This is a genomic window from Scytonema sp. PRP1, assembly GCF_036697665.2.
Taxonomy (GTDB): domain Bacteria; phylum Cyanobacteriota; class Cyanobacteriia; order Cyanobacteriales; family Nostocaceae; genus Kalymmatonema; species Kalymmatonema gypsitolerans.
This window is the reverse complement of record NZ_JBAHYJ020000046.1, coordinates 57,672-173,014: the sequence shown is the minus strand read 5'-3', so window position 1 is coordinate 173,014 and position 115,343 is coordinate 57,672. Positions and strand designations below refer to the sequence as shown.

General features: G+C 43.6%; 93 protein-coding genes, 1 tRNA gene, 4 pseudogenes and 1 CRISPR repeat array (1 of these 99 only partly in view). Of the genes and pseudogenes, 47 read left to right on the top strand and 51 right to left on the bottom strand.

Going from position 1 to position 115,343, the window contains the following annotated elements:
• Nucleotides 1-96: 96 nt before the first annotated feature.
• The 5 genes from V5G28_RS09535 to V5G28_RS09515 all read left to right on the top strand — a co-directional run bounded on the left by V5G28_RS09535 (nucleotide 97) and on the right by V5G28_RS09515 (nucleotide 4,625).
• Entirely contained in the window at nucleotides 97-1,086 is a 990-nt protein-coding gene (locus V5G28_RS09535) for an SDR family oxidoreductase (protein WP_096564574.1), read from the top strand.
• A gap of 153 nt (nucleotides 1,087-1,239) precedes the next feature.
• Complete coding sequence (locus V5G28_RS09530) at nucleotides 1,240-2,157, top strand: NAD(+) kinase (RefSeq protein WP_073635714.1); 918 nt, start codon at nucleotides 1,240-1,242, stop codon at nucleotides 2,155-2,157.
• A 320-nt stretch (nucleotides 2,158-2,477) separates the two neighbouring features.
• Complete coding sequence (nblR, locus tag V5G28_RS09525; protein ID WP_073635716.1) at nucleotides 2,478-3,164, top strand: response regulator transcription factor NblR; 687 nt, start codon at nucleotides 2,478-2,480, stop codon at nucleotides 3,162-3,164.
• Between the two features lie 199 nt (nucleotides 3,165-3,363).
• Nucleotides 3,364-3,924 (top strand): DUF192 domain-containing protein, encoded by a 561-nt coding sequence (locus V5G28_RS09520; RefSeq protein WP_332993251.1) that lies wholly within the window; start codon nucleotides 3,364-3,366, stop codon nucleotides 3,922-3,924.
• A 509-nt stretch (nucleotides 3,925-4,433) separates the two neighbouring features.
• Entirely contained in the window at nucleotides 4,434-4,625 is a 192-nt protein-coding gene (locus tag V5G28_RS09515; protein ID WP_073635718.1) for a DUF2949 domain-containing protein, read from the top strand.
• Nucleotides 4,626-5,258: 633 nt separating this feature from the next.
• Here V5G28_RS09515 and V5G28_RS09510 read toward each other — a convergent pair.
• The 6 genes from V5G28_RS09510 to V5G28_RS09485 all read right to left on the bottom strand — a co-directional run bounded on the left by V5G28_RS09510 (nucleotide 5,259) and on the right by V5G28_RS09485 (nucleotide 10,604).
• Nucleotides 5,259-5,513, bottom strand: coding sequence for a DUF5340 domain-containing protein (locus V5G28_RS09510; RefSeq protein ID WP_073635720.1), 255 nt, complete (start codon nucleotides 5,511-5,513; stop codon nucleotides 5,259-5,261).
• Nucleotides 5,514-5,608: 95 nt separating this feature from the next.
• Nucleotides 5,609-6,508, bottom strand: coding sequence for an indole-3-glycerol phosphate synthase TrpC (gene trpC, locus V5G28_RS09505; protein ID WP_332993246.1), 900 nt, complete (start codon nucleotides 6,506-6,508; stop codon nucleotides 5,609-5,611).
• Nucleotides 6,509-6,608: 100 nt separating this feature from the next.
• Nucleotides 6,609-8,039, bottom strand: coding sequence for a dihydrolipoyl dehydrogenase (gene lpdA / locus V5G28_RS09500; RefSeq protein ID WP_332993244.1), 1,431 nt, complete (start codon nucleotides 8,037-8,039; stop codon nucleotides 6,609-6,611).
• A gap of 424 nt (nucleotides 8,040-8,463) precedes the next feature.
• Entirely contained in the window at nucleotides 8,464-8,838 is a 375-nt protein-coding gene (locus tag V5G28_RS09495; RefSeq protein WP_332993241.1) for a hypothetical protein, read from the bottom strand.
• Between the two features lie 413 nt (nucleotides 8,839-9,251).
• Nucleotides 9,252-9,325, bottom strand: a tRNA-Val gene (locus tag V5G28_RS09490).
• A gap of 304 nt (nucleotides 9,326-9,629) precedes the next feature.
• Nucleotides 9,630-10,604 (bottom strand): hypothetical protein, encoded by a 975-nt coding sequence (locus V5G28_RS09485; protein WP_332993239.1) that lies wholly within the window; start codon nucleotides 10,602-10,604, stop codon nucleotides 9,630-9,632.
• 158 nt (nucleotides 10,605-10,762) lie between these two features.
• Here V5G28_RS09485 and V5G28_RS09480 point away from each other — a divergent pair, with 158 nt between their 5' ends.
• Nucleotides 10,763-11,548, top strand: coding sequence for an SDR family NAD(P)-dependent oxidoreductase (locus V5G28_RS09480; protein ID WP_332993237.1), 786 nt, complete (start codon nucleotides 10,763-10,765; stop codon nucleotides 11,546-11,548).
• Nucleotides 11,549-11,646: 98 nt separating this feature from the next.
• Here V5G28_RS09480 and V5G28_RS09475 read toward each other — a convergent pair whose 3' ends face one another.
• The 8 genes from V5G28_RS09475 to V5G28_RS09440 form a co-directional block, all read right to left on the bottom strand.
• Nucleotides 11,647-12,426: a photosystem II S4 domain protein gene (locus V5G28_RS09475; protein WP_332993235.1), complete on the bottom strand. Its 780-nt coding sequence runs from the start codon at nucleotides 12,424-12,426 to the stop codon at nucleotides 11,647-11,649.
• A gap of 214 nt (nucleotides 12,427-12,640) precedes the next feature.
• Nucleotides 12,641-13,147 carry a hypothetical protein gene (locus V5G28_RS09470; protein WP_096564585.1) on the bottom strand — a complete coding sequence of 169 codons (507 nt, stop codon included), beginning with the start codon at nucleotides 13,145-13,147 and terminating at the stop codon, nucleotides 12,641-12,643.
• Nucleotides 13,148-13,382: 235 nt separating this feature from the next.
• On the bottom strand, nucleotides 13,383-13,760 hold the full coding sequence (locus V5G28_RS09465; RefSeq protein ID WP_332993233.1) for a hypothetical protein: 378 nt from the start codon (nucleotides 13,758-13,760) through the stop codon (nucleotides 13,383-13,385).
• Between the two features lie 516 nt (nucleotides 13,761-14,276).
• On the bottom strand, nucleotides 14,277-16,427 hold the full coding sequence (locus tag V5G28_RS09460; RefSeq protein WP_332993231.1) for a TolC family protein: 2,151 nt from the start codon (nucleotides 16,425-16,427) through the stop codon (nucleotides 14,277-14,279).
• A gap of 71 nt (nucleotides 16,428-16,498) precedes the next feature.
• A complete protein-coding gene (gene kaiC / locus V5G28_RS09455) occupies nucleotides 16,499-18,061 on the bottom strand; it encodes a circadian clock protein KaiC (protein WP_096564587.1) in 1,563 nt (520 codons plus the stop codon).
• Nucleotides 18,062-18,149: 88 nt separating this feature from the next.
• Entirely contained in the window at nucleotides 18,150-18,473 is a 324-nt protein-coding gene (kaiB, locus tag V5G28_RS09450; protein ID WP_332993228.1) for a circadian clock protein KaiB, read from the bottom strand.
• Between the two features lie 107 nt (nucleotides 18,474-18,580).
• Entirely contained in the window at nucleotides 18,581-19,006 is a 426-nt protein-coding gene (locus V5G28_RS09445) for a phosphatase RsbU N-terminal domain-containing protein (protein WP_442994238.1), read from the bottom strand.
• Entirely contained in the window at nucleotides 18,963-19,169 is a 207-nt protein-coding gene (locus tag V5G28_RS09440; protein ID WP_336230172.1) for a hypothetical protein, read from the bottom strand. Before V5G28_RS09440 ends, V5G28_RS09445 begins: the two co-directional genes overlap by 44 nt.
• Before the next feature lie 896 nt (nucleotides 19,170-20,065).
• Here V5G28_RS09440 and V5G28_RS09435 point away from each other — a divergent pair.
• Complete coding sequence (locus V5G28_RS09435; protein WP_332993400.1) at nucleotides 20,066-23,530, top strand: ATP-binding response regulator; 3,465 nt, start codon at nucleotides 20,066-20,068, stop codon at nucleotides 23,528-23,530.
• Between the two features lie 164 nt (nucleotides 23,531-23,694).
• Here V5G28_RS09435 and V5G28_RS09430 read toward each other — a convergent pair whose 3' ends face one another.
• Together V5G28_RS09430 and V5G28_RS09425 are read right to left on the bottom strand one after the other, a co-directional pair.
• On the bottom strand, nucleotides 23,695-25,536 hold the full coding sequence (locus V5G28_RS09430; protein WP_332993224.1) for an ArnT family glycosyltransferase: 1,842 nt from the start codon (nucleotides 25,534-25,536) through the stop codon (nucleotides 23,695-23,697).
• 199 nt (nucleotides 25,537-25,735) lie between these two features.
• The gene (locus tag V5G28_RS09425; RefSeq protein WP_332993223.1) at nucleotides 25,736-26,344 is read right to left on the bottom strand and encodes a hypothetical protein; all 609 of its coding nucleotides are present in this window, start codon (nucleotides 26,342-26,344) and stop codon (nucleotides 25,736-25,738) included.
• A 388-nt stretch (nucleotides 26,345-26,732) separates the two neighbouring features.
• Between V5G28_RS09425 and V5G28_RS09420 the strand changes: the two genes are divergently transcribed.
• Nucleotides 26,733-27,065 carry a DUF565 domain-containing protein gene (locus V5G28_RS09420; protein WP_332993220.1) on the top strand — a complete coding sequence of 111 codons (333 nt, stop codon included), beginning with the start codon at nucleotides 26,733-26,735 and terminating at the stop codon, nucleotides 27,063-27,065.
• Nucleotides 27,066-27,223: 158 nt separating this feature from the next.
• Nucleotides 27,224-28,042: a glycerate kinase gene (locus V5G28_RS09415; protein ID WP_332993217.1), complete on the top strand. Its 819-nt coding sequence runs from the start codon at nucleotides 27,224-27,226 to the stop codon at nucleotides 28,040-28,042.
• Nucleotides 28,043-28,713: 671 nt separating this feature from the next.
• Here the strand turns inward: V5G28_RS09415 and V5G28_RS09410 are convergent.
• From V5G28_RS09410 to rimJ, 3 genes are all read right to left on the bottom strand, one after another.
• The gene (locus V5G28_RS09410) at nucleotides 28,714-29,358 is read right to left on the bottom strand and encodes a methyltransferase domain-containing protein (RefSeq protein WP_096564592.1); all 645 of its coding nucleotides are present in this window, start codon (nucleotides 29,356-29,358) and stop codon (nucleotides 28,714-28,716) included.
• Between the two features lie 429 nt (nucleotides 29,359-29,787).
• Nucleotides 29,788-31,245, bottom strand: coding sequence for a protein adenylyltransferase SelO (locus tag V5G28_RS09405; protein ID WP_332993213.1), 1,458 nt, complete (start codon nucleotides 31,243-31,245; stop codon nucleotides 29,788-29,790).
• Nucleotides 31,246-31,326: 81 nt separating this feature from the next.
• Nucleotides 31,327-31,899 carry a ribosomal protein S5-alanine N-acetyltransferase gene (gene rimJ, locus V5G28_RS09400; RefSeq protein WP_332993210.1) on the bottom strand — a complete coding sequence of 191 codons (573 nt, stop codon included), beginning with the start codon at nucleotides 31,897-31,899 and terminating at the stop codon, nucleotides 31,327-31,329.
• Nucleotides 31,900-32,039: 140 nt separating this feature from the next.
• On the opposite strand from rimJ, the gene bioB reads away from it, so the two are divergent.
• Nucleotides 32,040-33,050 (top strand): biotin synthase BioB, encoded by a 1,011-nt coding sequence (gene bioB, locus V5G28_RS09395; RefSeq protein ID WP_332993208.1) that lies wholly within the window; start codon nucleotides 32,040-32,042, stop codon nucleotides 33,048-33,050.
• 75 nt (nucleotides 33,051-33,125) lie between these two features.
• On the opposite strand, the gene petL is transcribed toward bioB, so the two are convergent.
• Nucleotides 33,126-33,221: a cytochrome b6-f complex subunit PetL gene (petL, locus tag V5G28_RS09390; protein ID WP_096564596.1), complete on the bottom strand. Its 96-nt coding sequence runs from the start codon at nucleotides 33,219-33,221 to the stop codon at nucleotides 33,126-33,128.
• 170 nt (nucleotides 33,222-33,391) lie between these two features.
• Here petL and V5G28_RS09385 point away from each other — a divergent pair, with 170 nt between their 5' ends.
• The 3 genes from V5G28_RS09385 (at nucleotide 33,392) to V5G28_RS09375 (ending at nucleotide 35,951) form a co-directional block, all read left to right on the top strand.
• Nucleotides 33,392-33,772: a hypothetical protein gene (locus V5G28_RS09385; protein WP_332993202.1), complete on the top strand. Its 381-nt coding sequence runs from the start codon at nucleotides 33,392-33,394 to the stop codon at nucleotides 33,770-33,772.
• Nucleotides 33,773-33,958: 186 nt separating this feature from the next.
• Nucleotides 33,959-35,113 carry a 3-dehydroquinate synthase gene (gene aroB / locus V5G28_RS09380; protein ID WP_332993200.1) on the top strand — a complete coding sequence of 385 codons (1,155 nt, stop codon included), beginning with the start codon at nucleotides 33,959-33,961 and terminating at the stop codon, nucleotides 35,111-35,113.
• A gap of 265 nt (nucleotides 35,114-35,378) precedes the next feature.
• The gene (locus V5G28_RS09375; protein WP_332993198.1) at nucleotides 35,379-35,951 is read left to right on the top strand and encodes a PEP-CTERM sorting domain-containing protein; all 573 of its coding nucleotides are present in this window, start codon (nucleotides 35,379-35,381) and stop codon (nucleotides 35,949-35,951) included.
• Between the two features lie 482 nt (nucleotides 35,952-36,433).
• Here V5G28_RS09375 and V5G28_RS09370 read toward each other — a convergent pair whose 3' ends face one another.
• Both V5G28_RS09370 and V5G28_RS09365 read right to left on the bottom strand, forming a co-directional pair.
• A complete protein-coding gene (locus tag V5G28_RS09370; protein ID WP_332993195.1) occupies nucleotides 36,434-37,039 on the bottom strand; it encodes an exopolysaccharide biosynthesis protein in 606 nt (201 codons plus the stop codon).
• 81 nt (nucleotides 37,040-37,120) lie between these two features.
• Entirely contained in the window at nucleotides 37,121-37,999 is an 879-nt protein-coding gene (locus V5G28_RS09365; RefSeq protein WP_332993193.1) for a lipid kinase, read from the bottom strand.
• Between the two features lie 280 nt (nucleotides 38,000-38,279).
• On the opposite strand from V5G28_RS09365, the gene V5G28_RS09360 reads away from it, so the two are divergent.
• Nucleotides 38,280-38,426, top strand: a complete 147-nt coding sequence (locus V5G28_RS09360; RefSeq protein ID WP_336230167.1) for a hypothetical protein — start codon at nucleotides 38,280-38,282, stop codon at nucleotides 38,424-38,426.
• 8 nt (nucleotides 38,427-38,434) lie between these two features.
• On the opposite strand, the gene V5G28_RS09355 is transcribed toward V5G28_RS09360, so the two are convergent.
• The 4 genes and pseudogenes from V5G28_RS09355 to V5G28_RS09340 all read right to left on the bottom strand — a co-directional run bounded on the left by V5G28_RS09355 (nucleotide 38,435) and on the right by V5G28_RS09340 (nucleotide 42,824).
• Complete coding sequence (locus tag V5G28_RS09355) at nucleotides 38,435-39,076, bottom strand: Type 1 glutamine amidotransferase-like domain-containing protein (protein WP_332993188.1); 642 nt, start codon at nucleotides 39,074-39,076, stop codon at nucleotides 38,435-38,437.
• Nucleotides 39,077-39,162: 86 nt separating this feature from the next.
• On the bottom strand, nucleotides 39,163-39,504 hold the full coding sequence (locus V5G28_RS09350) for a cupin domain-containing protein (protein WP_332993184.1): 342 nt from the start codon (nucleotides 39,502-39,504) through the stop codon (nucleotides 39,163-39,165).
• Nucleotides 39,501-42,382: pseudogene (locus V5G28_RS09345) on the bottom strand (glycerol-3-phosphate acyltransferase). Before V5G28_RS09345 ends, V5G28_RS09350 begins: the two are co-directional and overlap by 4 nt.
• 301 nt (nucleotides 42,383-42,683) lie before the next feature.
• The gene (locus V5G28_RS09340) at nucleotides 42,684-42,824 is read right to left on the bottom strand and encodes a hypothetical protein (protein ID WP_336230164.1); all 141 of its coding nucleotides are present in this window, start codon (nucleotides 42,822-42,824) and stop codon (nucleotides 42,684-42,686) included.
• A gap of 253 nt (nucleotides 42,825-43,077) precedes the next feature.
• Here V5G28_RS09340 and V5G28_RS09335 point away from each other — a divergent pair, with 253 nt between their 5' ends.
• The 3 genes from V5G28_RS09335 to V5G28_RS09325 all read left to right on the top strand — a co-directional run bounded on the left by V5G28_RS09335 (nucleotide 43,078) and on the right by V5G28_RS09325 (nucleotide 45,786).
• Nucleotides 43,078-44,031, top strand: coding sequence for an SGNH/GDSL hydrolase family protein (locus V5G28_RS09335; RefSeq protein WP_442994236.1), 954 nt, complete (start codon nucleotides 43,078-43,080; stop codon nucleotides 44,029-44,031).
• A gap of 179 nt (nucleotides 44,032-44,210) precedes the next feature.
• A complete protein-coding gene (locus V5G28_RS09330; RefSeq protein ID WP_336230163.1) occupies nucleotides 44,211-44,918 on the top strand; it encodes a pentapeptide repeat-containing protein in 708 nt (235 codons plus the stop codon).
• A gap of 322 nt (nucleotides 44,919-45,240) precedes the next feature.
• Nucleotides 45,241-45,786 carry a pentapeptide repeat-containing protein gene (locus V5G28_RS09325; protein WP_332993179.1) on the top strand — a complete coding sequence of 182 codons (546 nt, stop codon included), beginning with the start codon at nucleotides 45,241-45,243 and terminating at the stop codon, nucleotides 45,784-45,786.
• 156 nt (nucleotides 45,787-45,942) lie between these two features.
• Here V5G28_RS09325 and V5G28_RS09320 read toward each other — a convergent pair whose 3' ends face one another.
• Together V5G28_RS09320 and V5G28_RS09315 are read right to left on the bottom strand one after the other, a co-directional pair.
• Entirely contained in the window at nucleotides 45,943-47,040 is a 1,098-nt protein-coding gene (locus V5G28_RS09320) for a CobW family GTP-binding protein (RefSeq protein ID WP_332993176.1), read from the bottom strand.
• A gap of 103 nt (nucleotides 47,041-47,143) precedes the next feature.
• A complete protein-coding gene (locus V5G28_RS09315; RefSeq protein ID WP_332993174.1) occupies nucleotides 47,144-47,407 on the bottom strand; it encodes a hypothetical protein in 264 nt (87 codons plus the stop codon).
• A gap of 504 nt (nucleotides 47,408-47,911) precedes the next feature.
• Here V5G28_RS09315 and V5G28_RS09310 point away from each other — a divergent pair.
• The 3 genes from V5G28_RS09310 (at nucleotide 47,912) to V5G28_RS09300 (ending at nucleotide 50,099) form a co-directional block, all read left to right on the top strand.
• Nucleotides 47,912-49,492 (top strand): FAD-dependent oxidoreductase, encoded by a 1,581-nt coding sequence (locus V5G28_RS09310; protein ID WP_332993171.1) that lies wholly within the window; start codon nucleotides 47,912-47,914, stop codon nucleotides 49,490-49,492.
• A gap of 84 nt (nucleotides 49,493-49,576) precedes the next feature.
• The gene (locus V5G28_RS09305; RefSeq protein ID WP_052490523.1) at nucleotides 49,577-49,804 is read left to right on the top strand and encodes a DUF433 domain-containing protein; all 228 of its coding nucleotides are present in this window, start codon (nucleotides 49,577-49,579) and stop codon (nucleotides 49,802-49,804) included.
• On the top strand, nucleotides 49,785-50,099 hold the full coding sequence (locus V5G28_RS09300) for a hypothetical protein (RefSeq protein WP_332993164.1): 315 nt from the start codon (nucleotides 49,785-49,787) through the stop codon (nucleotides 50,097-50,099). Before V5G28_RS09305 ends, V5G28_RS09300 begins: the two co-directional genes overlap by 20 nt.
• Before the next feature lie 272 nt (nucleotides 50,100-50,371).
• Here V5G28_RS09300 and shc read toward each other — a convergent pair whose 3' ends face one another.
• On the bottom strand, nucleotides 50,372-52,288 hold the full coding sequence (shc, locus tag V5G28_RS09295) for a squalene--hopene cyclase (RefSeq protein WP_332993162.1): 1,917 nt from the start codon (nucleotides 52,286-52,288) through the stop codon (nucleotides 50,372-50,374).
• Nucleotides 52,289-52,408: 120 nt separating this feature from the next.
• Here shc and V5G28_RS09290 point away from each other — a divergent pair, with 120 nt between their 5' ends.
• From V5G28_RS09290 to V5G28_RS09275, 4 genes are all read left to right on the top strand, one after another.
• Nucleotides 52,409-53,614, top strand: coding sequence for a glycosyltransferase (locus V5G28_RS09290; protein WP_332993159.1), 1,206 nt, complete (start codon nucleotides 52,409-52,411; stop codon nucleotides 53,612-53,614).
• Nucleotides 53,615-53,688: 74 nt separating this feature from the next.
• Nucleotides 53,689-54,876, top strand: a complete 1,188-nt coding sequence (locus V5G28_RS09285) for an FtsX-like permease family protein (RefSeq protein WP_332993158.1) — start codon at nucleotides 53,689-53,691, stop codon at nucleotides 54,874-54,876.
• A 137-nt stretch (nucleotides 54,877-55,013) separates the two neighbouring features.
• The gene (locus V5G28_RS09280; protein ID WP_096564617.1) at nucleotides 55,014-55,751 is read left to right on the top strand and encodes an ABC transporter ATP-binding protein; all 738 of its coding nucleotides are present in this window, start codon (nucleotides 55,014-55,016) and stop codon (nucleotides 55,749-55,751) included.
• 169 nt (nucleotides 55,752-55,920) lie between these two features.
• Nucleotides 55,921-56,238: a hypothetical protein gene (locus V5G28_RS09275; protein ID WP_332993154.1), complete on the top strand. Its 318-nt coding sequence runs from the start codon at nucleotides 55,921-55,923 to the stop codon at nucleotides 56,236-56,238.
• Nucleotides 56,239-56,443: 205 nt separating this feature from the next.
• On the opposite strand, the gene V5G28_RS09270 is transcribed toward V5G28_RS09275, so the two are convergent.
• On the bottom strand, nucleotides 56,444-62,221 hold the full coding sequence (locus V5G28_RS09270) for a translocation/assembly module TamB domain-containing protein (RefSeq protein ID WP_332993152.1): 5,778 nt from the start codon (nucleotides 62,219-62,221) through the stop codon (nucleotides 56,444-56,446).
• Between the two features lie 496 nt (nucleotides 62,222-62,717).
• Between V5G28_RS09270 and V5G28_RS09265 the strand changes: the two genes are divergently transcribed.
• From V5G28_RS09265 to V5G28_RS09255, 3 genes are all read left to right on the top strand, one after another.
• Nucleotides 62,718-63,164, top strand: a complete 447-nt coding sequence (locus V5G28_RS09265; protein ID WP_332993150.1) for a DUF3110 domain-containing protein — start codon at nucleotides 62,718-62,720, stop codon at nucleotides 63,162-63,164.
• Between the two features lie 93 nt (nucleotides 63,165-63,257).
• On the top strand, nucleotides 63,258-64,184 hold the full coding sequence (gene murQ, locus V5G28_RS09260) for an N-acetylmuramic acid 6-phosphate etherase (RefSeq protein WP_332993148.1): 927 nt from the start codon (nucleotides 63,258-63,260) through the stop codon (nucleotides 64,182-64,184).
• A 424-nt stretch (nucleotides 64,185-64,608) separates the two neighbouring features.
• Entirely contained in the window at nucleotides 64,609-66,267 is a 1,659-nt protein-coding gene (locus V5G28_RS09255; protein ID WP_332993146.1) for an alpha-amylase family glycosyl hydrolase, read from the top strand.
• A 411-nt stretch (nucleotides 66,268-66,678) separates the two neighbouring features.
• Here V5G28_RS09255 and V5G28_RS09250 read toward each other — a convergent pair whose 3' ends face one another.
• Nucleotides 66,679-68,586, bottom strand: a complete 1,908-nt coding sequence (locus V5G28_RS09250) for an ATP-binding protein (protein ID WP_096564623.1) — start codon at nucleotides 68,584-68,586, stop codon at nucleotides 66,679-66,681.
• 506 nt (nucleotides 68,587-69,092) lie between these two features.
• On the opposite strand from V5G28_RS09250, the gene V5G28_RS09245 reads away from it, so the two are divergent.
• Nucleotides 69,093-69,317 carry a hypothetical protein gene (locus V5G28_RS09245; protein WP_096564624.1) on the top strand — a complete coding sequence of 75 codons (225 nt, stop codon included), beginning with the start codon at nucleotides 69,093-69,095 and terminating at the stop codon, nucleotides 69,315-69,317.
• Nucleotides 69,318-69,571: 254 nt separating this feature from the next.
• Here the strand turns inward: V5G28_RS09245 and V5G28_RS09240 are convergent, their stop codons facing one another.
• On the bottom strand, nucleotides 69,572-69,964 hold the full coding sequence (locus V5G28_RS09240) for a carboxymuconolactone decarboxylase family protein (protein WP_332993142.1): 393 nt from the start codon (nucleotides 69,962-69,964) through the stop codon (nucleotides 69,572-69,574).
• Nucleotides 69,965-70,073: 109 nt separating this feature from the next.
• Here V5G28_RS09240 and V5G28_RS09235 point away from each other — a divergent pair, with 109 nt between their 5' ends.
• Both V5G28_RS09235 and V5G28_RS09230 read left to right on the top strand, forming a co-directional pair.
• Nucleotides 70,074-70,976 carry a hypothetical protein gene (locus V5G28_RS09235; protein ID WP_332993140.1) on the top strand — a complete coding sequence of 301 codons (903 nt, stop codon included), beginning with the start codon at nucleotides 70,074-70,076 and terminating at the stop codon, nucleotides 70,974-70,976.
• 162 nt (nucleotides 70,977-71,138) lie between these two features.
• Nucleotides 71,139-71,666 (top strand): DUF6174 domain-containing protein, encoded by a 528-nt coding sequence (locus tag V5G28_RS09230; protein ID WP_332993138.1) that lies wholly within the window; start codon nucleotides 71,139-71,141, stop codon nucleotides 71,664-71,666.
• A gap of 44 nt (nucleotides 71,667-71,710) precedes the next feature.
• Here V5G28_RS09230 and V5G28_RS09225 read toward each other — a convergent pair.
• Nucleotides 71,711-72,189: pseudogene (locus tag V5G28_RS09225) on the bottom strand (DegT/DnrJ/EryC1/StrS family aminotransferase); the annotation flags it as partial.
• Between the two features lie 908 nt (nucleotides 72,190-73,097).
• On the opposite strand from V5G28_RS09225, the gene V5G28_RS09220 reads away from it, so the two are divergent.
• Genes V5G28_RS09220 through V5G28_RS36620 form a run of 3 tightly spaced genes read left to right on the top strand, consistent with a single transcriptional unit; the run spans nucleotide 73,098 to nucleotide 77,276 of the window.
• Nucleotides 73,098-74,522 carry a sensor histidine kinase gene (locus tag V5G28_RS09220; RefSeq protein WP_332993135.1) on the top strand — a complete coding sequence of 475 codons (1,425 nt, stop codon included), beginning with the start codon at nucleotides 73,098-73,100 and terminating at the stop codon, nucleotides 74,520-74,522.
• Nucleotides 74,519-74,962 carry a response regulator gene (locus V5G28_RS09215; RefSeq protein WP_073630224.1) on the top strand — a complete coding sequence of 148 codons (444 nt, stop codon included), beginning with the start codon at nucleotides 74,519-74,521 and terminating at the stop codon, nucleotides 74,960-74,962. Before V5G28_RS09220 ends, V5G28_RS09215 begins: the two co-directional genes overlap by 4 nt.
• 13 nt (nucleotides 74,963-74,975) lie before the next feature.
• A complete protein-coding gene (locus V5G28_RS36620; RefSeq protein WP_442994235.1) occupies nucleotides 74,976-77,276 on the top strand; it encodes a PAS domain S-box protein in 2,301 nt (766 codons plus the stop codon).
• Nucleotides 77,277-77,320: 44 nt separating this feature from the next.
• A CRISPR array of direct repeats spans nucleotides 77,321-81,719; the repeat unit is 37 nt; unit sequence GTTTCAATCCCTAATAGGGATTCGTGGAAATTGTAAC.
• Between the two features lie 255 nt (nucleotides 81,720-81,974).
• On the opposite strand, the gene V5G28_RS09205 is transcribed toward V5G28_RS36620, so the two are convergent.
• From V5G28_RS09205 to V5G28_RS09195, 3 genes are all read right to left on the bottom strand, one after another.
• A complete protein-coding gene (locus V5G28_RS09205) occupies nucleotides 81,975-83,648 on the bottom strand; it encodes a CocE/NonD family hydrolase (RefSeq protein WP_332993393.1) in 1,674 nt (557 codons plus the stop codon).
• 687 nt (nucleotides 83,649-84,335) lie between these two features.
• Complete coding sequence (locus tag V5G28_RS09200; RefSeq protein WP_332993129.1) at nucleotides 84,336-84,791, bottom strand: cupin domain-containing protein; 456 nt, start codon at nucleotides 84,789-84,791, stop codon at nucleotides 84,336-84,338.
• 107 nt (nucleotides 84,792-84,898) lie between these two features.
• Entirely contained in the window at nucleotides 84,899-85,678 is a 780-nt protein-coding gene (locus V5G28_RS09195; protein WP_332993128.1) for a cysteine hydrolase family protein, read from the bottom strand.
• Between the two features lie 83 nt (nucleotides 85,679-85,761).
• On the opposite strand from V5G28_RS09195, the gene V5G28_RS09190 reads away from it, so the two are divergent.
• Complete coding sequence (locus tag V5G28_RS09190; RefSeq protein WP_332993126.1) at nucleotides 85,762-87,159, top strand: amidohydrolase; 1,398 nt, start codon at nucleotides 85,762-85,764, stop codon at nucleotides 87,157-87,159.
• Between the two features lie 16 nt (nucleotides 87,160-87,175).
• Here V5G28_RS09190 and V5G28_RS09185 read toward each other — a convergent pair whose 3' ends face one another.
• Both V5G28_RS09185 and V5G28_RS09180 read right to left on the bottom strand, forming a co-directional pair.
• Nucleotides 87,176-87,643: a hypothetical protein gene (locus V5G28_RS09185; protein ID WP_332993122.1), complete on the bottom strand. Its 468-nt coding sequence runs from the start codon at nucleotides 87,641-87,643 to the stop codon at nucleotides 87,176-87,178.
• A gap of 430 nt (nucleotides 87,644-88,073) precedes the next feature.
• Nucleotides 88,074-88,589, bottom strand: a complete 516-nt coding sequence (locus V5G28_RS09180; protein ID WP_332993120.1) for a hypothetical protein — start codon at nucleotides 88,587-88,589, stop codon at nucleotides 88,074-88,076.
• Between the two features lie 479 nt (nucleotides 88,590-89,068).
• On the opposite strand from V5G28_RS09180, the gene V5G28_RS09175 reads away from it, so the two are divergent.
• Complete coding sequence (locus V5G28_RS09175; protein ID WP_332993117.1) at nucleotides 89,069-90,580, top strand: glycosyl hydrolase family 57; 1,512 nt, start codon at nucleotides 89,069-89,071, stop codon at nucleotides 90,578-90,580.
• Between the two features lie 112 nt (nucleotides 90,581-90,692).
• Here the strand turns inward: V5G28_RS09175 and V5G28_RS09170 are convergent, their stop codons facing one another.
• The gene (locus V5G28_RS09170; protein WP_332993114.1) at nucleotides 90,693-92,222 is read right to left on the bottom strand and encodes a SagB/ThcOx family dehydrogenase; all 1,530 of its coding nucleotides are present in this window, start codon (nucleotides 92,220-92,222) and stop codon (nucleotides 90,693-90,695) included.
• A gap of 346 nt (nucleotides 92,223-92,568) precedes the next feature.
• Nucleotides 92,569-92,940, bottom strand: a pseudogene (locus V5G28_RS09165) (DUF4349 domain-containing protein); the annotation flags it as partial.
• 146 nt (nucleotides 92,941-93,086) lie between these two features.
• On the opposite strand from V5G28_RS09165, the gene V5G28_RS09160 reads away from it, so the two are divergent.
• The 4 genes from V5G28_RS09160 to V5G28_RS09145 all read left to right on the top strand — a co-directional run bounded on the left by V5G28_RS09160 (nucleotide 93,087) and on the right by V5G28_RS09145 (nucleotide 97,150).
• The gene (locus V5G28_RS09160) at nucleotides 93,087-93,953 is read left to right on the top strand and encodes an aldo/keto reductase (RefSeq protein WP_332993112.1); all 867 of its coding nucleotides are present in this window, start codon (nucleotides 93,087-93,089) and stop codon (nucleotides 93,951-93,953) included.
• 451 nt (nucleotides 93,954-94,404) lie between these two features.
• Entirely contained in the window at nucleotides 94,405-94,983 is a 579-nt protein-coding gene (locus tag V5G28_RS09155) for a hypothetical protein (protein WP_332993110.1), read from the top strand.
• Between the two features lie 96 nt (nucleotides 94,984-95,079).
• Complete coding sequence (gene ilvC / locus V5G28_RS09150) at nucleotides 95,080-96,075, top strand: ketol-acid reductoisomerase (protein WP_096564640.1); 996 nt, start codon at nucleotides 95,080-95,082, stop codon at nucleotides 96,073-96,075.
• 250 nt (nucleotides 96,076-96,325) lie between these two features.
• The gene (locus tag V5G28_RS09145) at nucleotides 96,326-97,150 is read left to right on the top strand and encodes an EndoU domain-containing protein (RefSeq protein WP_332993105.1); all 825 of its coding nucleotides are present in this window, start codon (nucleotides 96,326-96,328) and stop codon (nucleotides 97,148-97,150) included.
• Nucleotides 97,151-97,186: 36 nt separating this feature from the next.
• Here V5G28_RS09145 and V5G28_RS09140 read toward each other — a convergent pair whose 3' ends face one another.
• Nucleotides 97,187-97,816, bottom strand: coding sequence for a PAP/fibrillin family protein (locus V5G28_RS09140; protein ID WP_332993103.1), 630 nt, complete (start codon nucleotides 97,814-97,816; stop codon nucleotides 97,187-97,189).
• A gap of 137 nt (nucleotides 97,817-97,953) precedes the next feature.
• On the opposite strand from V5G28_RS09140, the gene V5G28_RS09135 reads away from it, so the two are divergent.
• On the top strand, nucleotides 97,954-98,892 hold the full coding sequence (locus V5G28_RS09135; protein ID WP_332993100.1) for a phosphodiester glycosidase family protein: 939 nt from the start codon (nucleotides 97,954-97,956) through the stop codon (nucleotides 98,890-98,892).
• 66 nt (nucleotides 98,893-98,958) lie between these two features.
• Here the strand turns inward: V5G28_RS09135 and V5G28_RS09130 are convergent, their stop codons facing one another.
• The 4 genes from V5G28_RS09130 to V5G28_RS09115 form a co-directional block, all read right to left on the bottom strand.
• A complete protein-coding gene (locus V5G28_RS09130; protein ID WP_332993097.1) occupies nucleotides 98,959-99,558 on the bottom strand; it encodes a hypothetical protein in 600 nt (199 codons plus the stop codon).
• Nucleotides 99,559-100,386: 828 nt separating this feature from the next.
• Nucleotides 100,387-100,890, bottom strand: a complete 504-nt coding sequence (locus V5G28_RS09125; RefSeq protein WP_332993095.1) for a phenylacetate--CoA ligase family protein — start codon at nucleotides 100,888-100,890, stop codon at nucleotides 100,387-100,389.
• 46 nt (nucleotides 100,891-100,936) lie between these two features.
• On the bottom strand, nucleotides 100,937-101,467 hold the full coding sequence (locus V5G28_RS09120; RefSeq protein WP_332993093.1) for an AMP-binding protein: 531 nt from the start codon (nucleotides 101,465-101,467) through the stop codon (nucleotides 100,937-100,939).
• Between the two features lie 9 nt (nucleotides 101,468-101,476).
• Nucleotides 101,477-101,731 carry a hypothetical protein gene (locus V5G28_RS09115; protein ID WP_332993091.1) on the bottom strand — a complete coding sequence of 85 codons (255 nt, stop codon included), beginning with the start codon at nucleotides 101,729-101,731 and terminating at the stop codon, nucleotides 101,477-101,479.
• Nucleotides 101,732-102,317: 586 nt separating this feature from the next.
• Here V5G28_RS09115 and V5G28_RS09110 point away from each other — a divergent pair.
• Nucleotides 102,318-102,500 (top strand): hypothetical protein, encoded by a 183-nt coding sequence (locus tag V5G28_RS09110; RefSeq protein WP_332993089.1) that lies wholly within the window; start codon nucleotides 102,318-102,320, stop codon nucleotides 102,498-102,500.
• A 111-nt stretch (nucleotides 102,501-102,611) separates the two neighbouring features.
• Here the strand turns inward: V5G28_RS09110 and V5G28_RS09105 are convergent, their stop codons facing one another.
• Nucleotides 102,612-102,881 (bottom strand): GlsB/YeaQ/YmgE family stress response membrane protein, encoded by a 270-nt coding sequence (locus V5G28_RS09105; protein WP_096564644.1) that lies wholly within the window; start codon nucleotides 102,879-102,881, stop codon nucleotides 102,612-102,614.
• Nucleotides 102,882-103,075: 194 nt separating this feature from the next.
• Nucleotides 103,076-103,441: a VOC family protein gene (locus tag V5G28_RS09100; RefSeq protein WP_332993087.1), complete on the bottom strand. Its 366-nt coding sequence runs from the start codon at nucleotides 103,439-103,441 to the stop codon at nucleotides 103,076-103,078.
• Between the two features lie 295 nt (nucleotides 103,442-103,736).
• Between V5G28_RS09100 and V5G28_RS09095 the strand changes: the two genes are divergently transcribed.
• Nucleotides 103,737-103,907, top strand: a complete 171-nt coding sequence (locus tag V5G28_RS09095) for a DUF5615 family PIN-like protein (RefSeq protein ID WP_332993084.1) — start codon at nucleotides 103,737-103,739, stop codon at nucleotides 103,905-103,907.
• On the opposite strand, the gene V5G28_RS09090 is transcribed toward V5G28_RS09095, so the two are convergent.
• From V5G28_RS09090 to clpB, 3 genes and pseudogenes are all read right to left on the bottom strand, one after another.
• Nucleotides 103,891-104,115, bottom strand: a complete 225-nt coding sequence (locus V5G28_RS09090) for a type II toxin-antitoxin system HicA family toxin (protein ID WP_332993081.1) — start codon at nucleotides 104,113-104,115, stop codon at nucleotides 103,891-103,893. The genes V5G28_RS09095 and V5G28_RS09090 overlap by 17 nt on opposite strands.
• Complete coding sequence (locus tag V5G28_RS09085) at nucleotides 104,112-104,327, bottom strand: type II toxin-antitoxin system HicB family antitoxin (protein WP_332993078.1); 216 nt, start codon at nucleotides 104,325-104,327, stop codon at nucleotides 104,112-104,114. Before V5G28_RS09085 ends, V5G28_RS09090 begins: the two co-directional genes overlap by 4 nt.
• Before the next feature lie 221 nt (nucleotides 104,328-104,548).
• Nucleotides 104,549-107,164 (bottom strand): annotated as a pseudogene (gene clpB / locus V5G28_RS09080) (ATP-dependent chaperone ClpB).
• 510 nt (nucleotides 107,165-107,674) lie between these two features.
• On the opposite strand from clpB, the gene V5G28_RS09075 reads away from it, so the two are divergent.
• From V5G28_RS09075 to V5G28_RS09055, 5 genes are all read left to right on the top strand, one after another.
• Nucleotides 107,675-109,162: a sensor histidine kinase gene (locus tag V5G28_RS09075; RefSeq protein WP_332993076.1), complete on the top strand. Its 1,488-nt coding sequence runs from the start codon at nucleotides 107,675-107,677 to the stop codon at nucleotides 109,160-109,162.
• A complete protein-coding gene (locus V5G28_RS09070) occupies nucleotides 109,159-109,830 on the top strand; it encodes a response regulator transcription factor (RefSeq protein WP_096564647.1) in 672 nt (223 codons plus the stop codon). The genes V5G28_RS09075 and V5G28_RS09070 overlap by 4 nt, the downstream gene beginning before the upstream one ends.
• Before the next feature lie 385 nt (nucleotides 109,831-110,215).
• Nucleotides 110,216-111,766: a SulP family inorganic anion transporter gene (locus V5G28_RS09065; RefSeq protein WP_332993072.1), complete on the top strand. Its 1,551-nt coding sequence runs from the start codon at nucleotides 110,216-110,218 to the stop codon at nucleotides 111,764-111,766.
• A 40-nt stretch (nucleotides 111,767-111,806) separates the two neighbouring features.
• Nucleotides 111,807-111,965 carry a hypothetical protein gene (locus V5G28_RS09060; RefSeq protein ID WP_332993070.1) on the top strand — a complete coding sequence of 53 codons (159 nt, stop codon included), beginning with the start codon at nucleotides 111,807-111,809 and terminating at the stop codon, nucleotides 111,963-111,965.
• Nucleotides 111,966-112,213: 248 nt separating this feature from the next.
• Nucleotides 112,214-112,789, top strand: a complete 576-nt coding sequence (locus V5G28_RS09055; RefSeq protein WP_332993068.1) for an REP-associated tyrosine transposase — start codon at nucleotides 112,214-112,216, stop codon at nucleotides 112,787-112,789.
• Between the two features lie 141 nt (nucleotides 112,790-112,930).
• Here V5G28_RS09055 and V5G28_RS09050 read toward each other — a convergent pair whose 3' ends face one another.
• A protein-coding gene (locus V5G28_RS09050; protein WP_336230153.1) for a tetratricopeptide repeat protein crosses the window boundary here: on the bottom strand, nucleotides 112,931-115,343 show its 3' portion. 470 nt of this gene lie beyond the right edge of the window; the window shows 2,413 of its 2,883 coding nt (coding positions 471-2,883); its start codon lies off the right edge, out of view; its stop codon occupies nucleotides 112,931-112,933.

Sequence of the window (115,343 nt, the reverse complement as noted above, 5' to 3'; positions counted from 1 at the left end):
TCGTATACAGTTGTTAAAAAAATGTAAAGTTTTGTTTACAGAGATCATTCTGATAAGATTTTATTCATAAAACTTTAAAATTTGTAAAAAGCTCTCATGACATTATTAATAATTGGTGCCACTGGTACTTTGGGAAGGCAAGTGGCTCGTCGTGCGATCGATGAGGGGTATAAAGTCCGCTGTCTTGTCCGGAGTGCCAAGAAAGCCACATTTCTAAAAGAATGGGGTGCGGAACTCGTACCGGGAGATTTGTGTTATCCTCATACACTGAACGCAGCTCTTGAAGGTGTCACAGCAGTTATCGATGCGTCAACATCTCGTCCAACAGATTCACTGAGTATCAGACAAGTGGATTGGGATGGCAAAGTCTCTTTGATACAAGCGTCTGTTGCTGCGGGTGTAGAGCGTTTTATCTTTTTCTCGATACTCGATGCCGAAAAGTATCCAGAAGTGCCGCTGATGGAAATCAAGCGATGTACAGAACTCTTTTTAGCTGAATCGGGTTTGAATTATACCATATTGCGGCTGGCTGGCTTTATGCAAGGCTTAATTGGGCAATATGGAATTCCCATATTGGAAGGACAGCCTGTTTGGGTCACAGGAGAGTCTTCTCCGATTGCCTACATGGATACTCAGGATGTTGCTAAATTTGCCATCCGCGCCTTGAAGGTGCCAGAAACTCAAAAGCAAACTTTTCCAGTGGTGGGAACTCGTGCTTGGAGTGCCGAGGAAATCATTCGTGTGTGCGAACGTTTATCTGGAAAAGAAGCACGGATTACGCGGATGCCAATCAACTTACTGCGTACCATGCGCCGAGTCATACGCTTCTTCCAGTGGGGATGGAACGTAGCAGACAGACTTGCCTTTACAGAAGTCCTAGCGAGTGGTAGACCGCTAAATGCCCCAATGGACGAGGTTTACACGGTCTTTGGATTAGAACCAAACGAAACCACGACCGTAGAAAGTTACCTGCAAGAGTACTTCAACAGAATTATGAAGAAGCTTAAGGAGTTAGATTACGAGAAAATTCAGCCCAAGAAGCAAAAACCAAAAAGATCGCCGTTTAAGAAAGTTAACAGTCAGTAGTTATCAGTCATGAGTCATGCGTCAGTAGTACTTACACAAAGAACAAAGAACAAAGGACTAATGACAAATGACAAAGGATTAATGACTAAAACATCAAAAATGTGTAACGATTAACATAATAAAGCGCGTCACCAATAAATTGGATATTTGAGTGTGCCCAAAGCAGGCATTATCTACAATGACGTTAAGCCGATAGCGAGTCGCATCGCTATCGAACTGAAAGACAAGTTCACCGCTGCAGGTTGGGATGTCTGCATCACATCAGGCGTCGGTGGAATACTGGGTTATTCTACTCCAGAAAGTTCCGTATGCCATACCCCAATTGAGGGACTAACACCGCCTGGATTTGATTCAGAAATGAAGTTTGCGGTGGTGTTAGGGGGAGACGGTACAGTTCTGGCTGCTTCTCGCTTGGTCGCCCCTTGTGGTATCCCAATGTTAACCGTTAACACTGGTCACATGGGGTTTTTGACGGAAACTTACCTCAATCATTTGCCTCAAGCAATAGAAAACTTGCTCTTGGGCAATTATGAAATTGAGGAAAGAGTGATGCTCACAATCAAGGTTTTTCGGGGAGATTCTATACTGTGGGAAGCTCTCTGCTTAAATGAGATGGTGCTGCATCGGGAACCGTTGACCTCTATGTGTCATTTTGAAATAGCAGTGGGTCGCCATGCGCCAGTGGACATTGCAGCCGATGGTGTGATTATATCGACACCGACAGGTTCTACAGCATATTCGTTGAGTGCTGGTGGTCCAGTCGTTACCCCTGGCGTACCCGTGTTGCAACTCGTACCTATTTGTCCTCATTCTCTGGCTTCTAGAGCGTTGGTGTTTCCAGATAGTGAGCCAGTCAACATCTACCCAGTGAATACTCCTCGGCTAGTTATGGTTGTGGATGGCAACGGGGGGTGTTATGTTATGCCACAGGATAAGGTTTATGTAGAGAAATCGCACTACTGCGCCCGGTTCATTCGCCTGCAACCGCCAGAGTTTTTCCGGATATTACGAGAAAAACTGGGTTGGGGTTTACCACACATCGCTAAACCCACTTCTGTGGAATTACCCTAGCGGGATTTTGGATTTTGGAGAAGCTGCAGGAGGTGAGACCAGTACCGCAGTTTCTCTTGGAGGGTTTCCCTCCAAGAGAACTGCTCGCTGCAGGACATCACTACTGAGCATTGCTTATCAATAAGCAAGGCACAGCCAGATTTGGAATTAGTGATTAAAATGACTGTATCTGTTGATTTCTATGGCTGATACTTATACGTGCTAAAACATGGTAGAAACAAAGCGTGTCAAGTCAGGATTGATCTATCACCAGAAGGCCGTAAATTGCGCTACCAACTAAATCCAAATCCAAAATCTAAAATCGAACATCAAAAATCAATATGACGCTTGCTCATAGCCCTTGTGTTTTGCTGATTGAAAGCGACGAAAGCCTAGCAAATCAGCTTGCTTTTGATTTGAAAGAAGCTGGTTATGACCCTATCGTGGCTCATGATGGAACAAACGGTATCCAATACAGCCGCGATCGCGATCCTGCTTTAGTTGTGATTGACCGAATGCTCGCAGGAGAATCAGGGCTGTCGCTGTGTAAAAATTTCCGAACCACTGGAATGCGATCGCCTGTGCTGGTACTGATGGCACGCGATACAGTTGATGATCGCGTAGCTTGTTTAGAAGCTGGAGCTGATGATTATTTTCTCAAGCCTTACCGTGCCGAGGACTTTTTAAACCTGGTGCGCTTATACTTAAAACCTGATATCGATACTTCTGAGCAGTTACGTTTTGGCGACCTCATTTTAGATCTCGCAACCCGCCGCGCCATACTTAATGGACGCGCGATCGACTTAACAATGAAGGAATTTGAACTGCTCAAGTATCTCATGGAACATCCCCGCGAAGTCTTAACCCGCGAACAAATTTTGGAAAATGTTTGGGGTTACGATTTTATGGGCGAGTCGAATGTGATTGAAGTGTACATTCGCTACTTGCGGCTGAAAATAGAAGATGAAGGTCAAAAGCGCCTCATTCAAACGGTACGGGGTGTAGGTTACGTATTAAGGGAAACTTGAACACAAGTAAGGAAGCAAGGCAGTAGGCAAGGTATGCCGTGCTTTGGTTCCCATCAGTTATAGACCGTTCTCAGGACTGCGGTGGACATGGGCAGATAAAGAGAATGGGAAATTGTGAGTGCTAAATGATGAATTATGAAATAATATAGAGCCTCTAGTTTCAAAATTCATCATTTTTTGACTGTTAAGAAAAATTGCTATGATTAATTGGCTTGGTTTGGTATCAATACTTTTGGGCGTTTTACTAGCAGGCTGTTCTGTTCCTACAACAGCAGTTTCTCCCACCACTACGTCTAGTAGCTCTCAATCTCAAGCACCAATCTCTTCCCAGCAAACACCACTGAGTAAGAATGCTGGTCAACAACTACCGATTTCAGCTGTGGCGGTTGTTCCCGATGGCACAAAAATTGAGTTAGAAGTCGCCCAGACACCCCAACAGCAAGCGATGGGGTTGATGTATCGCCCTGCTTTGCCCGACAATCGTGGTATGCTGTTTCAGTTCCCATCACCGTTGCAAGCCAGTTTCTGGATGAAGAATGTACCCGTAGCCCTGGATATGGTTTTTATGCGCGATGGGATAGTGCAGTATATTGCCCCTTCTGCACCTCCTTGCAATAGCAATCCTTGTCCGACTTATGGTTCGGAAAAATTCATTAACCAAGTGATTGAATTGCGTTCTGGACGAGCTACGGAGTTGGGTTTGAAGGTTGGCTCTCGTGTCAAAATTGAATTCTTAAACTCCAGCTCTTTACGGAGATAAAGATTTAGATCTTGCTTACTCCCAAGTTCATATAACATTGCTTTTGTAATATTTCTGTAAAAAAAGTCTTGCGTAGTCTGGTAAAAAAGTTTATTGTGAGGCTATTATTTAATTCAGTGTAGATACTTGAAGCCTTGTTATTCCAAAACTGGATCATAGATTTTACACCAGATAACAAAAAATATTCCTTTTGACATACGTGTAAAGAGTAGTCAATAAGGGAGTATAAGCTAAGGAATCTTCCTTACTACAGGTGTATTTAACTAGAACACTGAAGTAAAAATATAAAACCACATATACCTGAGCATTGTGCTGCTTAAGACTGGGTAAGACAAGTGGCACTATTGTCTATTTTTTCAGATCTATTTGAGAAACATCCAGACAAATTTACCTGGAGTATCTATTAGGTAAGGGCATAGTGACAGGTGAAATATTGGCTACTTGCAACTATTGAAAAATAGTGAATTGAAATATAAAAGTACACACTATGTGAGAAGGTAGAAGACAAAATGTCACCATCAACCTATTCTAGATTTATTAGCTTTTTGCAGGAAGATTTGGCAATTTCCACAGCTTCCATTGCAGTCGCTCTTCGTCATCGGGAGCAAGATCCAGGTCCTTTGCCAATGATTCTTTGGCAATATGGCTTGATTAGCATAGAACAGTTAGAGCAAATATATGATTGGCTGGAGACAGCATAGAAATGATTAGCTGATTAAGGAGAATCGAACTATGCTACATAGACTATGCCTTTTACAAAGGCTAATGTATGAAATTGCAAAAATAAAGAGCGAGTTGATAATTTAACTCGCTCTTTTGATTTTATAAGTGAAGGCAGTGGAGTCTATAGCCGTTTTCAATTGAGTCCAATACACTAAGAAATAAAAACCACAGATGGACACAGATGGACACAGATAATTTTGTACTTCATTCACCTGTAGCTTCCCAGTATTTCTCTAAGTCCAGATAGAATTTTTAGCTTCCAAATCACCTGAAATTTATTTCCTAACTGAAATAGCAAGAAAATTCCACAGGCTTTGGTTTTTGTGCCAAATGTTATCCCGTTGCTCAAAACTGATAACTAATTTTGCTAAAATAATTTTTATAAAAAAATAATTTTGGAACTCATTATCTAATCAACCAATCGTCGCAAACCAACCAAAAATGTGGGTTGGGGAGTTGGGTAGAGAGTGAAGCGAGTATTGAGAGTCGGGAAAATGCTGACCAAATTCTACTCGGCACTCTCTACTTACAATTTTTACCTCCAGTGAGTTGATCTCCCTAAAAGTTGCCAAGTTCTGAGGCTAGCCAAAAGCGAAAGTAGATGGCTTGATTCATGACTCGGGAGCAGCAATCTGCCCAGTATTCAGATGATTGAGCGACCAACGGTGGTCAATCTTAACAGATGAGGACTGGCAAATTTCTTCCAAATGCTTTTGTTGTACAGCCGCTTTACGTAGGCTAATAATGAGCTGATTCACCTGATGCCGCAAATCTGGATTATTACTGACTGCTTGCATGGTTTGTCTCTCTAGCAGTTGCAGTATAAGTTCGTAGTGGATCGGTGAAGGCAGAGGAATTGGATCCATGAATTGGTAGTTTATTTAAGATTTGGATGAGTCAGAAATTAATTGTCATTAGATGAATTGTTACATAGGCAAAAATTATTTGGCTAAAGCCTGAATTATGCAGAAGCTGAAGATTGGGCAAAGAGGTTGGCGATCGCTTCTTGTGGATCTGGGTGTTTTACCAGAGACTCGCCAATCAGGACGGCAGATACTCCTGCTTGTTGTACTAAAGTCAAATCTTCTGGGGTATGTAAGCCTGACTCGCTGACAACCAGAATGTTCCGTTCCTGCAATTGGTTACCTTTTGCTGCCAAAAGTTCACAAGTCGTTTGTAAGTCAACTGAGAAATCTTCCAAGTTACGATTATTAATACCCACCAGTGATACGCCATCTATGCTTAATACGCGCTCAAGTTCTGCTAGAGTATGAACTTCAATCAAAGCCGCCATTTTCAGGGTTTTAGCAATTTTGACGAAGTATTGCAAATCTTGATCACTCAGTATAGCTGCAATCAATAATACAGCATCTGCACCTCGAACACGCGCCATGTACATTTGGTAGGGATATATGACAAAATCCTTACATAGTAAGGGCAAATCTACTTTGGCGCGTACCCGAGCTAAGTTTTCAAAGCTGCCAGAAAAAAACTTTTCATCCGTAAGTACCGAAATACAGCTTGCACCGCCTTTTTGATACTTTAACGCAATCTCCACCGGATCAAAATCTTCTCGTAAAATTCCTTTACTAGGAGACGCTTTTTTGACTTCAGCAATCAAAGCTGGTTTTGTTTTGCCTTGTCGCAAAGCTGCTACAAAATCACGGGTAGGAGGTGCTTCAAGAACCTGACGCTGCAACTGTTGCAAAGACAGCTTTTCCCGCATTTGGTCAACTTCTTCTTCTTTATGCCAGACAATTTCTTCTAAAATGTTGTTTGGCTGGGCATCAAGGATGGCAGCTTGATACCGCACTGTGGATACAGCAATAGCTGGGTTAGGTCTACGACGACGGATTTGCATAATTTAGTTAAGAGTCATTGGTTGTAGAGACACGCTGTCATTAATTGTAGAGACGTGCCATGGCACGTCTCTACATTTGTCACATACACAGGACAAATGACTAACTAGCAACTGCTCGTTTGTATGCTTCGTCCAGCACTTCGGAAAGTGTTGGATGGGCGTGAACCAAATGAGCGAGGGTGTGGACAGATTGACGGTTGGCGATCGCCGCTGACGCTTCATGAATTAAATCTGAGGCGTGTATGCCGAAAATGTGGACGCCTAAAACTTCGCCTGTGTCTTTGCGATAGACAACCTTTGCCATGCCGTCAGCTTCACCTTCTGCCAAGGCTTTGGAATTTCCTTTAAAGTAACTTTTTGCCACTGCGACTTGAAATCCCTCGGCGCTGCCTTTTTCCTTGGCTGCTGCTTCAGTCATGCCCACATAACTGATTTCTGGATGAGTGAACGCTGCTGCGGGGATACTGTGATAGTCTACTTCTTTGTGCTGCCCACGGATATTTTCTACTGCAATGATACCTTGAGCAGAAGCAGCGTGCGCCAGCATCATTTTGCCATTAGCATCACCAATTGCCCACAGATGGGGCACCACCTCACCTGCTGATAGCACAGCCATGCTGTCGTTCACTGGGATAAAATTCCGCCGATCAAGTTCCACACCCACAGACTCTAAACCGAGGTTTTGCGTAGCCGGGATGCGTCCCGTCGCCACTAGGCAAGCATCTACCTCGATGACGCCTACGTCTTCTTTGGTTTTGAAGTCAGCTAATTCAATGACTACGGGTGAACCAGGAATGACTTTTTTGGCGTATATCCCCACATATGTTTCAATATCGCGCCCAGTTATCAGAACCCGTTCGGCAAGTTTGGCAATATCGCGGTCAAATCCTGGCATCAGCTGGTCGAGGGCTTCTATCATCGTAATTTCACTGCCCAAAGCTGAATAAACATCAGAGAATTCTAAGCCGATGTAGCCACTGCCAACAATTGCTACCCAATCTGGTAGCCATTCCAGCTTGACACCTTGGTCGCTGGTAAATACAGTTTTGCCATCAACTTCAATACCCGGAGGAACAAAGGGTATTGAACCGGGAGAAAGAATAATATCTTTTGCCGTAATCGTTTTTTCGCCGCTGTCTGTTGTCACAGAGACTTTTTGAATCCCTGCTATCTTTCCCCAACCTCGGATGATATCGACTCCCAAACGCTTAAGGCTGTTGGTCAAGTCGCCTTGTATTTTGGCTACGAGATTGTTTGCATGGTCGGCGATCGCCTCTCGGTCGAACGCCACACTTCCCAGTTGGATTCCTAGCGACTTGAGGTGATGGGCATCTCTTAACTCCCGCACACGTCCAGATGCCGCCAGCAGTGCCTTAGATGGAATGCAGCCCCGGTTGACACAGGTTCCCCCCATATCTGCTGCTTCGATAATGGCTGTTTTTAAACCACAGCTCACAGCGTGTAAGGCAGCACCATGTCCGCCTACTCCAGCGCCTACAATCACTAAATCGTAATCAAATCCATCACTCACGTTAGTCTCCCCGTGTGCTTTGCCTATTTGTTCTTAACTAACCTAGCCATAGCGTGCAAGTTTTTTCATTGTAGGCTGTTGCCAAATCAAAATTATGATTTAGACTACTAGGGAGTGAGATTGATGCTCTTAGTTTAATACTGTACTATTTTATACTTCTTTTTACTCAGCCTGTCCCTGTTTACAGAAACTACTAGCTCGCCTGAAGAATCTGCAAACTCAACGACTTCTGCAGGAACCTGTGGCAAAAGATCCATGATAGCAGAAATTTCGCGCCATGGGACGCAATGACTAATGACTAATAACAGGCGAGTAAGTACGGATGTTCGTCTGGGTTAATTCCCTAGGAAGTTCTTAGCTAAAAATTTAATAATTTAAGATATAGTAATCCTCTGTTCCGCAGAGGGAATAAGCCCTAGATAGCTTAGGGTTTTGAAATATTCGTATATGACTTGCTATGACTTGAGGAGTTACGACTAGTGGGTACAGAATTTACAATATTCCTAACACCCTGTATCTTTTGCGTACTGTTAGAAACACGTGCCAAGGTCGTGGTATCACCGAAAGTCTTTCGATTGTGTGAATCAGAGTTATTGACAGGAGAAGTTTCTTGTGGCTTCTCTATAAAGTATGCTTCTTGTGGTGGAACCGATATAACTTCAACTTCTCCCTTTGGAACCGATTGAGCATTTGCCTGAGTGTAGGTTCCAAACGAAAGCAATAGCGCTAGCGAAACCAAACTAAATTTTACAAAGCCAACAGCGTTGAATTTAACTTGAATGGGTACACACTTGTTCATAGTAGTCTTTGTAAATCTTATTAAAAATAGAAATTAGCTAAAGTCTTGTGTTCGATTCAAATCAATCGCTAAGTAACTACACGGTCAGTTTCGGTCATTCCGGAATCGAACTTAAAAATTTCATCATCCGCGATTAAGTACCGATGTGGTTACTACTAGGAATTATATATTGACAAAAAAGTTTTTCTGTGATTCAAATCACAAAAATAGCGTGTCCAAACGCAAAGCAACATAGCGGTTTTTGTCGCACGGAGGTCTTCACCGATAATCTAGGACAGTCGTCTCACCCATGCCATCATCAGACAATCACGTCTTTGACATCCTGCAACTTCCATCAGCTTCTCGCTACTCTCCGATCATTGCTTAAATTGGCTTTTTGAGATAATAATCAATTTGTGACTCTACAGATCCAATGGACGTAACTGGATTCGAACCAGTGACCTCTACGATGTCAACGTAGCGCTCTAACCAACTGAGCTATACGTCCGCAACCCCACAACTATAACATAACTTTAGCTCAATTGCCAACACTAAGTTAGTGAAGTTGCCTGAAAGGGGTGAGTTCTGTATTTATTTTGCCTGAAGCTGGCTAAGTTTGTTGTTTGCTGATAGCAGTAGCTGTTGAGCCTGAGCTGACATTAATGGTGCTGCTAATATCCTCAGAAAACATCTTGAAAGTAGCCAGGATAAACTTCGCTTTGGACTGGGTAGAGGCTGTTTGGCGCAGCCGTTAAGGGTGAAAATCTCTTAAGAATCCACCTCTATACCCGTAGGGTTAGGGGTGGAGTACGTCAAAAGTTTTCCACTTGTTGCCACTGAATAACTGTATGAGGTGGATTTTGACCAGCTTTTGCCGCTTGAGCAGAAAACTGTTGGGCTGCTGCAATCAAGGTGCTAATGCGCTCATTACCAGCAGCAAGACCAACAACGTCTTTAAACTCTTGCTGGTAACTTTCTAGTTTCTTTTGCGCTGTTTTTCCTGCCAAAGTTTCACCAGGAATTTGTTCTAAATTATCGAGTGCTGAATGCCAAGAAACAATTGCTGCTTTTTTGTCAATAGATGTTGATGCTTGTTGATACTGCTGTTTAGCTTTGTTAAGCGTGTGTTCACTGTCGGTGAGCAATGTCTGAGCATTCTTTTCTTGAAATACTTGAGCTTCTAGCTGCCCAATCTTGGTTCGGGCTGCATTAAATCCGTAAATGCTCAACCCCGAATCGTACCACCAATAATTGTATTCTGACCACTCATTAATAAACCAAATTGGTAAGGCATCAAGATTTTTTTGTGCCTGTTTGACCTTCACCTCCCCTCGTTCCAAATCGGCTGGACTGCTGGCTTTTTCAATCAGTTGTTGGGCTTGTTCAACTGTTGCGATCGCTTGCCGATAGTTATTCTCCATGCTTATGTAGCTGGGTAGCAGTAAAATGGGAGCATTCCGCGCCACAGGACGACGGATGACCGGGTAAGGTAAGTTTGTCACCCAAACGACACCAATAGGAACGCCAAGTAGAATTGCTGTCCAGAACATTCTACTCAAGAGACGCTTTTGTTTTTTTACACCTGGCTTATACGAGTAGGTACGGTGAACCTGTGCTTGAGCTTCGATTTCTTTTTCTATTTCGGTAAGGGTTTTAGGTCGGGATGCTCCCGGTGCTGAAGGCTTTAGCACGACTGGCTGTTGACTTTTTAGCAACGGGTCAATTCCAGAATTATTTTGGGGTTTTCTTAGCAGGAGATTAAAGGGCAGATTTTGAAAAAAATTCATCAAAAGATAGTATAAAGCTTCACTGATATGTAATATGCCCAAACGCAGATGAAAATAAACAGCTTGATATATTACTTTTAATAGGGGAAAGTCTTTAAAAGGATTGTTACAATCTATGCAATAGTTGAAAAAGTTGAAAAATTATCGTAGTAGGTAGAATGTCAACTGCTTTAATTACTGGTGCCTCTAGTGGTATAGGTAAAGCCTTTGCAGAGGAACTAGCCGCACGCAATACAAATCTTGTTTTAGTTGCTCGTTCAGAAGAAAAATTGAACGAGCTAGCAAAACATTTGCAAGAAAAATATAAAATTCAAGTAGATACAGTTGTTAAAGACCTCACAGAAATTGGTGCTAGTGATGCTGTATTTGATGCTGTCAAATCAAAGGGATTAACAATTGATTTGTTAATTAATAATGCTGGTTTTGCCTGCTATGGCGATTTTGCTGAAAGCGACGGAGAACGGCAAGTCAAAATAGTGCAATTAAACATTCTGGCATTAGTAGATTTAACTCATAAATTTTTGCATGAAATGCGGCAACGTCGTTCTGGAAGCATAATTAATGTATCCTCGCTCACCGCATTTCAACCAATGCCTTACATTTCTGTTTATGCTGCCAGCAAAGCGTTTATTGTCAGTTTTAGTCAGGCATTGTGGGCAGAAAATCGTCAATATGGCGTACGCGTTCTAGTGACTTGCCCAGGACCAGTTGAGACAAACTTCTTTACAGAAGCTAATTTCCCGCCAGCCCTTGCAGCTAGAACCAATAAGATATCGACTTCAAAAGATGTGGTACGCGAATCCTTAAAAGCTTTAGAAAGGGGAGATTCTATTGTTGTTATTGGTGGCTTAAGCACTCACCTCATCACCAAGTTATCCCCGTTTGTACCCCGCAAAACTCTGCTCAGTATTTTGGAAAAGCAATTTAAGGCAAAAACAATTTAAGATATAGCGCCTATTAATTTTGAATTTCTGTTAGGAAGTCGTGAGATGAGAACAGTAAAAAGCCAAAATAAAAAAGATAAATTCAATCTTTTTTATTTTTACACATACCTGGTTAACTGCACGCGGTAGCGGTCTTTTTTAGTAACGGCGATTTCTCCAACTTCTAAACGTCCTTTACCACGAATAGCGATTAAGTCGCCTGTTTTCACTTGAGAACTTGCTTGAGTAATTTCCTTCCAGTTGACGCGAACATCACCGCCATCAATTAACTCAACCATTTTGCTGCGAGACATCCCAAAACCAGCAGAGGCGATCGCATCCAACCGTAAAGAAGCTTCCACTGTGGTTAATTCTTTTTTCTTCGGTTCGCGCACCTTCAACTCGCTTAAATCTATGCGCTGGGTTTTCACGGGAACCGATCGCACCTGCTTGAGATTCATCTCTAAAAAGTCCGCCAACTCCGGCACGACAATTGCCTGCGCCCCTCGTTCACCCAGTACAATAATATCCCCCGTCTTTTCGCGGACAATACCACTTCCCAACATTGCGCCCAAGAAGTCGCGGTGAGTCGCGGTATCAAACAGGAAATTGCCAGCTATGTCTAAGGCGGTGACGGCGACTTGAGATTGATCCAGAGGCATTTCGGAACGGGCGATCGCGATTCTTTTACGTTCTGCCTGGGGATACCCACCCCACACCACAAATTCCACCTCAGTCAGACGACTGAACACCTGCTGAATTTCCACCAACTCTGGAGGAGACAGAAAATCAGTCAAAACAACTTCCCAAGTTTTGATGGCTTGTTCAGCCTGGTCAATCACATGAGCGATACTATCTCGATTTTCAACACTTTTTAAAAGTTCTTCCCGTGGCAGCATTCTATGTAGTAGTTATGAGTTATGAGTCGTTAGTTGTAGAGACGCGACGCCAGTCGCTGTGAGTTCGGGAAACCCTCCTGCAGCACTGGCTCGCCATGGCGCGTCTCTACATTTGTTACTTGTCACGTCTGTACATTTGTTACTTGTCAGTTGTTATGTTAGTTGTAAAAAAATACTACCCACTACCTACTATCTACTAACCACTAACCATAGACTAACGAATAGTTGTATCAGCGTAACCTTGAAGATTTTCTGGCTTAAATTGACGCAACAGGCTAGTTGCTTGACGGGTAAGACTTTCAGAACCTTGAACGACAACCAAGTATTTACCAGCATTTAAGCGGTTGCGGTAAGGTAAAGCGTCACCACTTCCAAGCACTAAACCGACTCCACCACCAGCAAATACACTACCCATAGCGCCAGCACCAGCGCCCAACACTCCGCCAATAATGGCATTCCCAATTTGACCTGCCCAAGGAAAAGTATCCAAACGAGTGATCAAGTTAAAAGTCACTCCACCGAAAAATCCAAACGGCACCAACCAAAAAGCCATAAGCTGCGCTTGCTTCTTTGCTTGCTCGTTAGGGTCAATCAAGCCAAACTCATCAGCACTTTTATAACCTCTACCTAATATTGTAGCTTCTATGCCTTCTTTCTCTAAGGCTACGTAAGCAGCTTCTGCTTGGATGCGGTCTTGTAAAACGGCAACAAGGTAATTCATCAATGTTAAAACTGAGTTCTGATAAGGGTTACGCTCTTATAAATCTCAAATAAATGTCAAATCAAATTGCGCTCATCAAATCCAGATTATCAGCAAAAAGCCCATAGTGTTAATTTTCCTTTACATCTTTATTTTTTGATTCTTTATTAATACAAAGGATTCCTGCTGACTTTTTTAGCTAGATGTAAGGGTTTGGGTGAGCACTATCTGCCTAAGAGGTTGGTGTCCAAGTATATTATTGTACTAAGTCAAGAGGTTCGCAAAAATTATTTACACCTTTCTTTAAAACATATATTAAAACTGGCGTTGCTAACATATTAGGAAACGTCGGCATTGTCTTGAGGTGTTCCATCATCCCCTTAACTGAACCGTTAAGCAAATCATCCCGAAATTCTTCTTGACAAATGACGGCACGCCATCTTCGAGCTAAAGCATCCAACCACTCTGAATTCGCTATTTCTGGTTCTTGTCCTGCCCGAATCGCTAAAGTCATTGTTGCATCTTCTAAATCTCCGTCACATTCCTCAATGATGTCGAGTGCTTCCATAGCTGTGAAGTCATCTGCAACTTGAGAGCGAAACTGTGCAATTTCTTTTGCCGTAACTTCCGTCATCAGTTTGTGTTCTATTTAGCCCTTGAAGTATATCTCTATGCTAGGATATTCCAATTTTGATTGATAGAATCAACAATCTGCTGATAAATGTAAAAACTACAAGAAAAGTACGGGAGCGTGAGAGCCAGATGGCTTTAGCCTCCGAACGGGTCGCTCCATCTAGACAGATATCCCTCACGCGAGACTTTGCGCGTGAGGCTTCCCGTAAAGCCCCTTGGGCTTCCCGTACACGCCCAGAGGGCGTGTACAAGGGAGAGTAGGGTAGAGTAGGATTTTACAGCTATTTTCAGCTAAATAGACCACATTTGGCGTAGGGGCACAGCATTGCTGTGCCCTTACAGTGTGGTTCAAATACGTGAAAACTGCTGTAATCCCCTCATGACATCGATAACTAGCAACTTGGGTTAGTACTCTGCGATGATATCGATCAGGAGCAGAGTACTTTCCAAAATAAGATGAAAGTCTACAGTTTATGATCCATCATCCGGTATGAATGAATAATGATTAATGACTAATTTAGGGTAATCCCCTTGAGGTGACATTTCGTTGTAAAGTAGCCAGAGCGCGGTTGTAATTTAAGATTGCCTGGACTCGCTGACCTTCAGAATTTGTCAAGGCATTTTCCGCGTCAATGACTTCAGTTTGAGTGCCTACACCTGCTTGGAATCGCAAACGCGCTAAACGCAGAGCTTCTCTAGATTGTTCGACAGCAGCATTTGCAGTTTGAACATTCTCTAAGTTAGATTGCAATTGAGAATAGGCTTGTTCTACATCAAAGCGGATTTGGTTGCGCTGGTTGCCAAATTGATTTTCAGCAATCCGAATATTAGTTCTGGCTTGATCTGCTGCAGCTCTTGCTGCTCCTCCATCGAACAAAAGCAGGTTGGCTTGGACTCCCAACGAATAGTTATCAGTAGTGCTGCTACTATCGTCAAACTGATCCTGCACCCGGTAGTTGCCAACCAAACTCACTTGAGGACCTAGTTGCCCAAGCGCCTGCCGTCGCTGTTGCTCAAAAATGTTGCGTTGGATCAGTTGCTGTTGCAGTTCCGGACGGTTTTGAAAAGCTAAGACAATAGTTTGTTCGAGCGGAATATTCCATAGACCTGCTAATCTCACTGGATCTGCCGTAGTTACATCAATCGACTGCGGCAAACTCAACGTTTGCGCTAATCGACGACGGTTAATTCGCTGCTGTGAGATTGCATTTACCAGCTGTTGTTGGAAATTTGCTAATTGAACCTGAGCCTGTAGAACATTGAACCGAGTACTCACACCAGCTCTTTCCAAAGCTTGTGCATCCCGCAAACTCGCTTGAGCATTTGTCACAGCAGACTGGGCAATACGTACTTGTTCATCTGCTTGTTGCAGGTCGTAGTATTGACTGGTGACATTTAGGCGGATCTCCTCAGATTGACGTTCAACATCCAACTCAGCCGAACGCAGCTGTTCCTCAGCTTGTCGGATACTGGCTGTCCTTTGTCCAGAGGTGTAGAGATTATAATTCAGTTGCGCGGTACCAGAGAAATTTGTCGTAGAGGATACATCTTGAGTTTGGCCTAGGAAATTCTGTGTTTGTTGATTTGAGAAAGCTGGTCCACTACGAGTTAGGCTAGTACTAAGACTGGCATTAGGTAACAAAGCAGCTTGCTGCTGCCGTACGGCAGATCGATTGCGTTCTACAGTCAGTAACGCTACCTGTAAATCTCGATTGTTTTGCCGTGCTAGCTCCAGAGCCTGTGCCAAAGTAATCGGCTGAGTTCCCTGAATCCTCACTTCTTCTGGTTTGGTAGGAAACTGTAAGGAATTTGGGTTGGCTCTGAGGTAATCAGGGGTTGGCACGGAACCTGCTGGCGCAGGAGTCGTTGGTGCAGGAGTCGTTGGCGCAGGAGTCGTTGGCGCAGGAGTGGAGGAACCTGCTTGAGCTACCTGATTTCTCGTGGCATTTTGTTGCCCACAGGTAGACGACCTAAGGAGCACAGAAGCCGAACGACCAACCTTACCTTTACCTTTCCCCTGTAGTTGCGGGCATAACTCCACCTGCTCCAATAGCTTCGCTACTTCTACTGTGCTGCGTGTTGAAGTTGCTGACACTTTTGCTAACCCAGAATCAGGATTTTTCTTTTGTGTAGCAGGCTGCCCAGAAGAAGCAGGCGTATTTTGTTGGACAGAGGAAGCGGCGCTTGAGATAGTATAATTAGGAACAATTGTATTTTCTGATTCCTGAGCAGCAATTGTTGGCTGATTCTGTTTTTGCGTGGTAGTAGCAGAACGAATCTTATTTATCAACTGGCTTTGCTTTGAGTTAGGCTTCAAGCTTAAAAGCACACCTTGAACCTTACCCGCCACTTTTTTTATCGGCACACCAGTTTTTCCAGTCAGTACGACCCCGACACTGCTACTACCCACAGAATTTAGACGAGCTGCCATAACACCAACAGCAGATAGGGTTGGCGCTGGAAAACTGTTGTCAACAGTAGGAACCAGCTGCTGAGTGTTGATGTTCAGTGCTGCCGAGGTTTCCTCGTAGGTAGAAGTCAAGGCACTGGGTGAGGCAGCAAGCCTGACTCCAGTTACTTTGACAGTCTCAGCCCAAGCAGGCTGAGTTGTTAACACTGCTGCTGTTACACCAGGTAACAAGCTACTGAATATTAGCTGTCCTTTCACCGCATCCCCTCACACGAAAATAAAGCGGCAGAAACCGTTTTCTCACCAGAGAATATATCACGATGCCAAGTTTAGGAATCGGAACTCTGTTTGTCTTGAAATCCCTTGACAATGCGAGACAGTTCCGCCTTCTCATCGATAGTAACGCGGGTAGGAGCACCACTGACAATCCGTTCATAGTTGCGGAAAGAATCTTTAATTTCGGGACCATCAGCCGTAATATTATACTCGCGGATCCCCTTGTCATGCCATGAACCGCGCATTTTAAATACGTTGATCGCCCGCGACATTTCCCCACGAATTTCTACATACTGTAACATCAAAATTGTGTCAGTAATCGTAGAAATATGGGAGTCTGTAATCGAATGCGACCCCATAAATTGGTCGGTTGTGTTGGTAAAAAAGCCTGTAATTTCTTCTTGCTTGGCGTAACCCGTAACACCGATGACAAATTGCCGGAATGCATTATTGCTTACACCTCTTGCTAGCGCGCTAAGAGAGTCAATAGCAATACGAGATGGTTTAAATTCAGCAATTTCTGACTTAATAATTTGTAGGTGGTCTTCCAAACCAGTTGATTCCGGATATGTACAAATTATTTTTAGCAAACCTTGGCGTTCTAAATCCTCAAAATCAATTCCCCAAGAGGAAGCGTTGCGAGATAGTTGAGCCCGTGATTCCTCATAGGCAAATAATATCGACCTTTCGCTGTGGAAACAACCAGTTTGCAGAAACTTACTAACCAATAGAGTTTTCCCTGTACCAGTTGCTCCTGTTGCTAAAATAATCGAATCTTTAAAGAAACCACCGCCGCACATTTGATCTAAGGTTTTCACGCCAGAAGAGACCCTGACATTTGAAGACCGTTGAGTTAAGCGCATCGCTCCCAATGGAAAAATGTTAATCCCTTGATTGGTAATTGTAAAAGGATATTCACCCTTCATGTGTGTTGTACCGCGCAGTTTGAGTATTTCAATTGTGCGACGGCGACGTTCTCCTTCTAAAACATTACGGACGATCGCCACATTATCGGAAACAAATTCTTCTACCCCATAACAGGCAACAGGTCCGTACTCTTCCGTGCGTTCTGTGGTTATAATCGTGGTAACACCTAGTTGTTTGAGACGCGCTACCAGACGAAATATTTCTCGCCGCACCACTCCTCCAGCTTCATACTGTTGAAAGACTGCTGTGACTGAGTCAATAGAAACACGTTTTGCCTTATACTTACGAATAGCATATTGCAGGCGCTCAATCAGGGCAGAAAGGTCAAAGTTACCCACGACATCTTGCCCCTCTGGATCTGGAGAAGCATCGAGTATAAATAATTTTCCTTCACTAATCAAGCGCGGTAAATCCCAACCAAAAATACCAGCATTTTTTATAATATCACTGGGAGATTCTTCAAATGTAACAAAGACTCCTGGCTCATCAAAGTAGGTAATACCGTTGTAAAGAAATTGCAGAGAAAATAAAGTTTTGCCCGTTCCAGATGTGCCGCTGAATAAAGTCGTTCTTCCTACAGGTAACCCTCCATGACTAATATCGTCAAAGCCCTCTATCATTGTCCGAATTTTTTCTACACCTGTATATGTCGGTGTTTTATTTTGCTCTAAAGTTTCTTTATCATTCATTGCTAACGCTTACAAATCGGGATGAAACCCAGTTGTTTTATTAATAAACTATATCGTTTCTGTCGTCAGTATTGTTTTGTTATATAGTCTACTCTTCAAATTGTTCTTGCTGATCTTCACTCAGTTCTTCATAAAGCAAATCCAATCCAATTAACACTCTTTCTCTATCTGAAAGGTCTCCAATAATTTTCCGAACGGGTGGAGGCAAAATTTTAGATAATGTCGGTGTTGCTAATATCTTATCTTCTTCTGCCAGTTGTGGGCTTTTCAGTACATCAATAACTTTCAAAGCATAAACGCCTTGAAACTCTTGTTCTAAAATGTTTTTGAGTATTTTTAATGCCCGTACTGAGTTTGCAGTGTTCCCTGCTACATAAAGCTTGAGAACATAGGTCTTTCTTGGTTGATTCATAAAAGGTACAGGCTATAAGTAAAGACACGAGCTAGATGCTATCTTCTTCCTGAATTCAAAGGGCGACTTCCACCAACAAGGGCGGCTGAACTTTGATTTACGTTATTCTATTTAGGAATCGAACAACGATAAAGTTCACATAAGTGAGCTAGTATATCAATCAATGTCAGACGGTAATCAAGTAAGGCTTCATCGCTTCGTCCTTCCAATTTTAGCTGCTGGGAAAACTCGTCAATAAGTTCCATGTGAATTTCGATGATTTGGGGCACAGGAATATTACCATAAAATACTGCATGGATAAATTTATCAATTTTCTCTTTCAGTGTTTTGTCTGTGGTGATAAAGTAATTTATGAGAATTTGACGGTAGTCTGATTTGAGTTGTTGCAACAATGCCTGTTGTTCGGCTCTCGTCGTCATTTGTTGAAAAAACTGGTGGGATTCTAGCTTGTGCCATTTAACAGCATAAGAACAATTAAAGCTTAATACTTTATTTAGATTTTTTTGCAGCCAATTGAGCAAATACTGAAAGATTGGTACTTGTGGTGGCTACCTCCCAAAACTGGCAAAGCCCGGCAAGAGTGACATCACTCACTGAGCACATCCACCCGAGTAACCTTTGTTCGATAGTAAAATCAGCTTGAGTAGCCCAAAATGGTCTACAATATTGCTGGGACATATCTATGGGTAATAACATTTGTTTTGATACATCTAGTTGCTCACCCTACCAAAACTTTTCAAAGGTTATGACAAGAGCAAAGGTTTCCAGAGTAGATAACAAGTGCGGAGCATTCTTCGCGCTCTTTACTACCCAAAAAACTTGCTCTTTGTCAACAAATAGTGGGAAATAATTAACAACCTGTTGCTACAAAGTTGTAAAATTTAGTGGGTGGTTGAGGAGGCGTTCCGGCTCAGAAAGGGAAATGAGGATGACTTAGTCGTAAACTCCACTTTCGCTCCCTTCCAAGTAATGCCCAGAAAAGAACTAACTGGTTGGAGTTAGTGCTATAGGTGAGATGGAAGAAGACATTTGTCACCCTAACTCACTGTGCTAGCTGTAGTTAGTTCGTGATTTGCTTGCTTCATATCTATCTAAATACAGATTTCCTTACTTTGCTCCTCAATAAGATACTTAAACAAAGATAAATGATTGTCGCATTATAAATCATTATAATTCCTAAAGGTTCTAGAGCGAATTTTTGGATCCATAATTGTTGTAGCTGTCGCTATCGATTATAAGTTTCAACACTCTTGTTAACACTGGTGTTGACGCCCGTAATACCTGAAGGGCGGCTTTTCCGCTTTCTTAGAAGAGCTTATTCAAAGATTGGTGGCCCCTAAAAGTTTGGGCATTGCTCCAAACTGCTAGGGGCAAAGGGAAATGCCCTACTTTAACCACTCTTGCTGACAAAGAATTTGTCAGGAACAAAGAAGCTCTTTGTCTCAAAGGCGTTCAATTTATGACAAAAATGTTAGACTCAGTCTTCTTAGAGGATATAGCTTCATACCCAAACACCGAAAGCTTAATAAGCAGTTAGCTGGTGGTGCCGGAAGTAAACCGCGTAAGAAGGACGACCTCATCGCCATATGTCAATGCTAAAGTACCCGTTATATGAATTTATAGCAACCGTACCCAACTGCGTAGAAACGACTACTGTGGCAGTTGTGCTGGAGATTTTTCAACAACAGCAGTGCGATCGCCTGGCAGTCTTGGATAAGCAAAAATGCCTGTTAGGATTAATTTACTCTGCCCGTTTATTACCAGAATTACTGACAGCACAAGGCGAAGGTCGTTCTAAGTTTTCAGACTTACAGCAACCCCTCTCCACACTGGGTCAAGGTCTCATTGAACCTATACAGACAATACCAGCTTCTTTCAATGTGGAGCAATTTAGTTCGTTTTTGCGTTTTCAAAAGACCCAGGGAAACACGAATTTAGATTGGGCATTGATTGACTCAAATGGCAAATTTTTGGGGCTTGTGGATACCTCGCGTCTGTTGGGGTTTTTGAGAGAGCAAAAATTGGAAACTGAGACTTCTAAGGGGACTAAGCGCACTTCAAGGAAAACGCTTCACAAGTCTTGTGCAAAAATTTTCAGTAATAGCACTGAAGCACATGAAGCCAAAAATACTAATAGCAGGAGTTACGCACCTCAGCAAAGACGAGAATGTAAGCCACTGGTGGAATTATTAGAACGATTGCCTTGGCCATTAATGTTACAAACAAGCAATGGCGAAGTGGTAACGCAAAATCCGGCTTGGTGGCAACAATTGGGAGCATTGAAAGATCCAGAAGGAGTCAAGCGACAGGTAGAAGCGATTTTGGCAAATGCTCCAGCCAAGAAATTAGAATATGCGACTCAAACGCCAACCAAAGTTTATTCCTTTGGCAGCAATGAGCATTTTGGTGAAGAAAATTCTTTGTCAGCTATGAACGAAGTCATGCCTCAAAAAGGTGTGTCACCTCGATCAACATTGGCGACTCCTCGCACTCCTGGGGTGCAAGAACAGTCTTTAGAGGAACCAGGATTAAATCGCTGCTTTTTGGATAGTCAGTTAGGGACTTGTACTTGTGTAGTAGAAGTGCAAAATGGTCAGGAGCGAGTTTGGCAGTTTGCCAAAATTCCCTTAGACAGCCCTGATTTAAAAGCCCTGAGTACTGATTTTAAAACACTGTCCACTCAAAATTCAGCACTCAGTAGTGATTTGTGGCTGATGCTAGCGACGGATGTCACTGAACAGCAGCAGCTTTGTAAAGAACTAGCCGCGAAAAATGCTGATTTAATTCAACTTAATCGGTTAAAGGATGAGTTTTTAGCTTGTATCAGTCATGAACTCAAAACTCCTCTAACTGCCGTTTTGGGATTATCACGGTTACTGGTGGATCAGCAATTGGGAGAATTAAACGAGCGTCAAGCTCGTTATGCAGGACTGATTCATCAAAGTGGACGCCACCTAATGAGTGTGGTCAATGATATTTTGGATTTGACCCGTATGGAGACGGGACAAATGGAGTTGACGCTCACCAACGTCAACATTCAAGCTGTGTGCGATCGCGCTGTCTCTGAGGCAAAGGCGATTCATACTCAAAGTACCAGAGCTTCATTAAAATCCCAAGCTCAAGGTACGCCTGCAGAAGAACACCAATTTAGCCTCTCAATTGAACCTGGCTTAGACCAGATTATGGCGGATGACTTGCGGATGCGCCAGATGCTGGTACACCTGCTTTCTAATGCCTTCAAATTTACTGAAACAGGTGGTGAAATCGGGCTGCGGGTCAGTCGTTGGGAAGGTTGGATTGCCTTTACGGTTTGGGATACAGGCATTGGTATTGCCGAACACCAGCAGCATTTAATTTTTCAGAAATTCCAACAACTGGAAAATCCCCTCACCCGCCAGCATGAAGGAACAGGTTTAGGGCTTGTATTAACTAGAGCTTTGGCTCGTCTCCACGGTGGCGATGTCAGCTTCTTATCGCGTGAAGGTAAGGGTAGCCAGTTTACACTACTCCTACCCCCCAGTCCTCCTAAAGAAGTGGGGCGATTGGGAGATGAGGAGATAGGAAGAAATTCTTTTTCGCCCCCTCACTCCAACCCAACCCAACCCTTAGGCAAGTCCCCTGAGGGTGTACGGGAAACTCGTTCTAAATCTAAGGGAAGCCGCCGCCCTCCCGTCGTCTACACCCCGTCATCACCGCTTCACCCGACATCTTCTAAATCGCTAGTGCTGGTAGTGGAGGCAGTTGCTCGGTATATTGAAGATTTGACCGAACAATTGACAGGTTTGGGTTATCGGGTCGTGATTGCTCGCTCAGGATGTGAAGCAGTAGAAAAAGCTCGGCGCTTGCAACCCAAAGCTATCTTCCTTAATCCCTTGCTTCCTTTGCTGTCGGGTTGGGATGTCCTAACCTTACTCAAATCCGATGGCGCAACTCGTCACATTCCCGTGATTGTGACAGCAACAGGAGCTGAAAAAGAGCAAGCATTTGCCAACCGAGCAGATGGTTTCTTGAGCTTACCAGTACAGCATCAGGTCTTAACACCGCTGGTAGAAAGTCTGTGTGCTCCACCAGAAGCAAAACAGCAAAAATCAGATAATGGAGAAATTCACCGCAATAACACACCACTGAAAATTTTGAGGTTGGTCAATGCTGAGTGTGAACCTCTGACATCACAACCGTTACTTCAACAGCACCGAGTCATAGAAGTGGATGATCTCGATCAGGCAGAACTGCTGGCTCGCGTTTGGCAGTTTGATGTCGTTTTGCTCGATACAGAAATGCCAGCAGCCGAAGCTTTACTAAAACAACTCAGTCAACACCCCCGTTTGGCAGATCTGCCACTTGTGACTTGTAATGTCTCAACGACACAAACTGCTTCTGCGATGCCAAAGCTCTCTGTGTTCCCTTGCTTAACGCCATTAGGCGCAGATAAGTTTCATAATGCTGGGAAAACAGAAGCTTTATTGTCAGTTTTGCAAATTGCATCTGGTGCATGCTGCCCACCCAGCATCTTAGTGGTAGATTTAGCGATTCTGCCGGATTTACCAGAGGTAAGACACAAGCAGGTGAGTAGTTATCGGACAGAAAAAAACTCCTCATGGAGTAGGCACGTTGCTGGGGAGAATGGTTTGTGTCCCTTGATGATTTCTCGTGGTTCTGAGTGGTTCCAAGCTTTGATTCAGTACCTGCAAACAGCAGGCTTGAAAGCATCGATGAGTCGGTCTTGGGCAGAACTGCTACAGCAAATTCGCCATCAAAGTGTTGACTTACTGCTGATTTGCTTGGGAGACTCTCCCATCCCAAAAGAAGTGTACTCAGCCCTGAAAACGTTAGGACAGCTGCCTTTTAACTTACCACCAGTTTTGCTCCTCGACCAACGATTAAATCCTTATGAGGGTGAAAATGAACAACCTGACATTTCGCCAAAGGGCACAGATGAAAAATTGGAGTCGATAGAAGCTGTGGTTGGTAATATTGCCTCGCAAATTTTACCCCGTTCTATATCAATGGAGGACTTGCTCAACGAGGTTAATAAAGCTTTAAAGGCTGACTCATGATCCTCGCTGCGCTCAAATTCCCTCATTCAAAATTTAAAAAAAGGCGTTACTGAATTGAGGTATGAAATTTTCTTCCTTTAATTTTCAAAACCCTTATCTTTGCGCCTTTGCGACTTTGCGCGAACCTAAATTCATACTTAGAATCAGCAACGCCGGATAAGTAATTACGAAGAAGGGGTTGACGGATTTTTAAAAGGAACTCGAATCAGTTCATAAGCACCACTGGTGCCTAAATTTTCATAATCGCTACGCTTTAAGCCCATATCAGGAAACTTTTTCGGCTGAGCAAGAACCAGCACTGAGGCAGGCTGTGCTTTCTTTGCGGCTTTGTCTTGAATATATTTTCCAGCAACCGAAGACACTTTCACATAAGTGACCGGACGACGAGTATAAAAAACTACTGTAGGCTTTTTGAAGCCCACCATAACCAGTTCTTCACTGGGTTTTTGTGCTTGCACGGCGATCGCAGACAATTCCCGTAAAGGTAGCTGGCGTTCCTGATCGATCAAAAACAAACAAGGTGTGAGGACAAAAACCATAAACGCCGCAAACCCCAACACATTCACCATTAACACAGGCTGGTAACGACGACGCACAAGTAGAACCGCCAGCACAACAGCACAAAGCAGCCAAAGCACACCTCCCAATACAGTTAAACCTGACTGTTCAAACAATTTGTGGAAGTTGGGTGCAGCCGGATCTTTTATTAACTGAGGAACGTAAAACATTGCCACCGCCAGTGCTGATAAAAACGCTACATTCACCCAGCCTGTTATGAGGAGCGGAATTCGGGAAGACGTGGAGAGAGGAAATGTTCCCGTGTCAACGTTCGCGCTAGCGTCTCCAAAGGAGAAGCTCCGCTTGTCTTTAATGATGTCGCTCCACAGCAGTGCTACCAAAATAGCTGCTGCTGGCATTAAGGGCAATACGTAGCTTGGGAGTTTGGTTACAGCAATGGTGAAAAAGCCAAAGATAGTAATAAACCAGAAAAAGGCAAATAAACCAAGTTGGCTAGAGCGTTCTTGCGATCGCCAGTAGTTTCGCTGCCAAAACTTCAGCCTTGCCATTGCCAAAGGCAAGTACACCGAATATGGTGCAAAGCCCACCAACACTACAAAAAAGTAAAAATACCAAGGAGCTGAGTGGCGATTGACTACGCTTGTAAATCGTTCAACATTGTGATACCCAAAAAACGAGTTAATATAATTTTCGCCATTGCGCCAAATGACCAACACATACCAAGGTAATGATAAGCATAGGGTAATGAGCAAACCTGTCAGGGGACGCATTTCCCGCAAAACTTCTTTTGCGTTTCCCATATAAAGCAAAAATATGCCGATAATCAGCCCAGGTAAGACAATTCCTACTGGTCCTTTGGTTAAAATCGCACCAGCAATCAGGATATAAAAAGCTAAATACCACCGTGCTTTCACTTCTGATTTTGAGGGTTGGGCATACCCGAGAAAAAAGCACAACAACGCTGAGTCCATGCACCCAACCAGCAGCATATCTGAAACACCCGCTCTCCCCCAGACAATCATTTCTGGATTGAGTGCCATGATAGCCGCTCCCAAAGCAGCGGTTAACCAGCGGCGAGTCGGGCGAACTTTTTGCTCAAGGTAGTCTTCTCTTGCCAAATACCACTGTATAGTGTATAATGCCAAACTTATCAATCCGAGTGCAGCAAGCGCCGAAGGCAAACGTACCGCCCATTCATTGACTCCAAAAATTGAGTAGGCGATCGCCTGACACCAGTAAATTAAAGCAGGTTTATCGAAACGAGTTTCGCCATTGAAGAACGGAGTGATCCAATCACCTGTAACTAACATTTGCCGCGAGGCTTCGGCAAACAGTGGCTCTGTCTCATCAATTAAGCCGAGACTGCCCAAATGCCAAAAGAAAGCAACCCCACTTATCAAAAGTAACCATAAAGCCGACAGAGTCACAGCGAGGGCTGGACGCTTGCCTATATTGTTAAACCATCGATCAAAAGCGTGATTAGTCATTAGTGATTAGTCATCAGTCATTGTAGCGCCATGGCGCGTCTGTACATCTTTGCTAGTTATGATTTATTAGTCAAGAGTACAAAAGTCAATAGTCTCAATACTAAATTAATCAAGATGACTTTAGCTCAGCTTCTTAGTTCCTGCTGTTGCAAATCAAGCAAAGACTGTAAAGTTATGACTAATAACTAATGACTAAAAACTAATGACTAAGGATGAGTTGCCATTCTTTGTTTTGGGAATTCCAACTAGGAGAGGAAGTTTCCCCAACAACATATGGACCCCAGTAGCGGCGGGAACCATCCTGTGCAAAGGCAACTAAAATATCTCCCTTCTCCAGTTCTAGCTTACCATTAGGCAAAGCGAGAATCAGCCCCTTGTCATGACCTTCTTTAGGAGCAAAATCCCAATGTGCTGGGACGGCATCTTTGGTTTGTCCAGAGGAACCTTTGCTTAAAGAGCGCCGCGACAGTAAGGCAAGGCGCACCGGTTGATTGGTTTGGTTGCTCATCCGTAAAGTTCCTTGATTCACTGCTTTCCCACCTGAACCCTGACGATATGTGATAACGCTATTGTTGTCCCCACTGCTGCTTTCTACTGGTTGACTTTTTGGTGTAGGTATTGAATTGGAGACAGTGGAGACGGATGACGCCGTGCTCTGTTCTTGGTGTGTCTGAGCAGGCGGTAGAGAAGATGTTTCTAGTTCTGTTGAGTCAAAGGATACACTCGTCTGACGGCATCCCATTGGTAGAAAAAGCAGTCCCAATGAATAAGCTACCAGAACAGTGTACTCATACACTGACGGTTTCATGGTAATATATATTACTAATAAGTATTTATTGTTTGGGCTAGACCAAGTCGCAGCTTTGTTCTGGTAAGAGCAACAAGAAAGTTGTCCACCAAAGGCTCTTTGGGAGCTAGTGCGTGAAATATATCATGTATAGCTGTTTGAGCAAAACAGCTATGCTGCTGCTCGTAATGAAGAAAAGTATATATTTTATATTGTTGCTGAAAATTCCTGCTTATACCCACAATACTATTTAAACAAGCTTACGCTAGACCGATATCCTCTATACAGGGATATTTCATGATTTTTTAACTTTTCCTTCAAATCGGGTAGGAGAGTTCCTCCAACGTACAAGCGCAGGGCGCTGCGCCTCAACTCCCACACACCCCTAATCATTTCGGAAGTCCCATTCATGCAAAACACACGTCTAAACAACCTATTCAACACCATTGCGTTGCGCTTAAGGCTATGGTTTTTTAATCCTTGGCGGCGGTTTTCGCTTCTGATAATCAGTTTTTTGTTCGGTTTTTTTCTTGGAAGCGCAGTTGCTACCACAGCTGGACAAACTGCTGAATGGGACATTTTTGTCGCTGCGACGTTAGTGGTGTTGACAGAATTCGGCAGCCGAATATTTTATGGTCGTAGCATACGAGAGCGACAAGCGCTTTGGGTAGAATGTCTCAATATCCTCAAAGTTGGTGTGACCTACAGCTTGTTTTTGGAAGCGTTCAAGCTTGGTTCTTGAACACAGATGAGGGGGATGAGGGGGAGCAGGGGAGAATAATTTGTGACTAATGACCAATGACCCTTACGGGTTCGCCAGTTGCCTAGGTCGGGAAACCCTCCTAAGCCCTTCGGGCACGCTTCGCGAACAGCACTGGACTCACTAATGACTAATGACCAATGACTAATAATGATTTGTGGCTATCTTTGGCAAGACAACTTGCATCTTATCGCCAACAGTTGGGGCGTCCCTTCATACAAGGTATTTTAGGAGGACAAGGCACCGGCAAAACGACACTGTGCGGCAATCTCTGCTTAATTCTCAAGCAGTTGGGATACCACACCCTCAGTCTATCTTTGGATGACTTGTATAAAACGTATAATGAGCGCTTGGCATTAAAACAAAAAGACCCGCGCTTCATTTGGCGTGGTCCCCCAGGAACACACGATGTAGAACTGGGTTTAACTGTACTTAACCACATTCGCCAGTGCAAAAGTCCAGTAGCAGTTCCCCGCTTTGATAAATCTCTCCACGGGGGTGCTGGTGATAGAACGACTCCGGAAATTGTAGAGAATGTGGATATTGTCTTGTTTGAAGGTTGGTTTGTGGGTGTGCGACCAATTGACCCTGCTACATTTGACACCCCACCGCCGCCAATTCTCACAGATGAGGATAAGGCGTTTGCCCGTGAGATGAATAGCAAACTCAACGACTATCTACCACTGTGGGAGCAGTTGGATAACTTAATTTTGCTGTATCCCAAAGATTACCGCCTTTCCTTAGAATGGCGCAAACAAGCGGAACGCCAAATGATTGCTGCTGGCAAATTAGGAATGAGCGAAAAAGAGGTAGAGGAATTTGTCAATTATTTTTGGCGTTCTCTGCACCCAGAATTGTTTATCAGTCCGTTGGTCAAATCTCCTATGTTTGTTGATTTAGTGATTGAAGTTAATTCTGACCACTCGTTTGGTGCAGTCTATCGACCAAAAGATATTTAGGTCTGTTTAATTGACCATAAAAAAGACCCCACCCCCAACCCCTCCCCGCAAGCACCGGAGGGGAAATTTTGACGTAAGTCAAAGGCGGGGTGGGATTCTTTGGGAATTAAGGCTAATTAGCCGAACATGATATTTACTGAGATCTTGCAATTGCAACAGTGAGGAGGCTCAGCCTCCAAACCCTCGTTACCAGGTTCAACCTGGTAATATCAAGTCCGGTTAAATACTTATCATTACCCGAATCACCCCACCCCGGTAAAGCTGCGCTTCACCTCCCCGGACCGCAAGCGGTGAGTCCAGCGCTGCAGGAGGGAAACCCTCCGTAGGCGACTGGCGTGTGGGGTGCAGTTAACGTGGCAATCATAACTAATTAGCCGGACATGATATAACGAGATATTAGAGCCTCTGGCTCTTGTTGAGAATGGTGAGTAAGCGAGAAAGCAGGCGGGTTTCCCACGCCCAGGGGACTGGCGTTGGCATAGCGTGCCGTGCCTCCTCCGGAGGAGCTGCGCTAACGGCGATAGCCGTGGCCGTACCCACTAGGCATACCCGAAGGGTGCAAGATCTGAGCTTACGGACACGCTAGGGGTTGGCGCAGCCTGTCCTCCGGACTTACAAAGCAGGCACTTTCACACAAATGTGCGCAGGATTGCTATAGCAACTCATTTATTTCAACTTGCCACTGGCTTTTTATAGAAATCAAATGTGTGCTTGTATTCAGTATTTGGTACTAAATATTCGGAAGTGGATAAAGGTTCAAAGACATAAGGTTTAAATTTTTTAAAATTTTCACACTCGGTAGTCACAGGAAAAGGTGCATACTGAGGAACATTATTCCAACCAAAGACTAAAACACCTCCTTCACGCAAAGCATTAAAACATTGGTTCAATGCTTCTTCCATATCCTCCTTGACATTAAGTCCATGTCCGAATACCCCGTTGCAAATAATGACATCAAAATAACCACTTTCGATATGAAGACCTAAGTTCTGAAGACCATCAACTATATGTCTGTCAGCAGCATATTTTTTTCTCCATTCCTCGATTTCTATTGTCCAGTATTCCTTGTTTCGGAATAATTTTCTATAGGGTTTGGTGTACCAATCGCACCCAACAAAAAGTATTTTGTGATATTCAGAACGAGAAACAAAGTAAGGAATAATCACATCTTCCAATACTACGCGATCAGGAGAATTGAGATACAAATCAAATCCGCGAAACCGACCTACTGAAAGTTGATAGAAAAAATACTTAATTCTACCAACAAGCTTATGAACCAACACAGAAGGGTTCCAAATCGCCTTTGTTTGTGCCATCTCTTCCAAAGTTTCTAGGGTGTTAAACTAGTGCAGGATAAACATTATCTCAGCAAATGAGATTGTAAAAATATGATATTTTTTTATTTAAGATGATAATTTTGTTTCTTTAAGAATTGTTTAATAGCGATTTAAGAATTGAATATAAATAAAATCTTGAAGAAGAATTTAGTATTCAGAAGTGAGAATGAATCAATGGCGAATTCAGATCCGCCACCTAGAACCACCACTCAATCTATGCCTTAGAAGCTGCACAGACAAGCTTTGTTTGTGTAGCCACGTTGCTTTCACTGTTCCAGAGTAAGGGCATTGTGGCGATACAACACTATTAGGCACTGTAACGTCTTAAATAAGTAGGGTGCGTTCCACTACATTAACGCACCCTACTTATTTGATAAGCACCAATTAATCTGCAAACAGTTCATCTTGCTAAATTCCAGACTGAATGCGCTTAATTAACTCATAAAAAGGCTGCCAATTGTCTTCTTGAGCAATGGGTTCCCAAATTGATTCAATGACTGGTCTGAGTATCACAGTTTTCGGATTATAACGAGCTAGAGTTTGGGCAATGATGTTTGTTTGCTGAGGGTCAAAATTATTTAATATTTTATGGTACAATATACACCAATTATCAAAAATTTCTGATGTTCCTGATGCTGGTACAATATCTGAATCTGCCATAATCAAGCCTGGTTCATCTCGCCATTTCAATGAAAAGGTGTGAGCCATCTCGTAAAAGAATTCGTGATAACCAACTTTGCTATCTTGCAAAAATTGAATCGTTAGGTTTAACAATTCATCAACTTCTGGATGTGACAACTGCTCAAAACCCAATTTCTTCAACATCATAGAACGGTATTCGTTCTGATAATGCTCATCAAATCTAGCTAATCCAGCCTGCATATCAGCTTGATTAATAACAGCTTTGAGTGCCTCTTGAAGTATTTCTAAGTTCCACTTACAAATACTAGGTTGATGGGTATAAGAATAGCGCCCATAATAATCGAAGTAAGCAGCGGTAAAGTAGGGCTGGTAACTGGGAATGAACGCGTAGGGACCATAGTCAAAACTCTCGCCAGTAATTGACATATTATCTGTGTTTAGCACTGCATGACAGAAACCAGCTGCCATCCACTGCGCTACCAGTTCTGCTGTCCGTTTGACTAAATCTGCATAAAATAGAGCGTACTTATCTTCTTCGCTGATCAGATGTGGATAATATTGCTCGATGACATGGTCTAATAGCTTTTGGGTCAAATCTGGACGTCGTAAATAGTGCAGCCGTTCAAAAGTGCCAAATCGAATGTGCGATCGCCCCATCCTGACAATTACCGAGGAACGGGTGGGAGAAGGTTCATCGCCCCGCCAAAGCGATAACCCTGTTTCAATCATGCTTAAACAGCGTGAAGTACGTACGCCCAAATGGTGTAACATTTCCGCAGCCAGAACTTCCCGTACTCCGCCCTTGAGTGTCAGCATACCATCGCCGCCACGCGAGTAAGGAGTTTTACCCGAACCTTTGGTGCCCAAGTCGTAGAGTTCGCCATCAGTACCACGTACTTGTCCGTAGAGAAATCCCCTACCATCACCTAAAAAAGGATTATATTCACCAAATTGATAACCGTGGTAACGCAGCGCCAAAAGCGGTTTTCGTCCCTCAAATTTGCCAAAAGCACAGATAAAGTCTTCGTCTTTTACTAATTGCGGATCGAGTCCAAGGCGAGGTAGAAGTGCATCGTTGCGCCAGTGTAGAATATGTTGAGAAAATTCTGCTGCGGTAACTTCATCATAGTAATCATCGCCTAGATCTTCTAGAGCTCTTTCGTAGTTGAGATTGAGAAAAGGATTGGTAGAATTCGTGTTGTTTACAGTTTCAGCCAAAGTCATTACTTTTATCCGAGTTATCCAAAATTGTTGTAGAGTTTAGTCCTGTTGCGATTTCAATCCTTGAATTGGATGTGTAAAAGCTTACGGGTTTGTCTGCCAGTTAGGATTTGTGATACTTGTAAGGATGTGGTCTTGCCATTTTCCATCTATGAATAAATAATCCCTGGCATACCCTTCCACGACAAATCCTAACCTTTTCAGTACATTGCCGCTGCGCTGGTTGTGAGGTATGTAATTTGCCATGATTCGGTGCATGTTTAATTCTTGAAATACATAGTGAATAGCTGCTTGCAGTGCTTCTGTCATATAACCTTTTCCTTGTTCCGCTTCTGCAAGACTGTATCCTACATTACAGTACTGCGCGGCTCTTCTGACAAAATTAGAAAAGTTAATAATTCCAATAATTATTCCTGATTTTTTTTGACAAAAAATAAATAATCTTAATGATATATCGTTAATAAATTCTAAATAGTTATTTTCTAACTGATTTTGCCAATACTCTTGAGTGAAGAAGTTATCAGACCAACGAGGAGAGAATGGAGTAAGATATGTTTTATTTTCCGTATAATATTTCAGTATTGCCGGGATATCCTCGTGATTTCCTAGTCTTAATAACAGCCGTTTTGTTGTAATATTGGGCAGTTGCAATTCCATAGATCATTGAATATTTGTTCCAAAGGCTATTAGCCACCCTTCATAATTTAGCAGCAGTGAGGCTTGCTGTATTACCAACATCAGTGAGTTAAGACTTTCGGAAGAGCTAAAATTATGCAAAAACCTTACAAAGGATAGATATGTCATCAGTAATACGGTACAATTGGCAAGTATCAGAAATACGCGAGATATATGATACACCATTCTTAGAACTTGTTTATCAAGCGGCTAGCGTGCATCGGCAATTTCATGATTCAAGAAAAATACAAGTTTGTAAGCTGATATCTATCAAAACAGGGGGTTGTCCAGAAGATTGTAGTTACTGTGCCCAGTCTTCTCGCTACAAAACAGAGGTGAAGGCACAAGCACTGCTAGAAAAAGAAACAGTCGTGAGTATTGCCCAACAAGCCAAAGAAAGTGGTGTGAGTCGTGTCTGCATGGGCGCTGCTTGGCGAGAGGTGCGCGATAACTCTCAATTTGAGCAAGTGCTGGAAATGGTTAAAGAAGTGACAGCATTAGGATTAGAGGTTTGCTGCACCTTGGGTATGCTGAGTGAAACACAAGCAAGGCGTTTGGAAGAAGCAGGGCTTTACGCCTACAATCATAACTTGGATACCTCGCCGGACTACTATAGCACGATCATTACAACCAGGACTTACGGCGATCGCCTCAATACCATTAACAATGTCCGGCAAACAAATGTGACTGTATGTTCCGGTGGTATACTCGGCTTAGGCGAAACCGTGGATGACCGCGTATCCATGTTGCAGACTCTAGCAACCCTGCATCCACATCCAGAGTCAGTGCCTATCAATATTCTCTCACAAGTTGAAGGCACACCCCTAGAAAATCAACCTGATGTCCCCATTTGGGATGTAGTGCGAATGATTGCCACAGCACGTATTTTAATGCCTGCATCTGATGTTCGTCTTAGCGCAGGTAGAGCTAGACTTTCACAGGTAGAACAGACTTTATGCTTCTTGGCGGGAGCAAATTCCATCTTCTCCAGTGACAATGGGCATATGTTAACCGTTACCACTCCCTGCCCAGGATACAATACTGACCAGGAAATGCTGAATTTGCTTGGTCTAGAAGTGCGTTCTCCTTTCGTAGGTCAACACAAAGCCTCTAAAGAAGCCGTGATTGGATGATAACTTTGCGCAAAGCCGCCTCGCTCAAAAAAACTTTGCGACTTTGCGACTTTGCGCGAGACTCCAAAAAATCAATTAGATGATTTTAGCAGCACGCAAACCGAAAAGCAACCCAACAGCAACACCGAAGAATAGAGCCAAGAAGGCTATGTAAGCAATGACACCAAACATTGAAGTTTCTCCATAATCGTTTATAAATATTATTGAATCATTTACAGAAGATACGCTCAATAAAAATATTTGTTGAAGCTTTCTTGAGTTCACCTCTAAGAAGGGGAGAGTTATAGTTAGAATAATCAATATTTGTTGTGATTATAACAATAAAATAGCTCCTTAAGACTATGAAATACGCTTTTATTGCGAGCGCTTTGGTAGTGATCACTGGGTTAGGGTTTGAAACAGGCATTGTTGCCGCCCAAACAGTCAAGAAACCTGCTACCATACGCACTGCAGCACAAACGACAGTCGCTACCTTCCAAACACCAAACTATAGTGTGAGGGTTTTTCGCCAAGGAAGCCAAACACGGATGAATGTCTTTGATAAGACAACAAATAAGCTACAGTTGAACGCTGCCCCTGTTCAAGTTCAAAATTCAGAACAACAGACAAGTTATACCAGTTCTCAGGGTGGACGGCAATTCCGCATCTCTGTTGACCAAGCTGGTAACAGATCCGTTGAGATTAACGGTCCTGGTGAGGTGATTCAGGAAACTACGAATTAAATTGGGTGAGGGTGTAGGTGGAAAGAAAGATAAATCTTATCGCTAACACCCTACGCGTGCAAGCTCGCCGCGCGCCTACCCCCTCAACCCAGCCTTGAAAAGTTCAACCAAAAAGCGTCTTGTATCCGGGAATAGGCAGTGCTAATGCTGTAGAATACAGCCGTCGGGCGCTTGCAAAGGGATTTGGTGATGGCTTCTATTAACGTAAATTTACCACAACAGTCTTATGAGATTGCGATTGGGCAAACCGCAGCACCCGAAGGGGCGATGCTCCCAGAGGAAGCCGCCCAAAGGGCGAACGCACCAGAGGGCATAGATCAACTGGGCGAGATGATGAGCAATCTGAAGCTGGGCAAAAAAGTCCTGCTGGTTTCTAACCCGACAATTTTTAAGCATTATGGCGAAAGGGCGATCGCATCTTTGGAAGCGGCTGGCTTTGAAGTTGCAAGTTGCACTCTTCCACCGGGTGAACGCTACAAAACCCTAAATTCTGTACAAAAAATCTACGATACTGCGCTAGAAAACCGTATAGAACGCTCCTCGACTATGGTAGCTTTAGGGGGAGGAGTCATTGGGGATATGACTGGCTTTGCCGCTGCGACTTGGTTGCGAGGCATTAACGTGGTGCAAGTGCCAACCTCACTTTTAGCGATGGTGGATTCGGCAATTGGTGGCAAAACAGGTGTCAATCATCCTCAAGGCAAAAACTTGATTGGCGCATTCCATCAGCCGCGCTTGGTTTTAATTGATCCAGAAGTCCTGAAAACCTTGCCCATGCGCGAGTTTCGCGCTGGAATGGCAGAAGTGATTAAGTACGGCGTGATTTGGGATGCCGAATTGTTTGCCGAGATGGAAGCGAGTAAACGTCTGGATCAACTCCGTTACGTCAAGCCAGAATTGATAGCAAGCATATTAACACGCTCTTGTCAAGCGAAAGCCGATGTCGTTGGCAAAGATGAGAAAGAAGCCGGGCTGCGGGCAATTCTCAACTACGGTCATACCATTGGGCATGCAGTGGAAAGCTTGACGGGTTATAAAGTCGTCAATCATGGTGAAGCAGTCGCCATTGGCATGGTAGCAGCAGGGCAGATTGCTGTGGAACTGGGAATGTGGCAAAAGGAAGAGACAGAACGTCAAGACGCCCTGATTCAAAAAGCGGGTTTACCGACGAAGTTGCCAGCTGGGGTAGATATTGAAGCAATTATTGAGTCTTTGCAACTCGATAAGAAAGTCAAAGCGGGTAAAGTAAGGTTTATTCTGCCAACGCAAATTGGTGTGGTGACGATTACGGATGAAGTGCCATCGGATACCATTCGACAGGTGTTGCGGGGGATACAATGACCTCACCGGACTGGATGATTCTCAAGCAAGCAGCGCAACGCTTACGCCCGCCTGAGATTTCAATCTCAGGCTTATAGCTTAAGTCCACTCAAGTGGACTGAAATCGATATCGTCAATAGGGTTTGAAACAGGTTTAGTCCTCTGTACGCACGTAGAAAAATTTGTGACGACGTATAGATACTTTAGTGTTAAACTACCATTGGTTTTGGGTTGGGCTGTAGCTTAACTCCACCTACAAGTTCCGTGATAACACGCTCCAACCTTCATGAAAAATCTAGCTCTATTATCTGTCACAATCCTTACTGCCACATCTGGATTGATTTTTGGGACAATGCAAGCAGCTTCTGCTTTAAATTGGAACTGGAATTATTCTGGTACTGACATAACGGCGAGTGGCACTTTCACCACTAATGACACCCCTAATGATTTGGGTTTTTACCAGATTTCTGAAATTACTGGTACACGAAATGGTGAAACAATTACTGGTTTGCAACCTGCTGGGACTCCAATACCGGGAAACGAACCTTTTAATGTTGACAATTTAATTAGTCTTAATACTCAGCAGTTAACGGGTGATGGTTTTGGGTATTCCACCGAGCAGGGAAACTATTCTAGTCCGTTTTTCGCTAGTTTTTTGCCGACACCGGGTTATTTAGAGGTTTTTTCTGCGCCGCCATTTGTACCTGGTTTTGAAAATTTCGGACTGGAAGATAGTGAGTTACCTATTAGTTTTTCTGCAACCATAATCACTGTCCCTGAAACGACCTCCATCTTTAGCTTACTCATCCTTGGCAGTATCGGCGCACCTTTGGCACTCAAGCGTAAGAAGCGCTCGTAGGATAATTTTTAGTCAAAAGTAGTTTGGGTGATGAACAAAAGAAGCGCTCCGGGCACGGAGTGCCCGCGCCCGGAGTGATCGCTGCGGCAAGGATTCCGTCCTACACCAGCCTCGTTCCGACAAATATAGCGGTTCTCGCTTGGGTGCAGTACATTCTGACCTCTCCCCAACCCCTCTCCTGCAAGGAGAGGGGCTTGTTCCCCCTTCCCTTGTAGGGAAGGGGGCTAGGGGGTTAGGTCTTGTATTTGAATCAACTGAGAATCGCTATAGTCTCCTCCTTTCCCCCTGCTTTTTTTTATTCTTCCGGATTCAAACAGACTTATGACGGATAAAGAGATGGTAGATGCACCCTAATTGCCGCCCTCAGTCTGTGGCTGAGGGTTTTTCTTATAAATAATGTAGGTAGGCAAAACAATTCAAATAAAAAATTAAAATTTACTTTCACCTTTTCCATATGACAACTTACACCTAATTTCAACAAATTATTGAAAAACTTGTGGCAATAAACTGGGAGCCATCCACAAAGCATAAATGATGAATCCAAATAGGAAACTCGTCAAAACGGTGAAAACGTAGCCAACGCACATCAATAAACCATCAGATTCTATAGTGGCTACTGCCAAGAGTAATATTCCCACTGGAGGGATAGGATTGGTAAGAGGAATTGGTAAAATGAGCAAGATTGCTAACCAAGAAATACAAAGACCATTGAGTCGCCAAGTTAAAGGATTTTCTGCTATTTGTGCCAATCGGGGACGGGTAATTTTTTCTAATATTTTGGTTACTTTTTGTAGGTTTTTTAAAATTATCTGGGTAAACCCACGGGGAAATTTATATGTAGCAATTTTTTTAGGAAGCCAAGGCGATCGCCTCCCCAAAGCCATTTGCACTGACAATATCAAACAAGCACCACCGAATGGTCCAGTTAACCCAGGTGGCACAGGAAACAAAAATGGCAAAACCAATAATGTAATCACCAAGCTAAAACCACGTTCTGAGGTTTCTGCTAGAACATCGCCAAGACTTAGTGGCTGTTGGGCTAACCTTTGCAGCAGAAACTTAATATCTTGGGAAAATTTTAGATGCATTGTAATTATGAATTATGAATTATGAATTCTCTTATTTTCTACTCTTATTTTCTAACTTACTCATTCATCATTCATTATTCATCATTCATTTGATGGTACTAACACGCTTAAAGCATTGGGGAGCACGCGGAAGTGAGCAGGAGTGTAAGTCGTAATTTCACCATCTGTATTGATGGGGCGCGGTTTGCGTGTATAAATTTCAATTTCTTGACCACTAAAGGCGCGAACACTCTGCGAATGAATGTGTCGTCCTTGTCGCATGGCAGGTAATAAGGGAATAATTTGCCACCAGCGTTCAATTTCCAAACTGTACAGATCCAACCTTTGATCATCAATGGTGGCATCAGGAACTACTGCCATCCCACCGCCGTAATATCGACCATTTCCTACGGCAATTTGCACCGTTTTCACTCTTATTGATTGGTCATTCATCCGAATCTCTGCGCTAAAAGGTCGAGATTCCCAAATGACTTGCAATGCTGTGATCAGGTAAGCCAATATTCCCCAACGACGCTTGGCTTTTTTAGTCAGTCGCTGGGTAATTTTCACACTCAGCCCACAGCTTGCAACGTTGAAAAAGTGTTTACCATTCACCGACCCCAAATCAATGCGTCGTACTTCACCGTTGGCAATAATTTTACAGGCGTCGGGGAGAGAGTTAGGAATTCCCAGAGTTCTAGCTAAGTCATTGGCGGTTCCCAGAGGTAGAATACCCAGTGTTAACTGGGTTTCTACCAAAGCATCTACAGCAGCATTGAGAGTGCCATCTCCACCAGCAACGATCACTAAGTCAACTTCGTGCTGGTGACGTTTGATCACTTCATAAAGCTGTTGTGGTTGTTCAGTGGACTCCTCAATCAAATTCAAGCCCAGTTCCTCAAGCAAGCGTTTTACCTCAGGTAAGCGCTTTTGTGCTTGGCGGGCATGATGATTGACTAACAGCAGTGCGCGGTGTTTCATTGGCTGTATTGTTGGTAGTACATACCTCGAATTATCTACTTCTGGTATACACCCTGCTGGGAATTTCCTCTATAATTATTCCCTTTCTGTAATGTAAACTATTAATATTCAAATATTTTCACGCTAATTGCGTTGTTACTCTAGATATGAATTTGCATTAATTCATTAAGATTTTATAGATTTGGAAATAGATTTCTGGCTGGTTGGATATCTGAAAAACTGTTAAACTCCAGGATTATTGCTGCTATGGTTGAAATTGTTGTCAATAACCAGGTGGGTGTTGGAAGCCTCCAGTCAAGTCGGTAAGTTGTTGGGCGATGCTCCCAGAGGGAGCCGCCTTTTCGGTGATCGCGGAACGCCCGCCCGAAGCGATCGCGACTCAGTTCCATCTCTTTCCAGGGCTTCGCAACAAGGGGTACAGCCGTAGAGCATAACTCATGCGCTTGTCGGTGTCACAGTTACAACATTGCCAACCAACGTAACCGTTTCACCAACGACTACAATCCCATCCCCATCATGACAGCCGTATAGCACTCGTTGCTGGTGGTTGGCAAATACCTGCATACGGGCATAGTCCTCTGGTGTATCCTGTATATGCGGCACAAACGCAAAGTCCACTAAACCTAATCCCTGATAGGTGGTAAGGGGTGGATACGGCGTATCACCACACAGCCGCGCCGAGGCTATCTCCGGTGTCATTATAATTGCCCCAGCCGAAATGCCAATTAACACGCCTTGATGGAGAGCATAGTGCTGCAGCCGCTGCATCAAACCGCGTTGCTGCAGCCAGTACAAGAAGTAATACGTATTACCGCCAGATAAATGAATCGCATCACAGGCAAACAACGGATCGAGAAGGTCTGTTTTGTATTCCACATCGAGTTCAACGTAGAGCGCTTCGAGACCATACTGTTGATAGTACTGTTGTTTTGCCGTAAAGTACTGACGTTTTGGATCGCTTGACGAGGAAATATAGCCAATGCGTGCGGCGTGAGTGCCTAATAGTTGAAGCAGGTACGAATCCACCCGCTGATTTGCTGCGATAACTTGATCGCTATACAGCACCAATCGTCGCATAACATATGTTCCCTGTATCCTAATGTAGGAGACGTGTTCAGATGTTATAAAATTAACATTCGCTGATAAGCTGTGCGAAACTATGCTTATTTATCAACTCGTAATCCAAAGTAAGTAAGAACCAACTCAGTTGCACCATTATTAACAACTTCATGAAACTCTCCTGGTTCAACTGCTACGCAACTCCCCGCAACGAGGGGGTATTCTTTACCATCAATGTGAATCACACCAGAACCAGACTCAACAAAAAAAACCTCGCACATATCTTGATGGGCGTGGGCTGGTGCTGTGTGTCCAGGGGCAAAACGTGACTGCGAAAAGTTTGTCAGGTGAGGCAAATCGCCAAAGCGCAGCATCACCTTTTTCTTGATTTCAGGATTGTGAGAAACTGGCTCTTCAGCCAAGTCATTTAGGGAAGTGAGTTTCATTCTGGTCGTAAATCAGGTCTTAAGTCGTTAGATATTTCCACAATACCCCTATACCCATCAATTCGCACCCTCTGACCATCCTGCAATATCCATGTCGCACTTTTAACATCCATAATAGCGGGAATTCCATACTCGCGAGCGATGATTGCTCCGTGAGAAAGCCGCCCACCAGCCTCAGCAATCAGTCCTCCAGCCCTAACAAGTACAGGAGCCCAGCCAGAATCTGTGTAAGGTACGACCAGAATCGTGTCTCGATCAATATCCGGTATCGCCTGTAAATTTCGCAACACTTTGACCCGTCCTTCTGCTTGTCCAGGACTGGCGGGAATACCTTGTAATACCTGATCAGGTGAGGGGATTTCAGTTCGGAAAGGCAATGCGGGAGGATTGTTGCCGTAGACTAAAAGGGGTACAGGGTTAAGCTGACTATCTTGTGCAAGTTGTGTGCGCCTCAATTCCACCAAATCCTGCAACTGTTCGACAAAATCTGGCTCAAAACTTTCAACAAGACGCCGCACTTCCTCAAGCTCCAAGAAAAATATATCTCCTGGCTGCTCAAGTAAGCCCGACTTTAACCAAATCCCCTCCAACGCCACAAAACACCAGCGCAACTCAGCTAAGAGTCGAGAATAAACCTCAGTGACTTGTCCCTTAAGATTCACACGCCTTTGGACAAACCCTCTCTTCCTCTTACCTTGGCGTCTTGGCGGTTCGTTTGTCTGCATAAACTGCACAAACAACTGCTTAACCGCCTGTGGTTCTTCTTTCCAAGTAGAAACAGCAATATCAGTTCCTACTTCACTCAAATAACCGTAACGCTGAAGCAACTTGTCAAACTTTTCTACTATCTCTTGTCCTTCAGGAGTTTGCGCCAACTGCTCAAATACCTTGTCTGGATCAAACTCAGGTAAAACCTGTCTCGCATTTGCAGCTAAATCTTGAATCTCTCGCAACGCCGCTACCTCTGGCGTCCGACTGTTATCAATCTCCGCATCTTTTAGCCGAAAAATTGCTTGCCGCAACGCCGCGCTCAACGGAGCTAATATACTGTAGTACGTTGCACGGCGAAGTAACTCCAGAATGTCATCAACTCTTGTCAACAGCCTTGCTGGGTCAAGGTCTTCTACCAATTCCTGACTTAAGTGAGACAAAGCTGGAACAAACCGTCTACGATTATCCCAGTGAAAATCCATTATTAAACAAAACTCACGCACAAGCAAACGCAGCAGTCCAGGGAAATTCCGCAACGTAGTATCCAAGGGAGGCTTACTCATCTTTGCTCCCCTAGTTAAAAACTCCAAACTTTCAGGTGGTAAACCCATGCGGCGGAAAATCTCTCCTAAGAGGGATGCATTAAAGTAAGCTCTAGAATAGTGCAATGTCGCCGTTTGATTAAAATCCAAACCAACAGCGCGTTCACCCAGCACCAAAGCAAAAATTCCTCCCCAGACGCCACAAGTTAAGGGACGATTAATCGACCAAGTTAAGGGGCGAATGAGTCCGGGGATGACTTCGGCGGCAATTTTACGCGTCCAAATGGGCAGTAAAGTGGTTACGGGTCGAGTTTGCAATACCCAAAGCGTTTGACCGTCGTATGTCCACTCGATATCTTGAGGAATGCCGTGGTAACGTTCTTCCAAATGGCGAGATAGGTAGGCAACTTGCTTGATTAATGCTGGTGGTATGTTCCCTTGTCCCTCTAATTGTATGGAAGTAAAATTATCTGTCTCGACCACATAGGCGCGATATTGTTCGGGCGTGATTCGTCCGGAAACAACACCAGTCGCGTTTCCTGGCAAAGCTTCTATGACGACAGCATCGCCTTGCTTGGTAATAGGATCGCGAGTAAAAGCAACGCCAGAATAAACTCCTTGGACTTGTTGTTGAATCAGAACCGCCATTGCTGCATCGAATAATCCGCGATCGCTTCGGTACTGGACTGCTCTTTGACTATCGTAGGAAGCTCGACAGTGGGCGATCGCTTCTCGCAACTGCTGTTTGCTGGTCACATTTAAAACCGTTTCATACTGCCCAGCTGCGGAAGCTTGTTCCGTGTCTTCTCCGATTGCCGAGGAACGCACCACAAGCGGCAGTAACTCTGAAGGCTGAAGCATTTCTATCAATGGCTCGGGGTCGTCGTACAAAGCAATAATCCACCCCTTTGGCACCGAATAACCCCATCGCTTAATTTCGGCTAATCTCGCTGCCTTTTGTCCGACAAAAGCTGCATCCAGATCGTCATCTAAAGTCAGAATATCTTGAGTGCCGCGAAAAAATTTCAACGCTGTTTGTGACTCTGGTTTTGCTTGTTCAACAGAAAGATTCAAATCATCAGGAATGTGTTTGTAAATCCAACCAAGTAACGCCGCAAGCGCAACAGCTGCGATGATTCTTGCTGGCTGCTCATAATGCAGGAGCGCTACTATCAAAGGGAATAAAATTAAAATTCCAAATTTTGCGACTTGCCTAGAGCGCAGAATCGTAAAACTAGCACTTGCCATCAAGAATACAAACACTGCCGCCAGTGGATCGTGTACGGTAAATCCCCAGGCAACATTAGTCGTACCCGCTCCTCGACCTGCTGAGTATCGACCTACGACTAAGGCAATCAGAGCAACCAGTTCCCAAGCGGATTCGTGTCCAAAAAAAGCACGCGTAAGCAAGACTGCGGCAATGCCTTTAATCGCTTCAGAACAAACTGCCAGAATTCCAACTACCGTCCCGCCGTGGTAAAAAGCAGATGAAACACTGATGTTGCCTGTACCAATTTGTGCTAGCTGCCGCCCTGTCATGGCTTGGGTGATCCAAGCAATCACTGGTATAGCACCCAAGAGAGGGCAGACAATGAAAACAATGACAATACCCAGAGTTCAAGCATTTTTGCTTTTCGATTTGAGATTTATTTTCAATCTAAAATCTCAAATCTTAAAATATAAAAATTCTTCTTAATTGTAATTACATTATCATCAAAGACACTTGGCTGTGACGGAAATCGTCCTAGCCAGTGTCCTACCCGAGTCGAGCAAGTATGCTTTGTTACCTTTTCGGTACTAAAGAAAACTTATGGTTTGTGTCATATCCAAGCGGAAAACTCGCGCTCATAAATAAGCTTAAGGTTTTACTCAGAATGACATTTTCGATACATTTAATTCCCGGAATTTAAGACGTCCATAATCCAATTACTGAACTGCGTAGGCTGCTTGTAGCGCCCAAATGATCAGCACCAGAATTGATCCTAAAAGCACCACAGAGGAGATGGTGACTACTTTGGGGGAATCTGCGCCTTCAAATTTCATGATCCCACGGTTTAAGTCGGACATAGCTTTGTCATCCTCCTTTGTTAGAGTACCAGTCTGTCCGTCTTGATTTTAGTCTTTTCGTTCGCATTTAACACGAAGTCATTAATAACATTTTGTTTAAGCTTTGCAACATTTGCATCGATATAAGTACTTCTACTAATAAAACTATTGCCTTTGATACAATTTTATAAGCGAGATTTCCTGTACAAAAGGGTATAAGTTAAACAGGTAAAATCGTAAGATTTATTTATATAAATTTACAAAAAGGTTTTTGATGGTGAAAGTGGTAGTGCTGATCAGTTTGGTGGTCGTTATCGGATTGTTTGTAGTGATAGAGATAGGATTGCGATCGCTCTTCGGGTTTGGCAATCCCCTAACATACATTCGGGATGAGCAGATTGGTTATTTGTTAGCCCCTAACCAACGTACCCGTCGCTTTGGTCATCGCATTGAGATTAATGAATATTCGATGCGAAGTGAGCCGATACAAAAGACACCTTCAGCTTCTACCCAGCGGCTGCTACTTTTGGGAGACTCAATTGTTAACGGTGGCTGGTGGACAGACCAGGATAATACGATTTCTAGCTTGCTGGTGCGCTCCTTAAGCGACTCTGTTGCTAATAACTTTCAACAAGTAGAAGTGCTGAATGCTTCAGCCAACTCTTGGGGACCAAGAAATGAATTAGCCTACTTACAGAAGTTTGGCAGTTTCAACGCTCAAGCAGTCGTGCTACTGATTAATACCGATGATTTGTTTGCGACATCTCCCACTGCTTTACCCGTAGGACGCGATCGCAACTATCCAGACAAGAAACCGTCTTTAGCATTGGTGGAAGTTTTCCAACGTTATGTGTTCAGGCAAACGCCGATACCAGAACTAGAAGCAGTACAAAATGAAGGCGGCGATAGAGTTGGTTTGAATCTAGAAGCAATTGGCAAAATCCAAGCGCTGACGCGTCAAGCCAACAGCCAATTCCTTCTGGTTATGACTCCCTTATTACGAGAAATTGGTGAGCCTGGACCCCGCGATTACGAAATCAAAGCACGTCAGCGCCTTTTGGAATTTTGTCAAGCGCAGCAAATAACTTATGTAGATTTTTTGCCAATATTTAACTCAAACCAAAACCCGAAAGCCTTGTATCATGACCACATCCACCTTAACTTGCAGGGAAATCAGTTGGTGAGTCAGGTGATCGAGCGATCGCTCCTTGTACTAGGGCAAAAATAAGCAATTGGGGGGTTGATCCTCAACTATTGAATTTTTTATGAACAAATAATAATAACGAATGATAGATATGGGGCAAGCTAAATATCTCGTAGAGTCATAGAGGAATATATCTTAAGTTGGTCAAAGTTGCGCTATGGCTGAAGAATCTTTCCCAGAACTTCAAAATTTGAAGGTGCGCGTTGACAAAGCAAAAACTGAGAACTTGTCTGCTGAAGACTTTGCAGGAGCAGATTTGGGGGGCAAACCTCAGCGGTATTAACCTATTCAATGCCAACTTTAGTGGTGCTAATCTCAACGATGCCAACCTTGACGGAACCAATCTCAGCAATGCCAAGCTTGGAGGTGCAGATCTGGGTGGGGCAAACCTCAGCGGTACCAATTTCGGCGGCGCAAACCTGAGTGGTGCTAACCTGAGTGGTGCTAACCTGAGTGGGGCTAACCTCAGCCTTGCTAACCTGAGTGGGGCTAACCTCAGCGGGGCTAACCTCAGCCTTGTCAACCTCAGCGGGGCTAACCTCAGCGGGACTAACCTCAGCAAAGCCGACCTTAATGGTGCAGATCTGAGTGCAGCAAACCTTGCTAGAACTGACCTTAAAGGTGCTGACCTCAGAAGCGCTAACCTCAGCCTTGCCAATCTTGACGGTGCCAACCTTAGCGGTGCTAATCTCAATGGGGCTAATCTTGGCGGTATTAAGCTCACTGGGGCAAACCTCAGCGGTGCTAACCTCAGCGATGCGAACCTCAAAGTTTCTAACCTTAACGGTGCTAACCTCAGTAATACTGACCTTCGCAGCGCCAACCTCAGCGATGCTTATCTGAATTTTGCTAACCTTTACGGTGCCAAAATTAACGATTCAACAAAACTTGATCATAAGAATCTAGGGTAAAATTTTCGCGATTCTTTCTGCCGCATGATCTGGGATCATGAACTCCTGACCGTCTAATGGTTGTTCATGTTCCTTAGTTCATTATGTATAGTGCTACTCGTAAGTTAAGTGTAAATAATCATTTCTTCATTAATTAATATATATATTTCCGTTAAGGAAATGCTCAAAAAAATAGAAGCTCTTGCAAAATGAAAATAATATTCCAAGCAATAGTTAAAAATCTAGTTGCTGACAACTAAAAGATAGTCTTCGGTGTGGTTTGGGTAGAACACAAGTTATAAATAGGCTTTTTGACCTGTCAACACATTGCGAGGCGGATAATATGGACATTAATCAGCTCCTGAGTCGATATGCAGCAGGAGAACGGGATTTTAATGGAGCAAATTTGCATCAAGCTAACCTTAGTGATACTGACTTAAGTGGCGCAAATTTTGGTGGAGCAGATTTAAGTGGAGCTAACCTCAGTCAAGCAAATTTAAGTGGATGTGATTTAAGTCGCGCCAACCTTACAGATGCACATTTAAGTGACGCAAACCTCACAGATGCTAACTTGAGTGAGATCAACTTGATTGGCGCAGATCTGATGAATGTCAACCTAGAGAGAACAAATCTCACTCGCGCAGATTTGCGGACTGCAAATCTAGTTCGGGCAAATTTAGTTGGGGCAAACCTCAGTGAAGCAGAACTCAGTGGTACTGATTTAAGTGGAGCAAAACTTCGTCAGGCAAATTTGATTGGTAGCAACTTGAATGAAGCAGAACTCAACGGCGCTGATTTCACAGGAGCAACCATAACCGAATACGAAATAAGTGAAGCGATACATACAACCATATCCCACAGATGGGTAACTTGGGCTGGTGGTTGCTAAAGAGTCTGGCATTAAGAATGCACAGACAAAAAGGACTTGTCTGTGCATGGCACACGCTCTTCTTGAACAAGTCAAAAGTTGAAGATCAAAATATTACTTTGCCTTTTGACTTGCTTTGACAAGTTAGTACATTTTTTAATACTTAAGACTTATTAATCATACTAAACATTTGTTAAGATGCGAAGAAATTTCGCTTGCATCCAACTTTCGTCCAATAAAAACTAGCTGATTTTTAGGTGGAGTAGACCATTCATCAGCGTGTAAGTTGTAACGAGGACCGCTGAGTTGAAAGATATGGCGTAATTCACTGTCACTAAACCAAAGAATGCCTTTTGCCCGAAAGACTTCCTGTGGCATCTCTTCTGTGAGAAATACTTCAAACTTGTGGATATCAAAGGGGCGATCGCTTTGAAAAGAAACCGACACAAATCCATCATTTTCTAAATGATGAGAGTGGTGTTCGTGATGGTGATGGTGATGATGTTCGTCGTCATGGTCATGCTTATGATGATGCTGATGATCATCATGATTGTGGTGTTCATGATCATGGTCATGCTCATGATCATGCTCGTGTTTATCCTGTTCAGGATGAGACGTGTAATCATCTTGTGGAGTTAACCCTACACCTAAAATTAATGGTAGCGGCACCTGTCCATATGTAGTGTGCAAAATTTTTGCGCCTGCTTTTACGTCGCAGATATAAGCTTGTAGTTCTTCTAATTTTTCTGGGGTAACGAGGTCAGTTTTATTTAGGAGAATAATATCTCCATAAGTCAATTGTTTTAAAGCTGCTTCGCTTTGGAAATGTTCGTGATTAAAAGCTTCAGCATCGACAAGAGTCAGGATAGAATCGAGGTTTGTTAAATCTCTCAGTTCTGTACCCAGAAAAGTTAAAATAATCGGCAGAGGGTCAGCAACGCCTGTGGTTTCAATGACTAAATAATCGATACGCTCTTCTCGTTCTAAGACTCGATAAACCGCGTCAACGAGTCCATCATTGATTGTACAACAAATACAACCATTGCTCAGTTCTACCATATCTTGGTCTACAGAAACGAGCAGTTGGCTGTCTATGTTGATATCGCCAAACTCATTCACAAGTACAGCGACTTTTAAATCTTGTTTATTTTTAAGAATTTGATTCAACAAAGTGGTTTTCCCACTGCCTAGAAATCCTGTGATAATAGTGACAGGCATTCCACGTTTCGGAATATCGGAAATAGATTCTGTAGCTTGTGCAGTAAGTTGAGTCATAAGTCATTCAAAATTGAAACTGGTCACAATTCATTATTAGGAGGATGTAGAGGCGCAGCCATGCCTCACGCCCTTATGCGTGTGGGAGAAACCTAGAAATACATTAATGAGTTTCTTTAATGAGTTGAGTAATATCTGTATACTCTATTTCAGCTATTGGTTTATGAATTTTGTACTGTTCAACTGGGTTTTTCATCACGGCGATGACTGTTTCAAGAGGTGGACAATTTGGCTCAGTACACTGTAATTGACTTAAAGAAATAGGAATTTCTTCATCCAGTTTTAAAGCTTGATAAATCCACTCTTTCACTTGCCTAGTTTTTTCTGTATTTGCCTTTTGTGTTTGTCTGCTAAATGAAAAATTCATCTTTTTAGTTTTTAGAGTTGCTCTTTTAAGTTACATCTGGTAAATGCCCTTTGTCTGGTATAGCCAAACAGGATTTTGCTATGTCACACTTGTGGCGTTGCTATTTGAGTCCTTATCGCTTCTGAATCAAGTCCAAGCTGTTCCTTGTTTGACAAGCTGGGACTGGAGTCCTGAGGACAAGGTGCAAAATATGTGTTAAGTAACCAAGCATACGGCATAATTAAGAATGGTTATCATTTTAGCTTAAAAAATCAGTTGACGCATATCATATTTAACTGGCAGAAAGCTTGCTGGCAGGATAATTGCGGCAACAAGCTTTTTCAATTGTGAATTTGAATCGCTTACAATTTGGGGACAGTACGCAAGTGATACAGTAGTGCTGGCGTTTCAGTGATTCAAAGAGTACCCGTAAAAGTTCATCAACAGTACTGCTTCATTTCTGGAATAACAAACACTTAGATTGTTGATTTTATTAAGAAAATTAAGAGTGAAGGAGAAAACACTATGTCTCCAGTCAGGGTTGATTCGACAGTTCGCACGTACGACATTATTTGCTTCGGGGACGAAGTTCCTGGTGTTCTCGCCCTAGTTTGTGGAGCACGGGAGTACTACCGCCAGACGAAGCAGTACCCACGGACTTTACTACTGTTTAAAGGAAATCCTAAATTAGGCATCGGCGGTCATTTGGTGCGCGGTGGGTTGTCTTATCTTGACCGTTCTGCGGTTCCCTCTGCCATTCGCCAATCTCGTCGTTTGGACACTTTTGGTGATCCACCCGCCATCTACAAGGAATTTTTGCAAAAAGCTGGAGTAGCGCTCATTGCTCTCGATCCAGTTAAGGCTGATGCTGCTTTACGAGATATGTTGCGTGAGGTAGGTGCAGATATTATTGGTGATATTGAAATTAAGTCCGTTATCAAAGAAGGGCAGAAAATTGCTGGTATTAAACTGACTAACGATGAAACTTATTTAGGCAAACAGTTTATTGACTCCACCGTGAATGCTGAATTAGCGCAAGCGGCTGGAGTGAAAAAACTTAAGGGGTTTGAGACTTTTGGCTTACCTAACTCGGAACTGGCAGTCACCCTGGTATTTGAAACTCATGGGCTGAGTATTGATAGACTCAAAAATGTGGAGTATCAATATCTCAAACGTTTCACCAAAATAGCAGATACTGAAGCTCAGAAATGGTTAAATGTTGCTGCAGGTGGAGATCCAGCAAGAGCAGATGAACTCAGAAAAAACCTCGTTGATTCTCAAGGCAATCTGAAAACGATGTTCGTAGGGCAAGACTACATCGACGTTCGCTGCAAAGCCCTTTCTATCGCTTACCACGCTTTTCGGGGTACTCCTCTGTCGTTTGAGTCTAGTAGTGCCATCCTTGACAACGGTAACGTAGCAATTTTGTCTGGGGGGCGGTTGTCTTGGAATGCATTGTTGTTTGGAGTCAATGCTGATCAAGCGGAAGCGTTAGCACGCGCCAAAGCGAAGCCGACACCAGAAATGCTCAAAGAGATACTGTTTGTGAGAAAGTGGTTTGAAAGCATTGGCGCTAGTCAGGTGAAGCCCGCAGAAGAACTGTATATTCGCCATGCAGGCAATATTGTAGGAGCTGTTGACCCCCTTAGTGGCTCTGAAATGCTATCGGGAGGCGTACCAGACACTCAAGCTTTGGGAACCTTTGGTTACCATTTCGATATCCGTGGTGGAATCAAAGGTTTAGATACAAGAGCTACTACGAAAGGTTTTAACAATCTGGCATTTAACCCGCCCCTGTTCAACATCGGCTTTCAGCACGCCCTCGTCAAAAATGTACCTAACTTGGCGGTCATCAGTCCAGCATCTGGATTTGTTGGCTATGCTTCCTCTGCTGGGAGAATTGTGGAATTCAATTGTGGAGTTGGACAGGGAGTAGGAATTGCAGCGGGAATGGCGATCGCTCAAGGGCGTAACCTCGCCGATACTTCCAACACACAAGTGCGAACAATCTTAGCACAAACAGGACGGCTACCTCAAATCTATGGTACGAGCAATGTATTACTAGCAAGTCAGCTAGGGGATTTTGAGAATCAGATGATTGCTTAATCTTCTTGAGGTAGCACCCCATGACAACTTCTGCAACGGTTTACAGGAGATATACTGGATGAAAAAATAGCAAAAACGAAGATTATGATTACCTTAGTCCAAAGCCCAGTAAGTTCCGATCCAGAAGTCATGGGTGGCACGTTAGTATTCCGAAATACGAGAGTCCCAGTCCAATCACTTTTCGATTACTTAGACGATGGATTTTCTCTAGAGGAGTTTTTGGACAACTTCCCATCTGTCACTCGTGCAGATGCGGTCAATTTTCTGAAACTTGCTCGTGAACACGTTCAACATGAAAATCATTCTGGATGAGAACTTACCAAAAGCTTTGAAGCGCTATTTGTCTGCTTATGAAGTGACCACAGTTCAAGAGCAGGGATGGGCTGGGTTTAAGAATGGCGAACTCATGGCGAGGATTGATGGTGTATATGATGTTTTTCTCACATCAGACAAGAATTTGAAATACCAGCAAAACTTAACTGGACTCAGGATAGCGATTATTGAGCTTCCCACAAATCGATTAAAGCTATTGGAAACTATCACCGATAAAATTTTGGTAGAAGTTGAGAGCGTTTCGCTAGGAATGTACGTGCAAGTCTCTCTTTAGCCACGATTATAGCGCTTTTCGTTTGGATGAAGTAATTATTTATCTGTGTCCATCTGGAGGACACTGCCTTGCGGGGGTTCCCCCCGTTGTGGCAAGTGTCCGTTGTCCATCTGTGGTTCTTATTTCTTGATGTATTGCACTCAACTCCGGAACCGCTATAGTAATTCTGATTACATAAAAGCTAATAAAAAACCCAGATTCTTCATGAAACGAAACTGGGTTTCTTGTAGTTTTTAATTATACTGATAATTTCAGTTTCGTGACTCAGTCTATCACCACAACTCTGATATTCCTTGATACCTACCCAAAGCTAATAGCGGAAAATACTGTTGATAGAGGTGATATTTGAGATAAAAATGACTAGGAAAGCCAGTCCCTGTAAATTCTGACTCGTCCCAAGTGCCATCTGAACGCTGAGTTTCCAAAAGATAACCAATTCCCCGCTCAAGGGCAACTTTCGCAAACTTGCCAGTTGCCTGACCTGCTGCTATTAAACCTAGTATTGCCCAAGCCGTTTGAGAGGCAGTACTGGGTCCTTGTCCTTTGAGAGTTGGGTCATCGTAGCTGCGGCAAGTCTCGCCCCAGCCACCATCTGGGTTTTGACATCCGACTAACCAAGCAGCACCTTGTTCTATACTCAGTCGTGTCTTTTCTGGAGCAATTAAGGACAGGGCGCAAAGAACTTCACTTGTGCCATAAATGTAATTCACTCCCCAACGACCAAACCAGCAACCCTCAATTTCTTGCTCGGCTTTGAGATAGCTAATTGCCCGCTCTAGGTTGCGTGTATCAATGAACAGATTGCACTCACCTAGCATTTCTAACACCCGAGCGGTGACATCAGCTGTGTTTGGATCAATCATGGCTTTGAGGTCACCATAAGGTATTTGGTTGATCCAATCCTGATCATTGTCCATATCAAATGCCGCCCAACCTCCTGGCTGACACTGCATCGAAGCAATCCAATTCAAAGCACGAGCGATCGCCGCTTGCTTCAATTTTTCGTTGGGCAATTTCACTTGATTAAGAGCCATGACAACGACCGCAGTATCGTCTACATCTGGATAAAAGCGGTTGTCAAACTCAAACGCCCAAGCTCCTGGTTTTCCTGTTCGATTTTTAACAGCCCAATCACCGTAATCCAGAATTTGCTTACTCAACAACCATTCTCCAGCTTTAACCACAGCCGGATGATCAGGAGCCAAGCCAGAATCTACTAAAGCTCGCATTGCCCAAGCAGTATCCCATACAGGGGAAATACAAGGCTGTATTCTGTAGGTATCCGCAGTTTCAATGGCAAAATTGTCAACTGCCCGCAGCCCTCGTTCTACAATAGGGTCAGCCGCGTCATAATCCAAAGCTCGCAAAGCGAGTAGCGAATTCAGCATAGCGGGAATAATTCCGCCCCAATCTCCCGTTGCTTCTTGCCGCTCTAAAATCCAACGCTCTGCGGCTTGAATACCTTCTTCACGGAAAGGAACTAAATTCAGGGTTTCTGCTAATTTAAAGGTTTCGTCTAGAGTAATAAATAAATCTGTCCAATCACCCTTACGAGGCAACTTATAGCGAACTTGCTCAACACCTTCAGCATACAGTTCGTCCAAGTTGATGGCTGGATCAGTCAGAAAAACAGGTTTGCGGTCAATGACAATCAGCAGCGGAACAGTGCTTGATCTAGCCCAGCTAGACATTTCATAGATGTTAAACAAAAAATTCGAGGGCAACAACATCACCCACGGCGGTAGAGAAGGAATGCCGCGCCAACTGTAACATCCTATAAGTGCTAGGTGTAACTTGGTAAAAATGCGAGTCTTACTGATCCCACCGCGTTCTAGGATGAACTTCCGCGCCTTGACCATTGCGGGGTCTGTTTGTGGAACACCAAGCAGCTTCAGCGCCATGTATGCTTCAACCGAGGTACTTAGCTCTCCGCCATCCCCGTAGAAAAGTTCCCAACCTCCGTGATCCCGTTGTTGAGAACGCAGATATGCTTCAACTTTATGCAAGGGTCTTTCTCGGTCTGTGCCCCAAATTTTATGGAGGAGGACAACCTCCGCAGTGATGGTGACATTGGATTCTAATTCTGCCCACCAGTATCCATCAGGATATTGAATAGAAAGAAGATAGTTTTGACTGGCGGCGATCGCGTCTTTTACACGGGAAACTGCCACTTTGTCTTGAATTTGCATAGTTTTCCGTTGCTCCTCAACCACATATGTCTGCTTCTTTTTGGTTATGTACAGGAAAATTCTTTCCCTGTCATAAGGTGACATTGTAATGTGTTTTCTAAGTGGAAAAAAGAAAACACGATGCTCAATGAAATTGGACTATGGCTTGCTTTTCTATCCTTGACAATTTGGGTGATATTACTAGGGTTTTGGGGTCAGTTTTGGCGCTCGGACCAACGATTAACAAGACAGGAAACAGATTTACCAATGTTCCCTGCTATTTGTGCTGTCATCCCCGCAAGAAATGAAGCCGATTTGCTTCCTGTCACTTTGCGATCGCTTCTCAACCAAGACTATCCTGGTCATCTCAGCGTCGTCTTGGTAGACGATAGCAGTACGGATGGAACAGCAAATGTTGCCCGTGATGTTGCCCAGGAATTAGACAAAACTGAGCAATTACGTGTCCTTTCTGGACAACCTTTGGCTCCTGGTTGGACGGGTAAATTATGGGCGCTACACCAAGGTATTCAATATGCACAAACCCTGACACCGCCACCAGACTATGTTCTGCTAACGGATGCTGATATTGAACATGATGCTTTGAATCTTCGCTCTTTGGTAGCAAAAGCGCAACAAGAGGATTTGGATCTCGTTTCTTTAATGGTGCGGCTTCGGTGTGAAAGTTTTTGGGAAAAATTGCTCATTCCAGCATTTGTATTTTTCTTTCAAAAACTCAACCCCTTTCCTTGGGTGAACGATCCCACCAAACCAACAGCCGCCGCTGCTGGTGGGTGTATTTTAATCACCCGTGAAGCTTTAACCCGCATTGGTGGTATTGAGGTCGTCCGCGATGCCTTAATTGATGATTGCGCCCTAGCGCAAGCGGTAAAATCTAGGCGTTTTACCCTATCTCCCTCATCTCCCAAAATTTGGCTGGGACTAACCGACTCAACCCACAGTTTGCGACCTTATCCATCCCTGTCAACCATTTGGCACATGATAGCCCGAACTGCGTTCACACAGCTAAATTATTCCTTGGGGTTGTTAATCGTAACAGTCATCGGGATGATACTTGTTTACATTGTTCCACCTGTGTGTGCAATCTTCGGTTTGCTTACTGGAAATTGGCTTGTGGCGATCGCCGGCTTATCTACCTGGCTACTTATGGCTTATGCCTACTTACCCACGATCCGATTTTATGGATGTTCTCCCGCTTTGGCGTTGTGTCTTCCTGGAATTGCTCTCCTTTATACGCTCATGACTGTAGACTCGGCTGTGCGTCACTGGCAAAAGCGAGGAGGAACTTGGAAAGGAAGAGTCTATTCTAAAACCATAAAGGCTGGCTAATCGCTCATTTTTAGTAGTTAGTACAACAAAACAACCAACAATTCATCACAATTTCTTATTCCCTATTACATTTTATGGCTTCAATTGCTCGTAAGAATTTACTAGAAGACATTCCTCGCTTTTTGGTGGCGCAAGCAGGAATTTTATTTGCCGTTAGCTTAGTCACCATTCAAACAGGTCTTCAATATGGGTTTGCTCGTTCCTCTTCCCAGTTAATTGATCAATCGCGTGCTGACATTTGGGTGTCTTCAAAAAATATGCAGCATTTGGGGCTAACTATACCAATTCCTTACGAACAGGTTACCAAGGCACGTAAAGTCGCAGGTGTAGACAAAGCTGAAGGTGTCATTATTGATGGTGCGTTGTGGCATGAACTACAAACAGACGAAATCACCTCGGTTACGCTGGTTGGCGCAGATCCACAAGGAATGTTATTTGACCGATCAACCATTGTCGCAGGCAGTTTTAATGACTTGAAGCAACCCTTCAGGTTCATTATTGACAAAACTGGCTTGGATGGTATTCATCTTAAAAGCTTGGGTGAGGTAGGAGAAATTAACAATATAGGTGCGAAGTTGGTAGGTTTTACTCAAGGAACTCAGTCAATTATCTTCGGTACCTTGATGTTCACCTCTTTAGAAACTGCCAACACTTATAGAAATTACGGTAGTCAAACAACCGCTTCTCCAACTAACGTAGGTACCTCTGCTAAAAAGCCAACATCAACCGACCAGATTAGCTTCGTTTTGATTCGGGCAAAACCCGGTCAAAATATAAGCAAATTAAAGCGAGATTTAGAACAAGCTTTGCCAGACACCCGCGCGTACACCCGCCAAGAAATGTCTAAAATAACACAAGTCTACTGGCAGGAACGCTCTGGAATTGGATTTATTCTCGGTCTTGGTGCGGTAGTTGGCGTTGTTGTTGGGGCAGTGGTCGTTAGTCAAATTCTTTATGCTTCTGTCACAGATCATATCAAAGAGTTTGGCACCCTTAAAGCGATGGGGGCATCTGATTGGTTTATTTACAATGTAATTATTGAGCAAGCACTATGGATGGCAATTTTAGGCTATCTACCAGGGATCGCTCTTTGTCTAGGGGTGGCAGCTTGGACATCAACAGCACAGGGTATTGTCATTTTAATTACACCTATATCGGCAGCTACTGTTTTTGGAATTACGGTGTTGATGTGCGTCAGTTCTGCTGTTTTTGCGATCCAAAAAGTCACTCGCGTTGATCCAGCGATTGTCTTTAAAGGATAGTTAACTTATCAGTAATTTTACTTTATATATAGTGCCAGTGACTACATAATTAAGTTTGTGATTCTTCAGCACTCGAAAGCACACAACAAATCTCAACTGACAATTAAAAATTGTATATCCCCAAAGAATTTGAGCAAATGACTGATTCTAAAATTCAATCTCATAAATTTGCCCAGAACAAATATCAAATGAATTCCACCGCAACAGGCGCAATTGTTGCCGAAGGGGTGGAAATGGTGATTCATTCCAAGCAGCAGCGCCTTCAAATCCTGAAAGAAGTTTACTGGGAAATCCAAAAGGGTGATATCGAAATTTTAATGGGACCTTCTGGCTCGGGGAAAACGACTTTGCTGTCTATTTTAGCGGGACTGTTGACTCCAACGGCAGGCAGCGTGTATCTACTTGGGCAAGAGATTACCAGAATGTCTCGAACTGAACTAGCTCGCTTCCGAAGGCAGAATATTGGTTTTATTTTTCAAGATTTTAACTTGTTTCCCGCACTAACAGCAATTGAGAATGTAGAAGCAGCCTTGAATGTCAAAGGCATTCGAGGAAAGCCAGCACGCAAAGAAGCACAAGCTTTGTTGGAACAAGTTGGACTGGGGGATAAGGTAAAGCAACTTCCCCGTGATTTGTCGGGGGGACAAAAACAAAGAGTGGCGATCGCCCGTGCTTTAACAGGTCATCCACAGGTGATTATGGCAGATGAGCCAACGGCTGCTTTAGACTCTCACAGTGGACATTTGGTCATGGAATTACTGCGCCAACTGGCAAAAGAACAAGGTTGTACAGTGTTGATTGTCACTCATGACCCCCGAATTTTAGATTTGGCTGACCGAGTTGTTTATATGGAAGATGGGGTACTTAAGCTATGAACAAAAAAAGAATTGTTAAGTTATGTGATGTTTGTAGGGTAGGTATGTATTTCAATTATCTTTCTTGTAAGAAAGATAACTAAACCTTGAAAGAAGCAAACTCTTAATTCAGGGCTGTTTACCCTCCTGAAAGAAAACTTTGTCAACCAATCATTTAGGAAAGTAGAACATGAATATAAGAGCGATCGCCCAAAGGGCAGTGTCAAAGCCAATCGCATTACCTATCCTACTGGGTTTAAGCGCAATGTTGGGTGCTTGCCAAGAGCCTGTAAGAGATGCAAGCAGAAATGATCCGAATTTTGCCCAGTCGGTAGACAATACCAGGAATTACCAGGAGTATTCAGCACGCACAGATGACCGAAATGATAGAGATGACCGAGATGATAGAGATGACCGAGATGATAGAGATGACCGAGATGATAGAGATGACCGAAATGATAGAGATGACCGAAATGATAGAGATGACCGAGATGATAGAGATGACTAAGTAATTCTGTTACTGCACCTTAGAGAACGGGAGAACGAGGAAGAAGGAATTCCTTCAAACTTCATGTAGGGGTTAAAACCCGCACCCATTAAGGTGCGATGTTTTGAGTTCGGTGCTGCGCCTATCTCAAAACCCCTCGCTAACCCTCCCCTTGATAACTCTACCTTCTGCCTTGCCTCAACGATAAATATTCACGCCGACCTACTTAAAACCTCTTTTGATACTCAACAACTGCGCGATTGTCATCATTTAAATTAGTGGTTGCACGCAGACGAATGTTATTGTTAAGCCGATAGTTAATACCCCATTGGAAGGGGTCGCTATTTGTCAAAATCTTCAAGGTGGAGACAGAAAACCTGCGAGTGATATCCACTCCGGCTTCCGCTGCCAACTCCAAAGTTGAACTACTCCTACCTGCTGTCAGAGTGTCGGTGAGGATGGTTGGGAACAGACGCAGTTCGCTCAAACCCAATGCCGTTGCAATCTGATTAAGAGGTTCCTGAAGATTGTTGAACACAGCCGAACCTGCTATATTAATCAGTCCTAAGGTAGTGTCGTTAGTGCGTCCTTCGGTCTCTACAATTCCACCCCCAAGCAGGGCAACAATTTCTGTTTGGCTGCGTACGGGGCTCGAAGTCAGTTCCAGACTTTCATCCAGTTTACTTGCCAGACCTTGCACCCTGGCATCAACACGAACAGTTTCTAAAGCCGCCAACCCTGTGATATTTGGTTTATTGAGGTCAGTATTTTGAATAACGTCAAGTACTTTCGCAAATAGCTGCATGTCTAACTCGGGATCGCGGGGTTGATTTGCTCTAAAAATAGCTTTATGTTTATAGCCACGCGCAAGGTTAAATCGAGTCGTAAATAAATTTACGCTTCCTTCCTTAAGCCGGATAGTTCCTTCTGGTATTGGTTCGCTAAACGAACCGTTGACGTTAAGGGTTCCAGTAGCCCGGAAACTGATAATGAGTGGACGGGTAATTTGTACGTTTTTGCCTAGCTGTAACTGTAGGTCTTTGAACTGAGTCGCTGTATAGTCAGCTTTCGCGGTCTCTTGCTTGACCTGTTTCACACCTGAAACATCTATTTTGCTATTTCCATTGGTCGTTTTTGTAGATTCTGCTAGTAAAACTTGACCATCAGCTAACTGCAATTTACCACCAATCATTGGTTTCAGGGCGGAACCAGTCACCAGCAAGTTACCGCTGACGCCTCCTTGGTAAAGTTCCTTAAGATTCAAAGCCAATTGGTCAAGGCTAACCGTGAGGGGTTGATCTATTTTTGTTTCTTGACTCGAGACAGGAATTTCACCTTGTGCCTCGACTTTACCGTTGTTATTATACTTACCTTGAAGATTTTGCACGACAATCCGGTCTAAACCAAACTGCACTGTTCCTGTAATATCTGTCAGCTTTCCTGGTAAAGCTTGAGATGAAAAAGTGGCATCCTGAAGGGTGGCAATTCCATCTAATATAGGCTGTTGTGTTGTTCCCCGCACCATCAAGTCTATTTGTCCTTCACCTTTTTCAAAGGCGACTTGGTTAGTTAACAGGTTTAAGACTGCCAGCCCTTCATTTTGAACTTTCACGTCCAGATTAATTTGATCGTTATCTGGCTTTACAGAAGCAAAAGGCAACTGATAAGGTACACTACCAGCAATTTTAACTGGCTCTGAACCAGAAACCGTAACGTGGCTGCCAAAGTTCAAGCGACCATTGGTATAGTTGAAACTCGCAGTCGCTGACTCTACGCCTTTTTGATTGAGAGTCCCTTGTGTAATTTGCAATTCTCCCTTTGCCTGTGGATTGTCAATACTCCCTGCTAAAGCTGCTGTGCCGTTGAGATTACCTGTGAAACCAACAGGCAGTTTGACAAAATTATTCAGCACTTGCACGGGGAAATTGACAACCTGCAACTGACCAGATTGTTCATTACCGCCAATATTACCTGTCAAAGCGATCAGGTTGTTCTGAGACTCTAGTCGCAAAGGTAGCAATCTGAGAACACCGTTTTCAAATCTGCCTTGAGCAATCACTTGGTCTGCTTTATATAAACGATCCGGTTCATCTGCCCTACCCCAAACAAAGTTTTGACCGTTTAAATTAAAGCTTACATCCAGCCCGTTCGCTGTTGCAGTATCTACGGAGATTTCACCGTTGAAAGTTCCCTTTAAATCTGCCAATTCCGGTATGGGAGAAACATTGCGACGCTGTTGTTTTTGTTGTACTAGCCGATTTTCAAATTCGCCAAAGCGCTGAAGTTGGGCAGACAAAGGCTGATCTGAAAATCCTACTGACTCGGTGGCATTCAAATCTGCTGCTGTACCGTACTTTGGCTGTGCCAAACCACGTTGAACATCTTGTAATTCATATAACTGTAGTGCAGTCAGGACATCTTGAACTTCACCTTGGGTAACGTTCAGTTTACCTTTGATTTGCGGACCTTTGGGAGTTTGGCTCAAAGTCCCAGCAAGGGCGTAGCGACTCGCACCTTTGACAAATTCGCTATTTGTAATCGTTGCTTGACCATCGCCGTAACGGAATTGTGCCATCAGGCGATCGCCTTTTATGCGTCCTAATTGCGGCTGGGCAATTGCAATATCCCCTTGTGTGGCAAATGTCTTTTGATTAACCTGAAAATCCCCAGTTAAAAATCCAGCGATGACACCCGTACCAAGATGAGTATTCGCAGGCGGGGTGAGATTCAATATCGCCAAGGGGAAGTTTTCCACTTTCATTGCCAAATTGTCCCCTTGAGATTGACCGCTTGCCAATGCATTTTGCCACCGCACTAAGAAAGAGTTGGGACGATTTTTTGCGTCTGCATTGAGAGTAATCCGGTCCCGTGTGCCTGCAACATCTAAATTTAAACCCTGTCCCTGCGCCAATTGGATGTTTCCAGTTAACACCGACTCAAAAGCCAGTCGATTTACCACCAAGTCTCGTAACCTAACTTGTCCTTGTATATTTGGCACAGGTAGTGTACCGCTGATTCTTCCCCCAAAATCGGCTTTTCCTGCTAAAGCCACAGCGCTGGGAAGCTGCATTGGCAACTTTTGCAGATTATAATTCTGTGCTTGAACGTTGAGATTTAATTCAGTAATTTGCGGTATCTCTGTTCCACCAGATTTGGCTAAAATATAACCATTAGCACTTAAACCTGGAGCAGTGGCTCGCTCGACGAGCAGCTTTTGTCCATCCCAGCCAACAACTGCTGTCAGCGGTTGCTCAATACCAGCAATGCCTTGGGAAAGCTGCACCTGACCAGAGGCACGCACGTTGGATATGTTGAAAGTTCCCACAGTGCCTGCCAGTTGCAGTTTCCCGCCAAATTGACCCCGCAACTGCTGCGACAACCGTTTTAATTCCACACCAGAAGCATCAACCACAGCCTGATAACGACCATCAGCAAGTTGGATCTTAGAAGCGGTGACTGTGCCACCTGCAACATTCACTCGTGCCTGACCAGTAGCTTGAATAGCTTGTGGTTTGAAGGAATCAGCTAAACCAGCAACGTTAAACTGACCTGTCAAAGTACCGTTAAATTGCGGTGGTACTTGTGATAATTTTTGCAACGGCACATTACTTGCTTGGAGTTGCGCCTGATAGCGACCGGCTTCCAATTGGATATTAGAAGCAGTCACACTACCACTACCAAAATTGACGCGTGCTTGTCCTGTGGCTACAACAGTTTGCGGTTGAAAGGATTCAACTGAACCAGCAACGTTGAATTGACCGCTTAACCTTCCTTGAGATTGCTTAGGTAATTGTGCCAATTGTTGCACATCTACGTTCTTTGCTTGTAGTTGTGCTTTATACAAACCTTCAGCGACTTGGATATGGTCAGCTGTAATTGCGCCACCACCGACTAATAAGCGTCCTTCGCCAGTAGCACGTAAGGTTTTGAGGTTAAAAGCGTCTGTGTTACCCGAAACTTGGAACTTACCCGCTAATGGTCCATCTAAATTTTGGGGCGCTTGTTTTAGCAAACGCCCCAACCGCACACCGTCAGCAACTAATTCGGTAGAAAAGCTTTGCTCGCCAAATTGGATCTTAGAAATAGCAACTGTGCCACCCGCAACTTGAACTTTTGCGTTATCTGGACGAATTGTGGCAATTTTAAATGGGGCTGAGGTTCCTGATAAGATCAGACGACCGTTGAAGCGTGCGTCATCGAGAGAGACGTTTTGCAGTTGACTGGAGTTGACAAAACGTTGCACCTGTACTTTGGAAGCATCGGCGATCGCTTGCCAACGCTCATTCGCCCAACTGCCAGCAATTTGTACTGTACCACCAGCAACACTGAGAGCAACATTACGGAAAGAAACACTTTTGTCTGGGGCGACAATTGTTTCTCCGCTTCCGGGGTAGGTTGCTTGGGGCGCTTGCCATTGTACCGTTGTCTGAACGTTCTCACCACTGCCAGTCAGTTGTGCTGTACCTGAGACAGTACCAATTTGGAATGCAGGTTTTGTGTCGTAAACAGAGGCAATGGCATCCCCTGGAACGTTCTTTGCCGTGACATTAAAATTTAGCTTGGGAATTTTGTTAACAAATTGAATCGTCCCAGCGCCTGTAACTTCACCGCCTACAGTCGCTTTGCCTTGAATATTTTTAAAAGTAATAATAGATGCGACAGGAGAAAACTCAAACTGTGCGCTGGCACTCTTAAAATCAACTTTGTCAATTTTTGCTTCTTTTACAGTGGCAACTGTGCCAAGCAGAATTGGGTTAGTGATTGATCCAACAACCTGTAAGTCTGCCTGACCTTCCCCAATTGTCGGTACAGGTAATTTGACGTTGAGAGTTTCCCGGACACTTGCCACATTTACCGAATTTACACGCGCTGCTAACTTGTAGCCGGCTTTCGAGTCAATGCTGCCGTTCGCTATTAAAGGGATTTTGCCATAACCAGTGGTGACATTTTCCAGCTCAAGCTGAGTTCCTTGAAAGCGCACGTTACCTTGAGAATTGATAAATGGTAGTGGCATTCGCGGAACTTGAAGTTGAACTCCTTGTCCACTAGCATTACCAAAAACGAGCAAGTTTTGCTGTTTTTGTTTGAGTTGGATGTTTTGAATTTTTAACTCACCCTGAACTCGACCAGCTTGTAACTCCACGGGTAACTTAACGATGCGAGAAACATCAGCAGCAAGGAAGTTTTGCACCCGCAACAACTCTAAGTTGACTTCTTGAGTCTTGGGACGAAAATCTCCCTGTATGGAAAGGTTACCACCGTTATCTGGTTGCCCATCCAAATTAAATTGAATGAGTTTGTAGTTTTCTAATAGTTGGGCAGTTCCGTTGATTTGTGAAAATGCTACGGGAGATGAGGGGGATGAGGGAGATGAGGGGGATGAGGGAGTGAGGGAGCGAGGGAGTGAGGGAGAAACTCCTAATTTTGAATTTTGAATTTTGAATTTTGAATTGATTTCTTCCTCTACCTTATTTGGCTGGGGAACTAACACCAAGTTGGCATTGCGAAACCGCAGTTTGTCCAAATCAGTTTGAATTGGTCCTTTTCGACCTGCCGGCGTTATTTTTGTGGTGAGCCAGCGTCTTTGTTCATCCTGTTCAAGGTAAACATCTGGGTTCACTAAGGTGACGTCTAACTTGAGTTTGTGCTTCAACAGCAACTGTAATGGGTCAAAACCTACCTCTACAACCTCGACTGTCACCTTATCCCGATCTGTAGGTGTTGCGGGAATAGCTGAAGCCCCAAACGTCACTCCCGTAAGCGAAAGTTGTTTTACTTCCCCCAGTTGAACTGGACGGTTCAGTGTAGTAGTAAGATTGGTTTGGGCTAGTGGCACTAAGTCTTTATGAATAAAATTCCATACTCGCCAAGCACCGCCCATAATTCCTATGAGCAGAATTCCGCTCAAGGCAATGCCACCACGGCTTAAAATGAATAACCATTGATGCGTATTATAAATACGGGGGGATTGGGAGTGATGGTCTGAATTACAAGCTTTGGTCATGTCGTCTCACTACTGACTCACCGAAACAGTCTTAAGTGCCTAGTGCTGAGGAACCTCCGCACCGCGCTGTCCTCTTCAAGTCGAGGAACCGTCTTAGGCGAAAAGCTCCCGAATTTATCCGTGGAGCAATCATAGCGTTTTTTCCTTGTTTGATCCCCTAAATTTATTTGAGGGGAATTTCTCCGCACACCCTGCTTTTGATCTACAGGGCTTAGCACTCATAATCAGCACTCATAAACAAATGTAGCTGTCACAGTTGTAGAACCAGCTGGCACACTACTAGCTACGCCTACTCCAGGATAACCGACGATACTAAAGACGGCAGGAGAAATCATGCTTAAAGCTAGATGCGAAATGTGACGCTTATACTTTTGCTAATATTAACTCTGTTAGAAAAAAATTAAAAATATCTAATAAAGCCAGAATTCTTGCCTGGGCTTTTCCTTGGACGCAATCAAGAAGTTTAATTAAAAATAGATCCAAGATGGAAGATTAGATGATTACACCCATGCGTGTTTTTGTATTACTGTTTAACGCTCGCACAGAAAATGAGGGAATTCACACAATTCAAGTGGGCGATGGGCAAAGCCCGGCCTCCGGCCATCGCAATAAGGTTCTGATGTTCGAGTCAGAAGACGACGCTGCACGCTATGCCCTCATGCTTGAAGCTCAAGATTTTCCAACACCCACCGTAGAAGCGTTTGATTCAGAGGAAATTAAGGAATTTTGTCAAAGTGCGGACTATGACTGGGAAATTGTCCCAACTGACAGTGGTTTGGCAATTCCCCCCGAAATGAATGTTGAAGAAACCGATTGGAACCCAGAATCCGAAGAGGACGTTGCTGGGGAAACCCGTTCTCGTAACCAAGAGTCACCGGAAAAACCAGAATTATCTGACTCAGAACTCGAAAGCATTCGCCGCAAACTAGAAGGGTTATTGTAAAAGAGACTCGTTAGTCATGAGTCATGAGTCATGAGTCATTACTAAGGACAGAGAACAAAGGACAAATGACCACGGACAGAGGACAAAGGACAAATGATGAACTTGCAGGGGCGCGGGTATCTTTTAACAGAGCAGGTCAATCCTGATAGTCTTAACCTAGACCAGCTCAGTTCTATTGAATTAGTAGAACTGTTTAATCGCGAAGACGCAAAGGCAGTGGCTGCGGTAGCTGCTGCTAAAGTTCAGTTAGCTGAAGCGATTGAACGCATTGCAGAACAATTGCATCACGGAGGACGCCTGTTTTATATTGGAGCAGGGACAAGTGGTAGGTTAGCGGTGTTAGACGCTGCAGAGTGTCCGCCTACTTTTTGTACGCCCCCAGAGATGGTACAGGGGATAATTGCTGGTGGTGCAGGCGCACTAGTACGCAGTTCTGAAGATTTGGAAGACAACGCCGAAGATGGTGAAGCGGCGATCGCTCAACGACAAGTCACGCAACTTGATGTCGTCGTTGGGATTACAGCGGGTGGGACAACGCCTTTTGTCCACGGCGCGATGAGCGCTGCACGTAGCCGGGGTGCGACTACTATATTTATAGCCTGCGTTCCTGCTGAACAAGTCACTTGTGATGCTGATATTGATATTCGCCTGTTGACTGGACCAGAAATACTTGCTGGTTCAACTCGCCTAAAAGCTGGTACGGCGACGAAACTGGCTTTAAATATCCTTTCTACGGGTGTAATGGTGCAGTTGGGTAAAGTTTACGGCAATCGCATGGTGGATGTGGCGGTAACAAATCAAAAGTTACGCGATCGCGCTTTGCGTATTTTACAAGACCTCACAGGTTTAAGTCGAGAAGCCGCTGGTTTCTTATTGGAACGTAGTGGTAAGTGGGTAAAGTTAGCATTGTTGATGCATTGGACTGGGTTGGAAAAAGAGGAGGGCTTAAAACTCCTATCAGAATACCAAGGTAATCTTAGGGCAGCTGTTGCCAGTTACAAAAACAACAGCCAATCCTGAGAATTCCAGTTTCAGTTATCAATCAAAAGTCAGGAGTGAGGAGTTGTTAACTTCTCACTAACAATTTTTTATGTTACTGAAAATAATACCCCCTTGTTGATAATTTATACTTTACTGCGTACATCTGCGATTAATTATCATTCTATAGAGACTTTAAAACTTATAGTTTACTAAACGATAAAATTAGAATACAGCTTTTAGAAAAAACCATTCTTAAGATAGAGGTACACAATACTTTATTATTTCTAGGGGACGATTGGCTAATTTCTTTGATAATTAGACAATGCTTATATCTGGCATAAATAATTTAAGAATTGCTAATCACTAAATGTTAATTGCTTTCAGCTATTAATCATTTCGCCCTTGGCAATCTTTTTATGCTTTTTTGCTAGCACATCACCTTTTTGTATCTCGATAGACTTCTATGGCAAAGCCAATTGAATTTAATTTATTTGCACCTTACAACGAAGGTGCTGCATTAATTGGTTCTTTTTCAAAGTGGGAAGAAATCCCCATGGAAAAAGGTGACGATGGTTATTTTCGCACAACTGTTGAATTAGAGGATGGTGTTTATCAATATAAATTCCGCGTTCAATCAAAATCGTGGTTTTTTGAACCCGACCAATGGGTTGATGTGACAGACCCCTACGCCACTGATATCGATGAATTGAGTGGAAAAGATAACGGTATCGTACGGATAAAAGACGGGGAAAGAATTACCGATACCTATGTTTGGCAACATGACGATAAACCCCTACCCGCAGACCACGAATTAGTCATTTATGAACTACACGTTGCTGACTTTTCTGGTGGTGAAGATGACCCTTACGCCCGAGGAAAGTACAAGCACGTTGTTGAAAAGTTAGATTACCTTTGTGAACTGGGAATTAATGCCATTGAGTTGATGCCACTCAAAGAATACCCAGGCGATTATAGTTGGGGTTATAACCCGCGTCACTTCTTTGCCACAGAATCAAGTTATGGCTCTACAGAAGAGTTGAAAAAGTTAATTGATGAGTGCCACGGCAGAGGAATTCGTGTTATAATTGATGGTATTTATAACCATTCAGAATCATCAAGCCCGCTAACACAAATTGACCACGATTATTGGTATCATCACTCTCCCCGCGATCCTGATAATAGCTGGGGACCTGAATTCAATTATGAATTCTACGATGAAAAATTAGAGACTTATCCTGCGCGTAGATTTATTGGTGATACGATCCGTTTTTGGATTCAAGAATATCACGTTGACGGCATTCGCTACGATGCAGCGCGGCAAATTGCTAACTACGACTTCATGCACTGGATTGTGCAAGAAGCTAAAAAAACTGCTAGCATGAAGCCTTTTTACAACATAGCCGAACACATTCCTGAAACTCCCAGTATCACCAATGCAGATGGACCGATGGATGGATGCTGGCACGATAGTTTCCTCCATACAATTGTGGCACACCTTTGCGGTGACACTTTTGATTTAGAGCAACTTAAAGATGTCATTGACGCTAAGCGCCAAGGCTTCATGGGTGCTACGAATGTTGTCAATTACTTAACAAACCACGACCACGATCGCTTGATGGTGGAACTGGGGAACCGCGATATTTTTGACGAAGAAGCTTTTAGGCGCATTCGCTTGGGAGTTGCTATCCTCATGACAGCCGTTGGTGTGCCTTTGATGTGGATGGGGCAAGAGTTTGGCGAGTACAAGCCGAAAACACAAGAGTCATCAAAAATTGAATGGGGATTGCTAGGCAATGACCTAAATCGCGGCTTGTTTGAATACTACAAAGGTTTAATTAGCCTGCGTAAACAAAATCATGCCCTCTACACAGAAAATATTGACTTCATCCACGAAAATCCAGAGGCAAAAGTGTTTGCTTACAGTCGGTGGAACGGTGAAGGTTCTCGTGTTGTGGTTGTGGCGAATTTCTCAGAAAACTTCTTAGCTGGGTATCACGTTCCTAACTTCCCTAACAGTGGTACATGGCACGAGTGGACAGCTAATTATGATGTAGAAGCTGGCGACGATGGTATTCTCACTGATATAGGACCATACGAAGCCAAAGTGTTTGTTTGGCAATAAACGGAACCGCCTCACCGCCATAGTGTCAACAATCATGCTCAAACACGCAATTTAGCGTCGTTTTAGATCCCCCAACCCCCGATCCCTTGGGGGCTAAAGTTTTATCTCCCCCCTTTTTAAGGGGGGATTAAGGGGGGATCGAAAATCTAGATGGTACATCAAAAAATGCTCAAATGCTTGTCAACTAATGATATCAAGTCCGCTTAATTACTTATAATTCCTGCTTGACCTCACCCCAACCCTCTCCTTATTAAGGAGAGGGTGCCGTAGGCGGGTGAGGTTCTTCGTTTTTTATAAGTGTTCATTCGGACATGATATGACTTTGGGCTTAAGTTGACACCAATGCCTCACCGCCAACCCCTCTTTGCCAGGAAACAAGGGTTGGCGGTGAAGTTATGCGGTGAGGTTTAGTTACAAAATCGTGCCGATTTCTTTCAAATAAACCCGTGTCAATGGTTCATCAACTCCCAAGGAATATTCTTCAATCAAACCCTGACGTCTGATAGAGATATTGTCTCCGTTTCTAATCACAACAGTAGAGTCGTCAAAGATGTCCCGCGCCAGCACCATCTCGGTTTCGGTGGGATTATCTAGAACGACTATGTTACTGCCGTGGTAAAACATTCCTTCCTTTTCCAAGACGTCTTCTTCGTACTCTACAATCAGCAAATCAACTTTGGGATTACGCAACAAAGTTAAGACGTTGGTGTTGTAATCCTTACTGAGGATTTTTTCAGAACGATTGACAAAAATTGCGTCACGACAAACAGCGCCTACTGTCCAGTCGGGGTGTTGCAAAAGAATATGGTCAATCGTCTCTTGCAGGTCGTGAACTGAAATGTGGTTGAAAGTGATTGTTGGTATCCTGGCAGATGTACCCGACTCAAAGAAGGTTTCTAGGATACGTGAAGGCACATCAACGCTTTGACCTACGGCAGGGTTAAGATGCATCAAAATGCCGGGTGCGGCGTTGATTTCCAGGATGGCAAAGTCGCCGGACTTCCAAGATTCGGAAAGACTGGGGGCAATTACATCAATACCCAAGCAAGTCAGGCGGAAGTGCAGGGCAATGTCTTGCGCCAAAATAATATTGTCAGGATGAACGGTGCGGGTTGCATCAATGCTGACACCTCCAGACGAGAGATTGGCGACTTTGCGAAGATAAACAGTCCGGTCTTTCTCAATAACGCTGTCCAATGACAAGCGCTGTTGTTCGAGGTACTGTTGCATTGCTTCGTCGGACTGAATCTTGCTCATCGCTGAGGTTGGTGTATCCCAACGTCCTGGTTTTCGGTTTTCCTCTCGGATTAACTCTTCAATGGTTGAGTACCCGTCACCCACAACCCATGCAGGACGGCGTTCAGTGGCGGCAACAAATTTGCCGTTGACACACAGCAAGCGAAAATCTGCCCCTACGATGCTTTTCTCGACGATAACTCGTGTTGGCTCATTTTCTGGAATGGCATCAACTGCCCTATTATAAGCAGATTCCAATTCCTCCTCGTCTCGCACTTCCGCCGTCACGCCAATTCCTTTGTGACCTACCACAGGCTTGACCGCCACTGGGTAGCCAATTTCTCTTGCTACACCAAGGGCTTCCCTTTCTGTGACGACAATATCACCTTTGGGTACTGGAAAGCCTAAGGTTCTTAAAAATGCCTTGCAGTCATCCTTACGGGTGGTGAAGTCGGAATCCAGATGGCTATCACAGTCAAATGTCGTCGCAACGCCACGAATTTGTTTTTTTCCGTAGCCGTATTGCATCAGTCCTTCTTCCCACAGATAGAAGGCGGGAATACCTTTTTTGTGAGCTGTTCGCAATAAGGCGTAAACCGTAGGACCACCGTAAACAGAGAGGCGGAATCTATTTTGAAGTGTCGAAATCTGCTCAAAGTCAATATCTTCGTCTTGAGTTATGGCTTCAAACCAATCCCAAACGAAATAAAGCACACCTCGAGTTGTGCGTTCGTGAAGCGATTGCACAGCACACGTCGCATAATTTTCATAAGGCTTGACACTCCAACGCTCGAGGTGCAAACCCATATCCAGCTTTCCTACTTCTGCCACAGTGCGGGCAAACAAATGCGCATAGGAATCGTACGTCTCGTCGCGCAGGTGTGGGTAGCGATCGCTAATTTCTTTGACGTAATCTTCAATAGGCAGAGCTCTGCCAGTTGTCGTCAGAGCAAAATCAAATACTAGCGCCCCTGTATCCAAATAGGGATTTGGTCCGATGTAATGCTTGAATTTGAAAACATCGAATGCATCAGTTTTTCTGGCGTTAATGCGAACCGCATCGGTGATTCTGTCTTGAACCATATGATTATAGACCTTCGGCTAAACACCCTGGAATCTTGAGGCTATATGCCTTTGGGGAGCCAGTGCGTTACTTGTGATTACCACCAGTTGAAGCATCTGGCTTGTCCCCTGTCGTAGACGCCCAAAGGGCGACTTCTTGAAGGGTAGCAATTGCCGTGACGTGTACTTGTGTTTCCCCAGACGTATTTACTGTCTATTTACTTAACTATCCTTTGGCAAGCGATCGCTCAAGCCTAAGCTACACCTATGTTTTGCGGTTTACTTAAGCATCAATTGCAACGCTTATCCTTGCTGATTATACCCAAATTGCCAAACATTTTCAGCTATCTAAAGGTATAGTCACGTCTCTATAGTAAGTCCTGTTTGTCAATAATTTAAATTGCAGGTGAATTCACGAACTAAATAGAACTGCTATAGCTAAAATATATAACCTTTGAAAGGTGCGATTAGACACTTGTAAATTTTATAAATAGTAAACGTCAGAAAAAATTAAGGAGACGGCAACTATGAGTAGCGTAAAAGCTGATCTCAAAAAAGAAGTTGAACATCTTGCTGAGGAAGCTTTTCACCGCAAGCTGATTTCTGGATATGGCGATGGTCCAGACAGCAACGAGTACCAAATTGTATTTCAGGGTAAGCCCAGACATCTTCCTTTAGAATACGCGCATTCTTTTTTAAGTGACTTACTGTTTGATAGGCAAGTTGATAAATATTCAGAATTCACTGTTTAGCGTTAGACATAAAATACCACATTTATAAAACACCACCAATAGTGAGCGGCACTCACTCACAGAGTTCTCCCGATATGCTAGTAAAATCGGGAGTTTTTTTATTTATTAAGATACATACTATTGATGAAATTTACTTTTCTTCAAAGTCATTTTTGATTATAGAACAACAAGATTCCCAACTTCTTAAAAGAAGTCGGGGAATCTGAGCCTTAAGACAGTGGGCTTTGTGCTTCAATATCTATAAGCATAAGCTCCTAGCTTTTGAATTGCTCGTCTACTGGAATTTGATAGCCGTTAGCGAGGCGATTGGTTGTATTTGCCGTCGCAATAATTCCCATCAGTTCGCCAAACATGGCATCGCTCATACCTTTGGCGTAAGCCCCTGCTGTATGCGAGGCGATGCAGTATTCGCAGCCATTTGTCACACTCACAGCAATGTAAATCAGCTCGCGCATCAGCGGATCGAGTTCGCCAGGGCTAGTCATGACTTGTTTCACCGCTTCCCATGTTCGTTGTAGGGTGGGGGGATGATTGGCTATAGCTTTCCAGAAATTGTTGATAGAGTCAGTCTTACGAGTGGCGCGGATGTCATCGTATACCACACGTACTTCGTCACTGGCTTGTTCGTATTCAATGAGCTTGGTCATCTAAAGGATACAGTGTTAAGGAGGAAAATAAGGTAAAATCCCTGAAGCTATGCTAATTTTTTACACCTGTAAGGCTTTCAGCTTCTTGGATCATAGTAGTATTTATACAATGAAATTTTTCACAATATTTCTGCTGACCATTCTCATTTTAGGGTTTAGATTACCCAGTTTTGGGCAATCTGGAGTCGTGCAGGGACAAGTTGTCATCTCTTCATCGGATGAGAGTTCATTTGTACCAAATCCTGCCACCAATTCCTCTGTGATGATTCACTACTTAGAGGGAGATCCCGGTGGAGCTACAAGCATTCGTTTGGAAAAGAATAAAATAATTGAGAATAACAAGTATCCTGCCGATAGCAGAACTGTTTTTGGTAACCGAACTGTTTACGGTGAAACTTATCAGCAACGCGATCGCGATCTAGGGCAAACTTTCCTCACTGATGACAAAGGTTTTACAGTCGATGCTGTTTACCTGCGCGTGGGACCAAATGAAGTTGAGCGAAATACTCCCAGTGCTAGGGTAGGTATTGAGTTTTTCAAAGTCACAGGTGAACCGCGTTTGAACAACCACGGGACTCCTGGTTTTGTCGGTAAATTTGACCGACAGACGTCTCCGGAACTCGACGATTACCTCGAAGCTGAATCGTATCAATCTATCTATTATGCAACAGGTCAACTACCTAGCGACCTTAAAAAAGACCAATACATGAAATGGCAGCTTAAAGGTGAGCGATTAACATTAGAACCCGACACACATTATGCTTTCATGATTATGTTCCTTGACCGGGGGGAAGAACGCTCACTCTCGCTGTATAATAGTTATTATGGAAAATACTATCCTGACTCAAAAAATCTGTACGTTGGTCATGGTATTCGCCGCGAAGGTAAATCTGATTTTCCTGACCAATGGCAAGACAGGCTTAGTATGCAGCCTGGTACCCTAGGTTTTCCCGATGTATGCACTTTTCGGGATTTGTTTTTCATGATTACAAAGTTTGTACAATCTACCTAGTTATAATTTCTGATAGTAATATGTGTAAATTTGAACCTTTGGCAGTACAAGAAGCGCGTATAGAGTTGCAAAGGTAACTTGACAAACAAATTGTTAAACCCTAACTTTGTAGGTGTTTCATAAAGCACAAAGCGAGGGGGAGAACCCCGAGGAGTTTGCCAAATGCTCAAAACCTTGAAAATTCAATGGATAAAGTTGCGCTTGCCTATTGTTATTGGTGCAGGATTAGTAATGTCTCTAGGTTTGAACGCACCAACAATGTCTCAATCTCCCATACAGGTACCACAATTATCACAGAGTGCTTACTCAAATTTGGGACAATTAAGGATTAATCAACGGTTGTGGAATCGGCAAAATATCTCCAACTATCGCTATACATTAACGAGGAGTTGCTTCTGCACACCCGAAGCTAGAGGACCAGTCATCATTGAAGTGCGTAACGGCAGAACGGCTTCTGTCACTTCTGTTGCCACTGGTCAACCAGTGAATCCAGAACTCTTCCAAAAATATGATACAATAGCCAGGCTTTTTGGTGTGATCAGGGATGCGATCGCCAAGAAAGCATCCAGCCTGACTGTGGAGTACAATTCTACACTCGGCTACCCAACCCAAATTAACATCGATTACGACAGCCAAATGGCCGATGAAGAACTATATCTCACAATTGAGAATCTGGAAGTGATTAACTAAATTTCAACAACATACTATAGCGGTTCTGCTGTTGAGTCCAATACATAGGTTCCGGGCGAACGTCCTTTATAGGTGGCTCCTAAAGATTCGGCCGCATCTTCAATCAAAGGAATTCCATAGTGATCGCAAGCTTCTAAAATCGCGTCGATATCTGCGCTTTGACTGTATAGGTGTACAAAGCTTTGGGCAAGTCTCCTATTGTAGCACGGCGCTGTAGTGTTCCCCACTATAAGTCGGGATTCATATTCCAAGAAATGCGATCGCAGTTAATAAAGACTGGTTTTGCTCTTAAATAGGTAATCGGGTTAGCAGTAACCACAAACGTTAGGCTAGAACAAAAAACTTCATCTCCTGGCTGTATAGCAGCACCATGACTTGCACCTATGACTTGACAAAATTCTTGGTCGAAAGCATCGACATGAGGACCAACAGGGGCGATCCAGTTCGTATCAAAGGCTTCTTTTACGAATTCTAGTTCGCGATCGCCCATATGGGGAGTTGAGAGGAGAATTGGTTTATTCATAGTTCTGTTTGACTTTTCACAAGCCAACCCAAGATTATTTTTGTTGTATTTATTTTGTACAAAATAAATACAGCATTCCCTGATTTTGTGCTTGTATTAATGTTTCCAAAAAAGTATGCATTCTCCCTTGAATCATCTGAAACTCAGAACCAAGGTCAACTCTTTTAAAATTTGCTTATTGGATAATTTGGTATGCTTCTTTAAGCCGATACCAATATAAATAAAGTGGTTTATCAAGCAGTGACTCTAAATTCATTTTACCCGGATACTTTAGTTGGGGAAGATATTGAATTGAGACATTAACATTCCCAATTTTTCTCAAGAAGCGTAAATACGCTAAATATGGTGCATAGAATGGGCTAGCAACTCTACTGTCAAAATTTAGCAATGAAAATATTGCTGCTCCGCCTTTTTTTATAATACGATATGCCTGTTGAAAAGCATTGTACCACTCTGCATCTTAGTAACCGTTCAGGCGGGTTGAAGTGCGCTGAAGGCTACGATTTTCAGTTTATACAAATTCTAAAATTAGGCGAAAAAATTGAGGAACTTGTGAGGTCACTCAACAGTACTAACCGGACAATTTTTACCCAGTTTTATTTATCAATTAGATGAAAAGGCAATTACGCAAACGGTAAGTAAAATATCTTTAAGAAAGATAAAGTATTTTAGAGAAGCTAATGAGAGTAGGATAATGAAGATGTTTCGTGATGGCATCTCCTTACCCAACTCCCGATAAAATTTGAAAAAGTCTAACCCATTCAAGTTATATTATCTTTCTAAGAAACTATTGCATCCGCGTGCTAAGCCCTTAAATTTGTGAAACACTCTCAGCATCTGTCTGATCTGGCTGACGCAAGTGTTTGGCTTATTTCTCGTAAATTCCCTGACCTAACTAACGCAGACGAATGAACCCAGAGATATTGGTAAGGTTGCAAAACTTGTGTCGAGATCAGGCGGCATTTGAGATGCTCAAGCAGATCCTGGCAGAAGAAGCCCAACAATTCGAGCAGGAAATCAATCAGGCGCATTTCCGGGTGGAGCAGCAGAAGGCATTGTTTCGTGTGATTACCCGTCTGCGGCAACCTCTAGATACGGAAACAATTTTTCAAGCCACAGCTCGTGAGGTTCGCCAACTCTTGAAAGCAGATAGAGTGGGTATGTTTCGCTTTTATCCAAACTCAGGTTGGGATGATGGGGAATTTGTTTCTGAGGACGTGGATCAAGCTTTTAGCTCCGCTATGGCGCAAAAAGTTCACGACCATTGCTTCGGGGATCAGTTTGCACTTCATTATCAGCAAGGTCGGATTCAAGCGGTTTCAGATATTTACAATTATGGGCTGAGCGACTGTCACATTCAGATTCTGTCGCAATTTCAGATACGGGCAAACTTAGTAGTACCGCTGCTGCAAGGTCAGAATCTCTGGGGATTGCTTTGTATTCACCAATGCCGCGCTCCCCGAGAGTGGCAAGCGATAGAAATCGAGTTTGCCACCCAAATTGCTAGCCATTTGGGAGTGGCCCTCCAGCACGCAGAACTTCTGGCTGACCTGCAGGCGGAAGTGCAAGAACGCCAGCAGGCTGAGCAAGCAGTTCAATCTCTAAACCAGGGGCTGCAACGAGCAATCATTGAACTGCAGGCAGTCAACAAGGAGTTGGAAGCTTTTAGCTACTCTGTCTCCCATGACCTACGTGCTCCTTTACGCAGTATTGATGGCTTCAGTCAAGCTTTGTTGGAAGACTGCCACGACCAGCTGAACGCAAACGGGCAGGACTACCTGCGGCGAATTCGGGCAGCTACTCAACGGATGGGGCAATTGATCGATGACCTCCTCAACCTATCCCGAGTCACGCGCAGTGAAATGTATCTGGAACCTGTGGATCTGAGTCTGTTAGCTAGTAGTATCTGTACTGAGTTACAGCAGAGTCAGCCAGAGCGGCAGGTAGAGTTTGTGATTCAAACAGGGCTGTTAGCCCAAGGAGATATCCGTCTCCTGCGAGTGTTGTTGGTAAATTTACTGAATAATGCTTGGAAATTTACCTCTAAGCATACTCAAGCACGGATTGAGTTTAGAGTGAGCAAGAGCGAAAGCGGGGTGCCAGTCTACTTTGTTCGAGATGATGGCGCGGGCTTTGATATGACTTACACTCATAAGTTATTTGGACCCTTTCAGCGATTGCACAATATGAGAGACTTTCCAGGGAATGGAATCGGACTAGCCACAGTACAGCGGATTGTGCATCGGCATGGCGGTCGGGTCTGGGCAGAAGGAGAAGTGGAACGGGGGGCTACTTTTTACTTCACATTAGTAGCAGAGGAGGCAGGGGCTTGAGCGAGGGTAACAAAATAATTCTTCTTGTAGAAGATAATCCGGATGACGAAGCTTTGGCAATCAGAGCCCTGAAGCGCAACCATATCAGCAATGAGATCGTGGTGGCTCATGATGGGGTTGAAGCTTTGGATTACCTGTTTGGCACTGGCGTTCATGCCGGACGAGATATCAGCGTCAAGCCTACGGTGATTTTACTGGATCTGAAACTGCCCCGTATTGATGGTATTGAAGTGTTACGTCGCTTGCGGGAAGACGAACGCACGAGTTTGCTACCCGTGGTGGTTCTAACCACCTCCAACGAAGAACAAGATCTGCTTGATAGTTACAGCCAAGGGTGCAACAGTTACATCCGCAAACCCGTAGATTTTATTCAGTTTTCCGAGGCGATTCGGCAACTGGGGATGTACTGGCTTCTGATGAATGAACCACCGCCTGTTTAGGGAGCTACTCAACATGAGCCCTTACTTACGTGTTCTAATTGTCGAAGATTCTGAAGATGATACTCTCTTGGTCTTAAGGGAGCTACGTCGGGGTGGCTATACCGTGGACTATGTTCGGGTGGATACCCCGGCAGCAATGCAGGCAGCTCTTAATCAACAGTCATGGGACATTGTGATTGCAGATTACAATATGCCTGCTTTCAGTGCCCCAGAAGCTCTTAAACTCCTCCAAAGCCGGAAGCTAGATTTACCATTTATCATCGTCTCCGGCACTATTGGCGAGGAGATTGCCGTCGCTGCAATGAAAGCCGGAGCGCATGACTACCTGATAAAAGGTAATCTCGCCCGCTTGGTGCCTGCAGTGGAGCGGGAGTTGCGGGAGGCACAGGAACGGCACAAAAGGCATAGTGCGGAACGGGCTTTACAGGAAAGCGAAGAGCGGTTTCGCCAATTGGCAGAGAACATTATCGAGATGGTTTTCTGGATGTCAGACCCTGGAGAACGTCAGCGACTCTACGTCAGCCCAGCATACGAAAACATTTGGGGACGCTCCCGCGAGAGCTTGTACGCTAACTTTATGGAATGGCTAGAGGCGATTCATCCCCAGGATCGGCAACACATTGAGACCGTCTTCTTTGAGCAGTCATTGGCGGGCACTTATGACGAAGAGTATCGCATTATCCGTCCCGATGGCTCATTGCGATGGATACGAGACCGGGGTTTCCCTATCAGGGACAAATCTGGTGAACCCTATCGCGTTGTTGGAATTGCGGAGGACATTAGCGATCGCAAGCTGGCAGAACAACAAATCCGCGAACAAGCTGCGTTGTTGGATGTCGCTACTGACGCAATTTTTGTTCAAGATTTGGAACAGCACCTCTTATTCTGGAATAAAGGTGCTGAGCGCCTGTACGGATGGGAAGCAGCAGAAGTCCTTGGTAGGAGCGCTGAGTCGCTTATGTACAAATCTGAGGAAACTTTGCCCCCATTTGAAGCAATACAGACAATACTGGCAGCCGAGGGTAAGTGGCAGGGTGAGTTGCAGCAAGTCACAAAAGACGGCAAGAAGATTATTGTGGAAAGTCGCTGGACGCTTGTGCGCGATGTAGCTGGCAACTCGAAATCGATTCTCATTGTTAATACTGATATTACTGCGAAAAAACAACTGGAAGCACAGTTTCTGCGAACTCAACGGTTGGAAAGCTTAGGTACTCTCGCTAGCGGCATCGCCCACGACTTCAACAATATCCTCACTCCCATTTTGGCAATTGCTCAACTGCTGCCCCTGAAATTCCCTAAGCTTGATGAGAACACTCAGGAACTGCTAAGGATGCTGGAAGGCAGTGCTAAGCGTGGTGGTGATTTGGTCACGCAAATTCTGTCGTTTAGTCGTCGAGGAGTGGAAGGAAGCCGCACCATCGTCCAGACTAGGCATTTGCTTTCAGATGTGGCACAGGTCGCTCAAAGAACCTTTCCAAAATCTATCGAAACGCAAACTAATATAGCACCCAATCTTTGGACAGTTTTTGCAGATGCAACTCAACTTCATCAAGTGCTAATGAACCTAACAGTCAATGCTCGTGATGCTATGCCCGATGGCGGTATCCTGGAGATTAGCGCCGAAAACCTTTGGGTTGACGAAAGTTATGCTCGTATGCATGTGGATGCTGAGGTAGGCTCATACATTGTGATTACTATTACTGATACAGGATGTGGCATTCCGCCAGAAATTATGGATCGCATTTTTGATCCGTTTTTTACCACCAAAGAGGTGGGTAAGGGAACTGGTCTAGGACTTTCCACTGTAATGGGGATTATTAAAAGTCACTGCGGTTTTGTGAATGTTTATAGCGAGATGGGAAAGGGAAGTCGCTTTCAAGTGTATTTGCCGAGTAGCCAAGTCACTGAAACTCCAGCAGCAACCGATGTAGAACTACCAAATGGTCATGGGGAATTGATTTTGGTGGTGGATGACGAAGTTACTATCTGCCAAATCACTAAAAGTACCTTGGAAAGCCATAATTATAAGGTTTTAACTGCCAGCGATGGAATTGAGGCACTTGCACTCTACGCTCAGTACAAGGATGAGATTAGTGTGGTGTTGATAGACCTGATGATGCCAGGCATAGATGGTTCTACCACAATTCTCACGTTGCAACGCATGAATCCCCACGTGCAAATCATTGCAATGAGCGGGCTGATGAGCAATTGGACGACTGCTCAAAAGAGAAGTTTTGGCATCCAATACTTCTTGTCAAAACCCTTCACCGCTCAAGCATTACTGAGTACCCTGCGCGAGGTTAGGGATTCGTAGAAATTGTAACCTGGGTTAATGCGATCGCGTGTTAATTATCAAGTGTTTCAATCCCTAATAGGGATTCGTGGAAATTGTAACGACCCCCGCAGCGGTGAAATTTTTGAGCTGCGGTTTCAATCCCTAATAGGGATTCGTGGAAATTGTAACAGGATTTAATTGAAGTCGTGCGCGCAAAATTAGAGTTTCAATCCCTAATAGGGATTCGTGGAAATTGTAACGGAGTCCAAAGGTAGTACTGGAAATCCCCAATAGTCCGTTTCAATCCCTAATAGGGATTCGTGGAAATTGTAACTGCCTTCCTTGCCTGCCAAGCCATTTATCAGTGATGTTTCAATCCCTAATAGGGATTCGTGGAAATTGTAACTTATTGTTCAAGTCGTCCACTTCCTCTTTGGTCATTAGTTTCAATCCCTAATAGGGATTCGTGGAAATTGTAACCTTCTGCACTAATAGCTTGTAGCCGCTCAAGCCTGTTTCAATCCCTAATAGGGATTCGTGGAAATTGTAACTTTCTTGTGTTTCAAGTTCCGCTACTGCATAATCTGTTTCAATCCCTAATAGGGATTCGTGGAAATTGTAACTGCTGAGGTGAAAGCGAAAGCTTGTATTTATCGCGTTTCAATCCCTAATAGGGATTCGTGGAAATTGTAACCCAAGGCTTCCATTGCGCTTTCGGGGTGTGTATTGTTTCAATCCCTAATAGGGATTCGTGGAAATTGTAACTCCTGACTACACAGGAGTAGCACTTCATCTTGAAAGTCTAAGTTTCAATCCCTAATAGGGATTCGTGGAAATTGTAACTATCCGCTTAGGTATTCTCAAGGCGAGGTCGCGTTTCAATCCCTAATAGGGATTCGTGGAAATTGTAACCTTACTTTTGGGGCGCTTATCGCAACTCTGATGATGTTTCAATCCCTAATAGGGATTCGTGGAAATTGTAACGGAGTGAGGGAAGGTATCGAATTTTTCAGCGCTCAGTTTCAATCCCTAATAGGGATTCGTGGAAATTGTAACAGTATTGGAAACTGGCAAGTGTGCTTGGGGTAGGTGTTTCAATCCCTAATAGGGATTCGTGGAAATTGTAACCTTTTACTGCTGCATATATTATTGATAGGCTGATTGTTTCAATCCCTAATAGGGATTCGTGGAAATTGTAACGCAAGGGACGCCCGGACCAGTAGGTGCACCGGGTTTCAATCCCTAATAGGGATTCGTGGAAATTGTAACCAGCTGCCACATCTGCGAGATTGCAGATTCCCTTGCGTTTCAATCCCTAATAGGGATTCGTGGAAATTGTAACCTCTTAGATGCGATCGCCTACGGTAAAGAAAATATCGTTTCAATCCCTAATAGGGATTCGTGGAAATTGTAACGCCAGGCATTGTCGAGCTATATCAATATGAGGATAAATTGCGTTTCAATCCCTAATAGGGATTCGTGGAAATTGTAACCAAGGCGGCGTCGGAGCGGGGCATAAATCTATAGATGTTTCAATCCCTAATAGGGATTCGTGGAAATTGTAACGCCTCTCCTCTGAGGAATTGTATAAGGTTTGCGGCGTTTCAATCCCTAATAGGGATTCGTGGAAATTGTAACTTTTACTGAATATGTAGTAACTAACATAGCTAAAAAAGTTTCAATCCCTAATAGGGATTCGTGGAAATTGTAACTCCACCTTCTACATCCTGTTCTTCTGCATTTAAAGGTTTCAATCCCTAATAGGGATTCGTGGAAATTGTAACACTCTTCCCCGGTCAACGCGGGCGTAACAAATTCATGTTTCAATCCCTAATAGGGATTCGTGGAAATTGTAACTAAACAACTTAGACTAAGTTTAGAAAATCCTACGTTTCAATCCCTAATAGGGATTCGTGGAAATTGTAACCTATTAAATCTGCATCAGCATCTGATACAGGCTCAATGTTTCAATCCCTAATAGGGATTCGTGGAAATTGTAACCTTTATATCCGAAAACATTTTCTTGATTGAAATCAGTTTCAATCCCTAATAGGGATTCGTGGAAATTGTAACGTCCTTTACCTTGAGTGTTAGCAATAGACAGATCTTGTTTCAATCCCTAATAGGGATTCGTGGAAATTGTAACATAGTGTATATAGAGCAGTTTAGCGATCGCTCTAAGTTTCAATCCCTAATAGGGATTCGTGGAAATTGTAACTCACAAAAAGAGCCTCTGGTTATTATCTTCAAATGTTTCAATCCCTAATAGGGATTCGTGGAAATTGTAACAATATGTTAGGGTGCTTAAGAAGCTTAAGGGAAAGTGTTTCAATCCCTAATAGGGATTCGTGGAAATTGTAACTTTTGAGCAATAATTACAGCAGCTAATTCAGCAGGTTTCAATCCCTAATAGGGATTCGTGGAAATTGTAACCCGGACGATGAACAATTACATAGTATGGAAGATAAGTTTCAATCCCTAATAGGGATTCGTGGAAATTGTAACAAACCCCTAGATTATTCCAGGGGTTTTTTCTTGAAAGTTTCAATCCCTAATAGGGATTCGTGGAAATTGTAACTAATGTCTGAATTGCTTGAAACCAAAGTTGTAGTAGTTTCAATCCCTAATAGGGATTCGTGGAAATTGTAACATTGTAACATCCTGAAAAGTTTCCTGTGGTTGCTGATTATGTGTTTCAATCCCTAATAGGGATTCGTGGAAATTGTAACTGCCATAAGCTTTAGATGGCAAGCTTTGGGTTACTAGTTTCAATCCCTAATAGGGATTCGTGGAAATTGTAACTGAACTTTATTTGCCTTTCAATCCCTAATAGGTAACAAAAGTTTCAATCCCTAATAGGGATTCGTGGAAATTGTAACTTACTTCTTCTGTATTGGCGAGAACAGTTGCAGTAAGGTTTCAATCCCTAATAGGGATTCGTGGAAATTGTAACGCTAATCGAACTATTAAAGGTACTTTTGCATCCGGTTTCAATCCCTAATAGGGATTCGTGGAAATTGTAACTAAAATCGGACTAACGTTTGATTCAGTACTAAATGTTTCAATCCCTAATAGGGATTCGTGGAAATTGTAACTCGCCATTGTTGCAGAAATCCCCTTTTCCTGCATGTTTCAATCCCTAATAGGGATTCGTGGAAATTGTAACTAAAACTTTGCCGTAGACTTCAATTAGACGTTTGGTAGTTTCAATCCCTAATAGGGATTCGTGGAAATTGTAACCGAACTACGCGGTATCGATGCGTGGTTCGCTCCTAAGTTTCAATCCCTAATAGGGATTCGTGGAAATTGTAACGGTAAACCATGATTTCAGCCATTCTGCCATTGCATGTTTCAATCCCTAATAGGGATTCGTGGAAATTGTAACTGTTGCTCTGCCTGTTTGAGCCGTTCAAGTTCTTTGTTTCAATCCCTAATAGGGATTCGTGGAAATTGTAACCGCACTTCCATTGGTGAGCCTACGCCCAAATTTTGTTTCAATCCCTAATAGGGATTCGTGGAAATTGTAACTGCCAATTGTTTCGTATAACGATTCTGTTATGGTTGTTTCAATCCCTAATAGGGATTCGTGGAAATTGTAACCTTCTACGCCGTCCCGTAGTCCTTTGTACTCCAAAGTTTCAATCCCTAATAGGGATTCGTGGAAATTGTAACTAGGATTTTTGAGGTTGAGATCGGCGACGACATCAAGTTTCAATCCCTAATAGGGATTCGTGGAAATTGTAACTCTAGCTCATTATCATCACTTCCCCTCCTTACTCTCAGTTTCAATCCCTAATAGGGATTCGTGGAAATTGTAACTTGCTCTTATGCACAAACAAAGAGTAGCATAGTTATGCACAACAGGTTTCAATCCCTAATAGGGATTCGTGGAAATTGTAACTCCCCCAATCTGGTAAGCAAGCCATTGAGCGATTAGTTTCAATCCCTAATAGGGATTCGTGGAAATTGTAACCTTCCCACCCTGCACAGCAGTGCGATCGCACAACGTTTCAATCCCTAATAGGGATTCGTGGAAATTGTAACCCGGCATTACTTGCTAGGAATAATCCATTAGATATGGGTTTCAATCCCTAATAGGGATTCGTGGAAATTGTAACTTAAACAACCAGGATGCGGCACCAGTACTACAAAGTTTCAATCCCTAATAGGGATTCGTGGAAATTGTAACTTTCCGTTGATACTTCCACATTTTTAATATCGCTAGATTTAGTTTCAATCCCTAATAGGGATTCGTGGAAATTGTAACCTTAAACACTGACACACATGGAAGCCGCGACGCCGGGTTTCAATCCCTAATAGGGATTCGTGGAAATTGTAACCCAAAGTTTCCAACGCCACAGATTCCCAGAATGAGTTTCAATCCCTAATAGGGATTCGTGGAAATTGTAACCTCAGACAATATATCCAAATCGTTAATCATTGAAGTTTCAATCCCTAATAGGGATTCGTGGAAATTGTAACCGCAGGCACCAGAAATGCTTACTATATTTACTTTTCTAGGTTCAGTTGCGCGGATGGGTAAAAGAATACCGTTTTCAGGCGCAAGTCTCAAACTTTCTCCTACATCATACAAGCAAAAACCTTGAATTGGCAAGCTTTTGAGAGGTTGCGCGGATGAGAAATTGGTTATTATCTGCCCAAAGTCTTGTGTCATGGGATGTTCAGCAATTTTTTAACTTTAGTCCAAAAAAACACCCACCCCTCCGCGCAGATGAATCAAGATGATGGTACGACAGGTAATAAAATTTGCGATGAACTCTCACCCCCGCAACTTACCATCAATGTGATCATTTCAGCATCTATACCGAAGGCTGAATTATTTCCAGGATTCATTGCATAAGCGGGGAAACACGCTGCACTCAAACTCAAACGCAAGGCATGACCTATGGAAATTTTCGCACAAGTTGCCTGCAATTGAATTGTTCTTTTCACGGGATGAGTTCCGTCTGAGCAACGAAGATAACCTTGGGTTAAATTGTAGACTCGTCCATCAGGGTAAACATCTGACAGCACTGCACATAAATCATAACTGGGTTTGTCGGATACACAATAGACTTCAACTACAACATCACCCGCCAGAAACAGGTCTGTCTCAAGAGGTTCAGTCGTATAAGTTAAGACATCTGAACGGGAATCGATATGCGTTCTGTCAAAACAACCGGCAGGAATTCCAGCATGACCACCTAATGATGGAACGGGTCGCCAAGGGTCATGAACTAATACGTCATCGGTGGAAGTTTCCGGACAAGTTGTAGTGAGAATGCCTTCGCCTTCGCTGATACTGGCAAGTCCAGTGGTTGACAAAAAATACGATAGCGTATCTCCTTCGGAGACGCTTCGCGAACGCGGAGCGTCTGCTTTGGACTCAGCGCTGCTGCTTTCAGCAGATCGCCCGTTTAATTTAAATAAAGTGGGAAAACGTTGCCATAAATTACTTCCCATCTCGAATAGCCAGATAGGCAACTCATTCAGTAATCCTGTATCCACACCTTTAAGGAACTGGTCAAACCAGCATAATTGCATCCTATCTACAGGACTCGCCGCGTTGACACCAAAGTCAACGGCACCGACTTTGCGGTTCCAAGGCAAATGCGCCCAAGGTCCGACTAATAGTTGTTGTCGGTATGCGCTTCTTGCCGACATATCCTTATATAAATTTAGAGTGCCGCGCAGGTACGTATCAAACCATCCCCCAATGTGAAACATCGGCAAATCAACATCTTTGAGGTGTGTTTTGGGGGAAAGTTTTTTCCAATATTGATCGGGTTGAGAATGTGCCAGCCATTCGTGATAAAACGAGTCTGGGGCAAAATTCTTCAAGAGTTCTGGATCAGTGGGAATTGGATCATGTAAAGGCAGATGGCGCGAAGCCGCAAGAAGCGCTTGATAAGCGTTTTTATCTTTTTTTATGCGGGCGGTTTCTGTAGCTAATTGAATTGCCCAAGCAAGATTACTTTGTAAGCAGAAAGCGCCTCCTTCATAAGCCCAATCTGTATACAAATCATAGCCAATCATAGCGGGGCAAATTGTTTTTAGGGCGCTTGGTTTGGCAGCAGCAGCATATAGTTGAGTCATTCCCTGGTAGGAAAAGCCATACATCCCCACATTGCCATTACTTCCTGGTAGATTTGCTGCCCACTTTACTGTATATTCTCCATCTTCAATTTCGTGGGCAAAGAGTTTGAATTCTCCTTGTGATGTACCGCGTCCCCGGACATCTTGAATAACCACGATGTAGCCGTGGGCAGCGTACCAAGTAGGATGGGCGTAGACAACAGTAGAGGCGATCGCCCTGCCATAAGGTTGTCGCATTAATAATACAGGAAATTTCCCTTCAGCAGCGGGGCGGTAGATGTCTGCATCCAATCGCACACCATCACGTGTCAGCATGGATGCCGTTTGTTTGGGATGAACTTTGAGCATGGTTATGAGCGAGGAATTAATTAAACCACAGATGGACACAGATGGACACAGATGATATTGATAGATTTACGCAGAAAATTCTTGGATGTGTGTATATGGATTTTTAGCATGGATATGATGGAGGAATTAATTAAACCACAGATGGACACAGATAAGATTGATAGATTTACGCAGAAATTTCTTGGATGTGTGTATAAAGTGAGTAATGTTTTGGGTGCTGGATTTTTGGAAAAGGTGTATGAATTTTGGTAATCCTAAAGTTGAAGTTAAGCGGATTATACAATAAATAAAAACACAGATAAACCCAGATACACACAGACAAGAAAAACATCTGTGTCCATCTGTGTCCATCTGTGGTTTTTTAATCTTTTCAATACAGCATTAACCTATCCACTCTGAGCAACACCATCATATCTTCCTGCTCCAACTCCACTGATACAAAAAATAAAAACACAGATAGATAAGAAAAACATCTGTGTCCATCTGTGTCCATCTGTAGTTTTTTAATCTTTTCAATACAGCATTAACCGAGCCACCCTCCGCAACACCATCATATCTTCCTGAACCAAATCCACTGATACAAAAAATAAAAACACAGATAGATAAGAAAAACATCTGTGTCTATCTGTGTCCATCTGTGGTTTTTTAATCTTTTCAATACGGCATTAACCTATCCACTCTCCCCAACACCGCCATATCTTCCTCATCCAACTCCACTGGTATACCACTACGAATTAATTCCGAAAAATCTTCATTAGGAACCATAAAAGTCAGCGTATATAACCGACTAGAACCAGTATTTTTAATCAAATGAGTGCCAGTAGGAGGGACTAACAAACTATCTCCGGCTTTAATTGGCACACTTTTGCCGTCACAAATTGCGGTTCCTTCTCCTTTAAGGACAAAAAACATTTCTACCGCCCATTGATGACGGTTTGGCGGTGTTTTGCCATCAACATCAAAAATTTCTACGCAACAAGTCAAGGAAGTATTTGCACTTGCAGTATCGAAGATAATTGCCAAGCGATTTGTGTCATGGGGACTAATACGATATACTTGGTAATCTTTAGGAGACTTGACAACGGGAATTACACAACTAGTGGTACGCATTATTTATCTCCTTATATGTCTTACTTATAAAAGTTCTAAGTTGCGAGTCCTGAGTTTTGAGGTGTCAATTGTTTGTTGCATGGTTAAATAGTAACTAACAAACAGGACTACTCAGCACTTTGTTGAAGTGCTACTGAAATCGCTTGGGAGTCGGTGACAAAGCCAAAGCACTGCTTGACGTTGTAGAGTGTCGCCAGCCAACAATAATCAGGAGAAGTTGTGGCGGTACAATCTTTGACTAACAAGCAGTCATATCCCAAGAAGTTAGCATCTTGCAAGGTCCACATCACACATTGGTCAGCATTGACACCTGTAAAAAATAGTGTCGTTCTTCCCAAGTTCCGCAGGATACTATCTAGGGGCGTATCCCAGAAACCACTCATGCGGTACTTATCGACACGAATATCTTGGGGTAATTGTTCGAGTTCATCTACCACCGCCGCAGCCCAACTACCCGCCATAAGTACTTTAGCACCGTTACTGGGCAGTGGATCGCCCAAGCCGACGCCTTCACCTGTGGGGTTGTAGACGTGAAGCACACTAGCACTAATATTGAGTAAGTCGGGACGATTTCCCCAATTAATCCAGATTACGGGGACGCCCTTCTCGCGAAGTACAGGTAATAAGTTTTGTAAAGGTTCAATGGGTTTTCTTGCTGGGGTGACATCCACACCAATATGCGCCAACCAGCCATCGGGATGGCAGAAGTCGTTTTGCATATCAATAACGAGGATGGCAGCTTTTGCCAAGTCAAGGCGCAGGGTTTTGGTTTCTGTTGATAAGATAACGGGTTGTGGGGTTTGAGGAGGACGAGTGATATCTGCAAACGTATGGTTTACCGCCCATGCGTTTGGCGCAATTCCTAAATTCCGAAGAGGTAGATTCATAAGATTCCAATACCCAACACCATTCTTTATTTTGTAGCTTGAAAATCTCCTGAACGTTTGATTACTTAATCAAGGTTAAAATCGTGAACTTTACTATCCGAAATGTTTTGATTGCGACTGTTGATGATTATGCAACCGTGGATGTGCAGGTTGTAGACGGGGCGATCGCCGCCATTGCACCCAGTCTTGAGGTTGTCGGTACAGCAATTAACGGTGAAAATAAACTCCTCCTACCAGGATTTTTCAACGCCCACACTCACTCCTCGGAAATGTGGCAACGGGGAGCGATCCCACCTTTTCCATTAGAATTATGGCTAGCTGAACTTTACGACTTTGTCCCCCTTGATACAGAAAAAGTTTACCTGAGTGCTTTGGGAACGGCAGTAGAAACCCTACTGACTGGTGGTACGAGTGTCGTAGATCATCTCGTCCTTATTCCAGGCAAAGAGTTAGAAACAATTGCTACCGCCGTTCGCGCTTATAGAGAAGTTGGCATTCGCGCCTTTGTCTCCCCCCTGATTCAAGATGAATCCCTCAGCGCTGGAATACCATCTGGAGAAACCGAGCAAAATCACGAGCCTTATTTTCGCTCAACACAGGCTACACTGGATTTGATAGAAGAAGCAGTCAGACAGTTTCATCGCCCCGATGAAGGTGTAAGTATTTTAGTTGCACCCACAGGAATACAATTGTGTTCTGATGCCTTGTTTGAAGGGTGTAGTGAGTTAAGCAACAAGTACAATCTTTGCCGTCACTCCCACTTACTGGAAACCAAAGCGCAAGAAAAATTAGCGCAAGAAAAATACGGGTGTAGTGCGGTTGAACATTTGAAGCGTATTGGTTATTTGAGCGATCGCACGTCCCTTGCTCATTGCGTCCATTTGACTGACACCGATATTGCCATCCTAGCTGAAACCAAATCCACAGTTGTCCACAACCCCTTAAGTAACTTGCGTTTGGGTAGTGGCATCGCTCCCATTTTGAAGTATCGCCAAGCCGGAGTCAACGTGAGTTTTGGTTGTGATGGCGCATCAAGCAATGATTCGCAAGACTTACTAGAAGCCATCAAAATTGGTTCCCTACTGCATAACGTCACAGATTTAGATTATCAGCACTGGATTACGCCTCGTCAATCGGTGGAGATGGCATCTTTGGGTGGTGCAAAGGGGTTAAACATGGCAGATAAACTCGGTTCTCTCACCGTTGGTAAAAAAGCTGATTTGGTGATGTATGACCTCACCAGCTTATCACTCTTACCCCGTACAGACCCGATTGGTTTATTAATTCTTGGTCGTCCCACCAATGTTGTACACAGTGTGTGGGTCAATGGTAAGCAAATAGTCGCTGATGGTAAAGTAACTACTATTAACGTCGATGATTTGCGGCAACAACTATTCAATCACAGTCAATGGCATACAAAGCGCAAGTCTGAGACTGTTGCTGAAATTGAAGCTCATTATCGTGCAGTCATGGGTTTGTGAAACGCGGGAAAGTGCGTTAATTGGTACGAGATTTTTCTTCTAGCTTTCCATAACCCAGTCTCCAGTTAGCTGGCTGCTTTAACTCATCTGCTTTTCCTTGAGCAATGAGCCAAACAGCAGCCCGACTAAGGAATAATGCTTTCATCAGGTAATGTCCTGGCTTGGCAGCAACGCCATAGGCAACGGTAGTGCCACCAAAATCAAGTTCTCCGCAGAAACTGCCAACGCCTTTTATTGTGACTGTAAATAACTTATCATTGAGATACCCACCAGGAATCATGAAAATCGCATAAACGTGATGCTCGCCCCGCCAAGGCTCAATCACGATTTTGTCGGGATGTGTATAGTGTCTTTCACCTGTTGCTCGAATAACATTTGATTGCTGGCAAGTCAATCTGTTTGGTAGCTTTGCGATCGTTGTCCAGCTAAGAATAATGAGTAAGGTCAGTGTAAATAAAACGTAGGTAATTTTACTTTTATACACTTGTGATTTGTAGCACTACATATCCTAGGGTAACGCATTTTGGATTGTGAGGCGCGATGCTCCGGAGCATCTCGCTATTCTAAAGCGAACTGTCACACTGTATGCGGAAGATGAATGAACGAGTCCTGTATTGCTAGGATTTCGTGCTGTAGTTAAGCAATTTTTCGCTCTTTGAGGTGTGGGTTACATGATTTAAACCACATATAGCAGTCCTATTTGATAGGTAAAAATTATCAACCGCCAAGACGCCAAGACGCCAAGAAAAGAGAGAAGAGAGAATTTTACGTAGCCGAAGGCAGCCCGTAAGCGCAAAGCACACACTTCGTGTTCGCGCAGCGTGCCGCAGGCATACGCGCAGCGTGTCCGTAAGGACTCAGGGCTTATGATTTAGGATTGCTATAGAAGTTGGCTTAACGAAATCAAGTTCACATTAACCTTTACTGTCTTCCTCTACACTCTTGCGAAGTTCGATAAATTGCTTACCAGAATCTGTTACTTTCAAATATTCTGAAAGATTATTACCTTCATACGGAATGTCACGAATTCTACCTACTTCTATATACCCTAAATCCTTAAGGTGATAAAGTTCTCTTTCTAGAACATCACTTATTTGATAAGGACTAAAGCTTCCTGCTGCAACTTTCTTGAGAGTATCATACATCGATTTTGACATAGATAACAAAACTAGCTTGTCACTTCTTGCCTTAGTTGTAGAAACTTTCTTCCCGATGGAATTTATCTTACTTTCTAGCTTTCCTCTGTCAAAAGTCAATGCAATAACCTCATCAAGCTGAGGAATGAGAAACAACAGAAATGCAATAGCAATGATTGCTACAAATAGTAGTGGAGTCGGTTGTCTAGAAATTAACAAAATGAGCAGCACTGCTTCGATAAAAGCAATACATATAAATACTGCCCACCATTTAGCTGAGTAATCTTGAGTCACGATTCTTCTCCTGATAACTGTAAAAGTTAATGATTTTGCTCGAATGAAATTAATTATAATTGTTCTTTACTAAAGGTTCTACAATCATCAAATAAAAGCCTACTTCTAAAGCAGATTAGGTAAATGTGTACAAAATTTGTACCGAGTTACTCAAATTATTTTTCTTGTCATAAATTAAAAAGCTATTGATTAAACCTTACACTAGGTATACTATTAACCTGATGAGTCAAATAAAAGTTTGAGTTGCTAAACATCGTGTTAGCTTTCTGATCTAAGTCAAACTGTAACTGAGTAAAAATACTAATTTTTTTTCGTGAGTCGTTTGTAATATTTATGAGCCAAGAGAGTGTAAAATGCGCGATCCACAAATTAAGATTGATCCGGGAACTCTCGTCTTGATTGTGTCTGTCCTTCTGCTGTTACCGCTTCTGCTTGCTGGTTTCTTCTTTCAATAAAATCTAAAAATTGAGATAATTATTATGACTGCAACAACACCATTTGCGAACTTACCTGTTTTGGAAGAATTCCGGACAGGATTGCCAAATATTTGCGGTTGGGAAGCAGAAATTCGTTCGCTGGTTCAACAGGATAATCCTGTGTTTTTAAATAACACAAATCAATCTTTACAAAATATCACGGCTGGGTTTGCTTGCGCGCTGCATATGCATCAACCAACAATACCTGCGGGTGCAAATGGGGAACTCATCAGCAATCTCCAGTATATGTTTGAACATCCCAACCAAGGAGATAACCACAACGCAGAACCATTTGCCTGGTGCTACAGCCGTATGGGAGATTTTATCCCCCAACTTGTGAGTGAAGGTTGCAATCCTCGAATTATGCTCGATTATTCGGGTAATTTGTTGTGGGGATTACAACAAATGGGACGAGAAGATATCCTCAACAACCTCAAACGCATTACCTGTGATCCCCAATATCAACCGTATGTTGAATGGTTAGGAACCATGTGGAGTCATGCGGTTATTCCTTCCACACCAATTCCTGACATTAAACTGCATATTCAAGCGTGGCAACATTATTTTGCAGCAATTTTTGGCTATGATGCTCTCAAGCGAGTCAAAGGCTTTTCTCCGCCAGAAATGCACTTGCCTAATCACCCAGATACGCTGTTTGAATATATCAAAGCTTTGAAAGAATGCGGGTATCGTTGGCTGATGGTGCAAGAACATTCAGTAGAACGTTTGGATGGTTCTGGGCTACACCATGACGATAAATATATTCCCAATCGGTTGGTTGCTCGGAATTCTCTGGGTGAAACTATCAGCATCACAGCATTAATTAAAACCCAAGGTTCCGATACAAAATTAGTCGCTCAAATGCAGCCTTATTTTGAGGCAAAAGGAAGAGGGAAACAGCAAATTGGAAATGTGAGCATTCCTTCTTTAGTCACCCAAATCGCCGATGGGGAAAATGGCGGCGTCATGATGAATGAATATCCCCGCGATTTGATTAGGGTATATCATGAAATCCGCGATTCAGGAGGTAATCATTCCGGAGTGGTTGCACTCAATGGTACTGAATATTTGGAATTAATTGAGGCTGCTGGTGCTAATCCTGAGGATTATCCGACTTGTCAAGCTGTACAACAACACAAAATTTGGCAGCGAGTAGACACAGAAAAGGCAACACCAGAAGCAGTAGAAAAGGCGATCGCAGAATTAAAAGAAACAGACCATCAATTTCACATGGATGGTGCTTCTTGGACAAATTCTTTAAGTTGGGTTCAAGGCTACGAAAATGTCTTAGATCCGATGAAGAAACTGAGCGCTTTGTTTCATGAAAAATACGATACACTCGTGCAGCAAGATCCTTCAGTGACACAGAGTTCTGATTATCAGGAAGCATTGCTGTACAACTTATTATTGCAAACAAGTTGTTTTCGATATTGGGGACAGGGAATGTGGACTGATTTTGCTCGTGAACTTTACCGCCGAGGTGAAGCGTTGCTGGGAGTAAATCAGTTAAGCTAGCGGTTCATGTGATTAATTATGGTAGTGAGCGCTTTAGCGCTAAAGCGCTTACTACGAAGTATTTCAACCCATCATAATTAAGGCGATGAACCATTAGTTTGAGCGGTTTCTTTTACCTAGGTCTTCCCAGCGTAGTAATATACAACACCGCCTCGTCCCGAGGAATACCCAAAACTTCATTTACTTGATCATCAAAGAAGCCGCCGATACCACTGACGCCTAAACCAAGGCGAATCGCAGCTAAATTCAGCCTTTGTCCCAAATGACCGGCATCCATGTGCAGATAACGGTAAACGCGATCGCCATACTGAGCCACAGATGATTTTAAATCTGATGTATGAAAAACGACTGCTGCTGCATCCCTTCCTAACTCTTGCCCCAAACAGAGGAAGTGCAATTCTCTTCTGAAGTTTTTAAAACGAATTTGTCGCAATTCTTGCGCTTTAGGTGCGTAATAGTAACAGCCAGCCTCAAGACCTTCTACCCCAGACACAGCAATAAATGTTTCTATTAAATTCAGGTCAAAGTAATCAGTTACATTATCAAAACCTTGGTCAATGTAATTTTGAGGTTGGTAAGTAAAATCGAGTAAAGCTTTTAGTTCCTCAAAGGTTAAATCCTCACCACTGTAGGCGCGAGTAGAACGCCGCTTGAGAATCGTCACTTCTAGTCCTTCCAGTTTTTTTCCCCAATCAATCGGCTTGCTGGCGGTAGGAATTTTTTCACAGAAAGGAAAGTTATATTTATCTTCCAAAGATTTTTCTTTCACTGCAGGCAAATTAAGCTTACCCGTTGTCCCTGCTTGAATTTGTGTACGGTAATGAAAATACCTCAGGAGTTCACCATCGGGAATTTGAGGATAATTAGTTTCAGTGGCGGAAGGTAAGGCGGTTCGCCCTGCGGGTAAGTTTTGTTTGATATCCAGCAAGTCTGCTAGGGGAACAACTGCGATCGCTCCTTCGTGTTGGGGATCGATGTATAGGAGTTCGTTCACCGCTTCATCCACAAAGCCACCTATAAGATGAGGGCGATAGTTAGTCACAGTGCCAGCTAACTCGATATTACCCAACAGGTGTCCCGTATCCAAAAAAATGCGTCGGTATGCCCTATCTTCATATCGCCACGCTGAACGATAGAAAACCGAAGTAATAATAATTGCCAACTCGCTACTTTCTAAAGTAGGATGCCAAAAACAAGCTTCTTGCAGTTTCTGCCAAACATCACTTTCCCAGTAGTGCATGAGCGAGTGAGATCGACACTGGTAATTATACAGCCCTGGTGGCAACAATGAGGTGCCACGGGAAACGATATACATCTCCGCAGGGTACAAGCCACCCGCACTAGGTGCAGATCTTAAATATACCGCACTTCCCATTGAAGGCATTTTTGCCGTTAGTCCATAGCTACAAAACAGCAGCCGTGACAACCTCTGCCACCACTGAGCATCTGCGTTACCAACAAATGCTTCGGGTTTTTCTTGGATATAAGGTTTGAGGTCATAAGCAGAGCCTATTTTGTACTCTTTGAACGGCACCGGTTGCTTAGACCAGTCTAACCCCTTATTCTTAGAGGCGATCGTCTGTGGGTCGTACTTAGTGCGTTCGTGGTAGTGCTGAGCGATCGAGTGGCGTAGTTCTGGCATAAGAGTTTAAATATGCTTCTGCTACATATCTTGGCATTTTAGAGGCTCATCATTTAGTCTTAATTAGTACAAATGATGAGCAAACAGAGGAGTTAACAAGCGAATAATGCGATAAGGGGACAAACAGCAGAGGTTGTTTAATTTTTGATTAAAAATGGAAGATTCAAAATTTTTAACTTTCAATTTTTCATTTTTAATTTACAAATCCCCCTCAGGGAGTACAGTATAGAACAATTCAACATTCGCAGGCAGGAGAAATTCTCCTACACCGCTTCTAAAAACCTGTACAAATCTGCTCACAAGTAGACAACGCTGTACTAAGTTACAGTTACAAGCCCTTAGACTCCTAACTAAATCTATCAGAGTTACCCGATTCTGGTGTTGATGCTACAGGTTGTGCATTCCGTCGCCAACGAGTCAAACCATAGATGACAGCAGCCAAAATCAACAAATAGGGGCTATACACAATTAACCAAATACTCAACTTCATTAAACCAACAGAGAATTCTGCCAAAGAGCGAGTGGAATTATTCCAGGCTGACTGCATTTGTGAACCGAAAGCACGCTGTGGGGCGCTACCAGACACTGCTGCTTCTAGGTTCAATGTGATGGTGGAGTAAGTAACTTGATTTTGTAAGTTTTTCAACTGGGCATCAATTTGCTCTATTAACTGTCGCACGTTGCTCAGTTCTTTAGCAACACTCAGCACATCCCTCCTGTTTCTGGCATTGTTGCAGTTTGTGTAACAGTCATTTTCTTTTACCTCTTAGGTCAGACGTAAAAAAGCAAAGTTTTTCTTAGCGTCTTTGCGACTTTGCGCGAAGTTATCATCCAAGTAATGACGCTGAAACTTGAGTTAAAAACATGGAAACAAAACAGCTAGGGAAAACAGGTGTCTCGGTAAGTGCCATTGGTTTAGGGGGTATGCCAATGTCTTTAAGCACTCGCCCCCCAGAGTCGCAGTCAATTGAGGTCATCCATCGTGCCTTGGATTTAGGTATCACATTCATTGACACCGCCGACTCCTACTGCAAAGATGAATCAGACAAGCACCACAACGAGCGACTGATTCACAAAGCTTTGCAATCCTACAAGGGTGATGTCAGCCATGTTGTTGTCGCGACGAAAGGGGGCTTGATGCGTCCCAATGGGAATTGGACACGCAACGGTAATCCAGAACATTTACGCGAAACCATCCGTATCAGCTTTGAGGCTTTGGGCGGCAATAAACCGATTGATGTTTGGCAATACCATGCCCCCGATACAGATTACACCATAGAAGAATCCCTGGCACCAGCTAAAGAAGCAGTTGAGGCGGGTTTGATTCGGTTCGTGGGAGTTTCCAATTTTTCTGTAGAACAAATCAAACGGGCGCGGGATGTAGTTGATATTGTCTCAGTGCAAAATCAGTACAATCCTTGGTATCGTGAGCCAGAGTCTGATGGCGTGCTGGAGTATTGTGAAAATGAAAGTTTGACATTTCTACCTTGGAGTCCCTTTGGAGGGAGTCGTCGCCATCAAGGCTTGGAAGATTTTGAGGCGATCGCCAAACTCGCAAAGGAAAAAGGCGTATCTGTGTACGGTATTGTCCTAGCGTGGTTGCGTTCCAAGTCCCCTTGTATCTTGCCTATTCCTGGTGCAAGCAAGACTTCTAGCATTGAAGACACAGTGCATGCTGTCGATGTGAAATTATCTGATGAAGAAGTACAAAGAATAGATCGGGAAACCTAAAAACATTACCTTGCCTTCTGCACTCAGCGTATGTTGGGTTGAACTATAAAGCAATCTCATTTAAATGGTTTGGTTTCCGCGTTATTGACTCAACTTATTAAAGGCAGAATGGGATAATCACAAAAATATAAAAATCACTGATGAAATCTGTTTTAAACAACAGATTTTTTTATGCTTACTTTTTTATGAAATCTAATATAATCTGCTTGACAAGCTTTTCCTGCATAAATAATAAACAAAAAGACTATAGTATTCCTGAATGATTTGTAAAATTTTGTGTAAGTCTTTACTCTGCGTTCTCTGTGATTCGTGAAAAATGCCTATTTCACAAATCCAATAGGATGACTATATGTACTTGATATATCAAGATTTATGAAGATATTGCTGATAATAAATTTGACTCCAATCAAGAAAAACAGCTATATTACGTTTGAAAGCGGCGAGAGAAAACATGAATTTTAGTGAAAACTCTCACAAAGTTTTACTGAAGATATTAAAAGATTGGGGTTGGTTAATTGCTTTTTTAAGCATCAATGTCTTTAACGGTTGGTTAATAAAAGTATCTTCTGCTTCTGTTCCTATTGTCATTTATTTTGCTGTTTTTCCCTTAGCTTCTATTATTTATAGTCGTATTTCCAAAAAGACTTGGATATTGGTACTTATTTTAGTAATTTCACGTTCTATTTTAGCTTTTAGTTTCTGTATTTTACCTTTACCGGATATTTCACAAATAACGATGGTTATGTATTGCATCAATCTTTTATTTTTCGTTTTTTTATTGATTGATGTAGCAAGCAGGCGTGGGATTGTGGTTCCAGCTTTAACAGTCATTTTGATAATCTTGCTGTGGATGATAATCGGTTGGCAATCGATGCTCCGTTTAGTTTTGTATTGCAATTTAATAGTGACTTTCAACAAAACCGGGCGAAGGTTAAAGAAATATTTAAATAGTTTCAATGCAGCTATGCTAGTTATGACTGGAACCGCAGCGTTTGGATTGGCACTGGGGTGGATGCTGGGTAACTTATAGCAATAGAGTTTTAACAATTGGCAGGTGGGGTCAAGTTTTGCGGTAAAATCATACCCTTGCAATGAATCACGATGCTTGCTGACTGGAGAAGATATTATGGCCCGGATGTACTACGACGAAGATGCTAATTTAGACCTTTTGGCACAGAAAACCATCGCCATCATCGGTTATGGTTCCCAAGGTCACGCCCACGCCCTTAATCTCAAAGATAGTGGTCTGAATGTGATTGTCGGGCTATATCCGGGTAGTAAGTCAGCAGCGAAGGCTGAAGCTTCTGGACTGACTGTGAAAAATGTTGCAGATGCTGCCAAGGCTGCTGACTTTATTATGATTTTGTTGCCAGATGAGGTGCAAAAAACCGTTTACAAAAACGAGATTGAACCCAATCTGGAAGAAGGAAATGTTTTAGCATTTGCTCACGGCTTCAATATCCACTTTGGTCAAGTCGTGCCACCTGCTAACGTAGACGTGGTGATGGTTGCACCTAAAGGACCAGGACATTTGGTACGCCGGACTTATGAACAAGGACAAGGTGTACCCGCTCTGTTTGCAGTGTACCAGGATGCTAGCGGTCAGGCACGCGATCGCGCGATGGCATACGCTAGAGGTATCGGTGGAACCCGCGCCGGTATTCTCGAAACCACTTTCCGCGAAGAAACCGAAACCGATTTGTTTGGTGAACAAGCAGTATTGTGCGGTGGTTTGAGTGCCTTAATCAAAGCTGGTTTTGAAACTTTGGTGGAAGCAGGTTATCAGCCAGAGTTAGCGTATTTTGAATGTCTCCATGAAGTCAAATTGATTGTTGACTTGGTTGTGGAAGGTGGCTTAGCCAAAATGCGCGACAGCATTTCCAACACCGCTGAATATGGCGATTATACCCGTGGACCTCGGATTGTTAATGACCAAACTAAAGCAGAAATGCGTAAAATTCTGCAAGAAATTCAAGCTGGTCAATTTGCACGGGAATTTGTTCTAGAAAACCAAGCTGGTAAACCTGGATTTACCGCCATGCGTCGTCAAGAAGCTGAACACCCTATTGAGGAAGTGGGCAAAGATTTACGCGCTATGTTCAGTTGGTTGAAGAAGGATTAATCGGATTTTGGATTTACCAGTAGGTAGGGCATATACCCACCTACACTCGTTCCCAGGTTCTACCTGGGAATGCCGTTAAAACAGTTATCAGTTATCAGTTATCAGTCCTGACGGCGTATGGTGGGGGACGCGCGACCACTCGTATTTAACTGATAACTGTTTACTGTTCACTGTTCACTGTTAAAGTGGCTCTGCCAGTTGATATAGTAAAAGCGGAGCTTCCAATAAGTATCAATTTATGTAATCAAATATGGTGACACATATAGTCAAGTGGGTAAAAGCCGGATTTGCTCTCCTTCTATTTGCCTCCCCAGTTTGGTTGCATAATCCAGTTTACGCTCAACAGCAAGATACCAAACTTATACCTTTTTTTGATAATGAAAATAACCCAGTTCCTGTTGGTTTTCCACCAGGGGAAAAGCTAGACATCTCACCGCCAGCACCTAAACTCAACCCTTTTGATAAAGCTGTACTAAATACCTGTGGTTCTATAGGTACCAAAGTCAGTCGCAGTAAATTTGAACAGCTTTTATCTTATTACCCAGATGTGTTACAGAAACTTCAGAAAGTGACTGACGGTGAACTACGTCCCGGTCGTAACACAAAAGCAGAATTTTTGGAAGATTTAACTGATATTTGGTTTAAAAATCGGGGATTTGAACACATTTTTTGTGGAGAAATATATAACGCCAACGATATCGGCGGCTTACATTTTTATGGCAGATATTTAGAATTACAAAATAAGGGAATCGCAGGACGACTGCCAAATAATTCCCAACGAGAAGAAGTTATTCGAGGTCTGATTTATACGATGGGCGTAGTGATTAAACAGGGTAATCAAACTGTTACAGATGTTATCAAAGGCTATGGCTACCAAAGCACAGCCCAAGAAATGCTTTTAGACGCAACCAAAATCTTTAAACTTCAAGGTGATACAGACGGAGCTTGTATTTTTAATGTACAAGACCAAGAAACAGGCAAAACTTTCCCCGCAGTTTTTGTGAGGAAAGAAAAAGCGATAATTACCTTTTACCCAGATGCAACTCCTAAAGGTGAAAAATGTCAAGGTTCTTAAATGAAAAAACGCAAAGGTGTGTGGCAAGTGGGTTAACTATTCTGTTAGCCGAAAGTCGGCTCGTACCAGCACATACAAATTCTGCTGATTGCCACGCATAAGGCGGAAATTTTCATCCACATAGGTAATATCCGACCAGCCACTTCCAGAAAGTGTTGATTCGAGAGCCGAGTTTTGCTCTACTCCTAAAGCTTCTCGAAAAGCGGAGTCATTCAAATCGTCGGTGGCTCTGATAACGGAAGTTTCCAAGAAATCAATGACCAGACGCCTGGAGTCCGCTACTGTGTAGCGCCCTGTAACTACAGTAATACCTTTGACACCAGAGGGAACCGTAAATTCAATAAGGTTTTTGTACTGCTGACCAGCAGTATAAATCTCTTGGAAGATACCAGTAACGCTAACCGCCACATTCGGCAGCTTTCCAAAAGAAAGACTAGAAAGATTTGTTTCCCGTTCTAGTCCAAACGTGCTGTACAGAAGCCGCCAGCGCCCTTGCAGCAACTCCATACGGCTTGTAGGTTCACTGTTTTGATTAAGAGCTTCAATGTTTTGCGCTAATGTCTCGATTTGCTGCTTAATCGCTCTTGTGCAGTTAAAGCCAATGTCGGTAGCCGCTGAAATAGAAATCAACTCTTGTTTGAGGTTTCCTAGTGTGCTATGTTCCATAAATTCTCTCCCCATAATCTTCTTGTGTCTTAAGAATGTTTACAGCTTAAGGAGGATAAGGGCAAGAGCGATGATCGCCTATGGACTGCTACAACTAGAGACACTATATCTTCACAGGATTGTTCAGCGGTTGAACGATGAGAAAAATCTGGCTGTTTTTAGGAGCGCTCATGAGTTTAGGGATGCTGATGCTATTTATCTGGCGTTCCCCACAACACTCTGTACTAGGAAGTGCGGTTGTACCAAAAGAAACATCATTATCAGAAAAAACTATCCGTTATGAACAGCGCACCTTGGCGCAAAGCGAAGTCCACGTTCTGTTGATTCCATCTCAGAGTCGGTTTTTGGTCACACCTGCATTGTCGCCACACTTAAATACTGTAGAAGAGTTTGCTCAGAAACATTGGGCGATCGCGCAAAGCGCAGTGCCAAAGGCGATCGCCATCATAAACGGTGGCTTTTTTGACCCAAATAACCAAAAAACTACATCAGTTGTTGTCCTGCAAGGAAAGCTTGTAGCTGATCCCAGACAAAATGAGCGGCTCATAAACAATCCCAACCTAAAACCTTACCTTGCTAAAATACTTAACCGTAGCGAATTCCGGCGCTACTTGTGCGGGCAAGCTGTCCGCTATGACATTGTTTTGCGTAATGCGCCACCACCAACAGGTTGCCAGTTAATCGATGCATTGGGTGGCGGTCCCCAGCTACTGCCAGAATTAACCTTAAAGCAAGAAGGCTTTGTGGATTCTGCTAATTCCCGAGACGCCTTAGGTAGCACCCAACGCAACGCCAGGAGTGCTATGGGTATCACTCGTGATGGCAGCATTGTTTTGGTAATGGTCGCTCAAAAGCCAAAGGCTCCTAATAATTCTGGGATGTCATTGCCAGCACTTGCAGATTTTCTGAAAAGCTTGGGCGTCCAAAAAGCGATGAATCTCGATGGTGGAAGTTCTTCTTCCCTCTATTACAACGGCAAGAGTTTTTATGGAAAGGTTGATTTGGATGGAAATTTCATCAAGCGACCCGTGAAGTCAGTTTTACTGGTTCACGAAAGCTCTACGAGTGAAACTTAGTAATTAACCTTCGGCTATGAAATTCCGCGCCAAATTGTTGATAGATAAGTATTGATATTTACGCCTTTAAATTTTTTCAGCAAGCCAATTACTATAATCAGCATAATGTTCGTAGAGGTCATCTATATTATTGATGTCAAAGCTATTGAAAGCTTTACCATCAGCCCCAGGTAAGCGTTGAACAAACTCGATAAAAGAACCGTAAGGAGTACTAGGAGCAACAAACATCTGCTTGAGTAACGCACCAGACTCATCACTGTATGATAATACAGGTGTCATAAACTTCCACCCCAATTCTTCCATCTGGTGATGTAGTTCTTCCATATCAGCTTCTGGATCAATGTTGTAAGCAGTATGCTGAATACCTTCGCCATAGAGATTTATTAACTTATTAATTGGTGAATTAGGATCTTCACTTACAGATAACCCCGTCATAGTTGCCCACGGATACTCAGCACTGATGCCACTGACTAATGCGATGTGAGTAGCGGGAAAACGCACAGTCTCAAGCCTCATATGTTCGCTGAAACCAAGCAAACTCCATTTTGTGAGAAACCTGTGTTCATCTTCAAATGACGCAACATAAGTAATATGGTCGATGTGACGAATACTCTGAAGGATATCACTTGTAGTTTTTTCAGATAAATTAACTGACTTTAGTCTCATTAAGCCTACTTTCTGCTAATATTTGAAATTTCCGTAGGACAAAAGATTTCATATCTAATTGGAGCAAGGAAAACAACAAATACTTGATTAAATTTTCCTAAAAATTCCTACCAATTATAGATAGAAATTACGTTTTTTTTGGTGTTTGTCAACGTAAAAGACAACGACTGCACAACAGTGTTCGCCTCAAGACATCAGTCCAGGTAGAATACTATTGCAGCAGCGTAAAGAGTCTCTGGCTTCAAGCGTCCGCTTGATCTTTGCCAAGAGTGGAAGTCTTTGAAGTGTACTGACATACACTTCACGCTTTTAATATTTCAAAATTTTCATAAAAATGCAAGGGCAGTTAAGACAATTAAGAAGATTCAGTAAGACAGTTAGGACAGTTAAGACAGTTAAGCCAAAAAATCCGTCTTAAGGATGAAGCTTTGATATGTGTAAAGTATGAAATTTTTTACATGTTTCTCGAATCAAACTTCTTTACACCTCAAAACCCACTAACGATTTGCTGTCACGGCTTGCGGCTGAGAACTCCACTTCGCATAAGTAAAATCCCGCTAATGCTTACAAAATGGGCGTTAGCGGGTTTTGTAATGTGGTGTATACATCAAGTAAAATCTAAAAATTTTGTTAAATATCCCTTAACTGTCTTAACTGTCTTAACTGTCCTTGTATTCCTTTCCTTATTAAATAGGTGGAAATAATGGGTTGGGGTTTGAATCCCCATCCCATCATTTATAAATGCCATCTGCCTCCAGCAAGGCTCCCTTTTTCAAAAAAAATAGCTTAGTTAAATACATCTAGCAAATAACATTCAAGTAACATCGCTTACTGCCTTGAAATAGGACTGTATTTAACTTGATTTTTATTAACTAAACGCTTTGCTTTTCCTTCACTACGAGGTAAACTGTGTGGTGGCATCAACTTGACTTTAATAGCTATCCCTAAATGATGTTTAATGTTAAACGTTAATTGCTGCTCTAGCTGAACAAATAAAGCTTTTTCTTGCCAAACTGAATCAGAAACTTCAACCCAGATTTCAATGTCATCGATTAAATTAGTATTATCTTCAATGACAATCTGATAATGAGGTTTGATATCCGGCGATGTTAATAACACATCCTCAATTTCAGTAGGAAATAAAGTTTTATTTCCTATTCTAATTAGGTCATTAATACGACCCTTAACACGATCCATCCTTACGAGAGTACGACCACAAGTACAAGGTTCATAAAATAGGCGTGTAATATCACCAGTTCGGTAGCGAATTAGGGGAACAGCCTCTTTAGTAATAGTTGTTAATACAAGTTCTCCATATATTCCTTCTTCCATTCGTTCCCCTATTTCTGGATTAATAATTTCAGGAATAAAGTGATCTTCATAAATATGCAGACCAACTTGATGAGGACACTCGTGAGGACCCTGGACCAATCACTTCGCTTAATCCATAAGTATTATAAGCTACTATATTCCAACGTTTTTCAATATCATGTCGTAAAGCTTCACTCCATGACTCAGCGCCAAAAATCCCGGCGGCAACAGGCAATGAACGTAAATCAATACCTTCGTTTTCTGCCACTTCACTAATACTGTATATGTAGCTAGGGGTACTCAATATAATGCCACTGCTAAAATCTTGTAAAAGTGTTAAATTCCGTTGAGGTGAAGAGCCAGAAGCAGGAACTACTGTAGCTCCAATGCGTTCAATACCGTAATGAAAGCCAAGCCCACCAGTGGCAAGACTGTAACCGTAAGTGTTCTGAATGATAATTCCAGGTTTTGCACCACTAGCTGCTAATGCTCGTGCCGTTAGTTCTGACCATAAGTTTAAATCATTACGAGTATAACCAACAACTGTGGGTTTGCCAGTAGTCCCAGAAGAGGCATGAAGTCTAATAATTGAATCCATTTGGAATGTTTACAGTCCAAATGGGTACTGGTTGCGTAAGTCAGCTTTGGTGGTAAAAGGAAGCAGGGAAATATTTCCTACAGAGTGAATATGACTAGGATGTACGCCAACAGCATCAAGCTTTTGTTTGTAAAAGGGTATGTGTTCATAAGCTCTTTCTACACATCTTATTAGTCGGTTTTTCTGTACCTCACATAATTCTTCGCGTGGCATGGATTCATACTTGCGATTCCAAATGTATGGTTCAAGAGCTAATTTATTCATTGTCGTTAGAAAATGTTTTAACAGTAAAACTTTAACTATCATTTTCGTAAGGAAAAAACAAGGACAGTTAAGACAGTTAAGGAAATCTTTCACAGTTTTTTTAATGTTAGCTAGTCAGGATTTGATAGAGTCCTGCGCTCACGCTTATTCCCCAGCCTGCGAAGCACGACCTCGCAGTCATTTGGAACAAGTTAAAAGAAAGCAAACTTAGTCAATACGTCTTTAGGGATAAACAATTTTTTATAAGAATGATAATAGTGCTGTGGGGGAGGAGGCGACGCTCGCCTCCTCCCCAATCCTTTATATTATTATCATTCTCAAGTAAACTCTGGAGAATATTTGTATTTCTGAAAAATCATGTTTAACTCAGTTACAACAAGTAATTGAGCAAATTTAACAAACGTGGACTAGGACTTTCACCCGATTTGCCGTTTACTGTTTCGAGTGTTCCTACTCCTTAACCAAACTAAGTATAGGACTTACGCACACTCTACGAATTCTTGGCGTTCTTGGCGTCTTGGCGGTTTGATAAATTAAGATTTTTGAGGATTTTTGCGTAAGTCCTGTAAGTAGAGGAAAATAAGCCATGAACAATTTTATCCGCACATTGGCTATTGGTGCGATCTCCACAAGTTGTTGCATCAGTCAAGCTTATCTCAACTATTACAACGGCAAGAGTTTTTATGGAAAGGTTGATTTGGACGGAAATCCTATCAAGCGACCTGTGAAGTCAGTTGTAATGGTTCAGGAAAAAGGGATTGGTGGTTGAGGTGAGGTCGTTCCTTAGAATGAAATGTCACCAATAAAAATCCTCTGCTGATGCAGAGGCTATTATCACTATGGGTATTGCTCAAAATATTTCTAAGTGACTCAGAGAACATTAGTATGCTCTGCGGGCAAATTTGTAGTACAAGAAAATAGCGATAATTGCACCCAATACTGCAACGAACAAACCAGGAAGAGTCAGAGATGCAGAAGTCAATGCCAAACTTCCAGTTTGCAGTATGTTGACTAATGTTCCACCAATGAAAGCACCAACAATTCCTAAGAGTATAGTAGCTAGAATTCCACCACCTTGATAACCAGGATAGATTGCCTTGGCAATAGCACCAGCCAGAAGACCTAAAACTACCCAAGCAATAAGATTCATTGTTCTAATTCCTTACCATGTCTTTCACTAACACTTTTTATTTAAGCTTATGGAATATTTCCTCTTCATCTTTCATGGGAAACAATTTGAAATTCTCTTAAGTAAGAGAACAAGAGCGATCCAAGTGACAATTAACTAAGTCTTAGTTAATTGCGTATAATTCCAAAGTTATAATTCTGTTTGGTTATGCCAAATTATGCACGAGTCAACAGTTCCAAGTTATGACCATTGGGATCTAGGAAATAGAAGCCACGACCTCCTTTCCTGTGGTTGATTTGACCTTTATTTTGGTGCATGGGGTCACTACTATATTCAAGACCAGCCTCTTTAACTCGCGCAAAAATTGCATCGAATTCCTCATCGCTGACATGGAAGGCATAGTGGTGCGACTCGAATTTCTCAGAGTCAGCAAAGTCAAGCGTCAGCGTGTCATTGATATGTACTACGGCAAAGTGACCCAAAGGAGCCTCGACCTTGAGACCAAAAATACGTGCAAAGAACTGTGCCGAAGCTTCTTTATCATGTGCAGGTACTATAGTGTGATTTAGAGTGATTGTCATACCATTTCTCCAGAGTGACTCCTGTAACTCTCAGCATGGCTCCTCACACCTTATTGTTGCTCTCCATATTTTGGCAGTCATGACTACTAACTCTTTGTTAAAGCGGAGAACAAGGAAATTTCTTACTGTTGGTATACTATTCTTCTATTATATCTTCATCACAGTGACACCAGCAGATAGGCACTCGTGCAACGAGGCAGAAGGCACTAGCAGATTTGCGACCGTATGCAGAAGCACTCAGAGCTTGGGTTAGAAGTGATTGCAAAAGCCATGCTAGATCAGGAGCGAACTGTCCGTGCTCATCCTGCTAGATGAAAATCTGTTGCGCAAGAAACTAAAAAAACCTCTTGTGGATGCAGGACACTTAGTACAAAATGTTGAGGAAATGGGCTGGCGTGGCGTAAAAGACCGAGAACTTTTAGCATTGGCACAAGCATATCCCTCCTTATTCACAACAGCATCCTGAACTCCTCACGAGTTATTTGGCAATCACGTAGTATTTGTGCCAGCAAACCACGACCAATTGTTTCACCAGAATGTACGGGAACTACCGTCCGACGCCCGTCGCTATGTATCAGAATATAGTGACTTCCACGAACTCTAGCAACTTCAAAACCCACTTTACCAAGAGCTGCAATAACTTCGCGTCCCGTCACACTTGGCAGTTGACTCATACTTCAACCGAAACTCGCTGGATGCCCACAAAGTCCAGGGAATCCTGCTGTTCCTCCTCAAATTCTAGACAGAGTTCAATTGCTTCTCGGATGCGCTTTGTTAACTCATCCAAAGATTGAGCTTGCGTATGACATCCAGGAAGCTCCGGGACGGAAGCAACAAAGTAGCCATCCGCATCTCGCTCGATAATCACATTAAATTCTCGCTTCATAACGAACTACCCTTCAGTTTTTCTTTTATCTTCTCATGACCGCTCAACTAAAAACGTCTGGCTGCTTCTTAATGATGTCAGAATGATATCAGAAAAGCGATCGCCCTTTAGGGCGCTGGGCTTTGCCCAATCGTCACCTTTGCGATGATTTCTATACAAAAAACGCAAAGGTGCAATTATTCAACTTTGCACCTTTGCGTGTTTGTTATTTATTCACCTAATTAAGCTGTAAACACCTCCGCAGGTAAGCGCTTAAAGGAAAGGCGCTCATTCTCGATATCCACAAAGATGGTGTCACCATCGTTGAATTCGCCGCGCAAGATAGCTTTGGCAATTTGAGTTTCTAACTCGCGTTGAATTGCTCGCTTCAGCGGACGCGCTCCAAATACAGGGTCATACCCCACTTCTGCTAAAAAGTCAAGAGCAGATTCCGAGAGTTTGAGAGACATCTTGCGATCGCTCAATCTTTGCCGTAGTCTATTTACTTGCAACTGCACAATCTGCCGCAATTCCTGTTTGTGCAATGCATGGAAGATAATCGTTTCGTCGATGCGGTTCAGGAACTCGGGACGGAAGCTATTTCGCATCGCCTCCATCACCCGATGGCGCATTTCGTCATAGCGTGAGTCATCACCCGCCACATCTAAGATGTACTGTGAACCGATGTTGCTGGTCATGATGATCACGGTGTTTTTAAAGTCTACCGTATGACCTTGAGCATCAGTAACTCGACCATCATCGAGAATTTGCAGGAAGATGTTAAAGACATCCGGGTGTGCTTTTTCGATTTCGTCGAACAGAAGCACTGCGTAAGGACGACGACGAATTGCTTCGGTAAGTTGTCCGCCTTCATCGTAACCCACGTATCCGGAGGCGCACCGATGAGGCGAGAAACGGCGTGTTTCTCCATGTACTCGGACATATCAATCCGTACCAGCGCTTCTTCGGTGTCGAACATATACGCCGCCAGCGCTTTTGCTAGTTCGGTTTTACCGACACCGGTAGGACCGAGGAAGATAAAGCTAGCTGTAGGACGGTTGGGATCAGCCAGTCCAGCACGAGAACGCTGAATTGCATCTGCTACAGCTGTCACCGCTTCATGTTGTCCAATGACACGACGATGCAGTTCATCTTCTAAGTGCAGCAGCTTTTCTTTTTCAGATTCGACCAACTTGCTGATGGGAATTCCCGTCCATTTAGAAATCACTTCTGCAATGTCAGCTTCCGTGACTTCCTCACGCAATAAAGATTTTCCACTGCGTTGTGCTTGAGCAAGTTCAGTTTCGACTGCTTCCAAGTCACGATGCAAACTGGTTAACTTGCCGTATTTTAACTCAGCAGCGCGGTTGAGGTCGTAGTCGCGTTCTGCTTGCTGAATTTCCAGGTTCACACGGTCAATTTCTTCTTTGACAGACTGAATTTTGGTGATAATGTCTTTTTCAGACTGCCATTGAGTATTGAGTGTTCTTTGTTCTTCTTTGAGATCCGCAAGTTCTTTTTCTAGTCTTTCTAGGCGTTCACGAGATGCTGCATTGCTTTCTTTTTGCAGTGACAGCCTCTCCATTTCTAATTGCAGAATCTTGCGGTCGATTTCGTCCAGTTCTTCTGGTTTGGAGGTAATCTCCATTTTTAAGCGTGCCGCAGCTTCGTCTACCAAGTCAATGGCTTTGTCTGGTAAGAAGCGATCGCTTATATAGCGACTTGACAATGTCGCTGCTGCAACTAAAGAACTATCGGAAATTTTCACCCCGTGGTGAACTTCATACCGTTCTTTCAAGCCGCGCAAAATGGAAATGGTATCTTGGACGCTGGGTTGATCCACATAAACCTGCTGGAAGCGTCTTTCTAAAGCAGCGTCTTTTTCAATATATTTACGGTATTCGTCTAAAGTTGTCGCCCCGATACAGCGCAGTTCACCCCGCGCCAACATCGGTTTTAACAAGTTACCAGCGTCCATTGCGCCTTGAGTCGCACCAGCGCCGACAACGGTATGAATTTCATCAATAAATAAAACTATATTCCCGCCGGACTCGGTAACTTCTTTTAAGACTGCTTTGAGGCGTTCTTCAAATTCACCCCGGAATTTTGCCCCTGCAATCAAAGCACCCATATCTAAAGCTATGAGTTTGCGATCTTTCAGGGACTGGGGTACATCACCGGCGACGATCCGCTGTGCGAGTCCTTCGGCGATCGCAGTTTTCCCAACGCCCGGTTCACCAATAAGCACAGGGTTATTCTTGGTACGGCGCGAGAATTTGGATAGTCCGCCGAATCTCATCATCACGTCCAATGACTGGGTCAAGTTTACCTTGACGAGCAGCTTCGGTGAGGTCACGCCCATATTTTTCCAGTGCTTCGTATTTGCCTTCTGGATTTTGGTCGGTCACTTTCTGATTTCCTCGAACTTGTTTAATGATATTCTTTAGCTTGCCTTCGTCTAACCCAAATTCTTGGAATAACCCTTTGCCAAAACGGTCATCTTTGGCATAAGCCAGTAACAAATGTTCAATCGAGATATACTCGTCTTTAAACTCCTTGCGATACCCTTCAGCCCGATCAAGAAGAGTATCTAAACTCCGTCCCAAATACACGGAACTGCTGCTACCAGATACTTTGGGGTGACGTTGGATAAATTGTTCAGCACGATCGCGCAGTTTTTGCAGATTCACACCTGCTTTGGTAAAAATACCGCTGGTAAGACCTTCTTGATCCAACAGCGCTTTCATCAGGTGTTCGCTTTCAATCTGCTGTTGTTGATATTGTTTAGCAATATCTGGCGTGTGCGCGATCGCTTCCCAGGCTTTTTCTGTAAATTGGTTTGGATTAGTTGGTTGCATAGGCTTTTCTAGGAAAGAACTACTCCAAGCGCACAAAAAGCGCAGATAGAACAAGTGTATGGTTTGTTCTTATATGGTCATTGTAAAAAGAGAGGGGCAACTCACTGGATCGGTGTTCACGTCTTTCTCCAGGAGTATTACCGTCCAATGAGTCCTGATTGACTCCAAGCGCCGAGTGAGTCCAAACAGAAGAAGAATAAGTTTTGTTTTGATACCGTGATTGTACAAAGAGGGGCACAAATAACTGGATCGGTGTTCGCGTTGTTGTAGAGGAGTATTACCGCCCATTTTTTACTAATTGATGCAGCTCTTTGCGGCGCGTCATCTTATAAAAAGCTTATCATACAAGAGTTTAAGTCAAATAACCTTTGTGTTGCAAAAAGTGATGTTACTTTAGTTAAAGTATCATCTGTGTCAACTGCCTATAGCCATCACCCATAACACCCATCCCACCTCCCAGGATCTGGTCTCGTCTAAAAATTTTTGCAATACAACCGTCTTAATCGGCTCATGGCTCCAAAAATCTTCTTTACGAGAAGCAATCAAAATGCTCAAGTGACAAAGAAAAACCGATTTCCTGGATGGCGCAGAATCTTTTTTGGCGTTCGCACACGCATCTTGATCTCGTACATCGTGCTGATGATCTTCTCCACATTGGTATGTATCCTGGCAATCCGTGAGATTCTCCTTGTCCAACTAGAACAGCAGGTTGAAAAGTTTCTCATCAAGGAGATAAACGAGTTTAAACGATTAACTACGGGGAGGAACCCTAACACAGCTCAACCCTTTGGGGATGATGTCGCTGCCATTTTTAATGTATTTTTGTCCCGCAACATTCCCCACGAGGACGCGTATTTGATTACGTTGTTAAATGGGAAATTCTACAAATCCAATCCTAAAGCCTTGCCAGCTCCTTTACAGCCGAATTCAGACTTTGTAAAACACTGGGAGAAACTCAAACAGCCTGAGCGAGGTCAAAAGAAATTAACCTCAACGAATACCCTCTACTACTTGGCCCAGCCAGTAGTCAAAGGAAAAACTCACGGTGTCTTTGTGGTCGTATACTCAAATCATACCGCTCTGGAGCAGGTGAACCAGGCGGTTATTGTGATTATTCAGGTGACAATAGCGGTTCTAGCTGTAGCATCGGTGCTGGCTTGGGTCGTGGCTGGACGGTTATTAGCTCCCCTACGCTTACTTATCGAAACAGCCCGCTCAATTACCGAGTCTGACCTATCTCAACGCATCGCGGTGCAGGGGGTAGACCAAATTGCCGAACTCACGATGACGTTCAACCAGATGTTAGACCGTCTCCAAACTGCCTTTGCCAGTCAACGAAACTTCATCAACGACGCAGGTCATGAACTCCGGACACCAATCACAATTATCCGAGGTCATTTAGAACTACTAGGTGATGATCCCCAAGAGCGACGTGAAACAGTGGAATTAGTGACTGATGAACTTGATCGGATGAGCCGCTTTGTCGATGACCTACTATTACTTGCGAAAGCAGAGCAACCGAATTTTTTAAACCTACAGACAGTAGATATTAGCTCACTGACTGACGAACTGTATACCAAAGCCACAGCTTTAGGTGAGCGAGACTGGCGTTTGGAGAACAAGGGGATGGGGCGGATTGTGGCTGACCGTCAACGGCTAACTCAGGCAATGATGAATTTGGCTCAGAATGCGACTCAGCACACGAGCGATGGGGATGTCATCGCGCTTGGTTCGGATGTTTTGAACGATAACGCTTATTTCTGGGTGCGTGACACAGGCGTTGGCATTGCTCGTGGCGACCAAGAGCGGATCTTCGAGCGCTTTGCCCGTGGCTCCCATAGTTATCGTCGTTCTGAGGGGGCTGGTTTGGGATTGTCTATCGTGAGTGCGATCGCAACGGCACACGGTGGTCGAGTAGAACTCAAAAGCAAACCCGGTAAGGGTTCTACATTCACTATTGTCATTCCACTAGACCCACCCTTTGGAGGTTCTGTTTGACTGATCGGATTCTGATTGCCGAAGACGAGCCGCGCATAGCCGCTTTCCTGGAAAAAGGGCTACGGGCGTCGGGGTTCACTACCGCAGTTGCCAAAGACGGTCATGAAGCGTCGAGCATGGCTCAAAGCGGAGAGTTTGACCTGCTCATCCTTGACATTGGTCTCCCTGGCAAAGATGGTTGGATGGTGTTGGAAGAATTACGCGGTCAGGGCGAACAGCTACCTATCATTATCCTTTCCGCTCGTGACGAGGTGAGCGATAAAGTCGCTGGACTAGAAGGTGGGGCTGACGACTACGTAACAAAGCCCTTTCGGTTTGAAGAACTGCTGGCGCGGGTACGGGCGCGATTGCGTGACAATCGCTTACCCAGACGACAGGAAGAAATGGTTCTTAAAGCAGGCAACATTGTCGTTGATTTGCTTAAACGTCAGATTTGGATCGGCGATCGCCCAATTAAGTTATCAGCACGAGAATTTACCCTAGCTGAAACTTTTGTGCGTCATCCAGGGCAAGTCATGAGCCGAGAGCAGTTGCTGAGTCAGGTTTGGGGCTACGACTACGATCCCGGCTCTAATGTCGTTGATGTCTGCGTCGGTTATCTGCGTAAAAAGCTAGGTCACGACTATATCGAAACAGTCAGAGGTATGGGCTATCGGCTGCGAACATGAAAATTTTCTCATAAATTTTTAATACACAATTAATAAGTTTTTATAAATATAAAAAAGAACTGTAACAATCAGGGTCTGTTGATTGTCGCCTATTGTCATTTTTTCAGCTTCATACCAAGTTGTGTTCAAATGTCTAACTTAGTGTTAAAGCAGGGTGAGTATGATTTTTCACTACAACTTAGTATCAGTTGGTGAGCTATTAAATGCCATTTTGAACGTCAGGAGAGTACCTACAACTCTCTCAGGTATTAGGCGCAAATATTTACGCCCTGTTTGCTAAGTTCGTGAAGATGATAGTTGAACGATATTTTTGGAAAAAAGTATTGTGATTAGTTTAACTTTTACAGCAGTAGTAATACTTATAGAAAATTACGAGAAAAGGAAGATGACAATCAGAGATATCAAAGATATTAAAGCAAAACGCTCCATCGTCAACGACCTAGTGGCGTCCGTAGTTGTGTTTCTCGTTGCTCTGCCACTATGTATGGGAATTGCGATCGCTTCAGGGGTTCCTCCAGAGATGGGAATCATCACAGGAATCGTTGGCGGAATTATTGTTGGCACTGTTGCTGGTTCACCGTTGCAGGTCAGTGGACCAGCGGCTGGGCTTGCTGTTATAGTCTGGGAACTGGTTCAGCAGTACGGCATTGAAATGCTAGGACCGATTCTAATGCTGGCGGGTTTGTTCCAGTTACTTGCTGGTGTCTTCAAGCTGGGACAGGTTTTCCGAGCAATATCTCCCGCAGTCATCTACGGGATGCTGGCAGGAATTGGTGTGCTTATCTTTGCTTCTCAATTCCATGTGATGTTCGATAGCAAGCCAAGCGCACACGGAATCGATAACTTAATTTCTATTCCCACCGAGATATATAAGACTATCTTTCCTGCCCAAGGCAACAACCATCTCATGGCAGGAATTGTAGCTTTAATTACCATTCTTATCCTCATCATGTGGGAGAACTATAAGCCAAAAAGATTAAAATTGCTACCCGGCTCCCTGATTGCTGTCGTGATTGCAACTGCTCTAGCCAGTGTGATGAAGTTGCCGATTCAGTACGTTAATGTACCCGATAATCTTATCGCCACGATTCACATCCCAAAGCTAGAGAACTTCATCGGTCTACTCAAGCCATCTTTGCTTGTCGAGGCGATGGCGATCGCCTTTATCGCCAGTGCCGAAAGCCTGCTCTCGGCAGCGGCGGTAGATCGACTTCAATTTGAGTCAAAAACTAATTTTGACCGCGAACTCGCAGCTCAAGGCTTGGGCAACATGGTTTGCGGCGCATTAGGGGCGCTACCGATGACGGGTGTGATTGTCCGCAGTTCTGTAAACGTGGAAGCAGGAGGCAAAACCAGACTGTCCGCGATTTTTCACGGAGTCTGGCTGTTGGCTCTTGTTGTTGTTGCGCCTTCTGTACTGAATCTAATTCCCACCTCCAGCCTCGCAGCGATTTTGGTAGTCACAGGCTATAAGCTGGTGAAAGTTGAGAATATCCGGAAGCTGCAACAATACGGACGCATCCCTGTATTCATCTACTTTGCGACCTTGGGTGGAATTATCACTGCTGACCTACTTTTTGGCGTGCTACTCGGTCTTGTGTTGTCAGCAATCAAGCTGATCTACAAAGTTTCCCACCTCGATATCCATGTCGTTGCGGATGAAAACAACCAGCGCGTTGATGTGTATTTGGAAGGGATGGCTACATTTATCCGGCTACCGCAACTTGCCAAAGCCCTTGAGCAGATTCCTCCTAAAAAGGAAATTCATATTCACCTACAGATGCTCAGCTACATTGACCACTCCTGTCTCGACTTCTTGTCAACGTGGGAAAAACAAGAGGAAAAGAAGGGAAGTACTATCATCATGCAGCGGGATCGGTTGGTAGAGCGCTACCGGAAACCGCTATTTACTGGGCGATCGCACCTAGCAGCGTAGAAGTTTTCACTACTCTACTTTCACAAAAGAGGAGTTCACCATGAATACGATAGATGCAGTAATCTTAACATTGCTGAATACTATTGCTTGTTTTGCTTTCCCCAAACTTCTGTCTGTCATTATGGCTCCTAAAAAGAAACGTACTGCACCAATGCCTACTGCCATAACATCACAAACCGAAGCTTACCAAAATCCTTAAGCAGATTCCTCCTTCTCGTCTTCTCGTTCCCAGGCTCAGCCTACTCGTTCCCAGGCTCAGCCTGGGAATGCTATATCAAGAGGCTCAGCCTCCCATATTCACACCTCTACTCGTTCCCAGGCTCAGCCTACTCGTTCCCAGGCTCAGCCTGGGAATGCTATATCAAGAGGCTCAGCCTCCCATATTCACAACGAATGAAAATTTATCTAAAGAAATACTCGTTCCCAGGCTCAGCCTGGGAATGCTATATGAGAGGCTCAGCCTCCCATATTCACACCTTTCCTTACTCTATGGGTCGTTCTCGCTACCAATTTCTAGAAAACCAGCCTCATTTTCTCACCTGCACAGTTGTCAACTGGATCGCAGTATTTAGTAAACCAGACTTAGCTCAAATCATTCTCAACTCATTAGACTTTCTACAAAACCACCAGCGTTTAGCTTTGCATGGGTATGTGATCATGGAAAACCATCTTCACTTAATTGCATCAGCTGAAAATTTATCTAGAGAAATAGCAGCATTCAAGTCATTTACAGCCAGATCTGTGATTGATTGGTTAAAAGAGAATCAAACTGAGTATTTGTTAAAACAGCTAAAATTTCACAAAAAATTACACAAAACTACCCAAGAATACCAGCTTTGGCAGGAAGGTTCACACCCCCAAGCAATATTTAGTCAACAGATGTTCAGCCAAAAGTTGGAATATATGCACAATAACCCACTCAGGCGCGGCTATGTGGATGATCCTGCTCATTGGCGATATTCCAGTTACCGTAATTACATGGGTATGAAGGCAGTTTTAGCTGTTGATTTGATTGATGTGTAGTTGGAGCGTCAGGAGGCTGAGCCTCTTTGCATTGCGTTCCCAGGCTGAGCCTGGGAACGAGAAAATCCCATACTTCCTCGTTCCCAAACTCTGGCTGGGAATGCCCATACTGAGGCTCAGCCTCACCTTCTAGAGGTACTACTAAACTTGACTGCGGTCAAATAACCACTCATCACCAACAATCTCCTCTAGGCGTTGAGTGAGTTGCGGTAGAAAATATTCTGGCTCATTCAGGCTTTGCTGGGCTAACCAACTATCAAATACTTCCTGCGTCTCAATTCCTTGGGCACGCACCACCGCTGATAGCATTCTGAAACTCAATTTCTGGAGTTCCTCTAACTGCGGATGCCCTTCGCCTCGACTGTTGCAAAAAAACAGTGCTGTTCTCCCAAGCAAGGCTTCCAGTTCATCGCCTTGAGGAACTGTGTTATACAAAGCATGGATGATCTGAATTGTATCTGCTAAGGGAGCTTGAATCCTCAGGGTAAGCCAGATTGCTTGAGCCAGGTAAACCAAACCGTTACTTTCATCTGCTACGCCTAAGTTACCCAAAACTGTCACCAAATCACCATAAGCACGAACCTGTGCAAATGCCGAAGCGGCTTGCAGATTTAAGTCTAACTCTTTAGCTTTATCTCCGGTTTCACCTGCCCAATAAGCCAGATTTGCCAAGGTTACAGCTTTGCCACCAACATCGCCAATGCGCTCAATTAATTCCAAGGATTGTTCCCAAAGTGCGATCGCTCGTTGGATGTCCCCTTGTTGGGCTATGAGTAGTGCCATGTTGTTCAAGGTTACAGCTTTGCCACCAACATCGCCAATGCGCTCATATAATTCCAAGGATTGTTCCCAAAGTGCGATCGCTCGTTGGATGTCCCCTTGTTGGGCTATGAGTAGTGCCATGTTGTTCAAAGTTGCAGCTTTGCCACCAACATCGCCAATGCGCTCATATAATTCCAAGGATTGTTCCCAAAGTGCGATCGCTCGTTGGATGTCCCCTTGTTGGGCTATGACTCGTGCCATGTTGCCCAAGGTTACAGCTTTGCCACGGACATCGCCAATGCGCTCATATAATTCCAAGGATTGTTCCCAAAGTGCGATCGCTCGTTGGATGTCCCCTTGTTGGGCGATCACTCCTGCCATGTTGCCCAGAGTTGCGGCTTTTTGTTGCAAATCCGCCTCAGGGCAAAAGTCTAAAGATTGCTGATAGTGGGCAACAGCATCCTCAACTCTGCCCAGAACTTCTTCTGCATAGGCGATGGTTCCCAAGATACGGTAGTCCACAAACTTTTGCAGTAGTTGCTCACAAAGTTGGACAGTCTCCAAAAATCGGGAACTGTTCACCCATTGATTTGCAATCAAGTCCCCAACGCTGACAGCAATTTCCTGCTCTTCTGCCAGCAGTCCTAGGCGCACAATCTCCAGTCCTTGCGCTTCCGTGCGTTTGTCAGACTCCTCCCACCAGAGACGATACAACACCTGTGCTGCTTGTACAAATAAAGAAGTTGCATCAAACAACTCTACAGGCAAAATGCGCGGTACTCGCAAGGACTGATCCGGACTAACTTCCAATAATCCCAACGCCACTGCCCTATCAATATACTTATCCAAATTGGGCAGAGATTCACAAACTGCGGTTAACGCCTCTCTTGGTACTGGTAACTCAAACACCAAACCCCGCGACAACATCTCTCGCATTCCATCATCCATCTGTTGCAGCAGCGCTTCTGCCAAAACTTGCTCTCGCAACTCCACAGAATCAACTTCCAAAGAGTTGAGAATCGCTACTTTATCAACGGTTGAATTTTGCAGAATCTTATCCAACCATTCCAGCAAGCGGGGATTTCCATCCGCCAGCCGTTTCGCCTGCGCCTGCAACGCCTCGTCTACCACAGATTTCGTACTGAAGGCAGCGAGGCTATCGCACTTTTTTCGCAAATCTGCCCCTCGCAATGCCTCCAAAGGTTGCTTGTAGAAATACTGCAACGGTGTAGATTCAAAGTCGTAACGGCAGGTGAGAATTAAGCGATCAGGTGCGGAAATATCGCGAATCGCCCAAACTAACGCTTGCAAAACAGTTGCCGCTTCTGGTTGCAACACATACCCATCATTGCGCGGTTCGAGATTCACCTCAAAGTCATCCAGCACCAGCAAAAAGGGATTAGCCCCTTGTGCTGTCAACTCCCCAAACACCCGTCGCAGCCGAAACTTCAATTCCTCATCGTCTCTTTGTAACGCTTCCCGCAGTTCCTTGCTATCCAACTTCTCAGCCAAGCGACTCACCAGCGTCGGTTCATCAATCCGTCCGACGATGACAACTCGCTGAAAATGCGCCAGTCTGTCACAAAGCCTTACGGCTAAACTACTCTTACCCAAACCTCCCATGCCGTGAATCAACACGCCTAGCTGTTCTGGGGATTGAGTCAACGCCTTAAGACAACTTTGCAACTGCCGACGACGCCCAACAAAACTCTCACGAGTACAAACTTTCACCTTGCCAGCAGTGTCTAAAAACTGCGTTGCCACAGATGGCGGTGGTGCGGGTTTGCGTCCA

Coding starts and splice junctions, on each gene's coding strand:
- V5G28_RS09535 (WP_096564574.1), top strand. CDS start 97: ATGACATTATTAATAATTGGTGCCACTGGTACTTTGGGAAGGCAAGTG.
- nblR (WP_073635716.1), top strand. CDS start 2,478: ATGACGCTTGCTCATAGCCCTTGTGTTTTGCTGATTGAAAGCGACGAA.
- V5G28_RS09520 (WP_332993251.1), top strand. CDS start 3,364: ATGATTAATTGGCTTGGTTTGGTATCAATACTTTTGGGCGTTTTACTA.
- V5G28_RS09515 (WP_073635718.1), top strand. CDS start 4,434: ATGTCACCATCAACCTATTCTAGATTTATTAGCTTTTTGCAGGAAGAT.
- V5G28_RS09510 (WP_073635720.1), bottom strand. CDS start 5,513: ATGGATCCAATTCCTCTGCCTTCACCGATCCACTACGAACTTATACTG.
- trpC (WP_332993246.1), bottom strand. CDS start 6,508: ATGCAAATCCGTCGTCGTAGACCTAACCCAGCTATTGCTGTATCCACA.
- V5G28_RS09495 (WP_332993241.1), bottom strand. CDS start 8,838: ATGAACAAGTGTGTACCCATTCAAGTTAAATTCAACGCTGTTGGCTTT.
- V5G28_RS09485 (WP_332993239.1), bottom strand. CDS start 10,604: ATGAATTTTTTTCAAAATCTGCCCTTTAATCTCCTGCTAAGAAAACCC.
- V5G28_RS09480 (WP_332993237.1), top strand. CDS start 10,763: ATGTCAACTGCTTTAATTACTGGTGCCTCTAGTGGTATAGGTAAAGCC.
- V5G28_RS09475 (WP_332993235.1), bottom strand. CDS start 12,426: ATGCTGCCACGGGAAGAACTTTTAAAAAGTGTTGAAAATCGAGATAGT.
- V5G28_RS09470 (WP_096564585.1), bottom strand. CDS start 13,147: ATGAATTACCTTGTTGCCGTTTTACAAGACCGCATCCAAGCAGAAGCT.
- V5G28_RS09465 (WP_332993233.1), bottom strand. CDS start 13,760: ATGACGGAAGTTACGGCAAAAGAAATTGCACAGTTTCGCTCTCAAGTT.
- kaiC (WP_096564587.1), bottom strand. CDS start 18,061: ATGAATGATAAAGAAACTTTAGAGCAAAATAAAACACCGACATATACA.
- kaiB (WP_332993228.1), bottom strand. CDS start 18,473: ATGAATCAACCAAGAAAGACCTATGTTCTCAAGCTTTATGTAGCAGGG.
- V5G28_RS09440 (WP_336230172.1), bottom strand. CDS start 19,169: ATGTTATTACCCATAGATATGTCCCAGCAATATTGTAGACCATTTTGG.
- V5G28_RS09435 (WP_332993400.1), top strand. CDS start 20,066: ATGCTAAAGTACCCGTTATATGAATTTATAGCAACCGTACCCAACTGC.
- V5G28_RS09430 (WP_332993224.1), bottom strand. CDS start 25,536: ATGACTAATCACGCTTTTGATCGATGGTTTAACAATATAGGCAAGCGT.
- V5G28_RS09425 (WP_332993223.1), bottom strand. CDS start 26,344: ATGAAACCGTCAGTGTATGAGTACACTGTTCTGGTAGCTTATTCATTG.
- V5G28_RS09420 (WP_332993220.1), top strand. CDS start 26,733: ATGCAAAACACACGTCTAAACAACCTATTCAACACCATTGCGTTGCGC.
- V5G28_RS09415 (WP_332993217.1), top strand. CDS start 27,224: ATGACTAATAATGATTTGTGGCTATCTTTGGCAAGACAACTTGCATCT.
- V5G28_RS09410 (WP_096564592.1), bottom strand. CDS start 29,358: ATGGCACAAACAAAGGCGATTTGGAACCCTTCTGTGTTGGTTCATAAG.
- V5G28_RS09405 (WP_332993213.1), bottom strand. CDS start 31,245: ATGACTTTGGCTGAAACTGTAAACAACACGAATTCTACCAATCCTTTT.
- rimJ (WP_332993210.1), bottom strand. CDS start 31,899: ATGGAATTGCAACTGCCCAATATTACAACAAAACGGCTGTTATTAAGA.
- bioB (WP_332993208.1), top strand. CDS start 32,040: ATGTCATCAGTAATACGGTACAATTGGCAAGTATCAGAAATACGCGAG.
- petL (WP_096564596.1), bottom strand. CDS start 33,221: ATGTTTGGTGTCATTGCTTACATAGCCTTCTTGGCTCTATTCTTCGGT.
- V5G28_RS09385 (WP_332993202.1), top strand. CDS start 33,392: ATGAAATACGCTTTTATTGCGAGCGCTTTGGTAGTGATCACTGGGTTA.
- V5G28_RS09375 (WP_332993198.1), top strand. CDS start 35,379: ATGAAAAATCTAGCTCTATTATCTGTCACAATCCTTACTGCCACATCT.
- V5G28_RS09370 (WP_332993195.1), bottom strand. CDS start 37,039: ATGCATCTAAAATTTTCCCAAGATATTAAGTTTCTGCTGCAAAGGTTA.
- V5G28_RS09365 (WP_332993193.1), bottom strand. CDS start 37,999: ATGAAACACCGCGCACTGCTGTTAGTCAATCATCATGCCCGCCAAGCA.
- V5G28_RS09355 (WP_332993188.1), bottom strand. CDS start 39,076: ATGCGACGATTGGTGCTGTATAGCGATCAAGTTATCGCAGCAAATCAG.
- V5G28_RS09350 (WP_332993184.1), bottom strand. CDS start 39,504: ATGAAACTCACTTCCCTAAATGACTTGGCTGAAGAGCCAGTTTCTCAC.
- V5G28_RS09340 (WP_336230164.1), bottom strand. CDS start 42,824: ATGTCCGACTTAAACCGTGGGATCATGAAATTTGAAGGCGCAGATTCC.
- V5G28_RS09335 (WP_442994236.1), top strand. CDS start 43,078: ATGGTGAAAGTGGTAGTGCTGATCAGTTTGGTGGTCGTTATCGGATTG.
- V5G28_RS09325 (WP_332993179.1), top strand. CDS start 45,241: ATGGACATTAATCAGCTCCTGAGTCGATATGCAGCAGGAGAACGGGAT.
- V5G28_RS09320 (WP_332993176.1), bottom strand. CDS start 47,040: ATGACTCAACTTACTGCACAAGCTACAGAATCTATTTCCGATATTCCG.
- V5G28_RS09315 (WP_332993174.1), bottom strand. CDS start 47,407: ATGAATTTTTCATTTAGCAGACAAACACAAAAGGCAAATACAGAAAAA.
- V5G28_RS09310 (WP_332993171.1), top strand. CDS start 47,912: ATGTCTCCAGTCAGGGTTGATTCGACAGTTCGCACGTACGACATTATT.
- V5G28_RS09305 (WP_052490523.1), top strand. CDS start 49,577: ATGATTACCTTAGTCCAAAGCCCAGTAAGTTCCGATCCAGAAGTCATG.
- V5G28_RS09300 (WP_332993164.1), top strand. CDS start 49,785: ATGAAAATCATTCTGGATGAGAACTTACCAAAAGCTTTGAAGCGCTAT.
- shc (WP_332993162.1), bottom strand. CDS start 52,288: ATGCAAATTCAAGACAAAGTGGCAGTTTCCCGTGTAAAAGACGCGATC.
- V5G28_RS09290 (WP_332993159.1), top strand. CDS start 52,409: ATGCTCAATGAAATTGGACTATGGCTTGCTTTTCTATCCTTGACAATT.
- V5G28_RS09285 (WP_332993158.1), top strand. CDS start 53,689: ATGGCTTCAATTGCTCGTAAGAATTTACTAGAAGACATTCCTCGCTTT.
- V5G28_RS09280 (WP_096564617.1), top strand. CDS start 55,014: ATGACTGATTCTAAAATTCAATCTCATAAATTTGCCCAGAACAAATAT.
- V5G28_RS09275 (WP_332993154.1), top strand. CDS start 55,921: ATGAATATAAGAGCGATCGCCCAAAGGGCAGTGTCAAAGCCAATCGCA.
- V5G28_RS09270 (WP_332993152.1), bottom strand. CDS start 62,221: ATGACCAAAGCTTGTAATTCAGACCATCACTCCCAATCCCCCCGTATT.
- V5G28_RS09265 (WP_332993150.1), top strand. CDS start 62,718: ATGATTACACCCATGCGTGTTTTTGTATTACTGTTTAACGCTCGCACA.
- murQ (WP_332993148.1), top strand. CDS start 63,258: ATGATGAACTTGCAGGGGCGCGGGTATCTTTTAACAGAGCAGGTCAAT.
- V5G28_RS09255 (WP_332993146.1), top strand. CDS start 64,609: ATGGCAAAGCCAATTGAATTTAATTTATTTGCACCTTACAACGAAGGT.
- V5G28_RS09250 (WP_096564623.1), bottom strand. CDS start 68,586: ATGGTTCAAGACAGAATCACCGATGCGGTTCGCATTAACGCCAGAAAA.
- V5G28_RS09245 (WP_096564624.1), top strand. CDS start 69,093: ATGAGTAGCGTAAAAGCTGATCTCAAAAAAGAAGTTGAACATCTTGCT.
- V5G28_RS09240 (WP_332993142.1), bottom strand. CDS start 69,964: ATGACCAAGCTCATTGAATACGAACAAGCCAGTGACGAAGTACGTGTG.
- V5G28_RS09235 (WP_332993140.1), top strand. CDS start 70,074: ATGAAATTTTTCACAATATTTCTGCTGACCATTCTCATTTTAGGGTTT.
- V5G28_RS09230 (WP_332993138.1), top strand. CDS start 71,139: ATGCTCAAAACCTTGAAAATTCAATGGATAAAGTTGCGCTTGCCTATT.
- V5G28_RS09220 (WP_332993135.1), top strand. CDS start 73,098: ATGAACCCAGAGATATTGGTAAGGTTGCAAAACTTGTGTCGAGATCAG.
- V5G28_RS36620 (WP_442994235.1), top strand. CDS start 74,976: ATGAGCCCTTACTTACGTGTTCTAATTGTCGAAGATTCTGAAGATGAT.
- V5G28_RS09205 (WP_332993393.1), bottom strand. CDS start 83,648: ATGCTGACACGTGATGGTGTGCGATTGGATGCAGACATCTACCGCCCC.
- V5G28_RS09200 (WP_332993129.1), bottom strand. CDS start 84,791: ATGCGTACCACTAGTTGTGTAATTCCCGTTGTCAAGTCTCCTAAAGAT.
- V5G28_RS09195 (WP_332993128.1), bottom strand. CDS start 85,678: ATGAATCTACCTCTTCGGAATTTAGGAATTGCGCCAAACGCATGGGCG.
- V5G28_RS09175 (WP_332993117.1), top strand. CDS start 89,069: ATGACTGCAACAACACCATTTGCGAACTTACCTGTTTTGGAAGAATTC.
- V5G28_RS09170 (WP_332993114.1), bottom strand. CDS start 92,222: ATGCCAGAACTACGCCACTCGATCGCTCAGCACTACCACGAACGCACT.
- V5G28_RS09160 (WP_332993112.1), top strand. CDS start 93,087: ATGGAAACAAAACAGCTAGGGAAAACAGGTGTCTCGGTAAGTGCCATT.
- V5G28_RS09155 (WP_332993110.1), top strand. CDS start 94,405: ATGAATTTTAGTGAAAACTCTCACAAAGTTTTACTGAAGATATTAAAA.
- ilvC (WP_096564640.1), top strand. CDS start 95,080: ATGGCCCGGATGTACTACGACGAAGATGCTAATTTAGACCTTTTGGCA.
- V5G28_RS09145 (WP_332993105.1), top strand. CDS start 96,326: ATGGTGACACATATAGTCAAGTGGGTAAAAGCCGGATTTGCTCTCCTT.
- V5G28_RS09140 (WP_332993103.1), bottom strand. CDS start 97,816: ATGGAACATAGCACACTAGGAAACCTCAAACAAGAGTTGATTTCTATT.
- V5G28_RS09135 (WP_332993100.1), top strand. CDS start 97,954: ATGAGAAAAATCTGGCTGTTTTTAGGAGCGCTCATGAGTTTAGGGATG.
- V5G28_RS09130 (WP_332993097.1), bottom strand. CDS start 99,558: ATGAGACTAAAGTCAGTTAATTTATCTGAAAAAACTACAAGTGATATC.
- V5G28_RS09125 (WP_332993095.1), bottom strand. CDS start 100,890: ATGGAAGAAGGAATATATGGAGAACTTGTATTAACAACTATTACTAAA.
- V5G28_RS09120 (WP_332993093.1), bottom strand. CDS start 101,467: ATGGATTCAATTATTAGACTTCATGCCTCTTCTGGGACTACTGGCAAA.
- V5G28_RS09115 (WP_332993091.1), bottom strand. CDS start 101,731: ATGAATAAATTAGCTCTTGAACCATACATTTGGAATCGCAAGTATGAA.
- V5G28_RS09110 (WP_332993089.1), top strand. CDS start 102,318: ATGAACAATTTTATCCGCACATTGGCTATTGGTGCGATCTCCACAAGT.
- V5G28_RS09105 (WP_096564644.1), bottom strand. CDS start 102,881: ATGAATCTTATTGCTTGGGTAGTTTTAGGTCTTCTGGCTGGTGCTATT.
- V5G28_RS09100 (WP_332993087.1), bottom strand. CDS start 103,441: ATGACAATCACTCTAAATCACACTATAGTACCTGCACATGATAAAGAA.
- V5G28_RS09090 (WP_332993081.1), bottom strand. CDS start 104,115: ATGAGTCAACTGCCAAGTGTGACGGGACGCGAAGTTATTGCAGCTCTT.
- V5G28_RS09085 (WP_332993078.1), bottom strand. CDS start 104,327: ATGAAGCGAGAATTTAATGTGATTATCGAGCGAGATGCGGATGGCTAC.
- V5G28_RS09075 (WP_332993076.1), top strand. CDS start 107,675: ATGGCTCCAAAAATCTTCTTTACGAGAAGCAATCAAAATGCTCAAGTG.
- V5G28_RS09065 (WP_332993072.1), top strand. CDS start 110,216: ATGACAATCAGAGATATCAAAGATATTAAAGCAAAACGCTCCATCGTC.
- V5G28_RS09060 (WP_332993070.1), top strand. CDS start 111,807: ATGAATACGATAGATGCAGTAATCTTAACATTGCTGAATACTATTGCT.
- V5G28_RS09055 (WP_332993068.1), top strand. CDS start 112,214: ATGAGAGGCTCAGCCTCCCATATTCACACCTTTCCTTACTCTATGGGT.